Source organism: Streptomyces sp. NPDC052299 (assembly GCF_040679335.1).
Classification (GTDB): domain Bacteria; phylum Actinomycetota; class Actinomycetes; order Streptomycetales; family Streptomycetaceae; genus Streptomyces.
On the sequence record NZ_JBFAUP010000011.1, the window covers coordinates 1 to 113,871 of the forward strand.

General features: G+C 72.7%; 102 protein-coding genes (1 of these 102 only partly in view). 52 read left to right on the forward strand and 50 right to left on the reverse strand.

Features of this window, described 5'->3' with window-relative positions:
* A partial coding sequence (locus tag AB0L33_RS19760; protein WP_365683075.1) for an amino acid adenylation domain-containing protein occupies positions 1-6,086 on the reverse strand: 6,086 nt, incomplete at its 3' end.
* A gap of 154 nt (positions 6,087-6,240) precedes the next feature.
* Between AB0L33_RS19760 and AB0L33_RS19765 the strand changes: the two genes are divergently transcribed.
* Positions 6,241-6,834, forward strand: a complete 594-nt coding sequence (locus AB0L33_RS19765) for a hypothetical protein (protein WP_365683077.1) — start codon at positions 6,241-6,243, stop codon at positions 6,832-6,834.
* On the opposite strand, the gene AB0L33_RS19770 is transcribed toward AB0L33_RS19765, so the two are convergent.
* The 21 genes from AB0L33_RS19770 to AB0L33_RS19870 all read right to left on the reverse strand — a co-directional run bounded on the left by AB0L33_RS19770 (position 6,825) and on the right by AB0L33_RS19870 (position 24,765).
* Complete coding sequence (locus AB0L33_RS19770) at positions 6,825-9,512, reverse strand: non-ribosomal peptide synthetase (protein WP_365683078.1); 2,688 nt, start codon at positions 9,510-9,512, stop codon at positions 6,825-6,827. The genes AB0L33_RS19765 and AB0L33_RS19770 overlap by 10 nt on opposite strands.
* 51 nt (positions 9,513-9,563) lie before the next feature.
* On the reverse strand, positions 9,564-10,418 hold the full coding sequence (locus AB0L33_RS19775; protein WP_365683079.1) for an SDR family oxidoreductase: 855 nt from the start codon (positions 10,416-10,418) through the stop codon (positions 9,564-9,566).
* The gene (locus AB0L33_RS19780) at positions 10,415-11,128 is read right to left on the reverse strand and encodes an alpha/beta fold hydrolase (protein WP_365683081.1); all 714 of its coding nucleotides are present in this window, start codon (positions 11,126-11,128) and stop codon (positions 10,415-10,417) included. Before AB0L33_RS19780 ends, AB0L33_RS19775 begins: the two co-directional genes overlap by 4 nt.
* A gap of 118 nt (positions 11,129-11,246) precedes the next feature.
* Entirely contained in the window at positions 11,247-11,462 is a 216-nt protein-coding gene (locus AB0L33_RS19785) for an MbtH family protein (protein ID WP_365683083.1), read from the reverse strand.
* Positions 11,463-11,464: 2 nt separating this feature from the next.
* Positions 11,465-12,106, reverse strand: a complete 642-nt coding sequence (locus tag AB0L33_RS19790; protein ID WP_365683085.1) for a DsbA family protein — start codon at positions 12,104-12,106, stop codon at positions 11,465-11,467.
* Positions 12,107-12,143: 37 nt separating this feature from the next.
* On the reverse strand, positions 12,144-12,890 hold the full coding sequence (gene fabG, locus AB0L33_RS19795) for a 3-oxoacyl-[acyl-carrier-protein] reductase (protein ID WP_365683087.1): 747 nt from the start codon (positions 12,888-12,890) through the stop codon (positions 12,144-12,146).
* A gap of 22 nt (positions 12,891-12,912) precedes the next feature.
* Complete coding sequence (locus AB0L33_RS19800) at positions 12,913-13,398, reverse strand: beta-hydroxyacyl-ACP dehydratase (protein ID WP_365683089.1); 486 nt, start codon at positions 13,396-13,398, stop codon at positions 12,913-12,915.
* Positions 13,395-13,799 (reverse strand): hypothetical protein, encoded by a 405-nt coding sequence (locus tag AB0L33_RS19805; RefSeq protein ID WP_365683091.1) that lies wholly within the window; start codon positions 13,797-13,799, stop codon positions 13,395-13,397. The genes AB0L33_RS19800 and AB0L33_RS19805 overlap by 4 nt, the downstream gene beginning before the upstream one ends.
* Positions 13,799-14,050: an acyl carrier protein gene (locus tag AB0L33_RS19810; RefSeq protein ID WP_365683093.1), complete on the reverse strand. Its 252-nt coding sequence runs from the start codon at positions 14,048-14,050 to the stop codon at positions 13,799-13,801. The genes AB0L33_RS19805 and AB0L33_RS19810 overlap by 1 nt, the downstream gene beginning before the upstream one ends.
* 37 nt (positions 14,051-14,087) lie before the next feature.
* Complete coding sequence (locus AB0L33_RS19815; RefSeq protein WP_365683095.1) at positions 14,088-15,191, reverse strand: beta-ketoacyl synthase N-terminal-like domain-containing protein; 1,104 nt, start codon at positions 15,189-15,191, stop codon at positions 14,088-14,090.
* Between the two features lie 80 nt (positions 15,192-15,271).
* Positions 15,272-15,619, reverse strand: coding sequence for a DsrE family protein (locus tag AB0L33_RS19820; RefSeq protein ID WP_365683097.1), 348 nt, complete (start codon positions 15,617-15,619; stop codon positions 15,272-15,274).
* Entirely contained in the window at positions 15,616-16,596 is a 981-nt protein-coding gene (locus tag AB0L33_RS19825; RefSeq protein WP_365683099.1) for a hypothetical protein, read from the reverse strand. Before AB0L33_RS19825 ends, AB0L33_RS19820 begins: the two co-directional genes overlap by 4 nt.
* On the reverse strand, positions 16,593-17,441 hold the full coding sequence (locus tag AB0L33_RS19830; protein WP_365683101.1) for an alpha/beta hydrolase: 849 nt from the start codon (positions 17,439-17,441) through the stop codon (positions 16,593-16,595). Before AB0L33_RS19830 ends, AB0L33_RS19825 begins: the two co-directional genes overlap by 4 nt.
* Positions 17,438-18,313 carry a beta-ketoacyl synthase N-terminal-like domain-containing protein gene (locus AB0L33_RS19835; protein ID WP_365683103.1) on the reverse strand — a complete coding sequence of 292 codons (876 nt, stop codon included), beginning with the start codon at positions 18,311-18,313 and terminating at the stop codon, positions 17,438-17,440. Before AB0L33_RS19835 ends, AB0L33_RS19830 begins: the two co-directional genes overlap by 4 nt.
* On the reverse strand, positions 18,310-19,461 hold the full coding sequence (locus AB0L33_RS19840; RefSeq protein WP_365683105.1) for a beta-ketoacyl synthase N-terminal-like domain-containing protein: 1,152 nt from the start codon (positions 19,459-19,461) through the stop codon (positions 18,310-18,312). The genes AB0L33_RS19835 and AB0L33_RS19840 overlap by 4 nt, the downstream gene beginning before the upstream one ends.
* Positions 19,458-20,720, reverse strand: coding sequence for a beta-ketoacyl-[acyl-carrier-protein] synthase family protein (locus tag AB0L33_RS19845; RefSeq protein ID WP_365683107.1), 1,263 nt, complete (start codon positions 20,718-20,720; stop codon positions 19,458-19,460). Before AB0L33_RS19845 ends, AB0L33_RS19840 begins: the two co-directional genes overlap by 4 nt.
* A gap of 33 nt (positions 20,721-20,753) precedes the next feature.
* Complete coding sequence (locus tag AB0L33_RS19850; RefSeq protein ID WP_147971060.1) at positions 20,754-21,008, reverse strand: acyl carrier protein; 255 nt, start codon at positions 21,006-21,008, stop codon at positions 20,754-20,756.
* A gap of 132 nt (positions 21,009-21,140) precedes the next feature.
* Positions 21,141-21,890 carry an alpha/beta fold hydrolase gene (locus AB0L33_RS19855; protein ID WP_365683109.1) on the reverse strand — a complete coding sequence of 250 codons (750 nt, stop codon included), beginning with the start codon at positions 21,888-21,890 and terminating at the stop codon, positions 21,141-21,143.
* 5 nt (positions 21,891-21,895) lie between these two features.
* A complete protein-coding gene (locus tag AB0L33_RS19860) occupies positions 21,896-22,846 on the reverse strand; it encodes an ACP S-malonyltransferase (RefSeq protein ID WP_365683111.1) in 951 nt (316 codons plus the stop codon).
* 271 nt (positions 22,847-23,117) lie between these two features.
* Positions 23,118-23,909 carry a LuxR family transcriptional regulator gene (locus AB0L33_RS19865; protein WP_365683113.1) on the reverse strand — a complete coding sequence of 264 codons (792 nt, stop codon included), beginning with the start codon at positions 23,907-23,909 and terminating at the stop codon, positions 23,118-23,120.
* A gap of 79 nt (positions 23,910-23,988) precedes the next feature.
* Positions 23,989-24,765: a DNA-binding response regulator gene (locus AB0L33_RS19870; protein WP_365683115.1), complete on the reverse strand. Its 777-nt coding sequence runs from the start codon at positions 24,763-24,765 to the stop codon at positions 23,989-23,991.
* A 731-nt stretch (positions 24,766-25,496) separates the two neighbouring features.
* Here AB0L33_RS19870 and AB0L33_RS19875 point away from each other — a divergent pair.
* The 4 genes from AB0L33_RS19875 to AB0L33_RS19890 are packed head-to-tail and all read left to right on the forward strand — an operon-like array spanning position 25,497 to position 30,223.
* The gene (locus AB0L33_RS19875) at positions 25,497-25,979 is read left to right on the forward strand and encodes a 4'-phosphopantetheinyl transferase superfamily protein (protein WP_365683117.1); all 483 of its coding nucleotides are present in this window, start codon (positions 25,497-25,499) and stop codon (positions 25,977-25,979) included.
* Positions 25,980-25,995: 16 nt separating this feature from the next.
* The gene (locus AB0L33_RS19880) at positions 25,996-28,827 is read left to right on the forward strand and encodes a non-ribosomal peptide synthetase (protein WP_365683119.1); all 2,832 of its coding nucleotides are present in this window, start codon (positions 25,996-25,998) and stop codon (positions 28,825-28,827) included.
* Entirely contained in the window at positions 28,824-29,759 is a 936-nt protein-coding gene (locus tag AB0L33_RS19885) for an NAD(P)-dependent oxidoreductase (RefSeq protein ID WP_365683121.1), read from the forward strand. Before AB0L33_RS19880 ends, AB0L33_RS19885 begins: the two co-directional genes overlap by 4 nt.
* Before the next feature lie 11 nt (positions 29,760-29,770).
* The gene (locus AB0L33_RS19890; RefSeq protein WP_365683123.1) at positions 29,771-30,223 is read left to right on the forward strand and encodes a nuclear transport factor 2 family protein; all 453 of its coding nucleotides are present in this window, start codon (positions 29,771-29,773) and stop codon (positions 30,221-30,223) included.
* A gap of 39 nt (positions 30,224-30,262) precedes the next feature.
* Here AB0L33_RS19890 and AB0L33_RS19895 read toward each other — a convergent pair whose 3' ends face one another.
* Complete coding sequence (locus AB0L33_RS19895; protein WP_365683125.1) at positions 30,263-30,952, reverse strand: FadR/GntR family transcriptional regulator; 690 nt, start codon at positions 30,950-30,952, stop codon at positions 30,263-30,265.
* 104 nt (positions 30,953-31,056) lie between these two features.
* On the opposite strand from AB0L33_RS19895, the gene AB0L33_RS19900 reads away from it, so the two are divergent.
* The 5 genes from AB0L33_RS19900 (at position 31,057) to AB0L33_RS19920 (ending at position 35,973) form a co-directional block, all read left to right on the forward strand.
* On the forward strand, positions 31,057-32,016 hold the full coding sequence (locus AB0L33_RS19900; protein ID WP_365683127.1) for a dihydrodipicolinate synthase family protein: 960 nt from the start codon (positions 31,057-31,059) through the stop codon (positions 32,014-32,016).
* Between the two features lie 8 nt (positions 32,017-32,024).
* On the forward strand, positions 32,025-32,987 hold the full coding sequence (locus AB0L33_RS19905) for an ROK family protein (protein WP_365683130.1): 963 nt from the start codon (positions 32,025-32,027) through the stop codon (positions 32,985-32,987).
* Entirely contained in the window at positions 32,984-33,664 is a 681-nt protein-coding gene (locus tag AB0L33_RS19910; protein WP_365683132.1) for an N-acetylmannosamine-6-phosphate 2-epimerase, read from the forward strand. Before AB0L33_RS19905 ends, AB0L33_RS19910 begins: the two co-directional genes overlap by 4 nt.
* Positions 33,665-33,726: 62 nt before the next feature.
* The gene (locus tag AB0L33_RS19915) at positions 33,727-35,184 is read left to right on the forward strand and encodes a sialate:H+ symport family MFS transporter (RefSeq protein ID WP_365683133.1); all 1,458 of its coding nucleotides are present in this window, start codon (positions 33,727-33,729) and stop codon (positions 35,182-35,184) included.
* A 42-nt stretch (positions 35,185-35,226) separates the two neighbouring features.
* Positions 35,227-35,973: a class I SAM-dependent methyltransferase gene (locus AB0L33_RS19920; protein WP_365683135.1), complete on the forward strand. Its 747-nt coding sequence runs from the start codon at positions 35,227-35,229 to the stop codon at positions 35,971-35,973.
* Positions 35,974-35,982: 9 nt separating this feature from the next.
* On the opposite strand, the gene AB0L33_RS19925 is transcribed toward AB0L33_RS19920, so the two are convergent.
* Together AB0L33_RS19925 and AB0L33_RS19930 are read right to left on the reverse strand one after the other, a co-directional pair.
* A complete protein-coding gene (locus AB0L33_RS19925; protein WP_365683138.1) occupies positions 35,983-37,209 on the reverse strand; it encodes an acetyl-CoA C-acetyltransferase in 1,227 nt (408 codons plus the stop codon).
* A 104-nt stretch (positions 37,210-37,313) separates the two neighbouring features.
* Entirely contained in the window at positions 37,314-38,252 is a 939-nt protein-coding gene (locus AB0L33_RS19930) for a LysR family transcriptional regulator (RefSeq protein WP_365683141.1), read from the reverse strand.
* Positions 38,253-38,400: 148 nt separating this feature from the next.
* On the opposite strand from AB0L33_RS19930, the gene AB0L33_RS19935 reads away from it, so the two are divergent.
* Positions 38,401-39,954 (forward strand): 3-hydroxyacyl-CoA dehydrogenase, encoded by a 1,554-nt coding sequence (locus AB0L33_RS19935; RefSeq protein ID WP_365683143.1) that lies wholly within the window; start codon positions 38,401-38,403, stop codon positions 39,952-39,954.
* Positions 39,955-40,001: 47 nt separating this feature from the next.
* Entirely contained in the window at positions 40,002-40,394 is a 393-nt protein-coding gene (locus AB0L33_RS19940; protein WP_365683145.1) for a VOC family protein, read from the forward strand.
* Here AB0L33_RS19940 and AB0L33_RS19945 read toward each other — a convergent pair.
* The gene (locus AB0L33_RS19945) at positions 40,391-41,086 is read right to left on the reverse strand and encodes a helix-turn-helix domain-containing protein (RefSeq protein ID WP_365683147.1); all 696 of its coding nucleotides are present in this window, start codon (positions 41,084-41,086) and stop codon (positions 40,391-40,393) included. The genes AB0L33_RS19940 and AB0L33_RS19945 overlap by 4 nt on opposite strands.
* Before the next feature lie 56 nt (positions 41,087-41,142).
* On the opposite strand from AB0L33_RS19945, the gene AB0L33_RS19950 reads away from it, so the two are divergent.
* A complete protein-coding gene (locus AB0L33_RS19950) occupies positions 41,143-41,487 on the forward strand; it encodes a CU044_2847 family protein (RefSeq protein ID WP_365683149.1) in 345 nt (114 codons plus the stop codon).
* Positions 41,488-41,491: 4 nt separating this feature from the next.
* Here AB0L33_RS19950 and AB0L33_RS19955 read toward each other — a convergent pair whose 3' ends face one another.
* Positions 41,492-42,619 carry a YihY/virulence factor BrkB family protein gene (locus tag AB0L33_RS19955; protein WP_365683525.1) on the reverse strand — a complete coding sequence of 376 codons (1,128 nt, stop codon included), beginning with the start codon at positions 42,617-42,619 and terminating at the stop codon, positions 41,492-41,494.
* Positions 42,620-42,693: 74 nt separating this feature from the next.
* Here AB0L33_RS19955 and AB0L33_RS19960 point away from each other — a divergent pair, with 74 nt between their 5' ends.
* The 14 genes from AB0L33_RS19960 to AB0L33_RS20025 all read left to right on the forward strand — a co-directional run bounded on the left by AB0L33_RS19960 (position 42,694) and on the right by AB0L33_RS20025 (position 56,182).
* Positions 42,694-44,331, forward strand: coding sequence for an acyl-CoA dehydrogenase family protein (locus AB0L33_RS19960; protein ID WP_365683151.1), 1,638 nt, complete (start codon positions 42,694-42,696; stop codon positions 44,329-44,331).
* Positions 44,332-44,577: 246 nt separating this feature from the next.
* On the forward strand, positions 44,578-45,891 hold the full coding sequence (locus AB0L33_RS19965) for a GAF domain-containing protein (RefSeq protein ID WP_365683153.1): 1,314 nt from the start codon (positions 44,578-44,580) through the stop codon (positions 45,889-45,891).
* Positions 45,892-45,940: 49 nt separating this feature from the next.
* A complete protein-coding gene (locus AB0L33_RS19970) occupies positions 45,941-46,537 on the forward strand; it encodes a GNAT family N-acetyltransferase (RefSeq protein ID WP_365683155.1) in 597 nt (198 codons plus the stop codon).
* A gap of 184 nt (positions 46,538-46,721) precedes the next feature.
* Positions 46,722-46,805: a putative leader peptide gene (locus AB0L33_RS19975; protein WP_309486338.1), complete on the forward strand. Its 84-nt coding sequence runs from the start codon at positions 46,722-46,724 to the stop codon at positions 46,803-46,805.
* Between the two features lie 114 nt (positions 46,806-46,919).
* Positions 46,920-48,617, forward strand: coding sequence for a nitrite/sulfite reductase (locus AB0L33_RS19980; RefSeq protein ID WP_365683156.1), 1,698 nt, complete (start codon positions 46,920-46,922; stop codon positions 48,615-48,617).
* Positions 48,614-48,793: a hypothetical protein gene (locus tag AB0L33_RS19985; protein WP_073966074.1), complete on the forward strand. Its 180-nt coding sequence runs from the start codon at positions 48,614-48,616 to the stop codon at positions 48,791-48,793. The genes AB0L33_RS19980 and AB0L33_RS19985 overlap by 4 nt, the downstream gene beginning before the upstream one ends.
* Entirely contained in the window at positions 48,790-49,506 is a 717-nt protein-coding gene (locus tag AB0L33_RS19990) for a phosphoadenylyl-sulfate reductase (protein ID WP_365683158.1), read from the forward strand. Before AB0L33_RS19985 ends, AB0L33_RS19990 begins: the two co-directional genes overlap by 4 nt.
* A complete protein-coding gene (gene cysC, locus AB0L33_RS19995; RefSeq protein WP_365683160.1) occupies positions 49,506-50,075 on the forward strand; it encodes an adenylyl-sulfate kinase in 570 nt (189 codons plus the stop codon). Before AB0L33_RS19990 ends, cysC begins: the two co-directional genes overlap by 1 nt.
* On the forward strand, positions 50,072-51,007 hold the full coding sequence (cysD, locus tag AB0L33_RS20000; protein ID WP_365683162.1) for a sulfate adenylyltransferase subunit CysD: 936 nt from the start codon (positions 50,072-50,074) through the stop codon (positions 51,005-51,007). The genes cysC and cysD overlap by 4 nt, the downstream gene beginning before the upstream one ends.
* Positions 51,008-52,339, forward strand: a complete 1,332-nt coding sequence (locus AB0L33_RS20005) for a GTP-binding protein (protein WP_365683164.1) — start codon at positions 51,008-51,010, stop codon at positions 52,337-52,339. It begins immediately after the preceding gene.
* Positions 52,340-52,582: 243 nt separating this feature from the next.
* Complete coding sequence (locus AB0L33_RS20010) at positions 52,583-53,695, forward strand: aliphatic sulfonate ABC transporter substrate-binding protein (protein WP_365683166.1); 1,113 nt, start codon at positions 52,583-52,585, stop codon at positions 53,693-53,695.
* Positions 53,696-53,729: 34 nt separating this feature from the next.
* The gene (locus AB0L33_RS20015; protein ID WP_365683168.1) at positions 53,730-54,518 is read left to right on the forward strand and encodes an ABC transporter ATP-binding protein; all 789 of its coding nucleotides are present in this window, start codon (positions 53,730-53,732) and stop codon (positions 54,516-54,518) included.
* Positions 54,505-55,416, forward strand: coding sequence for an ABC transporter permease (locus AB0L33_RS20020; protein WP_365683170.1), 912 nt, complete (start codon positions 54,505-54,507; stop codon positions 55,414-55,416). Before AB0L33_RS20015 ends, AB0L33_RS20020 begins: the two co-directional genes overlap by 14 nt.
* A 7-nt stretch (positions 55,417-55,423) precedes the next feature.
* Complete coding sequence (locus AB0L33_RS20025) at positions 55,424-56,182, forward strand: sirohydrochlorin chelatase (RefSeq protein ID WP_365683172.1); 759 nt, start codon at positions 55,424-55,426, stop codon at positions 56,180-56,182.
* A gap of 31 nt (positions 56,183-56,213) precedes the next feature.
* Here the strand turns inward: AB0L33_RS20025 and AB0L33_RS20030 are convergent, their stop codons facing one another.
* The gene (locus tag AB0L33_RS20030; RefSeq protein ID WP_365683174.1) at positions 56,214-56,846 is read right to left on the reverse strand and encodes a DsbA family protein; all 633 of its coding nucleotides are present in this window, start codon (positions 56,844-56,846) and stop codon (positions 56,214-56,216) included.
* Positions 56,847-56,914: 68 nt separating this feature from the next.
* The gene (locus AB0L33_RS20035; protein ID WP_365683176.1) at positions 56,915-57,496 is read right to left on the reverse strand and encodes a TIGR03086 family metal-binding protein; all 582 of its coding nucleotides are present in this window, start codon (positions 57,494-57,496) and stop codon (positions 56,915-56,917) included.
* 138 nt (positions 57,497-57,634) lie between these two features.
* Here AB0L33_RS20035 and AB0L33_RS20040 point away from each other — a divergent pair, with 138 nt between their 5' ends.
* On the forward strand, positions 57,635-58,471 hold the full coding sequence (locus AB0L33_RS20040) for an ATP-binding cassette domain-containing protein (protein ID WP_365683178.1): 837 nt from the start codon (positions 57,635-57,637) through the stop codon (positions 58,469-58,471).
* Here AB0L33_RS20040 and AB0L33_RS20045 read toward each other — a convergent pair.
* Together AB0L33_RS20045 and AB0L33_RS20050 are read right to left on the reverse strand one after the other, a co-directional pair.
* Positions 58,416-58,862, reverse strand: coding sequence for a nuclear transport factor 2 family protein (locus AB0L33_RS20045; protein ID WP_365683180.1), 447 nt, complete (start codon positions 58,860-58,862; stop codon positions 58,416-58,418). The genes AB0L33_RS20040 and AB0L33_RS20045 overlap by 56 nt on opposite strands.
* 117 nt (positions 58,863-58,979) lie before the next feature.
* Positions 58,980-60,182: a S8 family peptidase gene (locus AB0L33_RS20050; RefSeq protein WP_365683182.1), complete on the reverse strand. Its 1,203-nt coding sequence runs from the start codon at positions 60,180-60,182 to the stop codon at positions 58,980-58,982.
* A gap of 358 nt (positions 60,183-60,540) precedes the next feature.
* On the opposite strand from AB0L33_RS20050, the gene AB0L33_RS20055 reads away from it, so the two are divergent.
* Complete coding sequence (locus tag AB0L33_RS20055) at positions 60,541-62,832, forward strand: MMPL family transporter (protein WP_365683184.1); 2,292 nt, start codon at positions 60,541-60,543, stop codon at positions 62,830-62,832.
* A 55-nt stretch (positions 62,833-62,887) separates the two neighbouring features.
* Here AB0L33_RS20055 and AB0L33_RS20060 read toward each other — a convergent pair whose 3' ends face one another.
* From AB0L33_RS20060 to AB0L33_RS20070, 3 genes are read right to left on the reverse strand one after another with little or no spacing between them, the layout of a single operon-like run.
* Positions 62,888-64,180 (reverse strand): sugar ABC transporter substrate-binding protein, encoded by a 1,293-nt coding sequence (locus AB0L33_RS20060; protein ID WP_365683186.1) that lies wholly within the window; start codon positions 64,178-64,180, stop codon positions 62,888-62,890.
* Complete coding sequence (locus tag AB0L33_RS20065) at positions 64,180-65,019, reverse strand: carbohydrate ABC transporter permease (RefSeq protein ID WP_365683188.1); 840 nt, start codon at positions 65,017-65,019, stop codon at positions 64,180-64,182. Before AB0L33_RS20065 ends, AB0L33_RS20060 begins: the two co-directional genes overlap by 1 nt.
* Positions 65,016-65,957 carry a sugar ABC transporter permease gene (locus tag AB0L33_RS20070; protein ID WP_365683190.1) on the reverse strand — a complete coding sequence of 314 codons (942 nt, stop codon included), beginning with the start codon at positions 65,955-65,957 and terminating at the stop codon, positions 65,016-65,018. Before AB0L33_RS20070 ends, AB0L33_RS20065 begins: the two co-directional genes overlap by 4 nt.
* A gap of 287 nt (positions 65,958-66,244) precedes the next feature.
* On the opposite strand from AB0L33_RS20070, the gene AB0L33_RS20075 reads away from it, so the two are divergent.
* The gene (locus tag AB0L33_RS20075; protein WP_365683192.1) at positions 66,245-67,111 is read left to right on the forward strand and encodes an aminoglycoside phosphotransferase family protein; all 867 of its coding nucleotides are present in this window, start codon (positions 66,245-66,247) and stop codon (positions 67,109-67,111) included.
* A gap of 141 nt (positions 67,112-67,252) precedes the next feature.
* Here the strand turns inward: AB0L33_RS20075 and AB0L33_RS20080 are convergent, their stop codons facing one another.
* Together AB0L33_RS20080 and AB0L33_RS20085 are read right to left on the reverse strand one after the other, a co-directional pair.
* A complete protein-coding gene (locus tag AB0L33_RS20080) occupies positions 67,253-67,981 on the reverse strand; it encodes a 3'-5' exonuclease (RefSeq protein WP_365683194.1) in 729 nt (242 codons plus the stop codon).
* A gap of 66 nt (positions 67,982-68,047) precedes the next feature.
* A complete protein-coding gene (locus AB0L33_RS20085) occupies positions 68,048-69,280 on the reverse strand; it encodes an SAV2148 family HEPN domain-containing protein (protein WP_365683195.1) in 1,233 nt (410 codons plus the stop codon).
* Between the two features lie 365 nt (positions 69,281-69,645).
* Here AB0L33_RS20085 and glgX point away from each other — a divergent pair, with 365 nt between their 5' ends.
* Positions 69,646-71,814, forward strand: coding sequence for a glycogen debranching protein GlgX (glgX, locus tag AB0L33_RS20090; protein WP_365683197.1), 2,169 nt, complete (start codon positions 69,646-69,648; stop codon positions 71,812-71,814).
* Between the two features lie 115 nt (positions 71,815-71,929).
* A complete protein-coding gene (gene treY / locus AB0L33_RS20095) occupies positions 71,930-74,296 on the forward strand; it encodes a malto-oligosyltrehalose synthase (protein ID WP_365683199.1) in 2,367 nt (788 codons plus the stop codon).
* 3 nt (positions 74,297-74,299) lie between these two features.
* Here treY and AB0L33_RS20100 read toward each other — a convergent pair whose 3' ends face one another.
* A complete protein-coding gene (locus AB0L33_RS20100; RefSeq protein ID WP_365683201.1) occupies positions 74,300-75,292 on the reverse strand; it encodes a cytochrome P450 in 993 nt (330 codons plus the stop codon).
* Between the two features lie 49 nt (positions 75,293-75,341).
* Positions 75,342-76,292 carry a LysR family transcriptional regulator gene (locus tag AB0L33_RS20105; protein ID WP_365683203.1) on the reverse strand — a complete coding sequence of 317 codons (951 nt, stop codon included), beginning with the start codon at positions 76,290-76,292 and terminating at the stop codon, positions 75,342-75,344.
* Positions 76,293-76,380: 88 nt separating this feature from the next.
* Here AB0L33_RS20105 and lpdA point away from each other — a divergent pair, with 88 nt between their 5' ends.
* Positions 76,381-77,802 (forward strand): dihydrolipoyl dehydrogenase, encoded by a 1,422-nt coding sequence (gene lpdA, locus AB0L33_RS20110; RefSeq protein ID WP_365683206.1) that lies wholly within the window; start codon positions 76,381-76,383, stop codon positions 77,800-77,802.
* Positions 77,803-77,818: 16 nt separating this feature from the next.
* On the opposite strand, the gene AB0L33_RS20115 is transcribed toward lpdA, so the two are convergent.
* A complete protein-coding gene (locus AB0L33_RS20115; RefSeq protein WP_365683208.1) occupies positions 77,819-78,385 on the reverse strand; it encodes a DUF1707 and FHA domain-containing protein in 567 nt (188 codons plus the stop codon).
* 165 nt (positions 78,386-78,550) lie between these two features.
* Here AB0L33_RS20115 and AB0L33_RS20120 point away from each other — a divergent pair, with 165 nt between their 5' ends.
* Positions 78,551-79,507: a GNAT family N-acetyltransferase gene (locus AB0L33_RS20120; RefSeq protein WP_365683209.1), complete on the forward strand. Its 957-nt coding sequence runs from the start codon at positions 78,551-78,553 to the stop codon at positions 79,505-79,507.
* 65 nt (positions 79,508-79,572) lie between these two features.
* Positions 79,573-81,333 (forward strand): malto-oligosyltrehalose trehalohydrolase, encoded by a 1,761-nt coding sequence (gene treZ / locus AB0L33_RS20125; protein WP_365683211.1) that lies wholly within the window; start codon positions 79,573-79,575, stop codon positions 81,331-81,333.
* Positions 81,334-81,339: 6 nt separating this feature from the next.
* Here treZ and AB0L33_RS20130 read toward each other — a convergent pair whose 3' ends face one another.
* Both AB0L33_RS20130 and AB0L33_RS20135 read right to left on the reverse strand, forming a co-directional pair.
* Positions 81,340-82,467, reverse strand: coding sequence for an aminopeptidase P family protein (locus AB0L33_RS20130; RefSeq protein ID WP_365683213.1), 1,128 nt, complete (start codon positions 82,465-82,467; stop codon positions 81,340-81,342).
* 67 nt (positions 82,468-82,534) lie between these two features.
* A complete protein-coding gene (locus AB0L33_RS20135; protein ID WP_365683215.1) occupies positions 82,535-83,146 on the reverse strand; it encodes a nucleoside/nucleotide kinase family protein in 612 nt (203 codons plus the stop codon).
* 61 nt (positions 83,147-83,207) lie between these two features.
* On the opposite strand from AB0L33_RS20135, the gene AB0L33_RS20140 reads away from it, so the two are divergent.
* The gene (locus tag AB0L33_RS20140; protein ID WP_365683216.1) at positions 83,208-83,594 is read left to right on the forward strand and encodes a VOC family protein; all 387 of its coding nucleotides are present in this window, start codon (positions 83,208-83,210) and stop codon (positions 83,592-83,594) included.
* Positions 83,595-83,607: 13 nt separating this feature from the next.
* Here the strand turns inward: AB0L33_RS20140 and AB0L33_RS20145 are convergent, their stop codons facing one another.
* From AB0L33_RS20145 to tdh, 3 genes are all read right to left on the reverse strand, one after another.
* A complete protein-coding gene (locus AB0L33_RS20145) occupies positions 83,608-84,507 on the reverse strand; it encodes a LysR substrate-binding domain-containing protein (RefSeq protein ID WP_365683217.1) in 900 nt (299 codons plus the stop codon).
* 86 nt (positions 84,508-84,593) lie between these two features.
* Positions 84,594-85,787, reverse strand: coding sequence for a glycine C-acetyltransferase (locus tag AB0L33_RS20150; RefSeq protein WP_365683219.1), 1,194 nt, complete (start codon positions 85,785-85,787; stop codon positions 84,594-84,596).
* A gap of 38 nt (positions 85,788-85,825) precedes the next feature.
* Positions 85,826-86,854: an L-threonine 3-dehydrogenase gene (tdh, locus tag AB0L33_RS20155; RefSeq protein WP_365683221.1), complete on the reverse strand. Its 1,029-nt coding sequence runs from the start codon at positions 86,852-86,854 to the stop codon at positions 85,826-85,828.
* 343 nt (positions 86,855-87,197) lie between these two features.
* Between tdh and AB0L33_RS20160 the strand changes: the two genes are divergently transcribed.
* Complete coding sequence (locus AB0L33_RS20160) at positions 87,198-89,192, forward strand: RICIN domain-containing protein (protein ID WP_365683223.1); 1,995 nt, start codon at positions 87,198-87,200, stop codon at positions 89,190-89,192.
* A 52-nt stretch (positions 89,193-89,244) separates the two neighbouring features.
* On the opposite strand, the gene AB0L33_RS20165 is transcribed toward AB0L33_RS20160, so the two are convergent.
* A complete protein-coding gene (locus AB0L33_RS20165; protein ID WP_018100673.1) occupies positions 89,245-89,691 on the reverse strand; it encodes a MarR family transcriptional regulator in 447 nt (148 codons plus the stop codon).
* Between the two features lie 244 nt (positions 89,692-89,935).
* Here AB0L33_RS20165 and AB0L33_RS20170 point away from each other — a divergent pair, with 244 nt between their 5' ends.
* Positions 89,936-90,556: an L-threonylcarbamoyladenylate synthase gene (locus AB0L33_RS20170; RefSeq protein ID WP_365683225.1), complete on the forward strand. Its 621-nt coding sequence runs from the start codon at positions 89,936-89,938 to the stop codon at positions 90,554-90,556.
* 58 nt (positions 90,557-90,614) lie between these two features.
* Here AB0L33_RS20170 and AB0L33_RS20175 read toward each other — a convergent pair whose 3' ends face one another.
* Positions 90,615-93,596 (reverse strand): S8 family serine peptidase, encoded by a 2,982-nt coding sequence (locus AB0L33_RS20175; RefSeq protein WP_365683227.1) that lies wholly within the window; start codon positions 93,594-93,596, stop codon positions 90,615-90,617.
* A 276-nt stretch (positions 93,597-93,872) separates the two neighbouring features.
* Between AB0L33_RS20175 and AB0L33_RS20180 the strand changes: the two genes are divergently transcribed.
* Positions 93,873-94,856 carry a transcriptional regulator gene (locus AB0L33_RS20180; protein ID WP_365683229.1) on the forward strand — a complete coding sequence of 328 codons (984 nt, stop codon included), beginning with the start codon at positions 93,873-93,875 and terminating at the stop codon, positions 94,854-94,856.
* A gap of 181 nt (positions 94,857-95,037) precedes the next feature.
* Positions 95,038-97,479, forward strand: a complete 2,442-nt coding sequence (locus AB0L33_RS20185; protein ID WP_365683231.1) for a GTPase-associated protein 1-related protein — start codon at positions 95,038-95,040, stop codon at positions 97,477-97,479.
* A 45-nt stretch (positions 97,480-97,524) separates the two neighbouring features.
* On the opposite strand, the gene msrB is transcribed toward AB0L33_RS20185, so the two are convergent.
* The 4 genes from msrB to AB0L33_RS20205 form a co-directional block, all read right to left on the reverse strand.
* Positions 97,525-97,929 (reverse strand): peptide-methionine (R)-S-oxide reductase MsrB, encoded by a 405-nt coding sequence (gene msrB, locus AB0L33_RS20190; RefSeq protein WP_365683233.1) that lies wholly within the window; start codon positions 97,927-97,929, stop codon positions 97,525-97,527.
* A 10-nt stretch (positions 97,930-97,939) separates the two neighbouring features.
* On the reverse strand, positions 97,940-99,337 hold the full coding sequence (gene murC / locus AB0L33_RS20195; protein WP_365683235.1) for a UDP-N-acetylmuramate--L-alanine ligase: 1,398 nt from the start codon (positions 99,335-99,337) through the stop codon (positions 97,940-97,942).
* 40 nt (positions 99,338-99,377) lie between these two features.
* Positions 99,378-99,830 carry an indole-3-glycerol phosphate synthase gene (locus tag AB0L33_RS20200; RefSeq protein ID WP_365683527.1) on the reverse strand — a complete coding sequence of 151 codons (453 nt, stop codon included), beginning with the start codon at positions 99,828-99,830 and terminating at the stop codon, positions 99,378-99,380.
* Between the two features lie 202 nt (positions 99,831-100,032).
* Positions 100,033-100,797 (reverse strand): pyrimidine reductase family protein, encoded by a 765-nt coding sequence (locus tag AB0L33_RS20205; protein ID WP_365683237.1) that lies wholly within the window; start codon positions 100,795-100,797, stop codon positions 100,033-100,035.
* A gap of 37 nt (positions 100,798-100,834) precedes the next feature.
* On the opposite strand from AB0L33_RS20205, the gene zapE reads away from it, so the two are divergent.
* The 12 genes from zapE to AB0L33_RS20265 all read left to right on the forward strand — a co-directional run.
* Positions 100,835-101,926 (forward strand): cell division protein ZapE, encoded by a 1,092-nt coding sequence (gene zapE, locus AB0L33_RS20210; RefSeq protein WP_365683239.1) that lies wholly within the window; start codon positions 100,835-100,837, stop codon positions 101,924-101,926.
* A 91-nt stretch (positions 101,927-102,017) separates the two neighbouring features.
* Complete coding sequence (locus AB0L33_RS20215) at positions 102,018-102,443, forward strand: OsmC family protein (protein WP_365683240.1); 426 nt, start codon at positions 102,018-102,020, stop codon at positions 102,441-102,443.
* 187 nt (positions 102,444-102,630) lie between these two features.
* A complete protein-coding gene (locus AB0L33_RS20220) occupies positions 102,631-103,506 on the forward strand; it encodes a polyphosphate polymerase domain-containing protein (RefSeq protein WP_365683242.1) in 876 nt (291 codons plus the stop codon).
* Positions 103,503-104,180: a DUF4956 domain-containing protein gene (locus tag AB0L33_RS20225; protein WP_365683244.1), complete on the forward strand. Its 678-nt coding sequence runs from the start codon at positions 103,503-103,505 to the stop codon at positions 104,178-104,180. Before AB0L33_RS20220 ends, AB0L33_RS20225 begins: the two co-directional genes overlap by 4 nt.
* Positions 104,177-105,835 (forward strand): CotH kinase family protein, encoded by a 1,659-nt coding sequence (locus tag AB0L33_RS20230; RefSeq protein ID WP_365683246.1) that lies wholly within the window; start codon positions 104,177-104,179, stop codon positions 105,833-105,835. The genes AB0L33_RS20225 and AB0L33_RS20230 overlap by 4 nt, the downstream gene beginning before the upstream one ends.
* A 134-nt stretch (positions 105,836-105,969) precedes the next feature.
* Positions 105,970-106,689, forward strand: a complete 720-nt coding sequence (locus AB0L33_RS20235) for a response regulator transcription factor (protein WP_365683248.1) — start codon at positions 105,970-105,972, stop codon at positions 106,687-106,689.
* The gene (locus AB0L33_RS20240) at positions 106,686-108,224 is read left to right on the forward strand and encodes a HAMP domain-containing sensor histidine kinase (protein WP_365683250.1); all 1,539 of its coding nucleotides are present in this window, start codon (positions 106,686-106,688) and stop codon (positions 108,222-108,224) included. Before AB0L33_RS20235 ends, AB0L33_RS20240 begins: the two co-directional genes overlap by 4 nt.
* Positions 108,225-108,316: 92 nt before the next feature.
* Complete coding sequence (locus tag AB0L33_RS20245; protein ID WP_365683252.1) at positions 108,317-109,690, forward strand: alkaline phosphatase PhoX; 1,374 nt, start codon at positions 108,317-108,319, stop codon at positions 109,688-109,690.
* Between the two features lie 174 nt (positions 109,691-109,864).
* Positions 109,865-110,254, forward strand: a complete 390-nt coding sequence (locus AB0L33_RS20250) for a DUF6507 family protein (RefSeq protein WP_365683254.1) — start codon at positions 109,865-109,867, stop codon at positions 110,252-110,254.
* Positions 110,251-112,590 (forward strand): hypothetical protein, encoded by a 2,340-nt coding sequence (locus AB0L33_RS20255; protein WP_365683257.1) that lies wholly within the window; start codon positions 110,251-110,253, stop codon positions 112,588-112,590. The genes AB0L33_RS20250 and AB0L33_RS20255 overlap by 4 nt, the downstream gene beginning before the upstream one ends.
* Positions 112,591-112,605: 15 nt before the next feature.
* Positions 112,606-113,250 carry a hypothetical protein gene (locus AB0L33_RS20260; protein WP_365683258.1) on the forward strand — a complete coding sequence of 215 codons (645 nt, stop codon included), beginning with the start codon at positions 112,606-112,608 and terminating at the stop codon, positions 113,248-113,250.
* Positions 113,251-113,308: 58 nt separating this feature from the next.
* Positions 113,309-113,871 carry the 5' portion of a hypothetical protein gene (locus tag AB0L33_RS20265; protein WP_365683260.1) on the forward strand. It continues 127 nt past the right edge of the window, so only the first 563 of its 690 coding nucleotides appear in the window; the start codon lies at positions 113,309-113,311; its stop codon lies beyond the right edge, outside the window.

Sequence of the window (113,871 nt, forward strand, 5' to 3'; positions counted from 1 at the left end):
ACCACCTCCAGCACCCGCACCAGGCGCTCCACCAGACCCACCACCGACACCCGGTCGAACAGATCGACCGCGAACTCCACGCTCCCCTCGATCCCGCCCGACGTCTCGGCGAGGGTGAAGGAGAGGTCGAACTTCGCCGTGTCCAGGCGGACCGGCTGCCGGCTCACCTCGATGCCGGGGAGTTCGAGGTCGGCCGACGGGATGTTCTGCAGTTGCAGCGAGACCTGGAAGAGCGGGTGGCGGGCCATGGAACGCTCGGGGCTCAGGACCTCGACCAGCCGCTCGAACGGCACGTCCTGGTTGGCGTAGGCCGCGAGGTCCGTCTCCCGCACGCGGTCCAGGAGTTCGGCGAAGGTCGGGTCGCCCGACACATCGGTCCGCAGGACCAGCGTGTTGATGAAGAAGCCGACCAGGTCGTCCAGCGCCTCGTCGGTGCGGCCCGCGACGGGCGAGCCCAGGGCGATGTCGGTGCCCGCGCCGAGGCGGTGCAGCAAGGTGGCCAGGGCGGCCTGGACGACCATGAAGAGGCTCGTGCCGGTGGTGCGGGCGAGCTCGCCGAGCCGGGCGTGAAGTTCGCCCGGGATGTGGAAGGGGACGGTGTCGCCCCGGTAGCTCATCTCCGCCGGACGCGGGCGGTCCACCGGAAGCACCAGCTCCTCCGGCAGACCCGCCAACGCCCCACGCCAGAAGTCCACCTGCCGCGACAACTCACTGACCGGGTCCGCCTCGTCCCCCAGCACATCCCGCTGCCACAACGTGTAATCCGCGTACTGCACCGGCAACGCCCCGAACCCCGGCACACCACCCCCCGCACGCGCCGCATACGCCTCGCTCAGGTCACGCGCCAGGGGCGCGAGGGACCAGCCGTCACCCGCGATGTGGTGCACCACGACCAGCAGCACGTGGTCGTCGGGCGCGACGGTCACCAGGTGGGCGCGGACCGGTATCGCGTGGACCAGGTCGAAGCCCTCGGCGGCGATCGTGGCCAGGGTGTCGTCGAGGGTGTCGGCGGTGGCGTCGGTCCGGTGCAGACGGGGCCGGGCCGCCGGGTCCGAGGCGTCCAGGACGAGCTGACGGGGGCGGCCGTCGACGTCGGGGAACAGGGTGCGCAGCGCTTCGTGGCGTCCCGTCACATCGGCGAGCGCGGCTTCCAGCGCGGCCGGGTCGGGGGTGCCGCGCAGCCGCAGCGACAGGCCCAGGTTGTAGGTGCCGCTCGGGCCCTCCAGGTGGGCGAGGAACCAGAGCCGGCGCTGTGCGTGCGAGAGGGGGATCTCGGCGGGGCGCTCGCGCGGGCGCAGCGGCTCGCGGGCGCCCTCGGCGTCGTCGAGAACGGCGGCGAGTGCCGCGACGGTGGGCGTCTCGAAGAGGGCGCGCACGGTGAGTTCGACGCCGAGGACGGAGCGGATGCGGCTGATCAGGCGGGTGGCGAGCAGCGAGTGGCCGCCCAGGTCGAAGAAGCTGTCGTCGACGGTGACCCGTTCCAGGCCCAGGACCTCCGCGAACAGGCCGCACAGCAGGTTCTCGCGGTGGGTGCGGGGGGCCCGGCCGTCGCCGGACGCGGTGAAGTCCGGGGCGGGAAGCGCCCTGCGGTCGAGCTTGCCATTGGTCGTGACCGGCAGGGCGTCGAGCAGCAGCACGGCGGCCGGGACCATGTAGTCGGGCAGCGCGGCGGCGATGTGCGCGCGCAGCTCGGCGGGGTCGGCGGTGTCGGAGGCGGGGACGGCATAGGCGACGAGGCGCTTGTCGCCGGGGCGGTCCTCACGGACGACGACGGTCCCCTGGGCGACGCTCTCGTGTCCGAGGAGGACGCCCTCGATCTCGCCGAGTTCGATGCGGAAGCCCCGGATCTTGACCTGGTCGTCCACCCGGCCGAGGTAGCGCAGCTCGCCGTCGTCCGTCCACCGGACGAGGTCGCCGGTGCGGTACATGCGGGCGCCGGGTGCGCCGTGGGGGTCGGCCGTGAAGCGTTCGGCCGTCAGTCCGGGGCGGCCGAGGTAGCCGCGGGCGAGGGCCGCGCCGGTGAGGTACAGCTCGCCGGGGACGCCCGCGGGCACCGGCTGGAGGGAGGCGTCGAGCACGTACACCCGGGTGTTGGTGATGGGGCGGCCGATCGGGGGCGCGCCGGTGCCGGCCCGGAGCGGGGCGCTCATGCTGGCGCAGACCGTCGACTCGGTGGGGCCGTAGGCGTTGACCATGCGGCGGCCTTCGGACCAGCGGGCGACGAGTTCCGGGGAGCACGCCTCGCCGGCGGTGACCAGGGTCATGCCGTCGGGGAGCCGGGCGTCGCCCATGGCGGCGAGGACGACCGGGGGCAGGGTGGCATGGGTGACGCGCTGGTCGGTGAGGAGCCGGGCGAGGGGTTCGCCGGCGGCCAGCCGTTCGGCCGGGGCGAGGACCAGGGTGGAGCCGCAGAGCAGCGTGGTGAGGATCTCCCAGATGGAGGCGTCGAAGCTGGGCGAGGAGAACTGCAGTACCCGGTGGCCCTCGCCGCCGCCGAACGCTTCGCGGTGCGCGGCGGCCATGCTGGCGACGCCGGTGTGGCTGACCACGACGCCCTTGGGGCGGCCGGTGGAGCCCGAGGTGTAGATGACGTACGCGGCGTCGAGCGGGGTGAGGGGGGCCGGGTCGAGCCCATCTGCGGGGAGCCGTGTGTCGTCGAGGAGCAGCAGCGCCGGCCCGTCGCCGGGCAGGGCGGTCCGGTGCGCGGTGTCGCTGAGGACGAGGGCGGGGCGGGCGTCGCCGAGGATGTACGCGATCCGCTCGGCCGGGTAGGCCGGGTCGACCGGTACGTAGGCCGCGCCCGCCTTCATCGTCGCGAGGAGGGAGACGATCGTGCCGACCGAGCGGCCGAGTGCCACGGCCACGCGATCGCCCCGCCGGACGCCGTGCTCGTGGAGGAGCCGGGCCAGGCGTGCCGCGCGGTCGTCGAGTTCGCGGTAGGTGAGCGCGGTGTCCTCGAAGACCAGGGCGGTGGCGTCGGGTGTGCTGCGGACCTGGTGGGCGAAGAGTTCCGGGGTGGTGGCGTACGGGACGTCCCGCGCGGTGTCGTTCCAGGTGACGAGGGCCCGCTGCCGTTCGTCGGCGGAGAGGACGTCGACGGCGCCGATGCGGGTGTCGGGGTCGCTGGTGACGGCGTCGAAGAGCCGGAGGAAGCGGTCACCGATCGTGCGCGCGGTCGCGGGGTCGAAGAGGTCGAGGGCGTACTCGATCCGGATCTCGACACCGGCGGGCCGGCCGTCGTCGGTGAAGCGCTCCCCCAGCCGGAAGGAGAGGTCGAACTTGGCGGTGTCGGTCTCCAGGCTGCGGGCCGTCGCGGTCAGCCCCGGCAGGTCGAGGACGGGTGCGGCGTTGTCCTCCAGGGCGAGGGTGACCTGGGCGAGGGGGTGCCGGGCCATCGAGCGCACCGGGTTGAGGATTTCGACCAGGCGCTCGAAGGGCACGTCCTGGTTGGCGTACGCGGCCAGGTCGGTCTCCCGGACCCGTTCCACCAGCTCCCGGAAGGTGGGGTCGCCCGACAGGTCGGTGCGCAGCACCAGGGTGTTGACGAAGAAGCCGACCAGGTCGTCCAGTGCCTCGTCGGTGCGGCCGGCGATGACGGTGCCGACGGGGATGTCGTCGCCGGCGCCGAGCCGGCCCAGCAGGGCGGCCAGGGCGGCCTGGGCGACCATGAAGACACTGGCGCCGCTCTCCCGCGAGAGGGCGGTCAGGCGCTCGTGGGTCCGTGCGGTGAGCCGGAGGCCGAGGTGGCCTCCGCGGTGGCTCGCGACCGCCGGACGGGGCCGGTCGGCGGGAAGGGCCAGCTCCTCGGGCAGGTGGGCGAGGACGTCCTTCCAGTGCGCGATCTGCTGGGCGAGGAGGCTGTGCGGGTCGCTCTCGTCGCCCAGCAGGTCCTGCTGCCAGAGGGTGTAGTCGGCGTACTGCACCGGCAGCGGTGCGAACTCCGGGGCGAGACCGCCGAGCCGGGCGGAGTAGGCGCGGCTCAGGTCGCGGGTGAAGGGGGCGACCGACCATCCGTCGCCGGCGATGTGGTGCACCACGACGAGCAGCACGTGCCGGTCCGGGGAGATGGTGAACAGGGCCGCGCGGATGGGGAGTTCGGCGGCCAGGTCGAAGCCGCGCGCGGTCGCGTCGGCGAGGACGCAGTCGAGCCGGTCGACGGCGGTGTCGGTGACGGTCAGGTGGGGACGCGCGTCGGCGGCCGGAAGCACGTGCTGGTACGGGACTCCGTCGCGGAGCGGGAAGACGGTGCGCAGGCTCTCGTGGCGTGCGACGACGTCGGCGAGGGCGGCGCGCAGCGCGTCGGTGTCGGGGCGGCCGGAGAGTTCGACGACGAGCCCGTCGTTGTACGAGGTGTCGCCGCTCTCCATCTGGTTGAGGAACCACAGCCGGTTCTGCGCGGCGGACAGCGGGAGGTGATCCGGCCGGGTGTGGGCCGTGAGGGCCCGCCGGGCGCCGCCGGCGAGGCCGAGCGCATCGGCGAGCGTGGCGACCGTGGCGTTCTCGAACACGGTGCGCAGGGTGAGTTCGGCCCCCAGCTCCTTGCGGATGCGGCCGACGAGCCGGGTGACCTGGAGGGAACTGCCGCCCAGCAGGAAGAAGTTGTCGTGGACGGAGTGGACGGCCCGGCCGAGGACGTCGGCGAAGAGGCCGCGCAGGGCCTCCTCCTCGGGGGTGCGGGGGGCGACGGCCTCGGGAACGGCCTCGGCCTGCTCGGCCCTGGCCTCCGGCGCCGGTGCGGCGGCGGCGCGCAGCGGTGCGAGGCGGGCGGTGTCCAGTGCGAGGGAGTCCACGCGCCGGCCGGGCTCGGCCGCGCCGAGGGCGTTGAGGAAGCCGAGGAACGTGGCCAGGTAGGTGCCCAGGTCGTCGTCGGTGTAGTGGTCGGGGTTGGCGTCGAAGTCGATCTGGAGTCCGCCGTCGGTGCCCCGGTCGTACACCTGGAACGAGAGGTCGTCGGCCGGGCCGATGGAGAGGCTGTGCGGCCGGGCCGGGTGTCCGCCGAAGGTGAGGTCGTAGTCGAGGATCATGATGTTCACGTGCGGGCCGACGAGCCGGCGGTCGTCGGCGAGCATGCCGAGGTCCCTGCGCAGGTCCTCGAACTGGTAGCGCTGGTGCTTCATCGCGGCGCGCAGCTCCGCCGAGACCTCGTGCAGAAGTTCCCCGACGGTGATCCCGGGCCGCACGGCGACCCGCAGCGGCAGCACGTTGGAGACCATGCCGGGGACGCTGCGGGCGCGCTTGCCGAGGCGGGTGGAGACGGGCAGGCCGAGCACGATCTCGGGCTCGCCGGTCAGGCGCTGCATCCAGGCGGCGACGGCCGCGATCAAAGCGGGCGGCCAGGTGACGGCGACCTCGCTCGCCAGGGTGCGCAGGCGGTCGGTGTCCAGCGGGTCGAGCCGGGCGGTGCGGCGGACCAGGGAGGTGGCCAGGGAGGGCTGTGCGCCGGAGAGGCTGACCGGCGCGGGGCAGTCCTTGAGCCGGTCGATCCAGTAGCCCCGGTCGGTGCCGAAGCGTTCGGAGTCCCGGTACGCGGCCTTCTCGTCCAGCAGCTGTGCCAGCGGGGCGAACGGGGTCGCCGGGACCGGTTCGCCGGCCACCAGCGCCGAGTACACGGCGGCGGTGCGGTGGACGACCTGGTTGACGGTGAACCCGTCGAGCAGCAGGTGGTGGTAGCGGTGCAGCCAGAGGTGGCGGTCGTCGGCGAGCTTGAAGAGGGCGAAGAGGAACAGCTGGTCGTGCTCGGGGTCCAGGGGCCTGGCGAAGTCCTCGTCCATCCAGGCGCGGGCCGCCGCCCACGGGTCGCGCTCGCCGCTGACGTCGACGACGTGCAGGGACCAGTCGAGGGCGTCGGCCGGGACGACGCGGGCGGCGGGGCCGGCCTCCGCGTCGACGAAGCGGAGACGCAGCGTGTCGGCCTCGCGGACGACGTGCCGGAGCGCGGTCTCGAAGAGGGCGGCGTCGACCGGGCCGCTGATTTCCAGGAACTCGCCGATGTTGAAGATCGTGTTCTGCGGATTCAACTGCTGCGCGTACCAGACGCCCGACTGGGCAGCGGTCAACGGCAGAAGGGCGCCCGGAAGGTCAGACACAGCTACTCACCCTCAATGAAATGACGGAACAAGCACGGAAAAGAAATGCCGCAGGACAACAGGACCATGTCTACAGTCGGGTTTCCGCAGGGACAACGGCTGTTGCAGAAAGTTGCCACCCCTGGGGCGGAGGCCGCGTGCTAGCGTGACGAACATGACCGGAGACGTGAAATCAGAAGCCACCCTGCTGGACCGCCACATGCCGCAATGGCATTTCCGTGAACGGCATTGGGTGGCTGTTTCGGCGCCCCGTGAGGAAGTGCTGCGCGCGGCGCGCGAGATGACCTGGCGCGAGGCCCCGGTGGCGCGCTTCTTCCTGGCCTTCACGCGGAACAAGCTGCGGGCCGACGGGAAGGTCCTGGACGACTTCGCGATGGGCGGGGACACCGTACTGGAGCTGTCCGAGGACGAGTTGCTCTACGGCGGCATCGGCTCGCAGGCCGGTCCGGTGCGCCCGGACCGGCCGATGCACGAGGTGTTCAGGGACTACGCGGAACCGGGCTGCACCAAGGTCGGTTTCAATATGCACTATGCGGCCGGCGTATTGACGACGGAGACCCGGATATTCGCGACGGATGAGCGGACCCGGCGCAACTTCGGCCGCTATTGGTTCCTGATCCGCATTCCGAGCGGAATGATCCGTATCGCCCTGCTCTCTGCGATCAAGCGACGCGTCGACGGCCGCCGGAAGGGTTCCGATGGGAATCCCGGCGGCCGGTCGGCGGATCAGGTCCCGGATCAGCCCTGAGAGTTTCGTACGAGTTCGATGAACCGGCCTGCCGTCGAGTTGCGGTAGAACTCCTGGGTCGTGACCTTCGGCAGGCCGATTTCCCGCATCTCGCGCAGGACCCGGATCACGAGCAGGGAATTCCCGCCGAGCTCGAAGAAATTGTCCTTCTCGGTCACCTCGGTGTTCAGCACATGTCCCCAGAGTTTGAGGATCTGCGCGGCCTGCGGGTCGTGCTCCTCGGCCGGGGCGCCGCCCGGCACGGCCCGCTCCTCCCGGCCCGCGGCCACCGGAGCCGGCAGCGCGGCCGTGTCGACCTTGCCGTTGATGGTCAGCGGGATCGCGGGCAGCGCCGTCAGCGAGGCCGGGACCATGTACGCGGGCAGCACGCCCCTGGCGTGGGCGAGGACATCGGCGGTGGAGGCCCCCTCGCGCAGCGCCACGTAGGCGTCGATGCGGGCGGTCGCCGGGTCGGCCGGCACGTCGTGGTTGAGCACGGCCGCCGCGGCCGAGACCGCGGGATGGCCCAGCAGCACGTTGCGGATCTCGTCGAGTTCGATCCGGTGGCCGCGCACCTTGACCTGGCTGTCCAGCCGGCCGAGGTGGTCGAGGCCGCCGTCCGGGCGCAGCCGCCCCCGGTCGCCGCTGCGGTAGACGCGCCCGCCGCCGTACGGGTCCTCGACGAAGCGTTCCGCGGTGAGGTCCGGGCGGCCCAGGTAGCGGTCCGCGACACCGGCGCCGCCGACGCAGATCTCCCCCGCGGCGCCGACCGGGAGCAGCCTGCCCCGCGGGTCGCGGACCGACAGGGTCCAGCCGGGCAGGGCGCGGCCGACCCGGCGGCCCGCGACCGCCACATCGGCGGGGGTGACGGTGTGCGCGGTGACGTGGACCGTCGTCTCGGTGATGCCGAACATGTTCACCAGCCGGCACCCGGTGTGCGGGTGCCGGGCGAACCACGGCGCGAGCATCCGGACGTCCAGCGGTTCGCCGCCGAAGACGACCAGGCGTACCGCGAGGGGTTCGCGCCGCCGCCGATCCGCCTCGATCACCTGGGCGAAGGCGGACGGGGTCTGGCTGAGCACCGTGACGCGCTCGGCCATCAGCAGGTCGTAGAAGAGTTCGGTGTCCCGGGTGACCCAGTGGTCGACGACCACCAGGCGCCCGCCGGTGAGCAGGCAGCCCCAGATCTCCCAGACGGAGAAGTCGAAGGCGCTGGAGTGGAAGAGGGTCCAGACGTCGCCGGTGCCGAGGGCGAAGTCCTCGCGGGTCGCGTCGAGCAGGGCGCCGACGTTCCGGTGCGGCACCACGACGCCCTTGGGCCGGCCGGTGGAGCCCGAGGTGTAGATGACGTACGCGGGGGCCGCCGGATCGTCCGCCGGTGCGGCCGGTCCGGCGCCCCGGCCGAGGGTGCGCAGTTCGCCGGGTGTGACGACCCGTACCCCGTCGGCCGGGGGGAACGTCTCGTCGACGCCGCCGACGACGACCGTGATGCCCGCGTTCTCCACCGTGTAGCGCAGGCGCTCCTCGGGGTAGCGCAGGTCCATCGGGACGTAGGCGCAGCCGGCCTTGAGGACGCCGAGCAGGGTCGCCACCAGGTCCGCGTCGCGTTCCAGGGCGACGCCGACCATGGAGCCGGGGGCGACGCCGAGCGCGCGCAGGCCGGCCGCGGTCCGCTCGGCGGTGGCGTCGAGTTCGGCGTAGGTGAGGCGGGTGTCGCCGGCGGTGACGGCCACGGCGTCGGGCTGCCTGCGGGCGACGTCGGCGAAGAGCCCGTGCACGGTGCGGCCGGCCGTGCGGGTGTCCGTGGCGGGGGTGACGCCCAGCCGCAGCACCGCCTCGGTCTCCTGCGGTGTCAGCAGTGCGACCGCGTCGAGCGGCTGCTCGGGGGCGGCGGCCAGCTGGGCGGCGACGTGCGCCACATGGCCGGCGAACCGCTCGGCCACCACCGGGGCCAGCTCGCCCAGGTCGTGGCGGAGCAGCCCGGAGGCCCGGTCGCCGTCGTGCAGGGTGAAGTGCAGCTCGGCGGGGAGTTCGGGGGCGAGGGAGTGGAGCCTGCGTGCGCCCGGCGTGGCCCGCTCGACGCGGAGGCCGACCCCGGTACCGGGCAGGGCGGGCGGGCCGTCGGTCCCGGTGTTCTCCCAATCGGCCAGGTAGTCGGCGGTCCGCCGCGTCTCGTCGACCGGCGCGCCCGCGCCGTACCGCGCGAGGACCAGGGCGACCGCTCCCACCAGCAGGGCGGGTCCGGCACGCAGTCCGGCGGGGAGCGGCACGGTCACCTCGCCGGTGCGGCCCGCGTCGGCGGGGGCGCCGAGGCCCCATTCCAGAGCGGGCCGCGGCCCGGCCGCGGCGCCGGTGGGTGTGTCGCTCCGCCCGAAGGTGAACGGGGCTCCGCCGATGGCGAGTTCGTGACGGGCCACCAGGACGAGGTCCGCGTCGCCGTCCGCGTAACGCAGCAGTACGGCCCGCAGCGGGAGGGCCGAGGTGTGCAGCGGGCGTTCGGCCTCCCGGCGGCGCCGGTGCGCGGCGGCCGGGTCCGTGGCCCCGAAGGGCAGGGGCTCCTCCCACAGCCGCAACTCCCCGGTGTCGAGGCGGGCTTCGGCCGCTCCGGCGCGCAGGCGCTGTCGCAGCTCCGCGGCATCGACCGGGCCGGGCACGCGGACCACGAGGCTGTGACAGCGCCTGGCCTGACTTCTCGACATGGGCGGACTCCTGAAGGCAGTGCGGGAGGGACGGGGAGGGGGCCGGGGCCGTCAGCGGGCGCTGAACCCGCCGTCGACGGTGAGGGTGGTGCCGGTGACCTGGCACGAGTCGTCCCCGGCGAGCCAGAGGGCCGCGCCGGCGATGTCCTGGGGTTCGATGAGCGTGTTCATCGGCTGGGACTGCACGAAGATCTCCTCGTGCTCGTCCACGTCGACGTCGAGGGAGCGGGCGATCTCCGCCAGCATCCGGCCCTCGTGGAGCGGGTCGTCGCGGACCGAGCCGGGGCACAGGGCGTTCACCCGGACCCGGAAGGGGCCGTAGTCGAGTGCCGCGGCCTTGGTGAGGCCGATGAGTCCGTGCTTCGCCGCCACATAGCCGGCGAAGTGGCGGTAGCCGACGAGGCCGGCGGTGGACGCCACGTTGATGACGCTGCCCGAGCGCTGCTCGATCATGGCCGGGATCACGGCCTTCGTCATCCGCCAGGCACCCGTCAGGTCGATGCCGACCATCAGGTCCCACTCGTCCTCGCTGATCTCGTGGACGGCCTTGCCCGAGGGGGCGGCGATGCCCGCGCCGTTGAGCAGCACGTCGATCGTCCCGAACCGGTCGAGGGTCTGCCGCGCCACCTCCCGTACCGCCTCCGGGTCGCGCACGTCGGCGGCGGCGGTCAGGACCGCCGCGCCCTGGGCGCGGCAGAGCTTCGCGGTGTGCTCCAGCTGGCCCGCCGAGCCCAGGGGGTAGGGCACCCCCGGCACGTCCGCCGCGACGTCGACGAGGACCAGGTCGGCGCCCTCCCGGGCGAAGCGCTCGGCGCACGCGCGGCCCAGCCCGCGGGCGGCGCCGGTCACCACGACGGTCCGGTCCCGCAGCTGCCCGCCCCGGATGTTGTCCGCCGTACGCGTCATGGCCGCGGTTCCGGCTGGAGGCGCAGGGCGTCGCCGATCGCTTCGAGGAGCGGCAGCGGCGACTCGGTGAGGTACATGTGTTCGCCGGCGAGTTCGACGAGCCGGAACGGGCCGGTGGTGGCGTGCTGCCACTCGGCCGCTTCGTCCCTGCTGACCAGCCGGTCCTCGGTGCCGCGCAGCGAGGTGACGGGGGTGCGCAGCGGTTCGTCGGTGGCGGGCCGGTAGTTCTCGTGCATCTCCACGTCCGCCCGCAGGACCGGCAGCAGCAGCTCCCGCATGTCGGGGTCGGCGAGGGCGTCGTGCCGGTATCCCGCGAACTCCTGTACGCGCTCCAGGAACGCGTCGTCGTCGAGTCCGGTGGCCCGGCGGCTGCGCCCGGTCCAGGGCCCCGGGGACCCGCTCACGAAGAGGTGGGTCAGTTCGACGGCGGGGTCCTGTTCGAGGCGCCGGGCGACCTCGTGGGCGAGTACGGCGCCGAGGCTGTGCCCGAAGAGGGCGACGGGCCCGCCTCCGGTGAGGGCCGCGACGGTCGGGGCGAGCGCGTCGGCCGCCGCGGCGGCGTCCCGGAACGGTTCTTCGACGAACAGCTCCTCGCGGCCCGGGAGCTGCAGGGGCACGATGCCCGGCGCGTGCCCGGGAAGGTTCTTCCAGGCGCGGTAGAAGCCGGCTCCGCCGCCCGCGAAGGGGAGGCAGACCAGTGAGTGAGTCATGAGCGGCGTCGCTTTCTCGTCAGCTGCTTGAGTGCCACGTTCACACCGCCCGGGCCCCCGGGCAACGGGCGTTGCAGATTGCTGCCAACGCCCGTTGCCCAGCCGCCCGGCGGGGGTGTCAGGCGGCGTCCATGGCGTCGGCCAGTGACTTCGGCCGCATGTCGGTCCAGTGGGATTCGATGTGGTCGAGGCATGCCTGACGGGTGTCCTCGCCGTGCGCCACGGTCCAGCCGGCCGGGACCTCGGCGAAGGCGGGCCACAGGGAGTGCTGGTTCTCCTCGTTGACGAGGACCAGGTAGCGGGCGTCGTCGTTCTCGAAGGGGTTGGTGGTCATGGTCAGCCTTTCCTCACGGTGGTCTTGGTGGCACGGGCGCGGACGTCCGCGACGAAGTCGGGCAGCCGGTCCACGCCCCAGAACTTCTCGTAGCCGCTGATGAAGTACGGGACGCCGAACACCCCGTCGCGGTGCAGGGAGTCGAGGGCCGCGTGACCGCGTGCGCGCACCTCGTCGTTCTCGTGGGCCCCGGCGAGCGCTTCCGGGTCCAGGCCCAGGTCCTTGGCGACCCGGCGGATGGTGTCGGGGTCCGAGATGTCCTCGCCGCGCTCCCAGCGGGCCCGGTAGACCTCGGCGATGAACTCCCGTCCGGCGCCCATCTCCTGGGCCGCGAGGTAGGCGAGGTGGGAGACGTGCCAGCGCGGTTCGGTGTCGACGGGCCACACCATGTCCAGGCCGCGGGCCCGGCTGAGCCGGCGCACGTCCTGGAGGATGTAGAGGTGCTTCTCCTTGGACATCGGCACGTACGGCAGGGTGATGTTGTTGCGCTCCAGGTGGTCGAGGGCGGGCTCGTCCGGCTCCCAGAACGGCAGCCATTCGATCTGCTCGGCCACGTCCGGGTACTGACCGAGCAGGTCCCGGTAGGCCATCCAGGAGTAGGGGCTGCGGAACGAGAAGTACCAGCGCGGTCCTCTTCGTGCCATCACCGCCTCCGATCGGGGTAGTACGGGTGGGGGTGGGTCAGATGGTGATGCCGCCGTCGATCTGCAGGACGGCTCCGGTGATGTACGCGGCCCGGTCGGAGACCAGGTAGGCGACCAGGTCGGCGACCTCCTCCGCGGTGCCCATGCGGCGCAGCGGGATCGAGGACAGCGCCTCCTTGCGGGCCTTGTCGTTCATCGCGGCGACCATGTCGGTCTCGATGAACCCGGGGGCGACCGCGTTGACCCGGATGCCCGAGCGGCCGGCCTCCTTGGCCAGGGCGCGGGAGAAGCCGATGATCCCGGCCTTCGACGCGGAGTAGTTGGTCTGGGTGCCGTGTCCGTACACCCCGGCGACCGAGGAGAGGTTCACGACGGCCCCGGCGCGTCGCTTCATCATGCCGAAGACGACGGCCCGGCAGACGTGGTAGACGCCGTCGAGGTTGGTGTCGATGACCTGGCGCCACTGCTCGTCCTCCATCAGGACGAGCGGGTTGTCCCGGGTGATGCCGGCGGCGGTGACGGCCGCGTCGATGTGTCCCCACCGGTCCTCGGTGGCGGTGACCCAGGCGCGTACGGCGGCGGCGTCGGTCACGTCGACGCGGGTGCCCGTCGCGGTGCCCCCGCTCTCGGCGGCCTCCTTCTCCACGGCGCGGGCGGCCCCGTCGTCCGAGCGGTAGCAGAAGGCGACGTCGTAGCCGTCGCGGGCGAGGGCGAGGACCGTGGCCCGGCCGATGCCGCGCGATCCGCCGGTGACGAGGGCCACCCGGCGCGCACTGTCTCCCATGTTGTCTCTCCGTGGTCTGCGGTCAGCCGGTCGTCGCGGTGGGGCGCAGCGACTCGGCGGGGCGGAAGGTCATGACGATCCGGCCGACGGTCATGACCGTCTCGCCGGCCGATCGGCTGTCGCCCTCGAACAGGAGGGTGTCGTCGATCCGGCGGTCGAGCCGGACGCGGTGTTCGAGGACTTCGGCGGGCAGGACGGGCCGGTGGAACTCGACACCGGTCATGGCTCCGAAGAGCATCACCTGCCCCTGGAGCACGTCCGGGTTGGGGTCGTCCCAGGTGGCGAGGACGCCGGCCGCCTGGCACCAGGACTCCACCAGCAGCGAGGGCGGGTAGGCGAAGTCCTGGTCGGGGTTCTGCGGGCCGAGCTTCTCGTACCAGGGCTCGTTGCAGGTGACCGCCTTGAGCGCGGTGAGGCGTTCGCCGGGGACGACGTCGACGAGCCGGTCGACGAGCAGCATCGGGAAGCGGTGCGGCAGCCGGGCCCTGATCTCGCGCTGGCCGCTCATGCCGTCGCCTCCGTCCGGATGGTCCGGGCGCGGTAGCGCAGCCGTACGGTCGCGGCGTCGCCCCGGTCCGTGGTGAGCTTCGCCCGGCACTGCCAGTCGCCGGCCGTGGTCCGTTTCCAGCCCATCGCGATCTCCACCCGGTCGCCGGGGAAGACGGGTCCGGTGAACCGGGTCGACTCCACGGCGGCCAGTTCGGCGTCCTTGGCGTCGCCGGGCGCGGTGGCGAGCGCGCCGAGGTGGGCGCACTCGACCAGGCAGACGCCGGGGAAGATCGGGAAGCCGGGGTAGTGGCCGGGCAGCACCGTCTCGTTCTCGCCGACGGTGAAGCCGGCCCGGGTGCGCGACTCGTCCTCGGCCGGCCGCACCTCGACCGTTCCCGCGAGCGGGCCGGCGGCGGCCATCAGGCGGCCTGCCGGGCGGCATCGAGCTTGCCGCGCAGCAGGTCGTAGGCGCTGCGCAGGTCGACGATCTGCTTCAGCTCGGACTCGGGCACCTTGACGTCGTACTTCTTCTCCAGGACGACGACGATCTCCAGGGCCATCAGCGAGTCGACCTCCAGGTCGTCGACGAACCTGGCGTCGTCGGTCACCTCTTCGGTGTCGACGTCCATCACCCGCGCGACGAGGGCGCGCAGCTCTTCCTTGTCCAGCATCGTTCCGGTTCCTCTCAACAGCTGGTGGGCGGGGGGCTCAGCGCAGGCCGAGCAGGGCGCAGCCGACGGTGCCGGTGCGGTCCACGGAGGTGATCACGCCGATCCGGCCGGCCGCGGTGTCCGGGTGGTCGGCCGCGTACGAGAGCAGGGCGGCGGCCTGGAACGCCGCCGCGGCGGCCCCGGTGTCACCGATCAGCCCGGCGGGGGTCAGGTCGGCCGGAGCGGCAGCCCCGACGACCTGGCGCACGGCCTCGGACTCGTCGTTTCCCTCGGGCCCGGGGGCGCCGGAGCGGGCCACGGCGACGACCTGGGCCGGGACGGCGCCGGCCCGCCGCAGGGCGGAGCGCAGGCAGGAGACGAGGGCGGGGCCGGTACCGCCGTCGATGACGACGCCGAGCTCGACGGCGAGGAGCTCGGCGAGGACGGGCTGCCCGCTGTCCTCGGGGTCGTGGGGTTCGACGAGCAGCATGGCGCAGCCCTCGCCGAGCGGAGCCGCGGTGCCGCCGTCCGACGCGTGGTGCTCCAGCCAGGCACGGGCCGGCGAGAACTCCTCCGCTCCCCCGCACAGCACGGTGCGGGCGCGGCCCGAACCGAGCAGCCTGCGCGAGTAGTTGAGGGCGTGGAGGGCGGCGGTCCGGCCGCCGGCGATGGTGGCGTTGGGGCCCTTGAGCTGGTACCAGATGGCGCTCTGTCCGGCGGCGCAGTTCATCACGGTGTTGGGGAAGCGCGCCGGGTCGACGAAGAAGGGCTGGTCGCCGGTGAGGGAGTCCCGGGTGAAGTCCATCATCGACTGGGCGCTGCCGGTGGTGGTGCCGAGGGCGAAGGCGGCGCCCTCGCCGGTGCCGACGGCCCGGTTGCGCTCGCCGTCGTCGAGGAGGGAGCCCACGGCGGTGACGGCGAGGCCAGTGACCCGGTCCATGGAGCGGGTGCCCTTCTTGCCCAGGACCCCCCGGATGTCGAAGGACGGGACGACGCAACCGGTGCCGTCGGGTGTCGGGGCTTGCTCGGGACCGAGTCCGGTGACGGTCGGGCGCCGTTCACGCAGGCCCTCGGTGAACGCCGGCCTGCCGATGCCGTACGACGACACGGCGGACCAGGCGGTGATCACCGGGCGCCCGGCGCCGGTGGTGACTGGGGACATGACCGTCACGTGTTCCTTCCGCTCTCAGCTGCCCGCGCGCCGTTCGCGCGGGTGCTCACAAGAAATGGGCTGTCGGGCCGTCAGTGCCACACCACCTGGACGGCCGGGTCGAGGATCCAGCCCGCCACCTCGTCCATGCCGATCACCCGCAGGCCGGGGCGGAGCGGGACCGTGTCCAGTCCCCGCTGGGCGAGCGAGTGGGCGTCCGCGGCGAGCACTCCGCCCCGCCCCTGGAACCGGTCCAGTTCGTCGTCGCTGCCGGGCAGCGCCAGGACGACTCCGTCCTGGACCAGGAAGAGGAGGACGGAGTGTCCGGTGAGGACCTGGGTGACGGCGTCGCGCCGGAAGCCGGCGGCCTCGGGGCCGTGCCCCTGGCTCTCGATGAGCAGCCGCCCGGGTGGTGTGCCGTCCGCCCAGGCTTCCGTCACGCCTGCCGCGTCGTGCCGTTGATCGCGTCGACGACGCGCCGGTCGAGGCTGACCAGGCTCCAGTCGCGCCGGTTCTCGATGACCGCGTAGCCGTGCACGATCCGGCCGGTCGCGGTCTTCACCAGCTTCCCGTCGCGGAGCACGTAGAAGTCCATGCGGGAGGTGTAGGTGAAGTCCTTGAAGACCTCCTCGACCGTGTAGACGGTGTAGAGGTCCTCCTCCATCAGCGCCTCGTCGAGGATGCGGATGTCGGAGCGCGGCACCACGGGAATCCAGCGGCGGTCGTCGAGCAGGGTCTTGATGGAGATGCCCCGGTCGGCGACGAAGCGGTCCTTGCCCTCCTCCATCAGCCGCAGATAGCCGGACATCTGGATGCGCTCGGTGAAGTGGCAGTACGGGTACGGGATGTTCCACTTCCAGGCGTAGGCGTTCTGCCCCGCGGTCAGGGAGGCGAGGATCTCCTCCTCGGCCGGGGCCGCGGGGGCGGGCTCGCGCTCCAGGTCGTCGCCGAGGGTGGCGACGGCGTAGCGGGCCAGCTCGGCGGGGACGTCGCCCGCCGCTTCGAGGTAGGTGTCGATGCGCAGCGACACCCGCACCTTGGCGGTCACCGCTTTCAGCGTCTCGCCGTCGCGCTCCAGGCGGATGGTGACCTTGAAGTCGAGGGTGGCGGAGTCGGCCTCGCCCTTGGGGGTCCACGGCACGACCTCCGCCTCGGCGACGTCGTCCATGTGGAAGGCGTGCAGGATGCGGGTGTCCACCGAGACCAGGTCGAGGCCGAGGCCGTGGGTCTCGTACAGCGCGCGGGCCGGGAGCCCGGCCTGCCGGAAGTGGTCGAGCACGGCTTCCTCGACGAGGTAGTTGACGTGCTTGAAGCCGATCCAGGTGCAGATGTTGGAGCCCTCGTAGCGGGGGCGCACCTGGGTGGTGGTCGGGGTGCTGAGAAGCGCCTTGACGGCGGTTTCCGTGACGAGGGTCATCGCTGGGACTCCATGGCGTCGATGGGGGCGGCTGCCGCGAAGGGGGCGGCGGACGCGGGGTGTCGGACGAACTCCCGGATCTCCTCGGCGAACCGTTCGGCCGCCTCGATCATCGGGAAGTGGCCGCAGCCGGGCAGTACGCGGGCGTGCGCGGCGGGGAGGGCGGCGGCGAGCGCCAGGCTCTCGGCGGGTGGGGCCGCGAAGTCGGTCTCACCGGCCAGCACCAGGGTGGGCACGGTGATCCGTGAGGTCTGGAGGGTGGGGGTGCGGAGATAGAGCTCGAAGAAGCGGAGCCAGCCGTGGGGGCCGACCCGGTCCCGCACCCGCTTGCCCATGGCCTCCTGGATGTCGGCGGGGAGCCGGCCGTCCGAGTGGACCCGTATCCCCTCCTCCATGATCCGGTGGAAGTCGTTCAGGTAGTAGCTGATCGACTCCCAGTCGAACTGGTCGGCCCGGGACCGGAAGAAGGGCGAGACGAGCACCAGCGAGCGGATGCCGTAGTGGCGCAGCGGGTCGGTGCCGCCCCGGCCCTTCTGGTCGAGCAGGTCGAGGAGCACGTTGGCGGCCATGGAGTGGGCGACGACGGTCTCGGCGCGGCCGGGCACCGCTTCGAGGGCCTTGGCGAGCCAGCCCTTGAGGTTGGGCTCCTGGCCCCAGTCGCCGATGCCGTCGGTGCGCCAGGGCAGGCGCGCCGTCCAGACCTCGGCGTCCGCCGGGAGCCGGTCGACGGTGCGGTCCCAGACGCTGTCGTTGGCGGCGAGGCCGTGCAGCAGGAGCATCCGCCGGCCGGTGCCGGAGGTACGCCGCTGGACGGAGACGGGCCGCGGATCGGGGTCGGCGCTCACCCGGCCGCCTCCGGTGCCAGCAGGACGAGGCCGGCGCTCGCGTCGTCCTGCGCGGTGCCGGCGACGGCGTGGACCGGGCCGCGCTCGCCGACGTCGAACCAGCCGACCGCGGCGGCGCACTGGAGGACCCCGTGGGCGCCGGAGGCGCGCCCGAGGTGTTCCGGGAGCGTCCAGCGCCGGCCGGGGACCGGTGTGGGGGCGGCGGCGCTCCTGCGGTAGGGGCCGACCACGGCCCGTACGGTCGCGGAGCGCTCCGCGGCGGCGGTCCGGGACTCCAGGAGCAGGGCCGCTCCGCCGTCCACGGCGCGGGTGCCGCCGAGGAGCCGGCGCACCACCTCGTTGTCGGGCTCGACGCCGAGGACCAGCATCCGGGCCGAACGGCCGGCCGTGATCATCGTGACCGCCCAGTGGACGGCGTCCAGGCCGGAGGTCTCGCCGTTGCACACCATCAGGTTGGGGCCGCGGAGCCCGTAGCGGATGGCGGCCGAGGAGGCGAGGACGTTGCTGGAGGCGTTCGGCAGGTCCATCGGGCTGGTGGCCGTGACGGTCTCCTCCCGGATGGTGTCCAGCGCCCGGACGACGGTGTCAAGGTTGCCGAAGTTGGAGCTGGCGACCACGCCGACGGACTCGGCGGGTACGGTCAGCCCGTCCTCGCCGAGGAGTCCGGCGTCCCCGAGGGCGGCGGCGGTCAGGCAGTAGCCGAGCTGGGTGGCCCGGTCCTTGTAGCGCAGGCCCTTGCGGCCCACGTAACCGGCGGGGTCGACGGGGGCGCCGCCGGGCGCGGGTCCGTCGGCCAGGGCCCTGACGGTGTCCGCCCCCGGCAGCAGGACGGCGGCGCCGGTGACGACGACCGCGGCACGCTGCGTGCTCATCGGTTTCCCTCCACGATGGTGACGGCGTTGATGCCGCCGAATCCGAAGGCGTTGAGCTGCGCCACGTTCAGCCGGCGGCCGGCGGCCGCCTCGCCGGTGACGAAGCGGAACGGCGCCGCCTCGTCGACCGGGTCGTCCAGCCCCACGGTCGGCGGCACCCGGCCCTCGTTCAGGGCGCACAGGCCCACGATCAGGTTGAGCAGACCGGAGGCGCCCGAGGTGTGCCCGGTCATGGACTTGACGGCGGTCATCAGCGGTTTGTCCGCGTCACCGCCGAGCACGGCGGCCAGCGCGCCGGCCTCGGCCTCGTCGTTGAGGAGGGTGCCGGTGCCGTGCAGCATCACCAGGTCGACGTCGGCGGGCTTGACCCCGGCCAGCCGGTACGCGGAGCGCATGGCCTCGGCGATGCCCTCCGGGGACGGGGCGGTGACGTGGTAGGCGTCGCAGTTGACGGCGACGCCGCGCAGCCGGCCGTGCACCTGGGGCGCGTCGCGGTCGGTGCGGCGCAGCACGATCGCCGCGGCGCCGTCGCCCATCAGGACGCCCGTGCGGTTGCGGTCGAAGGGGCGCACCCGGTCGGGCGGCACCGGGTGGACGCGCTCCAGCAGTCCGTACATGGACTCGGTCAGCACGTCGACGCCGGCGACGATCACCGTGTCGGGTCCGTCGTCCCCGCCCTGGTCCAGCAGGTCCGAGGCGAGCGCCAGGGCGTACAGGGAGGCGGAGCAGGCGTTGGAGAAGGTGTGGGTCACGTCGGCGTTGAAGCGCTCGCGCAGACCGGTGCCGAAGTGCAGGCCGGAGTCGGCGAACGGGGAGCCGTCGCGCCACCACAGTTCGAGGGAGCGCAGCTCGCGCAGTCCGGTGCCGATGAGGATGGGGATGCCGCTGAGGTCCTCGCCGAGTCCGGCGTCCGCCGCGGCCTGGCCGATGGCGTCGAGCAGGAGCCGGGTCGCCCGTCCGGGGATGTCCTCCCCGGGCACGGGGCGGTCGTCCACCTCGTAGGCGTGCTGGGCCCGGAACCGGGTGCGGTCGAAGCCGCGGAGCTCCGCCCGGCCGGTGCGGCCCAGGCACAGGCTCTCGAAGAGTTCGCCGACCCCGGAGCCGGTCGCTGCGACGGCGCCCATCCCGATGATGGGGCGGATCGTCATGACGCCTCCTTGATTGCGTCGTACCGGCCCAGGAGTACCGCCGCGTTGTTGCCGCCGAACGCGAGACCGTTGTTCTGAACGATCCGCAGGTCGGCCTCGACCGCCTGGTTCGGCACACAGTCGACGTCGCACTCGGGGTCGGTGGTGACGTGGTTGATGGTGGGCGGGATGAAGCGGTTCTGGATCGCCAGGGCGCAGCCGATGGCGCCCAGCGCGCTGGCCGCGCCCATGCTGTGGCCGAGCATCGACTTCATGGAGACGGTGCGGGGAGGCGTGTCTCCGAAGACCTGCCGGATGGCGCCGGCCTCGGTGATGTCGTTGGCCTTGGTGCCGGTGCCGTGCGCCGATATGAGGTCCACCTCGTGGGGTGCGACGCCCGCGTTGTCCAGGGCCAGCCGCATGAGTTCGGCGACGCTGTCGCGGTCGGGCGCGACCTGGTGGTGCGCGTCGCAGTTGAGGCCGTAGCCGAGCACCTCGGCGTAGATGGTGGCGCCCCTGGCCAGCGCGGAGTCCAGGCGTTCCAGTACGAGGACGCCGGCCCCCTCCCCGGTCAGGATGCCCTTGCGGTCGACGTCGAAGGGCTGGCAGCGGTCGGGGGCGATGGTGCCGAGCCGGTAGAAGCCGGTGAAGGTCTTCCGGCACATGGCGTCGGCCCCGCCGCAGAAGGCGAATTCCGCCTCGCCCGAGCTGACGGCGTCGAAGCCGTAGCCGATCGCGTAGTTGCCCGCCGAGCAGGCGGTGGGGATGGTGAGTGCCTCCACGTCGCGGAGGCCGAGTTCCTGGGCGATGGCCACCGACAGCCGCCCGGCGGGGATGCGCCGGGCAGCGGTGGCGTCGAACGCTCCGATCCCGTCGGCGAGTTCGCCCTCGACCAGCTGGTCCAGGTCGTAGCTCTCGCCGTCGGTCGTGCCGATGGAGATCAGGCCGCGACGGCCGCGCAGCTCCTCCAGACCGAGTCCCGAGTCCTCCAGCGCCATCCGGGCTGCCGCGACGGAGAACTGCGCGGCGCGGCCGAGCTGTTCCACGTCCAGGGTGTGGATCCACTCCCTCGGTTCGAAGTCCGTGATCTCGCACCCGTTCGCGTGGGCGAAGCCCTCGGTGTCGAACACCGTGATGCGCCGTGCACCACTGCGTCCCTCACGGAGCCCCTGCAGGAACTCCTTCGCCCCCAGGCCGATGCTGGAGACCACACCGAGTCCCGTCAGGACGACCCGGTGCCGCTCGGTCCGGTCGTGGCCGGTGCCGCGCACTGCCGTCATGCCAACCTCCCAATCAACCGCAGCGGGGACGGACTACCAGCCGGCCGGCTCCGAGACGACCTCGTAGACGCCCGTCAGGTTCACCATGCGCGGCAGTTCGCTCTGGTTGATGACGACGCCGAATTCCTTCTCCAGCGCGGCGAGGATCTCGATGGCGCGCAGCGAGTCCGCGTCGTGGTCCTCCTTGAAGAGACTCGTCGGAGTTACCTCGTCCTCCTCGATCTCAAGAATGTCGCAGACGATTTCCTTGATGGTGTCGAGTCGCTCGTCCTGCGTAGCAGTGGACACGTCTTTTCTCCTTTTCGGAATGCCGCTCCCATAACGCGCGGCCGGATTACTGGAATGAATGCTCGCGTGGAGCTCTTTGCGCCACAACGAGAACTGCAACAAGCTGCCAACCGGCCTCGCCGGCCGGGTTTTTCAGGGATTTCGTGCCAGCCGTGCGCGGATGTCGGCGATGAGCTCGGCGCGGCGGTCCACGAGGTAGAAGTGCCCGCCGGCCAGCACCTTCAGGTCGAAGCCGCGGGGAGCGACCCGACCCCATGCCCGGACCGCCTCGGGGCCGACATCGGGGTCGCTGTCGCCGACGTAGCCGATGACGGGGCAGCCCACCGGGACGCCGGGGCGTGCCGCGTACCGGGCGACGGCCGAGAAGTCGGCCCTGATGGCGGGCAGGATCAGCTCGCGCAGCTCCGGTTCGGCGAGCAGCGCGCTGTCGGTCCCGCCGAGCCGCCGGACCTCGTCGATCAGGCCGTCGTCGGTCAGGGCCGCGGTGCGCGGGGTGAGCAGGTGCGGGGCCTTGCGGCAGGAGACCATCAGCGCGGCCGGGACGACGCCGTGCCGGGCCTCCAGACGCAGGGCGATCTCGTACGCGAGTGAGGCGCCCATGCTGTGTCCGAAGAGGGCCAGCGGGGTGTCGAGGCAGGGGACCAGCTCCGCGCTGATCGAGTCGGCGAGGAGTTCGATGTCGTCGACGGGTTCCTCGGCGATACGTTCCTGCCGGCCGGGGTAGCGGACGGCCACGACCTCCACGTCGTCGCCGAGGGCGTTGCCCCAGCTGTGGAAGAAGCTGGCCGAGCCCCCGGCGTGCGGCAGGCAGAGGAGCCTGGTGCGGGGCGGCGCCGCGGTGGGGTAGGCGCGCAGCCAGATGCTCTCGGTGCCCAGTGCCATGGGGGTCAGGTCTCCTCGCTCACGTTGGGTCGTGCGTCCAGGGCGCCGGGGCTGTCGAAGGAGACGACCTCGGTGTCCCCGTCGATCCGGCGGATCAGGCCGGCCAGGGTGCGGCCGGGGCCGAGTTCGACCAGGCGGCGGCAGCCGAGCCGGCCGGTGAGGGTCGCGACGGACCGCTCCCACAGCACCGGCGAGGTGAGCTGGCGGGTGGAGAGCTCGGGCCAGTCGCAGTCCCCCGTGTACGGCTCGGCGTCGGCGTTGGCGACGACGGGCAGGTGCGCGGGGGCGAAGGGGGCGTTCTTCAGGGCCCGGCGCAGGGTCTCGGCGGCCGGTGCCATGTACGGGCTGTGGAAGGCCCCGCCGACCTGGAGGCGGATCATCTTGGCGCCGATGGAGGGGGCTTCCGCGTCGAGCGCGTCGATCCCCCCGGGCGAGCCGGACACCACGGTCTGCCCCGGGCTGTTGACGTTGGCGATCCAGACGTCGGCGCCGGACGCGCGCACGGCCGCGACCAGGGTCTCCACCTCCGCGAGGGGGGCTGCGACCAGGACGCCCATGGTGCCCTGGCGCGCCTCGGCGGCGTCCCGCATGGCCCGGCCGCGGACGGCGACGAGCGCGGCGGCGTCGGTGACGGTGAGGGCGCCGGCCGCGGTGAGCGCGGCGTACTCCCCCAGGCTGTGGCCGGCGCAGGCCACGACGCGTCCGCCGAGCGCGCCGCGCCGGACCGCTTCGGCGTGCGCGATCACCGCGACGGTGAAGACGGCGAGCTGGGCCAGGTCGGTGCGCCGGAGCTGTTCGCCGGGGGTGCGCAGCAGGAGCCGGGGAATGTCCTCGCCGGTCACCTCGGAGATTTCCGCGGTGAGGTCCCACGACGGGGTTTCCCGCCAGGGGAAGCCCATTCCCTCTTTCTGTGTCCCCTGTCCGGGAAACACCAGACCGATCGGCAATTGATTCATGGGGCCGCCTTCCGCGCGGTGTTCGACCGGGGCCCGGGGGTCCGGAGAAGAAGGTCCGGACCCCCGGGCACGGCGGCGCACGGGGGATTGGCTGCCGCCGGGGGCGGGAAATTCCCGGTGTTCCGGAATCCCGTTCCCGACGACCCATACAACTGTCCGGGGCGAGGGGCGGCAACGTTCCTTTCAGGAAGCTGCCATTCGCCCGGCCGGAACGCGTCGCGGCCCCGGCCGTGGGGGCCGGGGCCGCTGTTCGAGGAGGGCCGGGCAGCCGTTACCGGCCGGGCTGGCCGCCGGGGCCGGGGGCCGAGGCCAGCGGGAGCAGGCCCAGTTCGGCGGCCCTGACTCCGGCCTGGAAGCGGGAGCTGGCGCCGAGCAGCGCCATGATCTCCGCGACATGGCGCCGGTAGGTACGGACCGAGACGGTCAGGTCGCGGGCGGCGACCTCGTCCGTGACGCCGGCGCGCAGGGCGCCCAGGATCTGGCGGGCGAGCGCGGCCCGGTCGCGGTCGCCGAAGACGATGCGCTCATTCGCCGGGACGGCGTTGCTCCAGACGCCGGCGAAGAGGGTGTGCAGGGTGTGCAGCACCTCGGGGGCCCGGATCAGCGAGGCCCGGCGGCCCACCGCCGACTCGGCCACCACGAGGCCGATGACTTCGTCGACGAGCAGGGCCTGTAAGGGAGGCACCCGCGCCACCCGGATCGCCACCGGCCGGTCACGGCCGAGCTGTTCCCGCACGAAGGACTCGTCGAGCAGCGCGGGGCTGGCGAGCAGCCGCACGGCGACCGCCTCGTCCGCGCTGTAGATCAGCTCCCGCTCCGACCTGACCGGCCGTTCGGGCTCCTGTCCGGAGAGCGGGGTGCGGGCGTGCACGATGTCGATGCTGCGGACCGCCCCGCGGATCAGCTCCTCGGCGGCTTCGAGCACGGCCTCGTATCCGCCTTCGACCGTGGTGATCCGGCGTTCGCGCAAGCTGCGGTCCCGGTGGATGGCCACCGTGGACTCGATGAGTTCCCTGACCTCCAGCAGGGCATGCTCCAGCTCGTCCTCTGGTCTTCCCGACACGTCGTATCCCACCGTCCCCGTTGACTCTTGACTCCTCGCACCGTCCCGGCCACGGCCCGGGCCGGGGACAGCGCCCGGCCTACTCCGAGAGCAGACCCAGCTCCACCGCGCGGGCTCCCGCCTGGAAGCGGGAGCTGGCGTCCAACTCGCGCATGATCTCCGCGACATGACGCCGGTAGGTGCGCAGCGAGACGTTCAGGTCGCGAGCCGCCGTGTCGTCGGTGTGACCGGCCCTCAGGCGCTCCAGGATGCTGCGGGTCAGCTCGCTGCGCAGCCGCGGGCTGAGGCCGAGGTGGTCGGCGAGCCTCCGGCCGCGCGCCCAGGCTCCGGCGAACAGCAGTTCCAGGGCGCGCACGGCCGCGACATCGTTGACGACGGTGGCCTGCTGTCCCTCGGTCCGGGCGGCTCCCCGCACCAGCGCGGCGACGCCGTCGACCACGATGATCTCGCGCAGCTCGCTCTCCGAGACCCGGGCTTCGACGGACCGGCCGGAGGGCTGGCGCAGCCCGGCGAACGAGGCGTCGGCGACCTCGGCGGACCCGAGCAGCCGCACGGCGGCCGCGGGCGGCCGTGCGGCGAGCAGTCGCAGAACGGAATCGGTGAACTCGCCGGGGCCGGCCAGCGCGACGCTGACCGAGTGCCGGGCACCACCGATGATCCGGTCCAGGGCCTCACCGAGCGCGGCGATGTCGGTGGGCGCCGCCGCGGCCGGGACGGCGGGACGCCGCCGGTACAGGGACACCGTGGACTCGATCAGCGCCCGGGCCTGGAGCAGCGCCTCCTCCAGGTGGGCGGCATGGCCCTCGGCCGTCGCATCCTCGGATTTGTCCGGTGGCTCGATCTGCACACCCGTCACATGTGCCCCCTCGGCTGCCCGCGAGCCGTCTTCCACCACGCGGGCCGTCCTCATCACGTTCGGAATGTTTCGCCGGGTAAGCGAAAATATCGCTCACCAAAAACAGTTCAATCGAAAAATACTTCTTCATACATTGGTTGAAGAAACCTTCATCAGACACTAGTTCGCTGGCTTGGAATCAGTCAACAACAGGTCACCCCGCCCTCCCGGGACCCGCAGAAGAGCGGCAGACGTCGACAAAAGGGCGACCCATTCCGCCCCACCTGTCAGCAAGTTGCATACGAGCCCCCGGAAGCAGCACCCCCGCTTCCACTTGTGCCACCGAGGGCGCACACCCCCTCACACGGCGTGGCCCCGCTGACCTCTTGCTGTCAACCCGCGTCCGGCCATGCCCGATTACGACCTACGGTCACCGGGTGACCACACCCCACACACACGCCCCACCCCCCGCCACCGCTTCCCGGCCCCGGCCGTTCGCGGACGACGTCCACGTGTGGTCATGGAGCGTGGTTGCGGGACCGCCCCGCGAGGCGGATCTGAAAATTCTCGACAGCACGGAACTGGCGCGCGCGAACCAATTCAAATCAGCCAGGGCAGCGGCCGAATACGTGTCTTGTCGTGCCGCCGTACGTCGATTACTGGCCACGCATTTTCAGGTGGGAGCCACCGAGATTTCACTCGGCAGAAAGCCCTGTCCCGGATGCGGCAGCACCGAGCACGGACCGCCCGCCGTGCTCCGCCCGCCGACGCCCTGCCGCATCAGCGTCTCGCACACCGCCGGCCTCGCGATGCTCGCCGTCGCACCGTTCCCGGTCGGGATCGATGCCGAAGCGCACCGGAGCGTCCCGGTCGCAAACATCACCGGACAGGTACTGACACCCCGTGAGCGCCGCACGGTGCTCGCCGAGCCGGACGGCCCCGCCCGCACCGAGGCCTTCCTGCGCTGCTGGACCCGCAAGGAGGCGGTGCTCAAGGCCGTGGGGATCGGGCTCGTCGCCGATCTGACCACGCTGGAGACCCGCCCCGAGGTCCCCGGCCCCACCCGGGTCACCACCGGCACCCCCGCGCCCCGCACCGACTGGTGGGTGACCGAGGTGTCCGTACCCGAGGGCTGGACCGCCTCGGTGGCGTACCCGGCCGGGACCGGCCGACCCATCGCCGTGCGGCAACTCCGAGTCCCGCGGGAGCGCCACGCCCGCCACGCACCGAGGTAACGGGAGACAGAACATCGTGAACCGCGCACCCACGCAGAGCATCGCCGGCCTCCTGATCAGCGCCGCCCAGTACCACCCCGACGCGGGCATCCGCTACTGCCCCGGCGGGGCCGACGCGGGCTTCACCGACCAGAGCCACCCCGAACTGCTGGCCGAGGCCGGCCGGGTCGCGGCCGGGCTGCGGGCCCGCGGCCTGCGCCCGAAGGACAACGTGGTCCTCGTCCTGGAGCGCCCACGGGAATTCCTCACCGCGTTCTGGGCCTGCGTGCTGGGCGGTTTCGTGCCCTGCCCGATGGCCCCGCTGCGCATCGACCCGGAGCGCTGGGCGGCTCAGCTCGGCCATGTGCACACGCTGCTGGACCGGCCGCTGATCGTGACCAGCACGTCGCTGGCCGCCGAGCTGCCCGCGGTGCCGGGCGCCGTCGTCGCCCCGCTGGACGGACTGTACGGAGCGGAGCCCGCCGTCCCGCACCGGGCCGCCCCCGGCGACACCGCCGTCCTGGTGCTGACGTCCGGCTCGACGGGCGCCTCCAAGGCGGTCCAGCTCAGCCACGGCAACCTGCTCGCCTCCATGGCCGGGAAGAACAGCGCCCACCGCCTGGGCCCCGCGGACACCACCCTGAACTGGGTCTCGTTCGACCATGTGGCGGCCCTGCTGGAATGCCACCTCCTCCCCCTGTACACCGGTGGCCGCCAGGTCCACGTGGAGGCGCCCGTCGTCCTCGGCGAGCCCTTGGAGTTCCTTCGCCTCGCCGCCCGGCACGGGGTGACGATGACGTTCACGCCCAATTTCCTGCTCGGGCTGCTCAACGCGTCGGCCGAGCGGCTGTCGGAGACGGGCGAGGTGCTCGACCTGTCCCGGCTGCGCCACATCATCAGCGGCGGCGAGGCCGTGGTCCGCGCCACCGGCGAAACGTTCCTGGAGCGGTACGCGCCCCACGGGCTCGCCCCGGACGCGCTGTGGCCGGCCTTCGGGATGACGGAGACCTGCGCCGGCAGCGTCTACTCCCGCGCGGCGTTCCCGGCCGTGGACCGGGGCGAGGAGTTCGCCAGCCTCGGCACCCCGGTCGACGGGCTGCGCATCCGGGTCGCCGCCGACGACGACCGGGCGCTGCCCGAGGGCGAGGTGGGCGAGCTCCAGTTCAACGGCCCCATGATCACGCCCGGTTACCACAACAACGCCGCGGCCACCGCCGAGGCCTTCACCGCCGACGGCTGGTTCCGCAGCGGCGACCTGGGGCGGATCGTCGGCGGCCGGCTGACCCTGGTGGGCCGCAGCAAGGACAGCGTCATCGTCAACGGAGTCAACTACTTCAGCCACGAGATCGAGGCGGCGCTCGAACAGCTCGACGGGGTCGCGGGCTCGTACACCGCCGCCTTCCCGATCCGGCCGCCCGGCAGCGACACCGAGCAGCTGGTGGTCGCCTTCCACCCGGACGTCCCGGAGGACGACGAGGCGGAGCTGTACCGGGTGCTCACCGCCGTCCGCAGCAGCGTGGTGATGCAGTGGGGGTTCCGCCCCGCCCTCGTCCTGCCGCTGCCCGAGGACGCCTTCCCCAAGACGAGTCTCGGCAAGATCCAGCGCGCGCTGATGCGGCGGCGGCTGGAGGAGGGCGCGTACGACACCGAGCGGCGCCGCGTCACCGACCTCACCCGGCGCATGCTCGGCGGCTACACGGCGCCCCGGGGCCGGACCGAGCAGGTCCTGACCGAGATCTACGCGGAGCTGTTCGACCTGGACCCGGCTGCCGTCAGCAGCACCGCCAACTTCCTGGAACTGGGCGGCACCTCACTGGACATCCTGCGCCTGCGGGGCCGGGTCGCCCAGCGGCTCGGCGTCACCGGGCTCCAGATCATAACCGTCCTGACGGCGCCCACCGTCCGGGCCCTCGCCGCCCGGATCGGGGAGCGGGCCGACGACGGCGACCGGGCGGACACGGGCGCGGCGGCGTACGACCCGGTCGTCCCGATGCAGACGGGTGGCACCAAGACGCCCCTGTTCTGTGTGCACCCCGGCGTGGGTGAGGTCCTGGTCTTCGTCAACCTCGCCAAGTACTTCGTGGGCGACCGCCCCTTCTACGCGCTGCGGGCGCGCGGGTTCAACGAGGGCGAGAAGCCGTTCGCCACCTTCGAGCAGATGGTGGACTCCTATGTGGAGGCCATCCGGGAGCGCCAGCCGCACGGGCCGTACGCCGTCGCCGGCTACTCCTACGGCGGGGTGGTCGCGTTCGAGATCGCCAAGGCGCTCCGCTCGCAGGGTGAGCGGGTGGACTTCACGGGCAGTTTCAACCTGCCGCCGCACATCAAGTACCGCATGGAGGAACTGGACTTCGCGGAGACCGCGACCAACCTCGCGTTCTTCCTCGCCCTGATCGACAAGAAGCAGTCGCTGGAACTTCCGGGCCTCCTGCGCGGCCGGCCCGCGGAGGAGCAGCTGACGCACCTCATGTCGCTGGCCCCGCCGGAGCGGCTGGCCGAACTGGACCTGGACGTGGCGAAGTTCGGGAACTGGGCGGAGCTGGCCAACCGGCTGACGGACCTGGGCCGCTCCTACGAGCCCAGCGGGTCGGTGCCGTCGATGCACGTCTTCCACGCCGCCCCGCTGCGCGGCACGAAGGAGGACTGGCTGAACAACGAGCTGCGGCGCTGGGACGCGTACACGAGCGGGCCGAACCGCTACATCGAGGTCCCCGGCGAGCACTACACCCTGATGAGCCCCCAGCACGTGGCGTCCTTCCAGTCGATCCTGCGCGGGGAACTGGACCGGGCCCTGGCCGACGCCGACCGCATCGCGGCCGGCCGGGCACAGCTGGACCGACCGGCCGACGAGCGAGGAGAGACACGGTGACGCAACTCCCGACGGGCAAGAGAATCCTGATCACCGGCGGCACCGGGCAGGTCGCCCGGCCGGTGGCCGAGGCCCTGGCCGAGCGGAACGACGTCTGGTGCCTGGGCCGCTTCGGCGCCGAGGGCGTCGAGGCCGCACTGTCCGCACGGGGCATCACCACCTGGCACTGGGACATGGACGACCTCTCGGGCGACTCCCTCAAGGGGCTCCCGGACGACTTCACCCACGTCCTGCACTCCGCCGTACGCCGGGGCGAGGACGGCGACTTCAACGCGGTGGCCGAGGTGAACGCGGTGGCCGCCGGTCAGCTGATGGAGCACTGCCGGACGGCGGAGTCCTTCCTCTACGTGTCGACGGGCGCCCTCTACGCCCGGCAGACGCTGGACCACCCGTACACCGAGAGCGACCCGGTCGACGGGGTGGCCGACTGGCTGCCCGCCTACCCGGTGGGGAAGATCGCCACCGAGGGCGCGGTGCGCGCCTTCGCCCGGGTGCTCGGCCTGCCGACCACCATCGCGCGGCTGAACATCGCGTACGGGCCCGGCGGTTACGGCGGCGTCCCGATGCTGTACTTCAAGCGCATGCTGGCCGGCGAGCCCATTCCCGTACCCCGCGAGGGGCAGAACTGGTGCTCGCTGCTGCACACGGACGATCTGGTGGCGCAGGTGCCCGCCCTCTGGCGGGCCGCCACGACGCCGGCCCGGGTCGTCAACTGGGGCGGCGACGAGGCCGTCGGGATCACCGACTGCGTACGCCATCTGGAGGCGCTCACCGGGATCGAGGCCCGGCTCGTGCCCAGTGACGTGACCCGTGAGACCTATCGCTTCGACCCGGCGCTGCGGATGTCGCTGACCGGCCCGTGCCGGGTCGGCTGGCGCGACGGCATCCGCCGCACCCTGGAGAGCCTGTACCCCGAGCACGTCCGGCACTGAGGAGAGCCCCGATGCAGACGCGAATGGAAACGCTCGTCATGACGGACTACCTGGACCGCCGCGCCGAGCCGTCCCCCGCCCAGGCACTGGTGGGCCGCGCCTACCGGGCCTTCGCCGCCCGGGACGTGGGGGCGCTCCTGGACACCCTGGACCCGGACGTGGAATGGGTCCATCCCGAGGGCATGGCCGTGTACGGCCTGGGCGGCACCCGGCACGGGCACGCGGGCGTGAAGGAGTTCCTGGCCCACGTGCCCACCGTGCTGGGCGGCATGCGGCTGCGTCCCCACGAGTTCGTCGGGTCCGGCGAGCGCATGGTGGTGTTCGGCACCCGGGAGGTGACGTCCAGGCGGGGCCGTACCGAGACGATGTCGTTCGTCCACTCCTGGACGCTGCGCGACGGCCGGGCCGTGCGCATGGAGGACATCTTCGACACCGTCCTCTTCCACCGGCTGATCGAGAGCTGAGGCGCGCCGTCCGGGCCGGGCGACCGGCCCGGACGGCCGTCAGCCGGCCGCGAGCCGGTCCCGGATGCCGTCGAAGTGGGTGCGCATGGCCCGGACCGCGCGTTCGCCGTCGGCCGCCGCGACCGCCTCCACGATCTCCCGGTGCTGGCGGCAGGTGACCGACGGGTCCTGGTGGCCGTCGTCGAAGTCCTCGCGCACCCGGTCCATCGCGGCCCAGAAGGCGTCCAGCACCTCGCTGAGCAGGTGGTTGTCGAGCGAGGCGTAGAGCGCGAGGTGGAAGGCCCGGTCCGTGGCGCGCGCGACCCGGCCGCCCTCCGCCGCCTCGGTCTCCATCTTCGCGACCAGCGCGCGCAGGACGGCGAGGTCGTCCTGCGGGACGCCCGCCGCGACGGCTCCGACGAGCCCGGCCTCCAGCGCCTCGCGCACCTTCATCAGCTCGGCCAGTCCCGGTTCGCCCTGGCGGTGGCGGACGGCAGCGCGGAAGGCCAGCCCCTCGGCGAACGGCGACAGGGAGAGCGAGCCCACGAAGGTCCCGTAGCCCCGGCGGATCTCCACGACCTTGAGCGCCTGGAGCGACTTCAGGGCCTCGCGCACGGAGACCCGGCCCGCCTCGAAGAGGTCCATCAGTTCGGTCTCGGTGGGCAGGGCGTCGCCGGGGGCGAGGCGGCGCTCCAGGATGAGCTCCTTGACCCTGCGCTCGATGTCCTGAGCCATGGTGGGCCGCGCCACAACGTCCTCCCGAGGTGCTGGTGCCCCTTGACCGTTCGCAGGAGCGTCTGATTAAGGTACCGCAGACATAAGACATCTTACGTCTCACGTCTGGAGCCCTCCTCATGTCCCTGACCGCACCGCTGCGCGGCGTCGTCCCGCCGGTCTGCACCCCCCTCGACCCGCGCGGGGAGATCGACACCGCCTCCCTCGCCCGGCTCGTGGACCACCTCATCGGCGGCGGTGTGCACGGGCTGTTCGCGCTCGGGTCCACCAGCGAGGTCGCCTACCTCACCGACGAGCAGCGCGCCACGGTCCTGGAGACCGTCGTCAACGCCACCGACGGCCGGGTCCCGGTCCTCGCCGGGGTCATCGACACGACCACGGGCCGGGTCGCCGAACACGCCAGGGCCGCCGCCGCCCTCGGCGCGGACGCCCTGGTCGCGACCGCGCCCTTCTACGCCCGCACCCACCCCCGGGAGATCGCCGCCCACTTCCGCCGGCTGCGCGCCGAGGTGGACCTGCCGCTGTTCGCGTACGACATCCCCGTCGCCGTGCACAGCAAGCTCTCCGCGGCCCTGGTCCGCGAGCTGGCCGAGGACGGCACGCTGGCCGGGCTCAAGGACAGCAGCGGCGACGAGGGCGGGCTGCGCCGGCTCGTCGTGGAGCTCGGCGGCCGGGAGGGCCGGGCACACGGTCCGGTGCCGGACTTCAGCATCCTCACCGGGTCCGAACTGACCGTGGACGCGGCCCTGCTGGCCGGCGCCGACGGGGTCGTCCCGGGCATCGGCAATGTGGACCCGGCCGGTTACATACGCCTCTACGAGGCCGCGTGCGCCGGGGACTGGACGCTGGCGGCCAAGGAGCAGGAGCGGCTGGTCGAGCTGTTCGCGATGGTCGACGCGGGGCCCGAGGCGGACATGGGCCGCAGCTCGTCCGCGCTCGGCTCGTTCAAGGCGGCGCTCGCGCTGCTCGGGGTCATCGAGTGCGGCGACACGGTGTTCCCGCAGATCCAGCTGTCGGCGGAGTCCGTCGCGTACGTCTCCGGGCGGCTGCGCGACGCGGGCCTGCCGCCGGTCCGATGACGGCCCCCGTGGCGGCCCCTTCGACGGCCCCGGCGCGGCGGCCGGTCGTCGGCCTGGACCTGGGCGGTACGAAGATCGCCGCCGCGCTGTTCGCCGCGGACGGCACCGTGGTGGCCCGGTGCTCCCGGCCGACCCCGGCCCGCGACGGCGCGGCCGCGGTGCTCGACGCGCTCGCGGCGGCCGTCGCCGAGGCCGACCCCGGCCGCACCGCGACCGTGCTCGGCGTCGCCGCGGCCGGAGTCATCGACCCCCGGACCGGCACGGTCACCAGCGCCACCGACGCGATCCGGGGCTGGGCCGGGACGTCGCTGGGCGCCGGCCTGGCGGACCGCACCGGCTACGCGGTGGCCTGCGACAACGACGTACGCGCCACGGCGGGCCCCGAGCTGGACGCGCTGCGCGCCGAGCACGGCGGCCACGCCTCGCTGCTGTTCGCGGCGATCGGGACCGGCGTCGGCGGCGCGGTCGCGGCCGACGGGCGGATGGTGCACGGCGCGTCCGGCATCGCCGGGCACCTGGGCCACCTGCCGAGCCCGGAGGCGGCCGGGCTGCCCTGCACCTGCGGCGGAGCCGGCCACCTGGAGGTCATCGCCTCCGGGCCCGGGATCGCCGCCCACTACGAGCGGCTGACCGGCGCGCCCGTGGACCGCCTGGAGACGGTCGCCGCGCGCGCCGCCAGGGGCGACGCGGACGCCGTCGCCGCGATCACCACGGGAGCCCGGGCCGCCGGCCGGGTGCTCGGCGGGCTCGCCAACGCGCTCGGCCCCGACCGGGTCGTCGTCGGCGGCGGGGTCCCGCGCATCGGCCCGCTGTACGGGGACGCGCTGCGCGAGGCGTTCACGGCCGAGCTGATGCACCCGCTGCGCCAACTCGCTCCGCGCCCCCCGCTCTTCGGCCACGACGCGGCCGTGCTCGGCGCGGCGGCCCTCACCCTCACCCTTCCCCTCCACCACCCGGGAGCCCTCCGATGAACGCACAGGAACTGGCCACCGCCCTCCGGGGCAAGCTGATCGTGTCCTGCCAGGCGCCCCCGGGCGACCCGATGCGGGACACCGACACGCTGGTGCGGCTCGCGCGGTCGGCGGTCGCGGGCGGCGGCGCGGCGATCCGGGCCAACGAGCCGGAGGTCGTCGCCGCGATCACCGCCGCCGTGGACCTGCCGGTGATCGGGCTGTGGAAGGACGGCGACACCGGGGTGTACATCACGCCGACCGTCCGGCACGCCCTCGCGGTGGCCGGGGCCGGGGCGGCCGTCGTCGCGGCGGACGCCACCGACCGGCCGCGCCCCGACGGCTCGACGTTCGCGGAGCTGGTCGAGGCGGTGCACACGGCGGGCGCGCTCGTCATGGCCGACGTCTCCACCCTCGCCGAGGGCGTCGCGGCCGCCCGGCTCGGCGCGGACTTCGTCTCCACGACCCTGTCCGGGTATGTGCCCGGGCAGCCGAAGCAGAGCGGGCCCGACCTCGACCTGGTCGCCGCGCTCGCCGCCGCGACCGACGTACCCGTCGTCGCCGAAGGCCGCATCAACACCCCCGAGGACGCGGCCGAGGCACTGGCGCGCGGCGCGCACAGCGTCGTCGTCGGCACCGCCATCACCGCGCCCACCGCCCTCACCGCCCGATTCGTGACGGGCATCACCCGGCGCTGAACTGCCCCTTTTCGCGGAACGGCTGTTCAAGGGCGAACACCGTCCCGCATTCTGGAGTCACCGTGCACACCACCACACCCCCCACGCTCCCCTGGTACCGCCAGGTGAGCCGCACCCAGTGGAAGTCGTTCTTCGCCGCCTGGATCGGCTATGTACTCGACGGCTTCGACTTCGTGCTGATCACCCTCGTGCTGACCGAGATCAGCGACGACTTCGGGCTGAGCACGGTGCAGGCGGCCAGCCTGATCTCCGGCGCCTTCATCACCCGCTGGCTCGGCGGCGCCGTGCTCGGCGCCCTCGGCGACCGCTACGGCCGGAAGCTGTCGATGGTGGCGAGCATCCTGCTCTACTCGCTCGGGACCTTCGCCTGCGGGTTCGCGTGGAACTACCACAGCCTGTTCGCCGCCCGGCTGGCCATCGGCATGGGCATGGCCGGCGAGTACAGCGCCAGTTCCACGTACGTCATGGAGAGCTGGCCGCCCGCGCTGCGCAACCGGGCCAGCGGCTTCCTGATCTCCGGCTTCTCGGTGGGCTCGGTGCTGGCCGCCCAGGTGTACGACTGGGTGGTGCCGTCGCTCGGCTGGCGCTGGATGTTCTACCTCGGGCTGATCCCGATCGCGATCGCGCTGTGGATGCGGCGGGCGCTGCCCGAGGCGGAGGAGTGGACGGAGTCCGTCGCGGACGAGGGCGCGAAGCCCAACCCGTTCCGGCCGCTGTTCCTGACCCCGCGCCGGGCGGCCGTCAACACGGTGCTGGTGGCCGTCGCCACGCTCGCGCTGTTCCTGGTCTTCACACCGGGCGGCGCGGGCATGGTGCCGGTGCTCTCGGTGGTCGCCGGGGTCTCGCTGGCGGCACTCGCGGTGCAGCTGGGCGGGAAGCGCGGCTGGGTGCTGTACCTGTCGATGATCGTGACGCTGTTCTTCGCGTTCCTGTACTCCTGGCCGATCCAGGCGCTGCTGCCGACGTATCTGAAGACGGAGCTGGGCTACTCCACCGGCCAGGTCACCGACGTCCTGTACTTCGCCGGCTTCGGCACCATGGTGGGCTGCTGGGCGGCCGGCTTCCTCGGCGACCTGATCGGTACGAAGAAGGCGTACGCGCTGACGCTGCTGGCCTCGCTCGCCTTCGTCTACCCGGTCTTCGCGGTGGAGGACAACCTCCTGCTCCTCGGCGCCCTGCTCTTCCTGCTCCAGGCGACCAGCTTCGGCATCTCCGGCCTCCTGCCGCGCTACATCGGCGGCCACTTCCCGACCCGGAGCCGGGGCGCGGCGCTCGGCTTCACCTACAACGTGGGCGCGCTGGGCGGGGCGGTCGCCCCGGTGCTCGGCGCGCACCTGGCATCGGGGATGAGCCTGGGGCAGGCCCTGGCGGTGCTGACGTTCGCGGGCACGGTGATCGTGGTGCTGCTCGTCGGCTTCGACGTCCCGGCCCGGCTGAACCGGCTGACGGACCCGGAGGCACGGGAGGACCACCTGGCGGCGGGGCCGGTGGCGGACGAGCGGGTGGCGGTGGAGCGGTAAATACGGTGGACGTCCGCGCCGGGGCGATCTAGCTTCCCCGGCGTGGACCTTCCCCGTACCTTCACCATCCGCGAGAGCGGCCACCGCGTGCACAACCCGTTCACCGAGGAGGATCTGGCCACCCTGGGCCGGGCCCTGCGCCTCGAACCGGGGACCCCGATCCTCGATCTGGCCTGCGGCAGCGGCGAACTGCTCTGCACCTGGGCGCGTGATCACGGCGTGACCGGGACCGGCGTCGACATCAGCACCGTCTTCCTGGCCGCCGCCCACGCGCGGGCGGCGGAACTGGGCGTCGCGGACCGGGTCGGCTTCGTGCACGGCGACGCGGCCGGTCATGTCGCACCGGAGCCCGTCGGCCTCGCCGCCTGCGTCGGCGCGACCTGGATCGGCGGCGGCGTCGCCGGAACGGTCGAACTGCTGGCCCGTTCGCTGCGGCCGGGCGGCATGCTGCTGATCGGAGAGCCGTACTGGCGCCGCGAACCCCCGGACCGGGCCGCCGTCGAGGGGTGCCATGCCTCGTCCCGCGACGACTTCCGCGACCTGCCCGGACTGGTCGAGCACTTCGGGGAGCTGGGCTGGGACGTGGTGGAGATGGTCCTCGCCGACCAGAAGGGCTGGGACCGGTACGCCGCCGCCCAGTGGCTCAGCGTCCGCCGCTGGCTCGACGCCAACCCCGACGACGAACTGGCCCCGCGGATGCGCGCCGAGCTGGACACGGCGCCGACGCTGCACGTCCGCTACCAGCGCGAGTACCTGGGCTGGGGTGTCTTCGCCCTGATGCGGCGCTGAGGCGCGGGCTCAGGGCGCCACGCGCTCGAAGACCGCCGCCAGGCCCTGGCCGCCGCCGATGCACATGGTCTCCAGGCCGTAGCGGGCCTCGCGGCGGTGCAGCTCGCGGGTGAGCGTGGCGAGGATGCGGGCGCCGGTCGCGCCGACCGGGTGGCCCAGCGAGACGCCGGAGCCGTTCACGTTGATCCGCTCCTCGTGGTCCTTCTCGCCGAGGCCCATCTCGCGGGTGCAGGCCAGGACCTGGGCGGCGAACGCCTCGTTCAGCTCGATCAGGTCGAGGTCGGCGAGCGTGAGCCCGGCGCGGCCGAGCGCGACCTCGGTCGCGGGCACGGGGCCGAGGCCCATGGTCGCGGCGGGCACCCCGGCCCGGGCGAAGGAGACCAGCCGGACGAGCGGGGTGAGGCCGAGGCGTTCGGCGGTGGCGGCGCTCGTGACCAGGCAGGCGGCCGCCGCGTCGTTCTGGCCGCTGGCGTTGCCCGCGGTGACGGTGGCCTCCGGGTCGGACTTGAGCATGACCGGGCGGAGCGCGGCGAGCTGTTCGGCGGTCGTGTCGGGGCGGGGGTGCTCGTCGGCGGAGACGACCGTCTCGCCCTTCCTGGTCTTCACGGCGACCGGCACCGTCTCCTTCCCGTACCGGCCCTCGGCGGCGGCAAGCCCCGCCCGCCGCTGCGAGCGCAGGGCCAGCGCGTCCTGCTCCTCGCGGCTGATCCCGTAGGCCCGGCGCAGGTTCTCGGCGGTCTCGATCATGCCGCCGGGGACCGGGTGGTGGACTCCCCCGGCGGTTACACGGCCCCGGGCGAGCGCGTCGTGGAGCTGGAGGCCGGGGCCCTTGATGCCCCAGCGCCCGTCGTGCGTGTAGTACGGAGCGCCGCTCATCACGTCGACGCCGCCCGCGATCACGACCTCGCTGAACCCGGCCCGGATCTGCATCGCCGCGTCCAGGACCGCCTGGAGCCCGGAGCCGCAGCGGCGGTCGGTCTGGAGGCCGGTCACCGACTGCGGGAGCCCGGCGTCCAGGGCGGCGACCCGGCCGATCGCGGGGGCCTCCGCCGAGGGATACGAGTGGCCGAGGATCACCTCGTCCACCCGGTCCGGGTCGATGCCGGTCCGGGCGACCACCTCGGCGATCACCCGGGCCGCGAGGGCGGCCGGCTTCTGCGCGGCGAACACCCCGCCGAAGCGGCCGATGGGGGTGCGCAGGGGTTCGCAGATCACGACATCGAGGGCGTCGGGCACGGCGGGGCCTTTCCGGGAGGCGGAGTGCGGGGGTTTAGACCCTCGCACCCGGCGGCAGGACCGGTCCAATACCCAGTTCCCCCCGAACCGAGACGCCCGGCGTCTCAATCGGCCGCCCGGCCGCCCTCCGGCGCGGGCCCGCTTCGCGAGACCGGCGGCGTGGGCAGCGCGCGCTCCGCCACGTCCAGCACCGCGCGCAGGGCGGCCGACGGGTTGTCCGTCCGCCAGGCGAGCGCCGGCTGCCGTCTGATCGGCGGCCCGGCCAGCGGGCGGTAGACCAGGCCGCTGAGCTGGATGTGCTGGACGGAGGTGACGGTCAGCGTCACCCCGACGCCCGCCGCCACCAGCGCCAGGATGGTGTACGAGTCCGGCGCCTCCTGCACCACGCGCGGGCTGAACCCGACCGCCTCGCACGCCCCGGTCATCGCGTCGCGCACGGTGGAGCCGGTGTTGGCGGGGAACGCGACGAACGGCTCCCCGGCCAGCGCGTCGAGCGGGATCTCCGGGCGGCCGGCGAGCGGATGGTCGAGGGGCAGCGCGCACACGAGCTCCTCCTCGTCGATCACCCGGCAGCTCACGCCCGGCGCGGTCACCGGCAGCCGGACGAACCCCAGGTCGAGCGAGCCGTCCGCGACCCGGGCGAGCGCCACGTCGGCGTAGGTCTGGCCGGTCATGACCAGCTCGATGCCCGGGTGGGCGGCGCGCACCGCCCGGGTGAGCAACGGCAGCGTCTCGTGGCTGGACGCGCCCGCGAAGCCGATGCGGACCCTGCCGTACGCGCCCTGTCCGGCCGCCCTGGCGGCCCGTACCGCCGTGTCCAGGTCGTCCAGCACGGTCCGTACCGGCTGGAGGAAGGACTCCCCCGCGCTGGTGAGCCGCACCGAGCGGGTGTTGCGTTCGAAGAGCTGGACGCCGAGCTCCTTCTCCAGGCGGCGGATCTGCTGGCTCAGCGGCGGCTGCGCCATCCGGAGCCGTCTGGCGGCGCGGCCGAAGTGCAGTTCCTCCGCCACGGCGAGGAACGCGGCGAGGTGGCGCAGTTCCATGCCGTCCCCTCCCCCGGGCCCGCCCTCATCATTGAGTCGTCTGGCGTCTCGGTCCGAGCCTAATTCGGTATTGGACGGCGATCAAAGCCACTGAAAGCGTCGGCAGCGCGGGCACCCCGGCCCGCCCAGTGAGAGGACCGTGACCCGCATGCGTATCAGGATCGTCGGCGCCGGAGCCATGGGCCGCGGCATCGCCCAGTGGGCGGCCTCGGCCGGACACACCGTCGAACTGTGCGACGTCCGCGCCGAGGCGGTGGCGGACGCGGTCGCCTTCGTACGCTCCATGCTGGACCGGGCCGTGGCCAAGGGGCGGATGGCGGCGGCGGACGCGGAGTCGGCGGCGGAGCGGCTGATCCCGCTGGACGATCCGTGGGCGGCGGGCCCGGACGTGGAGTTGGTGATCGAGGCCGTACGCGAGGACCTTGCGACGAAGACCGAGGTGTTCGGGCGCCTGGAGCGGGCGCTGCCCGCCTCCGCCGTCTTCGCGACCAACACCTCCTCGCTCTCGGTGACCCGGATCGCCGCCGCGCTGGAGGACCCGACGCGCCTGGCCGGGCTGCACTTCTTCAACCCGGTGCCGTTGATGCGGATCGTGGAGGTGGTGCCCGGGGCGGCGACCCGGCCGGAGATCCCGGCGCTGCTCACCGCGCTCGTGGAGGGCTGCGGCCACCGCGCGGTGACGGTCGCGGACACCCCGGGCTTCCTGGTCAACCACGCGGGGCGCGGCCTGGTGACGGAGGCGCTGGCGCTGCTCGAGGAGAACGTCGGGGAGCCCGCGGACATCGACCGGATCGCGCGCGATGTGCTGGGGCTGCGGATGGGCCCGTTCGAACTGATGGACCTCACCGGGCTCGATGTGACGGCCGCCGTCATCGACTCGATCTGGACGGGCTTCCGCCACGAGGACCGGCTCCGCCCCTCCTTCCTCACCCCGAACCGGGTGGCGGCCGGGCTGCACGGCCGCAAGACCGGACGCGGCTGGTACGGCTACGGCCCCGAGGCCACCGGACCCGCGCCGGAGCCGCCGGTCGCCGGGGACGCGGACCGCCCGGTGCACGTCTTCGCGCCGGAGCCCGCGCGGGAGGCCGGAGCGGGGGTGCTCCGCGAGGCGCTGGCCTCGGCGGGCGCCACCGTGGAGGGCGGGGAGCGGCCGTCGGAGGCGGCGGTCGTCCTGGTCCCGGTCTGGGGCACCCCGGTCTCCTCCGCGGTCGCCGCCCACGGGCTGCCCGCCGGGCGCACCTTCGGCGTCGACCCGCTGCCGGCGGCGGGGCGGCGGCGCGTGCTCGCGGTGACCCCGGCGGCGGACGCGGCGGCGGCGCGGGACGCCCGCGCGGTGCTGGCCCGGGCCGCGGAGGGCGGTGAGCCGTTCGCGGTGTCGGTGGTCCGGGACACGGCGGGCACGGTGGCGCAGCGGCTGCTGGCGTCCATCGTGTCGGTCGCGGCGTCCATCGCGGAGCGCGCGCTCGCCGCCCCGGCCGACATCGACGTGGCCGTCACGACGGGGCTCGGCTACCCGGTGGGCCCGCTGGCCTGGGGCGACCGGGTCGGCGCGGACCGGATGCTGGAGCTGCACCGGGCGCTGTACGCGTCGACGGGCGACCCGCGCCACCGCCCGACCCGCTGGGTCGCGGAGCGCGCGGCGCTGGGGCTGGCGCTGACGGACCCGGGAACGTCGCCGGGGGATGTGCTCGGGGCGCCGTGACCGATTCGTCCAAGACGGCGGTCCGGGGTTCTGCCTACGGTCGGTCCATGACTCCACGACTCGACGCGATCTCCCTCACCACCGCCGACCTGCCCGCTTCGCTCGCCTTCTACCGGCGGCTGGGGCTCGACATCCCGGCCGGCGCGGAATCCGCGTCCCATGTGGAGGTGGCCCTGCCGGGCGGCGGGCGCCTGCTGTGGGACACGGAGGACGTCGTCCGCTCCTTCGACCCCGGCTGGAACCCGCCGTCCGGCGGGGACCGGCTGGGGCTGGCCTTCCTGTGCGACAGCCCGGCGGAGGTCGACGCGGTCTACGCGGACCTGACCGGCGCCGGCTACCGGGGCCACCTGAAGCCGTGGGACGCGGTGTGGGGGCAGCGGTACGCCGTCGTCCTCGACCCGGACGACTGCGCGGTCTCGCTGTTCGCGCCCACGCCCTAGGAACGGCCGAAGTACGCGGTCAGGGTGGTGCCGGTCAGGTCGCGCATGTCCCGCGCCAGATGGGCCTGGTCGGCGCAGCCCGCCGCGAGTGCCGCGTCGGCGTACGGCAGCCCCGAGCGTACGAGGGCCAGGGCCCGCTGGAGGCGCAGAATCCGGGCGAGGGTCTTGGGCCCGTAGCCGAAGGCCGTCAGGGAGCGGCGGTGCAGCTGGCGTGGGCCGAGTCCGGCGCTCCCGGCGGCCTCCGCGACGCTGCCGCCCGCCGCCAGCCGCGCGGCGACCGCCCGCATCGCCGGGTCGGGGGGCCCGGTGCGGGCCGCCCGGTCCAGCGCGATGTCCTCCAGGGCGGCGGCCGGGTCGGCGGCTTCGGCGACGCGCTCGGTGAGGCGGCGGACCGCTGCCCCGGGCCACAGCGCGGCGAGCGGCACCCGGAGGTCGCGCAGTTCGTGGGCGGGCACGCCGAGCAGGGCGGGGGCGGTGCCGGGGGCGAATCGGATGCCGGCCCAGCCGCCGCCGGTGCCGGTGGCGGGCGCGGTGTGCGTGTCCGGCCCGGCGACGAGCAGCCGCGCACCGCTCCAGAGCAGGTCCATGCAGCCGTCGGGCAGCACCGGATGGACGGTGCCCGGCGGCACGTCCAGGGTCCACACCTTCGCGCCCCCGAGCCGCGACGCGCGCTCTGTATAGCTGTCGCCCATGCCACTAGTGTCGTGGACGGACACGGCGGCGTACGCAATCGGCTACGGGGGCGGTCATGGCGGCACTGATGGAGTTCACCACGGAGAACGGGGCGACGGTGACCGTGGAGGTCGACCGGCACGCACCGGGTGCGCGGCTGGTCGCGCGGGACGGGCAGCACGCCCTGGCGCGCGCGGGGCGCACCTTCGACAGCGCGCTGGAGGGCATCCGCTCGGCGGCCGAGTCGGCGCTCGCCGTGTTCCGGGACGGTCGGCTGAAGCCGGACGGGGTGGAGCTGGAGTTCGGCGTGAAGATCACTTCGGAGGCGGGCGCGGTGATCGCGAAGAGTGCGCTGGAAGGCCATCTGACGGTGAAGCTGTCCTGGTCGCCGGGGTCTCAGGACGCGCCGGCCGCCGGCTGAGCGCTCACTCGTCGTACGGGTTGGACCGGTCCGCGTCCTTCTCGCGGCCGGGCTTCTGGAGCCGGGACTTCACGTCGTCCGGCGGCAGGAAGCGCGACCAGCGCTCGGGGAACTCGGAGGGCATGTACGGGCTGTCGCCGTCGTCGCCCTCGTCATCGTCGTCGTCCTCGTCGTCCGGCGGGCCGCCGTGCCAGCTCTCCGCCTGGGTGCGGGCGACGAACTCGGCGGCCTGCGCGGCGCGCACCCGGTCGTTCGCGGCGCGGGCGGCGGCCGTCGCCACCGAGGGCCAGACCCGGTCGATGGCCGCGTTGACGGCGGCGCCCACCAGCACCGCGAAGGCGGAGACACCGATCCACAGGAGCACCGCGATGGGGGCGGCCAGCGATCCGTAGATCGTGGGGCCCTCGACCGTACTGGTCAGGTAGATCCGGAGCAGGAAGCTCCCGAACACCCACATCGCCAGGGCCACCAGGGCGCCCGGCATGTCCTCGATCCACGGCGAGCGGACTGGCACGGACACGTGGTAGAGGGTGGTGAGGAAGGCGACCGAGAGCACGATGACCAGCGGCCAGTACAGGACGCTTATGACCTCGGTGCCCCACGGTATGAGCTCCACGACCCGGTCCGGGCCGACCACCAGCAGCGGCAGCACGACCGCGCCGAGCAGGAGCGCCACCACGTACAGCAGGAAGGCGAGCATCCGGGTCTTGACGATGCCGCGCTGGCCGTCGAGCCCGTACATGACGGTGATCGTGTCGATGAAGACGTTGACCGCGCGGGAGCCGGACCACAGGGCGATCGCGAAGCCGAGGGAGATGACGTCGGGCCGGGCGCCGGTCGTGACATCGGCCAGGAGCGGCTTGGCGAAGTCGTTGACACCGCGCTCCGAGAGCATGGTGTGGGCCGCGCTGAGGATGTTGCGCTCGATGGACGCGACCGTGGTGGTGCTGGTCCACTCGTCCACGTAGCCGAGCAGGCCGATGAGGCCGAGGAGCAGCGGGGGCAGGGAGAGCAGGGTGAAGAACGCGGCCTCGGCGGCGAGCCCGAGGATGCGGTACTCCATGCACGAGTTGACCGTGTCCTTGAGCAGCTGCCAGGCGAGCTGCCGCTTGGAGACGTTGCGGTAGAGCACTCGGGCCCGGTGGAGCCGGCCCGGTGGCCGCTCGGGAGTTTCGTCTGCTGCCTGCACGTCCTTACCGTATCGGCATGGCGACCACCACCCACACCGTGTCCAACCAGGCCCCTCCCCTGCTCGGCCATGACGTCTTCGGCACGGACCGGGCGCTCGGCGAGGCCGTGGAACGACATCTTCCGCCCGAGGTCCTGGACGAGGCCCGGGACGGTCTCACGGCTCTCGGACTGGCGGCCGGCTCCGCGCAGGCCGCGTCCTGGGGCGCCGAGGCGAACGCGAACCCGCCGCGGCTGCGCACCCACGACCGCTACGGGCACCGCGTGGACGAGGTGGACTTCCACCCGGCCTGGCACCGGCTGCTCGGGCACGCCGTCGGCGCCGGGCTGACCGATGCCTGGGACCGGCCGGGCGGGCACGTCCGCCGGGCGGCGGGCTTCCTGGTGTGGACGCAGGCGGAGGCGGGGCACGGCTGCCCGCTCTCCATGACGCACGCGGCGGTGCCGGCCCTGCGCGCCGATCCGGAGGCCGCCGCCGAGTGGGAGCCGCTGCTGACCTCGCGGGTGTACGAGCAGGGGCTGCGGCCGCCCGCGCGGAAGGCGGGGGCGCTGCTCGGGATGGGCATGACGGAGAAGCAGGGCGGCTCGGACGTGCGGGCGAACACCACGCGCGCCGAGCCGCTGGCCGGGGACGGCGGCTATGTGCTGACCGGGCACAAGTGGTTCTGCTCGGCGCCGATGTCCGACGGCTTCCTGGTCCTCGCGCAGGCCCCGGGCGGTCTCACCTGCTTCCTGCTGCCCCGGGTGCTGCCGGACGGCAGCCGCAACCCGTTCGCGATCCAGCGGCTCAAGGACAAGCTCGGCAACCGGTCGAACGCCTCGGCGGAGGTCGAGTTCGACGGGACGTGGGCGCGGCGGATCGGCGAGGAGGGTCAGGGCGTCCGCACGATCATGGGGATGGTGGCGGCGACCCGGCTGGACTGCGTCACCGGTTCGGCGGCGCTGATGCGGCAGGCGGTGGCGCAGGCGGTCCACCACACGACGCACCGGTCCGCGTTCGGCGGGCCGCTCGTGGACAAGCCGCTGATGCGCAATGTGCTGGCCGATCTGGCGGTGGAGTCCGAGGCGGCGACCGTGCTGGCGATGCGGCTCGCGGCGGCGTACGACGACGGCGGCGAGAGCGAGGCGGCCTTCCTGCGGATCGCGGTGCCGGCGGCGAAGTACTGGGTGACCAAGCGGTGCACGCCGCTGGTGGGCGAGGCGCTGGAGTGCCTGGGCGGCAACGGCTATGTGGAGGAGTCGGGGATGCCCCGGCTGCTGCGGGAGGCGCCGCTCAACTCCATCTGGGAGGGGTCCGGGAACGTCCAGGCGCTGGACGTGCTGCGGGTGCTGCGGCGCGAACCGCTCGCGCTGAACGCCTTCCTCCAGGAGGTCGGGCGGGCCCGGGGCGCCGATCACCGGCTGGACGCGGCGATCAGGGACATGCTGACGGAGCTGGCCGACCTGGCGGGGATCGAGGCGCGGGCGCGCCGGGTCGTGGAGCGCATCGCGCTGGTGCTCCAGGGTTCGCTGCTGGTGCGCTGGGCGCCGCCCGAGGTGGCGGACGCCTTCTGCGCTTCGCGCCTGGGCGGGGACGGGGGCGCGGCTTTCGGGACCCTTCCGCACACCTTGGATCTGGCGTCGGTCGTGGCCCGGGCCCGGCCGGAAGGCTCCTGACCGGGCGCAGCGACGGGGGGTGGTGCTGCGCCGACACGGCACCACCCCCCATGCTGTACACACCGCACGTGAGGGCCGGGGCCCCGCGGTGCGGTGTGCCGCCACTCTTGTACGGTCCGGGGACCCTCGCCAGAGTTGCAGAGGGTTGCAACCATTGTGTGGAGTTGCGGTATCGGGGCACGAGCGGCGGCAGGATGGGGGCGCGGCCCGCGCACCGGGCCGGTGGTGGGGTGAGGGGGAACCGGCATGGAGACGACTCCGGCCGACGTGCTGCGGCCGGTCGCTCGGGAGAGCGCGCAGGCCAGACGGCTGGTGCACCGGTCCCGTGAGGCGCGGATGGCGGGCGACCGCATGCCCGCCGCGCCCCGGGCGGAGATCGGCGCGTCCTGGGACCGGGTGCTGCGCAGCGGCCTCGATCCCGAGCAGCCGACGCACAGCAGGCTGCTGGAGGCGGACGAGATCGAGCACCGGCGCCGCAGTTCGACGCTGGGCGAGGTGATGCCGCTGCTCAGCGACGGGCTGACGAGCATCGCGGACGCCTCGCAGCAGATCATGGTCGTCACCGATGTGGAGGGCCGGGTGCTGTGGCGCGAGGGCAACACCGCGGTGCTGCGCCGGGCCGACGACATCTGCCTCGCCGAGGGCGCCGCGTGGTCCGAGGAGATCACCGGCACCAACGCGATCGGTACGGCGCTGGCGGCCCGCGCCCCGGTGCAGGTGCACTCGGCGGAGCACTTCGTGCGCACGCTGCACGGCTGGACGTGCGCGGCGGCCCCGGTGCGCGACCCCCGGGACGGCCGGCTGATGGGGATCGTGGACATCAGCGGGCCCGCTTCAACCTTCCACCCGACGACGCTGGCCCTGGTGCGGTCGGTGGCCCGGCTGGCGGAAGGGGAGATCCGGGTCCGGCACCTGGAGGCGGTGGACCGGCTGCGGGCGGTGGCCGCTCCGATCCTGAGCCGGATCGGCGGCCGGGCGGTGGCGGTGGACGGCCACGGCTGGACGGCGGCGGTGACGGGGATGCCCCCGGTGGACCGGCTGCCGCTGCCGAAGTCGCTGGGGCCGGGCCGGGTGTGGCTGCCGTCGCTGGGGATGTGCCGGGTGGAGCCGCTGCCGGGCGGCTGGCTGGTCCAGGTGGCGGACGGGGCGATGGACAGCCCGCCGCGCCGGGTGGTCCTCGATCTGAGCCGGCCGCGGGCGCTCGCGGTGAACGTGGTGAGCCCGGTGGGCACCTGGACCCAGCGGCTCTCCCCGCGCCACGCCGAGCTGCTGTACGCGCTGGCGCTGCACCGGGACGGGCGTACGGCATCGGAGCTGGCCCAGGACCTGTTCGGTGACGCGACCAGGACCGTGACGGTGCGGGCGGAGATATCGCGGCTGCGGCGCCATCTGGCCGAGGTCCTCGCGCACCGCCCGTACCGGTTCGGCGAGGGCGTGGAGGTGGAGGTGGTCCATCCGGAGCACCCGGCCGATCTGCTGCCGCGCTCGCAGGCGCCGGTGGTCGTGGCGGCCCGCGAGGCGCGTGCGGGAGGCGAAGGGGAGGCGCCGGACACCCGGTGACCAGGGGCCGGGTGGGGCGAGGGGTGCGGGGCATGGTTGTCTGGCAGCCATGAGCGACCCCGTACGTCCCGCGCCACCGGCCCGCGAAGAGGTGACCGTCTGGTCCCTGGAGCAGACCTCCCCCGATGACCTGCGGCCGTCCGCCGTGCCGGACGCGGAGGTCCGGATCGTGCGGTCCGAGGTGCCGCTGTCCGAGTTCAGCCGCTTCCTGTACACGGCGGTGGGCGGGGACATCCGGTGGACGGACCGCCTCGGCATGACGTACGCGCAGTGGCAGGAGGTCCTGGAGCGGCCGGGCGCGGAGACCTGGGTGGCGTACGCGAACGGCACTCCGGCGGGCTACATCGAGCTGGACCCGCAGGACGACGGCGTGGTCGAGATCATGTACTTCGGGCTGATCCCGTCCTTCCGGGGGCGGCGGATCGGCGGTCATCTGCTGTCGTACGGCACGGCCCGCGCCTGGGACCTGGCGGAGCGGTGGCCGGAGCGGCCGGCGACGAAGCGGGTCTGGCTGCACACCTGCTCCAAGGACGGTCCGCACGCGATGGACAACTACCTGAGGCGCGGATTCCGGCTGTTCGACACGCGCACGGAGCTGGAGGAGCCGGTGGAGACCCCCGGCCCCTGGCCGGGTTCCGGCCGCTGAGCAGTGCCCCGCACTCAGCCGCCGCCACTTCCGTAGCAAATCCCCTCGCTTGTCCGGTTTTACGCTCCACCCGGCGCCCGTCACACGCGTGACGGGCGCCACATCGTCTCACCAAGCGGGACCAGGCCGTCCACATCATGGATAGTGGTGGACTGCCGCGAGATCCCCATGACACGCTTCCGTCATGTCCGGAACTGGAATTGCCTTGGTGAGTCGACGCCACGTCGACCTCGGCCGCATGTCCAGCGCCATCTGTCCGGCGAGCTGAGAGTCCCAGCACCGCCGAGATCCCCCTGCTTCAGTTCAGCCCTGCGCACCGCCGCGCTTCACGCGAGTGTGCAGTTCAGAGCCGCCCTCCCGCAGTCCCGAAGGACGTACTGTCATGGCCGCAACCCCGGAATCGCCTGCGCCCGCCGCGCCCCGCCGCAAGGTGGGCCGCCACCGCGGCGAAGGCCAGTGGGCCCTGGGGCACTACACCCCGCTCAACGGCAATGAGCAGTTCAAGAAGGACGACGACAGTCTCAACGTGCGGACGCGCATTGAGACGATCTACTCCAAGCGCGGATTCGACTCGATCGACCCCAACGACCTGCGGGGACGCATGCGTTGGTGGGGGCTCTACACCCAGCGCAAGGCCGGCATCGACGGCGGCAAGACCGCGGTGCTGGAGCCGGAGGAGCTGGAGGACAAGTACTTCATGATGCGGGTCCGCATCGACGGCGGGAAGCTGACGACCCAGCAGCTGCGCGTCATCGGCGAGATCTCGCAGGAGTACGCACGGGGCAGCGCGGACATCACCGACCGGCAGAACGTCCAGATGCACTGGATCCGCATCGAGGACGTCCCGGCGATCTGGCAGAAGCTGGAGGCCGTCGGGCTCTCCACCACCGAGGCGTGCGGCGACTGCCCCCGTACGATGATCGGTTCCCCGGTGGCGGGCATCGCGGCCGACGAGATCATCGACGGCACGCCGGCGCTGGAGGAGATCCACGCCCGGTACATCGGCAGCCCCGAATTCTCCAACCTGCCGCGCAAGTTCAAGACCGCGATCTCCGGGTCCCCGGTCCAGGACGTCGTCCACGAGATCAACGACATCGCGTTCGTGGGCGTCGAGCACCCCGAGCACGGACCGGGCTTCGACCTCTGGGTCGGCGGCGGGCTGTCCACCAACCCCCGGCTCGCCGAACGCCTCGGCGCCTGGGTGCCGCTGGACGAGGTCGCGGACGTCTGGGCCGGAGTGGTGGGCATCTTCCGGGACTACGGCTACCGCCGGCTGCGCAACCGGGCCCGGCTGAAGTTCCTGGTCGCCGACTGGGGCGTCGCCAAGTTCCGCCAGGTCCTGGAGGACGAGTACCTGAAGCGCCCGCTGCTCGACGGCCCCGCGCCGGCGGAGCCCAGCAGCCGGTGGCGCGACCACATCGGCGTCCACCAGCAGCAGGACGGCCGCTTCTACGTCGGCTTCGCCCCCCGGGTCGGCCGGGTCGACGGCTCGACCCTCGCCAAGATCGCCGAGCTGGCCGAGGAGCACGGCTCCGGCCGGGTCCGGACCACCGTCGAGCAGAAGATGATCATCCTCGACGTCGAGCAGGACCGCGTCGAGTCGCTGTCCGCCGGTCTGGAATCGCTCGGCTTCCAGGTGAAGCCGTCCACCTTCCGGCGCGGCACGATGGCCTGCACCGGCATCGAGTACTGCAAGCTCGCGATCGTGGAGACGAAGGCGCGCGGCGCCTCCCTCATCGAGGAACTGGAGCGCAGGCTCCCCGACTTCGACGAGCCCCTGACCATCAACATCAACGGCTGCCCCAACGCCTGCGCCCGCATCCAGACCGCGGACATCGGCCTCAAGGGCCAGCTCGTCCTGGACGAGAACGGCGACCAGGTGGAGGGCTACCAGGTCCACCTGGGCGGCGCCCTCGGCCTGGACGCCGGCTTCGGCCGCAAGGTGCGCGGACTGAAGGTCACCTCGGCGGAGCTGCCGGACTACGTCGAGCGGGTGCTCGGCCGCTTCCAGGAGGAGCGCGAGGACGGCGAACGCTTCGCCACCTGGGCGGCCCGCGCCAGTGCGGAGTCCCTGTCATGAGCGAGCGCGCCGCCCCGTTCCACTGCCCGTACTGCGGGGACGAGGACCTGCGCCCGCACGAGGCCGGGCACGGGGCGTGGGAATGCGCCTCCTGCAATCGTGCGTTCCAGCTGAAGTTCCTGGGCCTGCTGAGCCGGGGACTGACGCCCAACAACGTTGGAGGGGACGGGATATGACGGTCGCTCAGAACATCGACACGCTCACCGACGAGGAGCTGAGGGCGCTCGCCGAGCGGGCCGGCCGCGAGCTGGAGGACGCCTCCGCGCTCGACGTCCTGAAGTGGGCCGCCGACACCTTCGGCCCCCGGTTCTGCGTCACCTCCTCGATGGAGGACGCGGTCGTGGCCCATCTCGCCTCCCGGGTGATGCCCGGCGTCGACGTGGTGTTCCTCGACACCGGCTACCACTTCGAGGAGACCATCGGGACCCGGGACGCGGTGGACGCCGTGATGGACGTCAACGTCATCACGCTGACCCCGCGCCGGACGGTCGCCGAGCAGGACGCCGAGTACGGCCCGAAGCTGCACGACCGCGACCCCGACCTCTGCTGCAAACTGCGCAAGGTCAAGCCCCTGGAAGAGGGGCTGACCGCGTACGCCGCCTGGGCGACCGGGCTGCGCCGCGACGAGTCCCCGACCCGGGCGAACACCCCGGTCGTCGGCTGGGACGAGAAGCGCCGGAAGGTGAAGGTCTCGCCGATCGCCCGCTGGACCCAGGACGACGTGGACGCCTACGTCGCCGAGCACGGCGTGCTCACCAACCCGCTGCTGATGGACGGTTACGCCTCCGTGGGCTGCGCGCCCTGCACCCGCCGGGTGCTGGAGGGCGAGGACGCGCGGGCCGGCCGCTGGGCCGGGCGCGGCAAGACCGAGTGCGGGCTGCACGGCTGATGACGACTGATCAGGAGAATTCGATGAGCGTGACGGAGACGGGGGCCACCGTCTGGCTGACCGGTCTGCCGAGCGCCGGCAAGACCACCATCGCCTATGAACTCGCCGGGCGGCTGCGCGCCGAGGGCCACCGCGTGGAGGTGCTCGACGGCGACGAGATCCGCGAGTTCCTCTCGGCGGGCCTCGGCTTCTCCCGGGAGGACCGGCACACCAACGTGCAGCGCATCGGCTTCGTCGCCGAGCTGCTGGCGGCGAACGGCGTCAAGGTGCTGGTCCCGGTCATCGCCCCGTACGCGGACAGCAGGGACGCCGTCCGCAAGCGGCACCAGGCCGAGGGCACCGCGTATCTGGAGGTGCACGTCGCCACTCCGGTCGAGGTGTGCTCGGAGCGCGATGTGAAGGGGCTTTACGCCAAGCAGGCGGCGGGCGAGATCAGCGGGCTCACCGGGGTGGACGACCCCTACGAGGCGCCCGAGTCACCCGATCTGCGGATCGAGTCGCACCGCCAGACCGTGCAGGAGTCCGCGGCGGAGCTGTACGCGCTGCTGAGCGAGAGGGGTGCGGCGTGACGACCGTCGCGACTGTGCAAGAGGGCACCGACAATCCGTACGCGCTGAGCCACCTGGACTCGCTGGAGTCCGAGGCGGTGCACATCTTCCGCGAGGTGGCGGGCGAGTTCGAGCGGCCGGTGATCCTGTTCTCGGGCGGCAAGGACTCGATCCTGATGCTCCACCTGGCGCTCAAGGCGTTCGCGCCCGCGCCGGTGCCGTTCGCCCTGCTGCACGTGGACACCGGGCACAACTTCCCCGAGGTGCTGGCCTACCGCGACCGCGTGGTCGCCGAACACGGGCTGCGGCTGCACGTCGCCTCCGTGCAGGAGTACATCGACGCCGGCAAGCTCCGCGAGCGCCCCGACGGCACCCGCAACCCGCTCCAGACCGTGCCGCTGACCGAGGCCATCCAGCAGCACCGCTTCGACGCGGTGTTCGGCGGCGGCCGGCGCGACGAGGAGAAGGCGCGCGCCAAGGAGCGGGTCTTCTCGCTGCGCGACGAGTTCTCCCAGTGGGACCCGCGCCGCCAGCGCCCCGAGCTGTGGCAGCTGTACAACGGCCGGCACGCGCCCGGCGAGCACGTCCGGGTCTTCCCGATCTCCAACTGGACCGAGCTGGACGTCTGGCAGTACATCGAGCGCGAGGGGATCGAGCTGCCGGAGATCTACTTCGCCCACGAGCGCGAGGTGTTCAACCGCAACGGCATGTGGCTGACCGCGGGGCACTGGGGCGGGCCCAAGGAGCACGAGGTCACCGAGACCCGTCTCGTGCGCTACCGCACGGTCGGCGACATGTCCTGCACGGGGGCCGTCGACTCCGACGCCACCACGCTGGACGCCGTGATCACCGAGATCGCCGCCTCCCGGCTCACCGAGCGGGGCGCGACCCGCGCCGACGACAAGTTGTCCGAGGCCGCGATGGAAGACCGCAAGCGCGAAGGGTACTTCTAAATGACCACCACAGCTGAGCAGTTGAGCGCCACCACCCTGCTGCGCTTCGCCACCGCCGGGTCCGTCGACGACGGCAAGTCCACCCTCGTCGGGCGCCTGCTGCACGACTCCAAGTCGGTCCTCACCGACCAGCTGGAGGCCGTCGAGCACGCCTCGCGCAACCGCGGTCAGGAGGCGCCCGACTTGGCACTGCTGACCGACGGCCTGCGCGCCGAGCGCGAGCAGGGCATCACCATCGACGTCGCCTACCGCTACTTCGCCACGCCCCGGCGCCGGTTCATCCTGGGCGACACCCCGGGCCATGTGCAGTACACCCGCAACATGGTCACCGGCGCGTCCACCGCCGAGCTGGCCGTGGTCCTGGTCGACGCCCGTAACGGGGTGGTCGAGCAGACCCGCCGGCACGCCGCCGTCGCCGCCCTGCTGCGCGTCCCGCACGTGGTGCTGGCGGTCAACAAGATGGACCTGGTGGACTACGCGGAGCCGGTGTTCGCCGCGATAGCCGAGGAGTTCACCGCGTACGCGGCGTCCCTCGGGGTCCCCGAGATCACCGCGATCCCGATCTCCGCGCTGGCCGGCGACAACGTCGTGGAGCCGTCCGCCCACATGGACTGGTACGGCGGCCCGACGGTCCTGGAGCACCTGGAGACGGTCCCGGTCAGCCACGACCTGACCGGCTGCCACGCCCGCTTCCCGGTCCAGTACGTCATCCGGCCGCAGACCGCGGAGCACCCCGACTACCGGGGCTACGCGGGCCAGATCGCCGCCGGGGTGTTCCGGGTCGGCGAGTCCGTGACCGTGCTGCCCTCGGGCCGCACCTCCACGATCGAGGGCATCGACCTGCTCGGCGACTCCGTGGACATCGCCTGGGCGCCCCAGTCGGTGACGCTGCGCCTGGCGGACGACATCGACGTCTCGCGCGGCGACCTCATCGCCCCGGTGGGCGACGCGCCGGCCGTCACCCAGGACGTCGAGGCGACCGTCTGCCACGTCGCGGACGAACCGCTCACCGTGGGCCGGCGGGTGCTGCTGAAGCACACCACGCGCACGGTCAAGGCCATCGTCAAGGACATCCCCTCGCGGCTGACCCTGGACGACCTCTCGCAGCACCCGGCCCCCGGCAAGCTGGTCGCCAACGACATCGGCCGGGTCGTCGTCCGGACCGCCGAGCCGCTGGCGCTCGACGCGTACGCCGACTCGCGCCGCACGGGTTCCTTCCTGCTGATCGACCCGGCGGACGGCACCACCCTCTCGGCGGGCATGGCGGGCGCCTCGTTCGCCGCCGCCGAGGAGCAGCCGGCCGCGGACGACGACGCGGAGTGGGACTTCTGATGGGCATCGACGTCTTCTCGACCTTCGCGAAGGAGGGCGGCCGCGTCGGCAGCGGCGCGCTGGGCAGCGGCCAGGGCGGAGTCGGGCGATGTGCGCGATGACGTACGCGCACTGCCTGCGCGCCCGGCAGCACCAACAGCTCCGCACGCACCGCCAGTTCAGACGAAGACCTGCCGACTTCCCGGCCGCGCCCCCGCACGTACGAGGGGCGTGAGCACCGGGCCTCCGAGAGGAAGACCTCCCGTGCCTGCCCCCCGTACCACGTTGCGCCGCAGCATCGCCGCCGTCGCCGCCCTGCCCCTGCTGGCCGTGGCCCTGACCGCCTGCGGCTACGGTTCCGAATCGACGGACGACGATGCCAGGAAGGCCGACGTGGCCGGCGGCAAGAAGCTCTCCGTCGACACCGTGCGCATCGGGTACTTCCCGAACCTCACGCACGCCACCGCGCTCGTGGGTGACCAGGAGGGCCTGTTCCAGAAGGAGCTGGGCGGCACCCAGCTCAAGACGGCCACCTTCAACGCGGGCCCGTCCGAGATCGAGGCGCTGAACGCCAACTCGATCGACATCGGCTTCATCGGCCCCTCGCCTTCCATCAACGGCTACACCAAGTCCAAGGGCCAGAACCTGCGGATCATCGGCGGTTCGGCGTCCGGCGGCGTCAAGCTCGTCGTGAACCCGAAGAAGATCAAGACCCTGGACGACGTCAAGGGCAAGAAGATCGCCACCCCGCAGCTCGGCAACACCCAGGACGTGGCGTTCCTCAACTGGATATCCGAGAAGGGCTGGAAGGTCGACGCCCAGAGCGGCAAGGGCGACGTCTCCGTCGTCCGTACGGACAACAAGGTGACGCCGGACGCCTACCGCTCCGGTGCCATCGACGGTGCCTGGGTGCCCGAGCCGACCGCCTCCAAGCTGGTCGCCGAGGGCGCGAAGGAACTGCTGGACGAGTCGACGCTGTGGCCGGACGACAAGTTCGTGATCACCAACATCATCGTGTCGCAGAAGTTCCTCGAGGAGCACCCGGACGTGGTCGAGGCCGTGCTGCGCGGCTCGGTGAAGACCAATGCCTGGATCAACGCCAATCCGGACAAGGCGAAGGCCTCCGCGAACGCCGCGCTGAAGAAGCTCACCGGCAAGGAGCTGCCGGCCGAGGTGATCGACCCCGCCTGGAAGTCGATCCAGATCACCGACGACCCGCTGGCCGCGACGCTCGACGCGCAGGCCCAGCACGCGGTCAAGGCCGGTCTGCTGGAGAAGCCCGACCTCAAGGGCATCTACGACCTGAAGCCGCTCAACAAGATCCTCAAGGCCGCGGGCCAGCCCAAGGCCGACGACGCCGGACTCGGCGTCAAGTAACCAGCCGCCCGAAGACTCCCAGGAGGTGACGATCATGGCGAACACCCTCACCAAGGCCGAGGACCGCGTCCAGGTCGGGCACGCCGCCCGCATCGCGCACGTCTCGAAGTCCTTCGCCGGGCCCGCGGGAACGCAGCTGGTCCTGGACGACATCAGTCTGGACGTCGCCCCGGGCGAGTTCGTCACCCTCCTGGGAGCGTCCGGGTGCGGCAAGTCGACCCTGCTCAATCTGGTGGCCGGGCTCGACCGGCCGACCGGGGGCAGCATCAAGACCCCCGGCGGCCGGCCCGCGCTGATGTTCCAGGAGCACGCCCTGTTCCCGTGGCTGACCGCGGGCAAGAACATCGAACTGGCCCTGCGCCTGCGCGGGGTGCCGAAGTCGCAGCGCCGCGGCGAGGCGGAGCGGCTGCTGGAGCTGGTCCGGCTCGGCGGGGCGTACGGGAAGCGGGTGCACGAGCTGTCCGGCGGCATGCGGCAGCGCGTGGCGATGGCCCGCGCGCTCGCCCAGGACAGCCAACTCCTGCTGATGGACGAGCCGTTCGCCGCGCTCGACGCCATCACCCGCGATGTGCTGCACGACGAGCTGACCCGGATCTGGCGCGAGACGAACGTCTCGGTCCTCTTCGTCACACACAACGTGCGCGAGGCCGTCCGCCTCGCCGAGCGCGTGGTGCTGCTCTCGTCCCGCCCCGGCCGGATCGCCCGTGAGTGGACGGTCGACATCGAGCAGCCCCGCCGCATCGAGGACACCGCCGTCGCGGAACTGTCCGTCGAGATCACCGAACAACTGCGTGGGGAGATCCGCCGTCATGGCCAGCACTGACATCAAGCCGGACGAGGCGGGGTCCGGCGGGAGCGGGAAGCCGGACGACCTGGCCGGTCTCGAAGCCGGTCTGGACGCCCTGGACGCGGTGCAGGTGCAGCGCACCCCGGTGCGCGAGGTCCTGCTGCGCAAGGTCCTGCCCCCGCTCGTCGCGGTGGCCCTGGTCCTGGTCGTCTGGCAGCTCCTCGTCTGGGGCGAGGTGACCGAGGACTACAAGCTGCCGTCGCCGTCCGACGTCTGGGACAGCGCCCGGGACATGTGGTTGCAGGGCACGCTGCTGGAGGTGGTGTGGACCAGCATCTCGCGCGGTCTGCTCGGCTTCCTGCTGTCGGTGGCGATCGGTACGCCGCTGGGGCTGCTGGTGGCCCGGGTGAAGTTCGTCCGGGCCGCGATCGGCCCGATCCTGTCCGGGCTCCAGTCACTGCCTTCGGTGGCCTGGGTGGCGCCGGCGGTGATCTGGCTCGGGCTGAACGACTCGATGATGTACGCGGTCATCCTGCTCGGCGCGGTCCCCTCGATCGCCAACGGGCTCGTCTCGGGCGTCGACCAGGTGCCCCCGCTCTTCCTGCGGGCCGGCCGCACCCTGGGCGCGACCGGGCTGCGCGGCACCTGGCTGATCGTGATGCCGGCCGCCCTGCCGGGCTATCTGGCGGGCCTCAAGCAGGGCTGGGCGTTCTCCTGGCGTTCGCTGATGGCCGCCGAGATCATCGCCTCCTCCCCCGATCTCGGCCTCGGGCTCGGGCAGTTGCTGGAGAACGGGCGCAACAACGCGGACATGCCGGGCATCTTCCTCGCCATCATCCTGATCCTGTTCGTCGGCATCGCCATCGACCTGCTCATCTTCAGCCCGCTGGAGCGGTGGGTGCTGCGCAGCCGCGGCCTCCTCGTCAAGAACTGAGCGCGCCATGTCCTCTCCGGTCCTCCTCGTCATCGCCCACGGCAGCCGCGATCCGCGGCACGCCGCGACCGTGCACGCGCTGACCGCGCGGGTACGGGCGCTGCGCCCCGGGCTGCGCGTCGAGACGGGGTTCCTGGACTTCAACGCGCCCTCGGTGCCGAGGCTCCTGGAGCGGCTGGCCGCCGAGGGGGCGCACGAGGTGGTGGCGCTTCCGCTGCTCCTCACCCGGGCGTTCCACGCCAAGTCGGACATCCCGGCGGTGCTGCGCGAGGCCCGCGCGGCACTGCCCCGGCTGCGGGTCCGGCAGGCCGAGGTGCTCGGCCCGTCGCCGCTGCTGAACGCCGCGCTGGAACGGCGGCTGTACGAGGCCGGGGTGCGCCCCGGCGACCGTGGCTCGACCGGGCTCGTCCTGGCCTCGGCGGGCTCATCAGACCCGGAGGCGATCGCAGTGATCGCTGAAATCGCGCGGGAGCTGCGGCACACCGGTTGGTGTTCCGTGCGGCCTGCGTTCGCCTCCGCATCCCTTCCCCGCACCGAGGACGCGGTACGCGCCCTGCGGGCCGAGGGCGTCCGCCGGGTGGCCGTCGCCCCGTACGTGATCGCGCCCGGCCGCCTGCCGGACCGCATCGCGGCGGGGGCGGCCGGGTCCGGCGCGGACGTGCTGGCCGGGGTGCTGGGACCGGCCCCGGAGCTGGCCCGGCTGCTGCTGGACCGTTACGACGAGGCGAACGCGGCCGCGGCGCGGCCGGTCGCGGTCAGCGCTTAGGGCCTGTCCGGGCAGCGCGGCCGGCCCGGGCTCAGCCGACGTCGATGCCGCCCGTCCGGGTGCGCTTGAGCTCGAAGAAGTCGGGGTGGCCCGCGAGCACCCGGAAGCTGTCGAAGAGCCGGGCCGCCTCCTCGCCGCGCGGGATGGCCCGCAGCACCGGCCCGAACCACGCCGTCCCGTCGACGTGGAGGGTGGGGGTGCCGACGTAGCCGCCCGCCTCCGGGTCCTGCCCGGCCTCGTGGCTGCGCCGTAGGGCCTCGTCGTACGCCTCGTCGTGCGCGGCCTCCGCGAGGTGCGCGGGCAGTCCGAGCTCGGCGAGGGACTCGGCGACGACCTGGTCGAAGTCCTCGTTCTTCTGCTGGTGGATGCGGCTGCCGAAAGCGGTGTAGAGGTCGCGCAGGATCTCCTCGCCGCGCTCCCCGGCCGCGGCGGCGGCGACCCGGACGGGGCCGAGCGAACGGTCGACCAGATCGCGGTACCAGTCGGGGAGTTCGTTGCCGATGTTGTGCAGGTACAGGCTCATGACGTGGAAGCGGAGCTCGATGTCGCGGTGCTGCTCCACCTCCAGCAGCCAGCGGGAGGTGATCCAGGCGAACGGGCAGGCCGGGTCGAAGTAGAGGTCGACTACGGGCCTGCCCGGTTCCGGGGCGGGGTGAGTGGTCATGGGGCGAGCCTAGCCAGCCGGTGGCACAGTCCCCCGGGCCATTCGGACCCCGCCTGCCTGGGCCATTTTCAGCTCGCGCTCCCCTGCGGATCGCGTCCGCTCAGCGCGAGGGCGCGGGTGAAGCCGGTGGCGCCGGGGGCGTCGACCTCCTCGGTGAACCCCTCGTACTGGCGGTACAGCGCGGCGGTCTTCTCGACGGTGGCCAGGACGTACGCGGCGGCCCCGGCGGAGATCCGGAACTCCTGGCCGGTGGCGCGGGCCACGTCCCAGCCGTGCAGCGCGATCTCCTCGACGAGCATCGCGGCGGTGTCGGCGGCCGGGGACGCGGAGTCGCCCTCGCCGATGGTGCCCTCCCAGACGGCGGGGTCGGACCAGGCGGCGACGGCCCGGTCGAGCTGAGCGGCGTACCGCTCGGCCCAGTCGGTGTCGGCGGTGAAGTCGCGGGCGATCAGCTCCTCGGGGAGTTCGGTGCGCCGGGCTCGGTGTTCCATGCCGTGCGAGGTGTAGAGGACCCAGTGGTTGACGAGGGTGCGCAGGTCCCAGTCCGCGCAGGGGGTGACGGTGGCGTCCAGCTGTGCTGCGGTGACGCCCCGGGCCACGCGGGCGGCCTCGGCGGCGCATTCGGTCATGTGGGCGTGCTCGTTCTTCATGGACCCCAAGCTAGGCGGGCGGGAGCGGGGGGTCTTGAAGAAAGGCGACAGGTGCCGGGCGCGGCGGGTGTACGGGCCACGGATAGGCTTTCCGGTGCGCGGAAGAGCGCTCGCGCCCGTACGAAGGAGCAGCCGCACGTGACCACCACCGCCCCCCTGTCCCCGTCCGTCGTCACGGCTCCGGTCCCGGTCATCCGGGCCGACGAGGTCTCGCTCGTACGCGACGGAAACGTCCTGCTCGACGCGGTCTCGCTCACCGTGCGCGGCGGGGAGCACTGGGCGCTGCTCGGGGCGAACGGGGCGGGCAAGAGCACCCTGCTCGGCCTGCTCGGGGCGGTGACGCATCCGACGCGGGGTTCGGTCGAGGTGCTGGGCCGCACGCTGGGGCGGGTGGATCTGCGAGAGCTGCGGACGCTCCTGGGCCATGTCAATCCGCGTCATCCGCTGCGTTCCCCGCTGACGGTGAACGAGGTGGTGCTGACCGGTCTGACGAACTCGGTCGAGCCGGTGCCGCGCTGGTCGCCGGGTCCGGGGCAGCGGGAGCGTGCGGAGCGGCTGCTGACGATGCTCGGGATGGGCGGCAAGACGGAGTCGCGCTGGCCGGCCCTGTCGCAGGGCGAGCGCGGCCGTACGCTGATCGCCCGCGCCCTGATGCCGCAGCCCCGGCTGCTGCTCCTGGACGAGCCGGCGACCGGGCTCGACCTGGCCGCCCGGGAACAGCTGCTGGACAGCCTGGACGCGTTGCGCGAGGAGCACCCGGAGCTGGCGACCGTGCTGGTCACCCATCATCTGGAGGAGCTGCCCGCCTCCACCACGCACGCGATGCTGCTGCGCGGCGGGCGGTGCCTGGCTTCGGGCGGCGCGGACGAGGTGCTGACCACGGACCTGGTCAGCGCGTGCTTCGGCCACCCGGTGCGGATCAGCCGGACGGACGGCCGGTGGGCGGCCCGGGCGCGGCGGGCGCCCCGGAGCTGACCTCGGAGGGCGCGGCGTCGGAGGGCGTGGCCTCGAAGGGTGTGGCCTGGTGGTAGTAGAGGAGCCAGCCGGCCCGGGTGAGCCGCCAGAGCGAACTGCGGTGGGCGCGCCGGTTCCTGGCCTCGGTGTCGAAGGTGACGTGGACGAGCTCGTCGGCGAGGTGGATGCCGTTCATCCGGGAGGCGGTGAGCCGCCCCGGCCCCGGGGCCACGCCCGAGACGAGCAGGTCGATGATGGTGTCCCGGTCCCAGTGGCGGCCCGTGCTGTCCACCTCGCGGTAGTCGGGGTGCAGCACCTGGTCCAGGAGAGCGGCGGAGGCCCGGACCCGGGGGTCCAGGAGCCGGAGCTCGCCCTCGATGGCCGCGGCCACACCCGGTGCCGGTCCGGTCATGCCCGCCTCCCGCCCGCGTCGGTCGTCATGCGGCAAGCGTAGGACGGCGGACGCGGACCGGGCGGCCGCCGCGCCCCGTGGGGGAGAGCGCGGTGACCGCCCGGCGGGGTGGGGCCGTTACTCGACGATCTTCAGCAGCTTGTTCGCCGTGCCGTCGGTGGCGTTGCTGATGGCGTCCGGGGTGGCCCCTTCGGTCAGGGCCGTGGCGACCTCGTCCGGGGTGGCGTCCGGGTGCCCGGCCAGGTAGACGGCGGCGGCGCCGACGACGTGCGGGGTGGCCATCGACGTACCGGAGATGGTGTTGGAGCCGGTGTCGCTGTCGTTCCAGGACGAGGTGATGTCGGAGCCCGGGGCGTAGATGTCCACGACCGAGCCGTAGTTGGAGAACGACGACTGCTCGTCGTCCACCGTGGACGAGGCGACGGTGATGGCCTCGGGGACGCGGGACGGGGAGCCCTCGCCCGCGTCGCTCGACTCGTTGCCGGCGGCGACCGCGAAGGTGACGCCGGACGCGATGGCCTTCTGGACGGCCGCGTCGAGCGCTTCGTCCGCGCCGCCGCCCAGGCTCATGTTGGCGACGGACGGGCCCTCGTGGTGCTCGGTGACCCAGTCGATGCCGGCGACGACCTGCTCGGTGGTGCCGGAGCCGGAGTCGTCCAGGACGCGGACGGCGACGATCTTCGCCTTCTTGGCGACGCCGTAGGTCGCCCCGGCTATGGTGCCGGCGACGTGGGTGCCGTGGCCGTTGCCGTCGTCGGCGCTGTCGTCGTTGTCGACGGCGTCGAAGCCGGAGCTGGCGCGGCCCTCGAACTCCTCGTGGGTGGTGCGGACTCCGGTGTCGATGACGTACGCGGTGACGCCTTCGCCGGCGCTGTCCGGGTAGGTGTACGCGTTGTCGCCCGCGGTCTCCGTCTGGTCGATGCGGTCCAGGCCCCAGGACGGCGGGTTGTCCTGGGTGGCGTCGATGTGGAACTTCTTGTTCTGGACGACCTTCGAGACGGCCGGGTCGGCGGCGAGCCGCTTGGCCTCGGTCTCCGAAAGGCCGCTGGCCGAGAAGCCGTTGATGGCGGAGCTGTAGTTGCGCTTCAGCTTTCCGCCGTACTCCTTGGCGAGCTCGGCCTTGTCCGCCTTCTGGTCCAGCATCACGATGTAGCTGCCGGCGACCGCGGTCGCCGCGTCGGCGCCGTAGACCTTGCCCATGGCCGGAGCGGGTGTGGCTCCGGCGAACGGGGTGCCCAGCAGGGTGACGCCGGCGGCGGCCGCGACCGCGGTGATGGAGGCGGTCAGCTTGAACCGGCGTGCGCGCTTGTGAATGGCCATGAAGAGGGGTCTCCTCGTCATTCTTTGTGGGGGGATTGACCTCCGGCCGGAAGATCTCCGGGGGTTGGCTCGAAACCCTGGCCGATTGACGCGCGCAGATCAAGACCTCGCTACAGCTCCGACGCACTCGCCAACTTTTCGTCACAGGACGGTCGCAGGAGCCCCGCGATACGACGATCACCTTTACGTGTAAGGGGCTTCGATCCTCCTTCTCGGGGGCACGCCCCGTCCCCAGGGCGGAGAGGGGCCGCCCCCACCTCGCCGGAGAGCATGACGAACTCGCTTTATGCCGCCCCTACCTTCGAATCGGGAGGCGACGGCGGTGGGCCGGTGCCGTTCACGAGGGGGCAGGCCCGTCATGGGTAATGCGGATACGACGCGGACGCGAGGGCCGCGGGTGCGGGGCGTCGCGGCCCGGGCGGGCGGCTGGAGCGCGCGGCACCGCTGGGCGGCGGTGACGATCTGGGTGCTGTTCGTCGTCCTGGCCATGGGGCTCGGCTCCGCGGCCGGCCGGGTCGACGTCAAGGAGAGCGACCAGATGTCCGGCGAGGTGGGCCGGGCCGTGCAGATCATCGAGGACGCGGGGCTCAAGGACCCGGCCGGTGAGACCGTGCTCATCCAGTCGGAGGGCGAGAACGGGGCGGTGGCCGGGTCGGCCGAGTTCCGGGCGGCCGTCAAGGACGTCATCCGGGCCGTGCAGGACACCGGTGAGGTCACCGCCGTCACCTCGCCGTACACCACCAAGACGATCTCGGCCGACGGGCACAGCGCGCTCGTGCAGTTCGAGATGAGGGGCGACCCCGAGACGGCGAGCGAGCGCGTCGCGCCCGTGCTGAAGGCCGTCGAGAAGGTGGACGGCGCGCACGACGGGCTGCTGATCGAGGAGATCGGCGGCGCCAGCATGGGCAAGACGTTCGACGACGCCTTCGGGAGCGACTTCCAGCGCGCCGAGTTCTCCGCCGTGCCGGTCGCGCTCGGCATTCTGCTGATCGCCTTCGGCGCACTGGTCGCCGCGCTGCTCCCGGTCGCCCTCGCCCTCACCGCGATCATGGCGACGATGGGCCTGATGGGTGTGGTGAGCCACTTCCAGCCGATGAGCGACACCGCCAACTCGGTGATGCTGCTGGTGGGTCTGGCCGTCGGCGTCGACTACTGCCTGTTCTATCTGCGCCGGGAGCGCGAGGAGCGTGCCAAGGGCCGGGACGCCCGGACCGCGCTGATGATCGCCGCCGCGACCAGCGGACGCGCCATCGTCGTCTCCGGCGTGACGGTCTGCGTCGCGATGGCGGGCATGCTCTTCACCGGCATCGCGGAGTTCGAGGCGATGGGTCTCGCCTCGCTGATGGTCGTCGCCGTCGCCATGGTCGGCTCGGTCACCGTGCTGCCCGCGCTCCTCTCGCTGCTCGGCGAGCGGGTGGAGAAGGGCCGGGTGCCGTTCCTGAACCGCCTGAAGCGCTCGGAGCGGGGCGGCGCCGACGCCGAGAGCCGCGTCTGGCGCGCGGTGCTCACCGCGGTGCTGCGCCGCCCGTGGACCGCGCTGGTCGTCGCCGCCGGGGCGCTCGCCGCGATCGCCCTGCCCGCGCTCGGCATGCACACCCAGAACCTCACGCTGGACCAGGAGTTCGGCGACTCGCTGCCGATCGTGCGGACCTACGAGCGGCTGAACGCGGCGTTCCCCGGGGGCGCCGACCCGGCGCAGGTCGTGGTGAAGGCCGATGACATCGGAGCGGCGCCGGTGCGCCAGGCGCTGGAGGAGTTCCGCAGGCAGGCCGTCGCCTCCGGGGCCTCGAAGGGCCCGGTGGACATCGTGACGCACGACGCGGAGAACGTCGCGGTCATCGACGTACCGCTGGTGGGCGGTTCGGACCAGAAGAAGGCCGAGAAGAGCCTGGACCTGCTGCGGGACACCGTGCGTCCGGCGACCCTCGGCAAGGTCGAGGGGGTCGAGGCGCCGGTCACCGGGCAGGTCGCCGGGTCGAAGGACTTCAACGACCAGATCGTCGGCTCGGTCGTGCCGGTCTTCGCCTTCGTGGTCGTCTTCGCCTTCCTGCTGATGCTGCTCTGCTTCCGCTCGCTGACCGTGGCGATCACCTCGATCGTCCTCAACCTGCTCTCGGTGGGCGCCGCGTACGGCATCCTGACGGCGGTCTTCCAGCACGGCTGGGGAGCCTCGCTGGTGGGCGCGGAGGGCGTCGGCGCGATCATCTCCTGGCTGCCGCTGTTCCTCTTCGTGATCCTCTTCGGGCTCTCGATGGACTACCACGTGTTCGTGGTCTCCCGGATTCGTGAGGCCCGCCTGCAGGGCCGCAACACCCGGGACGCCATCGCCCACGGCGTGGTCACCACGGCCGGGGTGGTCACCAGCGCCGCCGTGATCATGGTCGCCGTGTTCGCGATCTTCGGGACGCTGTCGATGCAGTCCATGAAGCAGATGGGGGTCGGCCTGGCGGCGGCCGTGCTGATCGACGCGACGATCATCCGCGGGGTGCTGCTCCCGGCCGCGATGGCCCTGCTGGGCGAGCGCAATTGGTACTTCCCGAAGTGGCTGCGGTGGCTGCCGGACATGACGCACGACGAGTCGTACGACGACGAGCCGGACGTGTCCGCACCGGCGCGCGGCGGCGAGGAGCCGGAGCGGGTCGGCGTCTGACCCCGCCGTACGTGTGCCCTCCGCCCGGACCGCCGGGCGGGGGGCACACGCCGTTTCAGCGCTGGTAGCGGGCCAGGACGCGGTTGCCGTCGGTCACCAGGCGCTTCTTCAGCTCGGCCGCGTCGATCGCCCCGCTGTAGTACTCCTGGAGCGCGGGCGTCGCCACCTTGTCCTTCCACTCGGGGTAGCCGCGCACCGACTGGGCCGGGGCGGACCGCAGCGAGGCGGCGAGCGCGGCGCCGGTCGCCCAGCCCCGGTCCGCGGTGTGCAGGGAGGGGTCGGCCAGCGCCTCGGTGCCGGTGGGCAGCATCCAGTCCCCCTTGGCGAGGCGCACCATGTTGGCGGGGCGCAGCAGGAAGTCGATGAACTCCACGGCCTCCTTCTTGTGCGGGCTGTCCTCGGCGACGGACAGGGTCTGCGGGCTCACCCCCTGGGCCAGGCCGTCGCGGCCGGCCGGGGCGGGCAGCACCGTCCACTCGAAGCCCTTCGGCGCCTGCTCCACGATCTGCTGGCGGTACGAGAACCCGAGCGGCACCATCGCGTACTTGCCGCCGAAGAAGCCGGGCAGGGTGTCCCCGCCGCCCATGCCGAGCGCGGTGCGGGCGGCGCTGTGGTCCGTGTTGACCTGGTCGTGGATGGTGCCCGGGACGACCTGGTCGCCCTCCCCCATCGCGACGGTCACCTTGCCGTCGGCACCCCGGTGGAAGAGCTCGCCGCCCGCCGAGAGGCCGAGGTTGAGGGTGACGGAGACCGGCTCCTTGAGCGGCCAGGCGACCCCGTAACGGCCCTCGCCGGTCAGCTCCCGGGTCACCTGCCGGAACTCCGCCCAGCTCCACGGCTTCCCGGGCGTGGGGATGCGGACTCCGGACGCCTCGAGGATCTTGGTGTTGGCGATCAGGACGCGGGGCTCCTGGAGGAAGGGCACGCCGTAGATGCCGCCGTCGAAGGTGGCCGTCTCCCAGCTGTTGCGCGGGATGCCCTCGGTCAGGGCGTCCGGGAGGAGGGGGCGGAGGTCGGCGAGATAGCCCCCGTACGCGAAGTCGGCGAGGTCGTCCGATGCGTCGTGGATGATGTCGGGCGCCTCGCCGCCCTCGAAGGAGGTGAGGAGCTGGTCGTGGACGCTGTCCCAGCTGCCCTGGACGTATTCGACGCGGACGTCGGGGTGGGCGGCGTTCCACTCCTTCACCAGCCGCTTGTTGATGTCGACGGACTCCTTCTGCCAGGCCAGCGACTGGAAGCGGAGGGTGATCTTCCCGTCCGACTCGCCGTCATCGCCCCCACCGCAGCCGGTGAGCAGCAGGGCGAGCGCGGTGGCCGCCGCGGCTGCCGTACGCACCAGCGCGCGCATCAGTTCTTCACCGCCCCGGCCAGCATGCCGCCGGTGATCCGCCGCTGGATCACCGCGAACAGGACGAGCGAGGGGAGGGTGGCGAGGAACGCGGCGGCGGCGAGCGGCCCGAGGTCGCTGGCGCCCTCGGCGCCGAGGAAGTGGGTCAGTACGACGGGCAACGTCTGCTTCTCCGGGGTCTTGAGGAGGACGAGCGCGAAGAAGAACTCGTTCCACGCGGTGATGAACGCGAAGAGGGCCGTGGCGACGATCCCCGGGGCCAGCAGCGGGGCGGTGACCGAGACCAGCGTGCGCAGCCGTCCCGCCCCGTCGACCGCCGCCGCCTCCTCCAGCTCGCGCGGCACGGCCCGTACGTAGCCGACGAGCATCCAGAGCGCGAAGGGCAGCGCCCACACCACGTAGACCAGGATCAGGCCCCAGAGGGTGTTGATCAGGTGCAGGTTCTTCAGGACCAGGAAGAGCGGGATGATCAGCAGGACGAAGGGGAACGCCTGGCTGACCACGACCCAGCCGGTGGCGGCCGTGGTGAGGCGGGTGCGGTGGCGGGCCATCACATAGGCCATCGGGGTCGCGATCAGGACCGCGATCAGCCCGGCCGAGAGCGCGGCCGTCAGCGAGTTGGCGGTGGCCCGCAGCAGCGGCTGCTCGTCGAACGCCTGCCGGAAGTTGTCCAGCGTCGGGTGCTGCGGAATCCAGGTCGGATGCAGGGAGCCGAGCTCGGGGGCGGGCTTGAAGGCGGTGGAGATCAGCCAAAGGAACGGGAACGCCAGGAAGACCAGGTAGCACAGCAGTGCCACGTACTGCCCGGCGCGCACGGACCGCTTGGTGCGCATGCTCATCGGTCGTCGCCTCCCCTGAGCCGCCCGGCGAGATACACGGCGAGGATCACGGAGATCACGGCGACCATGACGCAGCCCATGGCGGCGGCATAGCCGAACTGGCCGTAGCGGAAGGCCTCCTCGTACGCGAAGAGCATCGGCAGCCGGGTGCGGCCGCCGGGGCCGCCGTTGGTCAGGACGTAGACCAGGGCGAAGGAGTTGAAGTTCCAGATGAAGTTGAGCGCGGTGATGGAGAGTGCGACCGGTCTGATGGCGGGCCAGGTCACCGTGCGGAACCGGCGCCAGGCGCCCGCCCCGTCCAGCGCGGCGGCCTCGTGGAGTTCGTGCGGGGTGTTCTGGAGTCCGGCCAGCAGCGCGACCGTGGTCTGCGGCATGCCGGACCAGACGCCGACGACGATCACGGCGGGCAGCGCGGTCGCGAGCCCGGTGAGCCAGTCCCGGCCGTCCCCGAGCCCGAGGTCGCGGATGGTCTCGTTGAGGATGCCGGCGTCCGGGTTGTAGACGAGGCGCCACATGATGCCGACGACGACCTCGGGCATCGCCCACGGGATGATCGCCAGCGCCCGGGCCAGCCAGCGCATCCGCAGGTTCTCGTTGAGCAGCAGGGCGAGGCCCAGGGCCAGCACGAACTGCGGGACGGTGACGCCGACCGCCCACACCAGCCCGATCCGGAACGACTCCCAGAACAGCCCGTCGTGCAGGAGGTCCCGGAAGTTCAGGGTGCCGATCCACTGCGTGGCGCGGGTGCGGCCGGACTGGGCGTCGGTGAAGGCCAGCGCGATGCCGTAGAGCAGCGGGCCGACGCTCAGGACCAGGATCGGGATGAGGGCGGGCAACACCAGGAACCAGGTCCCGGCGCCTCGGTCGAGCCGCCCGTCGGTGCGCTTGCCGGGCGGCCCGTGGCGCCCGGTCCGTACGGTTGCACTCGCCAATGTCATGCGTAGGGCCTTTCGTTTGGGTCAGGCCGGATCAGGGAGCGGGCTCTGGTGCCGTGCATCGCAAGGCGGAGGATTGAGACAACGCGGAGCGTTGGTGATTGACGACAACGCCGCGAGGTGCGGTGCCAGAGCCCGCGAGCCCGGCATGATCCAAACGAAAGGCCCTGGGCCCCCTTTGCGTCGTTCGATCGGCTTCTTGCCGTTCTGGCCGCTCAGGTGGCCTCCGTCATCGTGCTGACGGGTCGCCGGTTCGTCAAGGCAACCTGCACGGATGCGAAAATCGGACCATGAACGAGATGGAAGCGCGCGAGGTGCTGGCCGCCGCCGGATTCCCCGGGGGTGCGGAGCTGCTGGCGCTCGGCGAGAACGCGGTGTTCACGGCCGACGGCCTCGTGATCAAGGTCGGCCGGGACGCGGTGCACCACCCCGAGCTGCTGGAACGCGCCGAGCGCGAGGTGGCCGTCGCCCGGTGGCTCGCGGCGTCCGGCGTTCCGGCCGTGCGGGCCGCCGAGGACGGCGCCCGGCTGGTCGGGGGTCATCCGGTGACCGTGTGGCACCGGCTGCCCGATGCGGTGCGGCCCGCCGAGCCGCGCGATCTGGCCCCGTTGCTGACCGCCGTCCACGCGCTGCCCGTGCCCGAGGACTTCGCGCTGCCGCGCCGGGAACTGCTGGGCGGCGTCGAGCGGTGGCTGCGGCTGGCGGGCGACGCGATCGATCCGGCCGACGCGGCGTATCTCCGCGAGCGGCGCGACGGGTTCGCGGCGGCGGCCGCGGCGCTGGTCCCGCATCTGCCGCCGGGGCCGATCCACGGGGACGCGCTGGCGCGCAACGTCCACGTCGGGGCGGACGGGCCGGTCCTGGTGGACCTGGAGACCTTCTCCGCCGATCTGCGCGAACACGACCTGGTGGTCCTCGCGCTGTCCCGCGACCGGTACGGGCTGGCGGCCGACGCGTACGACGCGTTCACCGGGGCGTACGGGTGGGACGTGCGGGAGTGGGACGGGTGCGGGGTGCTGCGGGGGGCGCGGGAGACGGCGAGCTGTGCGTGGGTGGCGCAGCACGCGCCTTCGAACGATGCCGCTCTGGCGGAGTTCCGCCGCCGCGTGGCGTCCCTGCGGAACGGTGACCCTTCGGTGCGGTGGTATCCGTTCTGAGTCGGCTCGGGTGTCCGGCGCGCCGGTCCAGCGCTTTGTCCTCAATCGCCGGACGGGCTTGATTTTGCCGCCGTCCGTGTTCTTCCGCAGCCGGAATCCGGGCGTAACTCAAGCCCGTCCGGCGATTGAGGACAACGCGGGTCAGGCCGTCGTGCGCACCGGCTTTCGCACGGGCCACTGGCCGTCCACCACCGCGTCGGGGGTGCCCTTGCGGCGGAGGAAGTTCTGGAAGTCCGCCGCCCACTCCGCGTGCCACGTGATCTGGCGGTCGTGCAGCGCGGGCGCCGGGAGTTCGGCCACGGCGCGGTGGCGGGCGGCTATCGCGTACGCCACGCGGACCGCGGCCAGGGCGTCGGCCGCCGCGTCGTGGGCGCCGCCGTGCACCACGCCGTACTCGACGCAGACCGCCTCCAGATTCCGCTTGCCCTTGCGGTACCGGTCGACAGCCCGGTCGATGGTGTACGGGTCGATGACGGGGCCGACGGGCGCGCCGCCCAGCCGGTCGGCGAGCGGGGGCAGCCCGTGCCGCCGCAACTCGGCGGTGAGCAGCGTCAGGTCGAACGCGGCGTTGTACGCGACGACCGGGACGCCCCGGCGCCAGTAGCCGACGAGCGTGTCGGCGATCTCGTCGGCCACCTCGCGCGCGGGGCGGCCCTCCGCCGCCGCACGCTCACTGCTGATGCCGTGGATCGCGGACGCCTGGGCCGGGATGAGGATGCCCGGGTCGGCCAGCCAGGTGTGCCGGGCCACCGGCTCACCGTCCCGGTCGTCCACCGCGATGACTGCGGCGGTCACGATCCGGGCCTCCAGCGGGTCGGTCCCCGTCGTCTCCAGATCGAAGCCGACCAGCGCGTGCCGGTGCCAGCTCATCCCGTACCTCCTTCATGTGCTCCCCCGGATGACGACCACCCTCGCACGGGCCACTGACAACGCCGCTCAGGAGACCGGCCGGGAGTCCGTCCACACCGACTCGAACTCCTCGCGGTACGTCTCGAACAGCCCGTGCTCGTACCCCTGCCCCGCCCGGACCACCGCACGCCCGCCGCCGCGCAGCACCAGCACCGGCGCCTCCATGCCGCGCGCCCGGCGCAGATAGGTCTGGACGACCCCGACCGCGTCGGCCCCGTCGCCGTCCACCAGATAGGCCGTGAAGCGCGGGGTCTCGTCGAAGACGTGGATCTGGAAGGCGTCCGGGTCGCGGAGCTTGGCGCGCACCCGGCGGGTGTGCAGGATGTTCATCTCCACGGACCGGCTCAGCTCGCCCTTCTTCAGGCCGAGCTCCCGTTCGCGGCGCTTGACGGCGCTGCTGGCCGGGTTGATGAAGAGCAGCCGGATGCGGCAGCCCGACTCGGCGAGCCGGATGAGGCGGCGTCCGGAGAAGTTCTGCACCAGCAGGTTGAGCCCGATGCCGATCGCGTCGAGCCTGCGGGCGCCGCCGAACAGGTCCTCCGCGGGCAGTTGCCGCTGGAGGCGCACCCGGTCGGAGTGGACGGAGACCACGTCCGCGTACCGGTCGCCGACCAGTTCCTCGACCGCGTCGACCGGGAGCCGGTCCGCGGAGGGCACCCCCGCGCCGCTGCCCAGCATCTCCAGGAGCCGGGCGGAGGCCCGCTCGGCCTGGGCGAGCACCGCCTCGTTGAGCGCGCGGTTGCGGGAGACGACGTTGCGGGCGACCTCCAGCTCGTCGAGCGCCAGTTCGACGTCACGGCGGTCGTCGAAGTACGGCTCGAAGCACGGCCAGTGCTGCACCATCAGCTCACGGAGCTGGGGCAGCGTGAGGAAGCTGAGGACGTTGTCGTCGGCCGGGTCGAGCAGATAGCCCTTGCGGCGGGAGACCTCGCGCACGGCGACCGCGCGCTGCACCCACTCCTGTCCGGCGGGCCCGGCGGCGGCCACCACCCAGTCCTCGCCGTGCACGGGCTCGTAGATCGGCCGGAGCACCGCCGCGACGACGGCACGGAGCCGCTGTTCGACGAGATTCAGCCAGATATAGGCGCGCCCGGCCCGCTGGGCGCGCGTGCGCACCTCGCTCCAGGCGTCGGCGCCCCAGTCCAGCTCCGCACCGATCTCCAGGGGCTGCGCCAGCGATACCGCCCCGGGCGGGACCTCGGCCACGTCCCCCTCGTGACCCGCGTCACCCGGGGGCAGCTCGAACCCTCCCGAGCTCACCCACGCACCGCCTTCCACTCCCCCACCAACGATCAAGGAAGGGTACTCCGGGAGCGGGAGCCGGTGCAGCCGGATGCGCAGGCTCCTTTACCAACTCCCCATGGAATCAAACCTGTTCCGGTCGGCCGTTCCGACGGGAGTGAGCGGATTCATAGGGATTAAACACCCCAGCGAGGGTGCGAACCGGACAGCTCGGACGAGGGTCCGGCCAAAGGCCGGTTCCGGGCGACGCGGAGAGGCACGAGGTTGACCGACGGGCCGACGTCCTAGGTCGGGGGCGCTCTTTCGGGGAAGATCTGGCCCGGGGCCCAGGCGGCCCCGCATTTCACCCGAGCGACCGCGGCAGGACGGGAAGAGTCGAATCCATGCAGGTGTGGCCGGGACAGGCGTACCCGCTCGGTGCCACGTACGACGGCGCCGGGACCAATTTCGCGGTCTTCTCGGAGGCCGCCCACCGAATCGAGTTGTGCCTGCTGCACGACGACGGTTCCGAGACGGCGGTGGAGCTGAGGGAGACCGACGCGTTCGTCCGGCACGCGTACCTGCCCGGGGTGATGCCCGGTCAGCGCTACGGCTTCCGCGTGCACGGCCCGTACGAGCCGGAGCGTGGCGTCCGGTGCAACTCCGCCAAGCTGCTCCTCGACCCGTACGCCCGTGCGGTGTCCGGGCGGATCAAGTGGGGCGAGGCGGTGTACGGCTATCCGTTCGGGAGGCCGGACGCGCGCAACGACCTCGACTCCGCCCCGCACACCATGACCTCGGTCGTGGTGAACCCGTACTTCGACTGGGGCGACGACCGGCGCCCCCGTACGGACTACCACCGCACGGTGATCTACGAGGCCCATGTGAAGGGCCTGACGATGCTCCATCCGGGGCTCCCGAAGGAGCTGCGCGGCACGTACGCCGGGCTGGCGCATCCGGAGATCATCGCCCATCTGACGGAGCTGGGCGTCACGGCGATCGAGCTGATGCCGGTGCACCAGTTCGTTCAGGACCACCGGCTGGCGGACGCGGGGCTCGCCAACTACTGGGGCTACAACACGATCGGCTTCTTCGCCCCGCACAACGCCTACGCCTCCTGGGGCGACCGGGGCGAGCAGGTCCTGGAGTTCAAGCAGGCCGTGCGCGCCCTGCACCAGGCGGGCATCGAGGTCATCCTGGACGTGGTCTACAACCACACCGCCGAGGGCAACCACCTCGGGCCCACGCTCTCGTTCCGGGGCCTGGACAACGCCTCGTACTACCGGCTGACCGACGACCAGCGGTACTACATGGACACCACGGGCACCGGGAACTCGCTGCTCATGCGGTCGCCGCACGTGCTCCAGATGATCATGGACTCGTTGCGGTACTGGGTGACCGAGATGCATGTGGACGGCTTCCGCTTCGACCTGGCGGCCACGCTGGCCCGGCAGTTCCACGAGGTGGACCGGCTGTCGTCGTTCTTCGACCTGGTGCAGCAGGACCCGGTCGTCAGCCAGGTCAAGCTGATCGCCGAGCCGTGGGACGTGGGCGAGGGCGGCTACCAGGTGGGGAACTTCCCGCCGCTGTGGACCGAGTGGAACGGGAAGTACCGGGACACGGTCCGCGACCTGTGGCGCGGCGAGCCCCGGACGCTGGCCGAGTTCGCCGGGCGGCTGACCGGCTCGTCCGACCTGTACCAGGACGACGGGCGGCGCCCGCTGGCCTCGATCAACTTCACCACCTGCCACGACGGCTTCACGCTGCACGACCTGGTCTCGTACAACGACAAGCACAACGAGGCCAACGGCGAGGGCAACCGGGACGGCGAGAGCCACAACCGGTCCTGGAACTGCGGCGCCGAGGGCGAGACGGACCGGCCCGAGGTGCTGGAGCTGCGCGAGCGCCAGATGCGCAACTTCATCGCCACGCTGATGCTGTCGCAGGGCGTGCCGATGCTCAGCCACGGCGACGAGTTCGGGCGTACCCAGCGGGGCAACAACAACGCCTACTGCCAGGACAACGAGCTGTCGTGGGTGCACTGGCCGGAGCCCGCCGCCGCGGTGGGCGCGGACGGCGAGGACGAGGACGACGGGCCGGACGGCGGGCCCCAGGACATGAGCCTGCTGGAGTTCACCCGGGCGATGGTGTGGCTGCGCCGCGACCACCCGGTCTTCCGCCGCCGCAGGTTCTTCCACGGCCGCCCGGTGGAGGGCACGCACGACGAGCTCTCCGACATCGCCTGGTTCACGCCCGAGGGCCAGGAGATGACGCAGCGGGACTGGCAGGCCGCCCACGCCAAGGCCCTGACCGTCTTCCTGAACGGGCACGCCATCTCGGAGCCGGGGCCGCGCGGGGAGCGGATCTCCGACGACTCGTTCCTGCTGATGTTCAACGCGAGCGCCGAGACCCTGGAATTCGCCGTGCCCGTCAACCACGGCCGGCAGTGGCACGCCGTCGTGGACACCGCGCGCCCGGCCGGGGTGCTGCCCGGGGCCGGGCCGAAGGTGGCGGCGGGCGACCGGGTGACGCTGGTGGGCCGGAGCATGGTGGTGCTGCAACGACCGGCCTGACCGGTCGCACGGGCCCGCCCGTGTCACCCCGTCGCGCCCCGGGGCCTGTCCGCCGGACAGGCCCTTGTCCCGGGCGGGGTGACACAGGCGGGCCCGATGTGGGTACGAAGATCCCATGACGCCTACCGCCACGTACCGTCTCCAGCTCCAGCCGGAGTTCCCGTTCCGCGCCGCCGAGGACGCCGTGCCGTACCTCGCCTCGCTCGGCGTCTCCCATCTGCATCTCTCGCCGGTCCTGGAAGCGGTGCCGGGCTCCCGGCACGGCTACGACGTCACCGACCACGGCCGGGTACGCGACGAGCTGGGCGGTGAGGAGGGGCTGCGACGGCTCGCGCGCACCGCGCGGGAGCACGGGCTCGGCCTGGTCCTGGACATCGTGCCCAACCACATGGCGGCCGACCCCGTCCACAACCACGCCCTGCGCGAGGTGCTGCGCGAGGGCCCGGACTCCCCGTACGCCCGCTGGTTCGACATCGACTGGGCGGCCGGTGACGGGCGGATGCTGCTGCCCGTCCTGGGTGGCCGCCTCGGCGACGAGATGGAGCGGATGCGGGTCGACGGCGAGGTGCTGCGCTACGGCGAGCAGGAGTTCCCGCTCCGGGAAGGCACCGCCGGCCTCCCGCTCGCCGAACTGCTGGACGCCCAGCACTACCGGCTCGGCTGGTGGCGGCTGGCCCGCACCGAGCTGAACTACCGTCGGTTCTTCACCATCTCGGACCTGATCGGGGTGCGGGTGGAGGACCCGGAGGTCTTCGCCGCCACCCACGGCAAGATCCTCGAACTGGTCCGGGACGGGGTGGTCGACGGCCTGCGGATCGACCACCCGGACGGTCTCGCCGACCCGGCCGGCTATCTGGAACGGCTCTCCGAGGAGAGCGGCGGGGTGTGGACGGTGGTGGAGAAGATCCTCACCGGCTCCGAGCCGCTGCCGGCCGGCTGGCCCGTCGCCGGGACCACCGGCTACGACGCGCTGTACCGGATCGACGGCCTCTTCACCGACCCCCAGGGCGCCGCCGAGCTGCTGGGCCACTACCGCGAGGCCGCGTCCCCGGCCGGCGACCGGGGCGGCTACTGGACGGCGACCGTGCGCCGGGCCGCCTATCGCGTCGTCAGCCACGAGCTGGCGGCGGAGACCGAGCTGCTGACCCGCCTCGCCTCCCGGATCTGCGCCGGGGACCCCGCACTGCGCGACCACGCCCCCTGGGCCCTGCGCACCGCCATCCGCGAACTGCTGGTCCGCGTTCCGGTCTACCGCCCGTACGTGACGGCGGGCGGCCCCTGCTCCGAAGCGGCCGGGGCGACGCTCGACGCGACGACGGTGAGCGACGCCAAGGCGGTGTTCGCGGTACGCGAGGAGGCGTCGGCGGTCGACGTGGTGCGGGACCTGGCGCTCGGGCGGCTCGGCGGCGGACCGGACCGGGCGGCGTTCTGCGCCCGGTTCGCGCAGACGTCGTCCGCGCTGCGGGCGAAGGCGGTCGAGGACACCGCGTACTACCGCTACCTGCCGTTGATCTCGGCGAACGAGGTGGGCGGCGACCCGGGCCACCCGGCGGTCGAGCCGGAGGACTTCCACGCCTTCTGCACCCGGCTCGCCCGCGACTGGCCCGCCACCGGGACGGCGCTGACGACGCATGACACGAAGCGCAGCGCGGACGTGCGGGCGGGCATCGCGGTGCTGTCGCAGTGCCCGGGGCGCTGGGCGGGTCTGGTCGCGGGGCTCGGGCGGTCCGCCCAGGCCGCGCCCGATCCGCAACTGGCCTGGCAGGCGTGGCAGACGGCGGTCGGCTGCGCGGGGATTCCGGCCGGTGAGCGGGCGGCGCGGCTGGAGCCGGCGCTGCTGAAGGCGGTGCGCGAGTCGGGCCTCTTCACGAGCTGGACGGAGCCCGATCCGGTCTACGAGCGGATGGCGTCGGACTTCGTCGCCGCCGGGCCCGCCGCGGACACCGGTCCCGTGCGGTCCCTGGTGGAGGAGTTCGCCGCCCCGCTCGCCGCCCATGTGCGGGCGCAGTCGCTGGGCGCGGCCCTGGTGCACCTGACGATGCCCGGTGTGCCGGACCTCTACCAGGGCACCGAGCGCACCTATCTGGCGCTGGTCGACCCGGACAACCGGCGGCCGTTCACGGAGCCGTCGCCGGACGCGCCCGCCGACGAGAAGGCGGAGCTGACCCGGGTCGCGCTGCGGCTGCGGCGCGAGCGGGCCGCGGTGTTCGGCGAGTCCGGCACGTACGCCCCGCTGCGCGCCTCGGGTCCGGCGGCCTCGCACTGCGTGGCCTTCTGCCGGTCCGGCGAGGTCGTCACGGCGGTGACCCGGCTGTCGCTGCGGCTCGCGGAGTCGGGCGGCTGGCGCGGGACGCGGCTGCCCCTGCCCGACGAGGGCGTGTGGCGGGATCTCCTCACGCCGGGCCGGGAGTTCACCGGGGGCACGGTGGAGGTGGCGGAGCTGTTCGCGGACCGGCCGGTGGCATTGCTGGTACGGGGCTGAGGCTCAGCCCGGCCGGACGAGCAGCGAGCGCGGGCCCCGGGTGAGCAGGCCCGTGGCGGCCGGGCGGAAGCCCTCCGCCCAGCGGAGCCGGGGCATCGCGCCGAGCAGGGCGCGCAGCCCCTGTTCGGCCTCCAGGCGGCTGAGCGCCACGGCCGGGCAGCCCGCCGGGCCGGTCAGCGTGCGGTCCTGGTCCGGGCGGAACGGGTCGAACGTGTCCGGGGCCGCGAACCGCCCGGGGTCCCGCGCGGCCGCCCCGACGAGGCAGGCGACGGGTGCCCGGGCGGGGAGGGTGCCGCCGCTGAGGGCGACCTCGGCGACCGTGCGGCGCAGGACGACCTGGACCGGCGGGTCGCGGCGCAGCGTCTCGGTCCAGGCCCGGCCGGTGAGCGCGGGTTCGATGCGCAGGGCGGCCAGCAGGTCGGGGTCGTCCAGCAGGTTGGCGAGGAGCGAGGCGAGCACGGTCCGGCGCAGGGCGGTGTCCTGGGCGCAGGGCCCGTCACCGGCCGGTGCGGCGGGCAGCCAGCGGCAGAACTCCTCGACGAGGTCGGCCCGGGAGGAGCGGGCGATCCGCAGGGCGAGCACATGGGCGGTGCGCTCCACGCGCTCGGCGAGCCCGTCCGGGACGGTGCCGGTCACCACGGTGTAGCGGTCGGCGGGCAGGCAGCGCGGGCTGCCGTGGCACAGGCCGAGCGGGGCGGGCCCGCCCCGGGGCGCCCCGTCCTGCGGGAAGCCGGTGAACCGGGGGTCGGTGAGGGCGGTGGTCACGTCGTCGTACCGGCTGACCAGCCAGGCGCCGAGGGGCGCGTCGTAGCTGAGCGGGTACTGCTCGCGCAGCATCCGGTAGAAGCGGTACGGGTCCCGGGCGGCGCCGCGCGCGAGGAGGCTGGGACCGGTGCGGGCCCGGCCGGTCCTGCGGGACCTGGGCCGGGTGGCGTGGGCGTGCGGCTCGGGCGAGGCGGTCGGGGCGGGTATGTCTCGGGGTGCGTCTGCCTGCATGGCGTTTCCCCCGGGCGAGTCGGTACGCCGGTGGACGGCGCGGTCCCTCTCAGGGCATCACCTGAACGGTCGCCTCGCAGTCGGCGCGCGGCCGTCCGGGTGACGCGGGGGACGGGTCGCCGGTGCTCCGGGCTTCGGCCAGCAGGGCGGTGAACGCGGCGGCCGCGCCGGTCAGCGGGACGCGCGAGAACACGGCGAGCTCGCGCCGCCAGGCCGGGTCCACGGTGAGCAGGGCGCAGTCCTCGCCGACCGCGCCCCGGACGACGTGGGCGGGCGCGGTGGCGACGCCGACCCCGGCCGCCGCCATGCGCACCGCCGTCGAGGTGTGCTCGGTGCGCACCGCCGTACGGGGGCGGAACCCTGCCCGGGCGCAGGCCAGGTCGATGAAGGGCGTCCCGTCCACGAGCGGTTCCATGGCGCAGCGCACCCAGAAGCGGTCGGCGAGCTCCTGGAGGCGGACCGACGCCCGCCCTGCGAGGGGGTCGTCGAAGGGCACGACGAGGACGATGTCCTCCGCGCCGACGGGGACGACCGGGCCGCTCCAGCGGGCGGGCGGCGGTCCGACGGCCAGGTCGGCGGTGCCCCGTTCGATCTGGTCCTCCAGCGCCTCGGTGGTGGCGTACTCGTGCAGGATGAGGGCGACGCCGGGGTGGGCGGTCCGCCAGCGGGCGAAGACGTCGGGGAGGATGCCGACGGCGATGGCGTGGACGGTGGCGATGTGGAGTTCCCCGCCCTGCGCACCGGCGGCGGCGCGCGCGGCGCGGCGGGCCTGGGCGGCGCTGCGCACGGAGCGTTCGGCGTGCGGCAGGAAGGCCCGGCCCATCGCGGTCAGCCGCACCCCGCGCGGCAGCCGTTCGAGCAGGGGCCCGCCGACGGCCCGCTCCAGGGCCTTGATCTGGTGGGAGAGCGCGGACTGGGTGACGTGGAGCCGCTCGGCGGCCCGGGTGAAGGACGCCTCCTCGACCACGGTGAGGAAGTACTCCATCTGCCGCAGGCTCATCGCGCCCTCTTCCCATGAGCTCCGTGCATGGAAACCACAGAAACATTGCCTTGGACTCATGGCAAGGACCGGGCGGAGGGTGGGAGCCATGACACAGGATCAGCGGGTGGGGGAAGCGGACGTCGTCGTCATCGGCGGGGGGACCGGCGGCTATTCGACGGCGCTGCGGGCGGCCGGGCTCGGCCTGAGCGTGGTGCTCGCGGAGCGCGACAAGGTGGGCGGGACCTGTCTGCACCGGGGCTGCGTCCCGAGCAAGGCGATGCTGCACGCGGCCGAACTGGTCGACGGCATCGCGGAGGCGCGGGAGCGATGGGGCGTGAAGGCGGTCCTCGATTCGGTCGACTGGCCGGAGCTCGTCGCCACCCGCGACGACATCGTGGCCCGCAACCACCGGGGCGTGCAGGCGCACTTGGCGCACGCCCGGGTCGAAGTGGTGGCGGGGAGCGCGCGGTTGACCGGGCCGCGCACGGTGCGGATCGAGGGGTACGGGGAGGTGGCCGCCCGGCGCGGCATCGTGCTGGCGACCGGCTCCCGGCCCCGGGCCCTGCCGGGCCTGGCGGCGGACGGGCGGCGGGTGGTGACCAGTGACGACGCCCTGTTCGCGCCCGGTCTGCCGGAGTCGGTGCTGGTGCTGGGCGGCGGCGCGATCGGGGTGGAGTACGCCTCGTTGCATCGTTCGATGGGGGCGCGGGTGACCCTGGTGGAGGCGGCGGACCGGCTGGTTCCGCTGGAGGACGCGGAGGTGTCCCGCCATCTGGCCCGGGGGCTCACGAAGCGGGGCATCGACGTGCGGACCGGGACGCGGCTGCTGGAGGCGGTGGTCCTGGACGACGGCGTGCGGGCCACGCTGCGCGCCCCGCGCGGGGAGACCAGGACCGTCGAGGCGGAGCGGCTGCTGGTGGCCGTGGGTCGGGTCCCGGTGACGGACGGGCTCGGGCTCGCCGCCGCCGGGCTGACCACCGATGAGCGGGGGTACGTGGCACCGGCGGACTGGTCGCGGCTGGAGACCCCGGTGCCGGGCATCCACGTGGTCGGCGATCTGCTGCCGCCGCCGTCCCTCGGGCTCGCCCACGCCTCGTTCGCGGAGGGGCTGCTGGCCGCGGAGGCCCTGGCGGGGCTCCGTACGACGGCGGTGGACTACGACGCGGTGCCCCGGGTCACGTACTCGGCACCGCAGACGGCGGCGGTGGGGCTGTCCGAGGCGGCGGCACGCGCGGCGGGCCACGACGTCGTGGTCAACACCATGCCGCTGACCGCCGTCGCCAAGGGCATGGTGCACGGGCAGGGCGGCATGGTGAAGGTGGTCGCGGAGCGGGACGGACGGGTGCTCGGCGTGCATCTGGTCGGTCCGCACGTCTCGGAGATGATCGCCGAGTCCCAGCTGATCGTCGGCTGGGAGGCCGAGCCCTTCGACGTGGCCCGGCACATCCACCCGCACCCGACGCTCTCCGAGGCGGTCGGCGAATCGTTCCTCACCCTGGCGGGCCGGGGGCTGCACCAACAGGCGTGAGCGCGGCCCGGTCCGGCTACGCGGGCGGCCGGAGCGTCGGTGCGGAGAGGCGGAACATCATGCGGCCGAAGCTCACCTGGTCCCCCTCGCGCACCGGGACCGTGCCGGTGACGCGCTGTCCGTTGACGCAGGTGCCGTTGGTCGAGCCGAGGTCCCGCAGCAGCCAACTGCCCCCGTGGGCGGTCAGCTCCGCGTGCATCCGGGAGACGGTCTCGTGGGTGAGGCGCAGTCCGTTGCCCGGATCGCGGCCGATGAGCAGGGGGTGCGGACTGGGGGCGGGCAGCAGCAGCTTGGGCAGCCGCTCCGCCCGCCAGGCCCGGCGGACCCGCTCGGGAAAGCCGGAGATCCCGCCGACGGCGCGCAGCAGCTGCCGCGACCAACGGCCTTCGCGCTCCAGGTCCTTGGTGAGCGCTTCCAGCTCCTCGGGGCGGCTGGTCGTCAGCGCCACCTCCATGCGCCGCATGAAGGTGTCCTGGGAGAGCTTGCCCTGCGCCGCGCCCTCCCTGAGCACACCGAGAACACGGTCGCGCTGCGCGTCGGACAGGCGCGCGGTGGGCGTGTGGTACTCGAACGGGGACGTCACGGCTCGATTGTCGGTCGGACGGCCCCGGGGTGTCCAGAAGAACCCCGCTTTCCGGCACCTCTGACCTGCACCGGATAACCAGGGGCGGCCCGTGCGGAACGTTGCTAGGGTCGGCCGCTGCCGTCCGGAGAACGCCGTGACGCACCCTTTCATCTTTGGAGCTCAGTGCCCGACGCACCGCTTGACCTGACCATCCGTCCGCTGACCGGCCCCGAGGAGCTGAAACTCTTCCTCGAACTCCCCTACGTCCTCGACCACGAGCTGGCCGACGACCTCGACACGGGCCGCCGGCGCCCGGAATGGATGTGGGTGGCGCTGCGCGGCGACCGGGTGGTGGCCCGGATCGCCTGGTGGAGCAGGGACGGCGCGGCCCCGCTGCTGCTCGACTTCTTCGACCTGGACGACACGCTGCCCCTCGCCGAGCGCGAGGAGGCCGGGCTGCGGCTGGTCGAGGAGGCCACCGCGGCCGTCGTCCCCGCCGGTGCGCCGCGCCCCGAGTACGGACGGTTCGTACCGCCCGACTGGCGTGAGGACCCGGCGGTCCGCGAGGCCGTCGACGCCCGGGTCCGGGTCATGGAGCGCACCGGGGCCCGGATGCTCGTGGAGCGCCTGCGGCTGGAGTGGCGCGCGGGGACTCCGGTGCCTGCCGCGAGCGGGCGGCTGCGGTTCCGGCCGGTGGCGGGGCGCGAGGACCTGCTCGCACTGATGACGCCGGTGATGGAGGGCACCCTCGACGCGCACGGACAGGCGGACCTGGCCTCCGGGCTGACGCCGCGCCAGGCCGCCGAGAAGCATTACGACGAGGAGCTGGCCGGGTACGCGACGCCCCGGGAGTGGTGGCGTGTCGCGGAGCTCCCGGACGGCGAGCCGGTCGGCTTCGTGATCCCGGCCCGCAACGACTACAACCCGATCATCGCGTACATCGGGGTGCTGCCCGCCCACCGCGGCCACGGCTACATCGACGACATCCTCGCCGAGGGGACGCGGATACTGGCCGCGCAGGACGGTGTGGAGCGCATCCGGGCGGCGACGGACCTGGGCAACGTGCCGATGGCGAAGGCGTTCGCCCGGCTGGGCTACGTCAACTTCGAGCGCGCCTTCGACATGGTGTGGGACGACTGACGGGCGCCTCGCCTCCGTAGCACCATGGGCCGGGGCGACCGGGCCCGGGAGCGAGGGAGTGCTGCATGTTGTTCGAGGTATGGGCACCCGATGCGGGGTCGGCCGCGCTGCGGCTGGCGGGCGAACTGCGGCCCATGGAGCCCGATCCGGACCGGCCCGGCTGGTGGACGGCCGAGGCGGAGGCCGTGGACGGCGACCGCTACGGCTTCGCCCTCGACGGGGGTCCGGTGCGCCCCGACCCCCGCTCGCGCCGCCAGCCGGACGGCCCCGACGGCGAGTCGGCGGTGGTCGACCACGACGCGTACGCCTGGCGGTCCGAGTGGGCGGGGCGGGAGCTGCCCGGCGCGGTCCTCTACGAACTGCACGTCGGCACCTTCACCGCCGACGGCACGTTCGACGCGGCGGCGGCCCGGCTCGGCCATCTCGCGGAGCTGGGCGTCACCCATGTGTCGCTGATGCCGGTGTGCCCGTTCCCGGGGGTGCACGGCTGGGGGTACGAGGGGGTGTCGCTGTGGGCCGTCCACGAACCGTACGGCGGGCCCGAGGGGCTGAAGCGCTTTGTCGACACGGCGCACGGTCTCGGGCTCGCCGTCGTCCTCGACGTCGTCCACAACCACCTCGGCCCGTCCGGGAACTACCTTCCCGCGTTCGGCCCGTACTTCACCGAGACGCACCACACCCCGTGGGGCGCGGCGGTCAACCTGGACGCGCCGGGCTCCGACGAGGTGCGGGCGTATCTGCTGGGCAGCGCGCTCGCCTGGCTGCGGGACTACCGGCTCGACGGGCTGCGGCTCGACGCGGTGCACGCCCTGGCCGACACCCGGGCGCTGACGTTCCTGGAGGAGCTGTCCGCCGGGGCCGACGCGCTCGCCGCCGAGCTGGGGCGCCCGCTGCCGCTGATCGCGGAGTCCGATCTGTGCGATCCGTGCACCACGACCCCGCGCGAGGAGGGCGGGCTCGGGCTGCACGCGCAGTGGAACGACGACTTCCACCACTGCCTGCACACCGCGCTCACCGGTGAGTCGCAGGGCTACTACGCGGACTTCGCCGCCGCCCCGCTGGCCGGGCTCGCCAAGACGATGACGAGCGCCTTCTTCCACAACGGCACGTACTCCAGCTTCCGGGGCCGTACGCACGGCCGTCCGGTGGACGTCACCCGCAGCGCCGCCCACCGCTTCGTCGGCTACGCCCAGACCCACGACCAGATCGGCAACCGGGCGCTCGGCGACCGGCTCGCCGCCTCCCTCTCCCCCGGGCTGCTGGCCTGCGCGGCGGCGCTCGTGCTGACCGGCCCCTTCACGCCGATGCTGTTCATGGGCGAGGAGTGGGGCGCCCGCACGCCGTGGCAGTTCTTCACCGACCACACGGACCCGGAGCTGGCGGAGGCCGTACGGACGGGCAGACGGCGGGAGTTCGGGGCGCACGGCTGGGCGGAGGAGGACATCCCGGACCCGCAGGACCCGGCCACCCGGGCCCGCTCCTGCCTGGACTGGGACGAGCTCCGCCACGAGCCGCACGCCCGGCTGTACGCCTGGTACCGCGAGCTGATCGCCCTGCGCCGCACCCTGCCGGACCTGCGCGACCCGGACCTGGCGAGCGTGAAGGCGGCGTACGACGACGGGGCGCGGTGGCTCGCGGTGCGCCGGGGCGACCTGCGGATCGCGGTCAACCTCCAAGCGGAGCCGGCCGCGATCCCGCTGGGCAACGGGCGGCACCGGGGCGGACCCGGCCGGGTCCTCGCGGCGTGGCTGCCCGTGGACCCGCCGGGCCCGGACGGGATGCTGCACCTGCCGCCGGAGTCCTGCGTGGTCCTCGCGGACGACTGACCGGCCCTACTCCACGATCGCGAGTTCGCGGGCGGTGGCGTTCAGCCGGCGCCCGCCGTCCTCGGTGACAGTCACGATGTCCTCGATGCGGACGCCGAACCGGCCCGGCAGGTAGATGCCGGGCTCCACCGAGAAGCACATGCCGGGCACGAGCGGCTGCTCCTCGCCCTCGATCATGTACGGCGGTTCGTGGGTGGTGACGCCGATGCCGTGGCCGGTCCGGTGGATGAAGCGTTCCCCGTAGCCGAACTCGGTGATGACGGCACGGGCGGCCCGGTCGATCTCCTGGCAGGCGACGCCGGGGCGCACCGCCGCGCAGCCCGCCTGCTGCGCCTCGCGCACGATGTCGTGGACCCGCTGCTCCTCGGCGGTGGGCTCGCCCACGTGGACGGTACGGGAGGTGTCGGAGCCGTAGCCGTGCTTGAGGCCGCCGAAGTCGAGGACGACCATGTCGCCCTGCTCGATGGTGCGGTCACCGGCCTCGTGGTGCGGGTTGGCGCCGTTGGGCCCGGAGCCGACGACGGTGAAGTCGACCTGGGAGTGTCCGTGTTCGGTGAGCAGCCGGGCCAGGTCGGCGGCGACGTCGGTCTCCTTCCGGCCGGAGAAGCGGACCTTCAGGATCTCCTCGTACGCGGCGTCGGCGGCGGCGCCCGCGGCGGCGAGCCGTTCCAGCTCGTGGGCGTCCTTCACCGCGCGCAGCATCGGGAGCGCCTGGGTGAGCGAGGCGTACGAGCTGTCGGGCAGCCGCTGCTGGAGGCCGAGCAGGTGCATCGCCCAGGCGTTGTCGCTGATCCCGAACCGGCCGCGCGCGTCGAGCAGCGGGGCGGTGACCTCGTACGGGTCCTTGCCGTCCGTCCAGTCGCGCAGGGTCAGGGCCGGGGCGCCGACGGCCTTCGCCGCGTCCGGCGCCTCCAGCGTCGGCACGACGAGCACGGGCTCGCGGCCGGCCGCGAGGACGAGGAGGGTGAGGCGTTCGGTGATCGCGGTCGGCTGGTACCCCGTCAGGTACACCAGGTCGGGGCCGGGCGCGACGAGGACCCCGGCGAGCCCGGCCGCGGCGGCGCTCTCGGCGGCCCGTGCCATCCTGGCCCGGTAGTCGTCGGCAGTGAACGGCGCGGGCTGGTTCGTGGACATGCGGGCCTCCTGAGGGCACGGAACGGCCCTCCCATCCTGCCCGCCCGCCGGTGCGCGCGCGAGCGGGTCACCGGACGACGAGGTCGGCCCGGTCCCGTCCGGCCGCGACGAGCCGCGCGTTGGCCTCGTCGGACCGCGCCACCCAGCGCTCGGCCTCGGCCCGGTCCTTCCCGTACCGCACATGCCGCGCGACGAGCCGGGGCACGCGCACCGCGTCCTCCGGGTCCAGGTACCAGGCCGCGTCCAGCAGCCGGCGCACCGGGGCCCAGGGCCCTTCCGCGTACAGCAGGTAGTTGCCCTCGGTGATGACGAGCGGGACGTCGGGCGGCACGGGGATCGCCCCGGCGACGGGTTCCTCCAGGGACCTGTCGAAGGCGGGGGCGTAGACGACGGTGCCGGGCTCGGGGGCGCGCAGCCGGCGCAGGAGGGCGACGTACCCGGCCGCGTCGAAGGTGTCGGGCGCGCCCTTGCGGCCGGTCCGGCCGAGGCGTTCCAGCTCCGCCTGGGCCAGGTGGAAGCCGTCCATGGGCACGAGGACGGCGAGCGGCCCGAGCGCGTCGGCGATCCGCGCGGCCAGGGTCGACTTGCCGGCTCCGGGCGGCCCGGCGATGCCGAGGACGCGCCGTCGCCCCGGGCGGGCGAGCCGGTGCGCGCGGGCGGTGAGGTCGGGGAGGTCCATGCGGATAGTGTCGCGTCCGGGGCCGACGCCCCCTCCCTCCGACCTCGCCCCGAGGAGTCTCATGGCCCACATCGCCCTGGTCACGCTGGTCGTCCGCGACTACGACGAGGCCCTTTCCTTCTACACCGGCGCCCTCGGCTTCGAGCTGGTCGAGGACACCGACCGGGGCGACGGCTCGCGCTGGGTGGTGGTGCGGCCGCGCGGCGGCGCGGGCACGGGGCTGCTGCTGGCCCGTGCCAAGGACGAGGCGCAGGCGGCGAGCGTCGGGGCGCAGACCGGCGGCCGGGTCGGCTTCTTCCTGCACACCGAGGACTTCGCGGCCGACCACGCCCGCATGACGGCGGCCGGGGTCCGCTTCCTGGAGGAGCCGCGCCACGAGACGTACGGCTCGGTCGCGGTCTTCGAGGACCTGTACGGCAACCGCTGGGACCTGCTCCAGCCGGCGTGACCCGGGCAGCCCTTCAGCCCGCCGCGCCCGCCAGCGCCTCCAGGACCGGGGCGATCAGCGGGTGGGCCTCGGCGCCCCGGCGGACCGCGGCGAAGACCCGGCGGGTGGGGGCGGTTCCGCGTACCGGGCGGACCACGACGCCGGTCAGGGGCATGCCGCGCAGGGCGGTGCGCGGCACCAGGGCCACTCCCGCGGCCGCGCCGGCGAGGGCGACGACGGCGTGGAAGTCGTCCGACGAGTGTTCGAGGTTCGGCGCGAATCCGGCGTACTCGCAGGCCAGGACCACCACGTCGTGGCAGGGGTTGCCGGGGTAGGGCCCGATCCAGGCGTCCTTGGCCAGCTCGGCGACGGCCACCTGCTCCTGGCCGGCCAGCCGGTGGCCCACCGGAAGCACCGCGTCGAACGGCTCCGAGTAGAGGGGGACGCGCGTGAGCCGGCGGTCGTCCTCGCCGGGGGCGCCCCGGTACTCGACGGCGACGGCCACATCGACCTGGCGGTCCAGGACCATGGGGACGCTCGCGTCGCCCTCGGCGTCCTGGACGCGGACCTTGATCCCGGGGGCGGTCCGGCTCAGCGCGGCGATGGCCGGGGCGAGCACGAGGCCGATGCCGGTGGCGAACGCGGCGACCGTGACCGTACCGGCCTCGCCCGAGCCGTACGCGGCGAGCTCGGCCTCCGCCCGTTCCAGCTGGGCCAGGACCGCGTTGGTGTGGGTGAGCAGGATCTCACCGGCCGGGGTGAGTCGGGCGCCCCGGGAGCCGCGTTCGACCAGCCGGTGGCCGGTCTCCTGCTCCAGGGCGGCGAGCTGCTGGGAGACGGCGGACGGGGTCAGGTACAGGGCGGCGGCCGCGGCGGTCACCGTGCCGTGGTCCGCCACGGCGCGCAGGACGCGCAGCCGCCGGGCATCGATCATGCGCCCTATTGTCCCAGGTCGTGGGGGAACGTGGTCCCGGGTCGCGGGGGCGCCCTGACCGCCCCCGCGACCGTCCGGGACCGCCCTCAGCCCTCCAGCGCGGCGCGCGCCGCGACGAACGCGTCCACCGCGCGGTTGACGTCCTCCGTGGAGTGCGCCGCGGAGAGCTGGACGCGGATGCGGGCCGCGCCCTGGGGGACGACCGGGTACGAGAACCCGATCACGTACACACCGCGCTCCAGGAGGAGCTCCGCCATCCGGCCTGCCTTCGCCGCGTCCCCGATCATGACGGGGGCGATGGCGTGGTCGCCGGGCAGGATGTCGAAGCCCTCCTCGGTCATCCGGGTGCGGAAGAGCGCGGTGTTGGCGTTGAGCCGCTCGCGCAGGTCGCCGGCGGACTCCAGGAGGTCGATGACCTTGAGCGAGGCGGCGGCGATGACCGGGGCGAGCGAGTTCGAGAAGAGGTACGGGCGCGAGCGCTGCCGCAGCAGGGCGACGATCTCGGCGCGGGCCGCGACGTAACCGCCGGACGCGCCGCCGAGGGCCTTGCCGAGGGTGCCGGTGATGATGTCGACGCGGTCCATGACGTCGTGCAGCTCCGGCGTACCGCGGCCGCCCGCGCCGACGAAGCCGACGGCGTGCGAGTCGTCCACCATGACCATGGCGTCGTAGCGCTCGGCCAGGTCGCAGATCTCGCGCAGCGGGGCGACGTAGCCGTCCATGGAGAAGACGCCGTCGGTGACGATCAGCCGGCGCCGGGCGCCGGACGCCTCCTTGAGCTGCGTCTCCAGGTCGGCCATGTCGCGGTTGGCGTAGCGGAACCGCTTGGCCTTGGAGAGGCGGATGCCGTCGATGATCGAGGCGTGGTTGAGGGCGTCGGAGATGACCGCGTCCTCGGCGCCCAGGATCGTCTCGAACACGCCGCCGTTGGCGTCGAAGCAGGAGGAGTAGAGGATCGTGTCCTCCTGGCCCAGGAAGGAGGAGAGCCGCTGCTCCAGCTCCTTGTGGACCTCCTGGGTGCCGCAGATGAAGCGGACCGAGGCCATGCCGTAGCCCCAGCGGTCCAGCGCCTCGTGCGCGGCGGCGATCACCTCGGGGTGGTCGGCGAGGCCCAGGTAGTTGTTGGCGCAGAAGTTGAGCACCTCGCCGGGGCGGCCCCCGGCGGTGACGGCCACGGTCGCGGACTGCGGAGTGCCGATGACGCGCTCGGGCTTGTGCAGCCCGGCCGCCTCGATCTCTTCGAGGGTGGTACGCAGGTCGTCGCGTACGGAGTCGAACATGCCGGTTCCTTAAGGGTCGGGACTGGTACGGACAGGGCTCAGGCGGTCCAGTCGAGGATGACCTTGCCGCCGCGCCCGCTCGCCGCGTCGTCGAAGGCCGCCTCGAAGTCGCGGTAGCCGTACCGGCCGGTGATGACGGGGGCGAGGTCGAGGCCGCCCTCCAGCAGGACGGACATGGCGTACCAGGTCTCGTACATCTCGCGGCCGTAGATGCCCTTGACGGTGATCATCGAGGTGACGATCCGGGCCCAGTCGACGGCGAACTCCTCGGCGGGGAGCCCGAGCATGGCGATCCGGCCGCCGTGCGTCATGTTCGCGATCATGTCGCGCATCGCCTCGGGGCGGCCGGACATCTCCAGGCCGATGTCGAAGCCCTCGCGCAGGCCCAGTTCCTTCTGGCCGTCGGCGATGGTCGCGTCGGCGACGTTGAGCGCCAGGCTGACGCCGACCTTGCGGGCCAGTTCGAGGCGGGCCTCGCTGACGTCGGTGATGACGACGTTGCGGGCGCCGGCGTGCTTGGCGACGGCGGCGGCCATGATGCCGATCGGGCCGGCGCCGGTGATCAGGACGTCCTCGCCGACCAGCGGGAAGGACAGCGCGGTGTGCACGGCGTTGCCGAACGGGTCGAAGATCGCGGCGACGTCGAGGTCGACCGGGACCCGGTGCACCCACACGTTGGACGCGGGCAGCGCGACGTACTCCGCGAAGGCGCCGTCGCGGCCGACGCCCAGGCCCAGCGTGGAGCGGCAGAGGTGGCGGCGGCCGGCCAGGCAGTTGCGGCACTTGCCGCAGACGAGGTGGCCCTCGCCGCTGACCAGGTCGCCGACGGCGATGTCGACCACGTCCGCGCCGATCGCGGCGACCTCGCCGACGAACTCGTGACCGAGGACGAGCGGGGTGCTGATGGCCTGCTGCGCCCAGCCGTCGTAGTTGCGGATGTGCAGGTCGGTCCCGCAGATGCCGGTGCGCAGGACCTTGATCAGCACGTCACCGGGGCCGGTCTCGGGCTCGGGGACGTCCATCAGCCAGAGTCCGGGCTCGGCCTTCTGCTTCACGAGTGCCTTCACGGCTGCGGCTCCTGTACGACGTTGAGCTCCCCGGGCCGGGGGCATGCCTGAGGAAGCCTGCGGCCCGGGGAAGGATGAGGGACGGCTCGGCAGCGCGCTCGCACCGGCTGCCGCGCACCATCCTCCGCCGTCACGGAGAAATCTGCCGTACCCCGCGCCCCGGGTCCATCGAGGTTTTCTTAAGCGGGACCGCAGCTCCGCTTCACACCGCGCGGGGCGGCTTCTCGGGCCGCGCCGGGCGAGAACCCCTGGACGTTGTCATGCACAGGTCTTGACCACTGGGCTCGGGGCTCCCTAGCGTTCCGTCATCAGACGTCTGTTGTCTATACCACGGAGTCGTTCCATGACCGGAAGACGCACTCTGCTCCTCTCAGCGCTGGCACTGCCGCTGGCCTCCCTCCTGACCACGGCTCCCGGAGCCGAGGCCGCACCCCGACCCGTCGCCGCCGCCGCGCAGTCCTTCTACGTCGACTGCGGGGCCTCCGCGCAGGGGGACGGCAGCGCGGCGGCCCCCTGGAACACGCTGGCACCGGTGAACGCGCGCACCTTCCAGCCGGGCGACCGCATCCTGCTCAGACGCGGCTCCACCTGCACCGGCCAGCAGCTCTTCCCGAAGGGCTCGGGAACGGCCGGCGCACCCGTCGTGGTCGACGCGTACGGCACGGGCGCCAAGCCCGCGCTGGCCGGTGCCGGACAGGTCACCGATGTCGTACGGCTCGCGGACCAGCAGTACTGGGAGATCCGCAACCTCGACATCTCCAACAAGGGCGCGACGGCGGCCACCCGGCGCGGCGTCCACGTCACCCGCACGGACTCGGGCACCGGGACCTACTACCGGATCTCGGGCCTGGACATCCACGACGTGAACGGGAACCAGACCAAGAAGGACGACGACGCCAGCGCCGGCATCTTCTTCGAGGTGCTGGGGAACACCACCCCCACCCGGTTCGACGACGTCGCCCTCACGGACAACACCGTGCACGCGGTCGACCGCTACGGCATCCACTTCTGGACCCGCTGGATGCAACGCCCCGAGCTCAACAACGCCAACTGCGGTACGGCCTGCGGGGCATGGACGCCGCAGACCCGGGTCGTGATCCGCGGGAACACCGTGTCGGACATCGGCGGCGACGCGATCGTGCCCCACCACACCGAGGGGGCGCTGGTCGAGTACAACACCGTGGACGGGTTCCGCGAGCGCGAGCCCGCGCACTGCGCGGCCGGCATCTGGGGCTGGAACACGCAGGACGCCGTGTACCAGTTCAACGAGGTGAGCGGCGGCAGGAGCCAGTGCGACGGGCAGGGGCTGGACATCGACGAGGCCAACATCGGCACGATCTACCAGTACAACTACAGCCATGACAACGAGGGCGGCTTCATCCTCCTCTGCAACGGCTCCGGCTCGACGACCGACGGCAACGTCGTCCGCTACAACATCAGCCAGAACGACGGCGGCCAGCTGTTCGACATGGTCTGCGCGAAGACGACCGGCACGCTGATCCACAACAACACCTTCTACCTCGCCGACCCCGTCCAGATCATCAACAACGCCAACGGCTCGGCGGCGGCGAACGCCACGTTCACGAACAACATCTTCCACGTCGCGACGGACGCGGCGAGCTACGTGAACGCGGGCGGCCTCGGCTTCGACTCGAACGTCTTCTACGGCAACCACCCGGCCGGTGAGCCCGCCGACGCCCACAAGGTGACGGCCGACCCGCGGCTCGTCGCACCCGGCTCGGCGACCTCCCGCACGGACACCGGCGGCTACCGGCTCCAGGCGGGCTCGTCCGCCCTCGCCAACGGGGCGGTCGTCCCGGACGCGGGCGGGCGCGACTACTTCGGCAACCCCGTAGCCGCGGGCTGCGCGCCCGACCGGGGCGCCCACCAGTCGTCCACCGGGTGCGTCCGGCCGACGGGCCCGCAGCCCGGGACCAACCGGATCTCCGCGGGCAGCCAGGCGATCGACGTACCGGCCCACTCCAAGGCCACGGGCACGCAACTGGTCGGCTGGCTCTGGAACGGCGGGGCCAACCAGAAGTGGGACGTGGCGGCCAACGCCGACGGCACGTACACCCTGAAGAACCTGGAGAGCGGCCTGTGCGCCGACGTGGACGCCAACTCCACGCAGGCGGGGGCCGCGGTCATCCAGTGGACGTGCACCGGCGCGGACAACCAGCGCTGGACGGCAACCCCGGTGGCAGGCGGCCACCGGCTGGCCGGGAAGCGCAGCGGGCTGCTGCTCACCGCCGCCTCGACCACCAACGGGGCCCCGCTCACCCAGCAGCCGGCCTCGGCCTCCGCGATCCAGACCTGGACGTTCACGCCCACACCCTGACGGGGACGTGCGCGCCGGGCGGGCCGCCCGGCGCGCACGGCACCCGGGCGGCTCAGTCGCGCGGCCAGGGCCGTCCGTCGAGGCGTTCGATGTCGCGGTTGAGCCGGGCCAGGTCGTCCGCGAAGCGGGCGGCCTCCTCCGGGGTCCAGTCGGCGAGAACCCGTTGCAGACCCTCGCGGTTCTCGGCCCGGTCCTTGTCGAGGCGGCGTTCGCCCTCGTCCGTGATGACGAACTTGCGCGCGATCCCGCCGTCCGGGTCGGCGATGCGGTCGACCACCCCGGCCCGGAGCATCGCGGCGGTCTGCCGGTTCAGCGTCGAGGTGTCGAGGCCGAAGGCGTCGTGCAGCTGGCCGATCGACATCGGACCCTGGGCCCGGATGCGGCTGAGGAGGATGTACGCGCTCCGGTCGAGCCGCCCGCCGCCGCGCGAGGTGAGCAGGCTCATGTGCCGGCCGAGCAGCATCGTCTCGAACTCGATCCGGTCCACAGGCATGTCCACGCAAGGCTCCCTACGACTGCGGTACGCCTCCCCCACCGGGACGGCGACCTCTCTGTACACATATACCACGGAATGTGTGCATGATGCACGCACTGTGCATGATGCACAACCGCAGCCCGAATGCGCCATCGGCCGGAGAGGTTTGAACGGCGGCTGCCACTCGAACCGGTTGTCCTGCCCGCCCGGGGGCCACACAATCCGCTTCGCCGGGGCCCGTTCACGCACCCGGCCGTAGACTCGCCGGATGGCGAAGTATTTCGACGTACACCCCGAAAATCCCCAGCAGCGCACCATCACCAACGTGGCCGAAAGCATCCGCTCGGGGGCACTCGTCGCGTATCCGACGGACTCCTGCTACGCACTCGGGTGTCAGCTCGGCAGCCGGGACGGCCTGTCCCGCATCCGGGCGATCCGCAACCTCGACGACCGCCACCACTTCACGCTGATGTGCCAGAACTTCGCCCAGCTCGGGCAGTTCGTGCACATCGACAACGACGTGTTCCGTACGGTCAAGGCGTCGACGCCCGGCCAGTACACGTTCATTCTGCCCGCCACGAAGGAGGTGCCGCGCCAGCTGCTGCACCCCAAGAAGAAGACCGTCGGCGTCCGCATCCCGGACCACCCGGTCGTCCAGGCCCTGCTGGCGGAGCTGGGCGAACCGCTGCTCTCCAGCACGCTGCTCCTGCCCGACGAGGCCGAACCCCTCACCCAGGGCTGGGAGATCAAGGAGCGCCTGGACCACGAGGTGGACATCGTCATCGACTCCGGCGACTGCGGGACGGAGCCCACGACGGTCATCGACTTCTCCGGCGGCGAACTGGAGATCGTGCGCAAGGGGGCCGGCGACACGTCGCGGTTCGAGTAGCCGGACACGTGCGGGGGCGGCACGCGTGTGCGTGCCGCCCCCGCCCCGGGTGCCGGGCTCAGTTGAGGGTCAGGAAGGTGCCCGCCCCATTGCCGTACTCGATCCAGGCGCTGGACCGGGCGTCCGCCGGGACGCCGGACCAGGCGGCGGTCAGATCGGTCGGCTCGCCGGGGGTGACGCGGGCCCGGTCGGGCGTGACCGTGACCTTGCCGGTGACGGGGCTGTCGGCGGTGATGTGGTTCACCTGATACGTGTACGGGGTGACGGTCTCGTCGTCGGCCCCGATCGCGATCACGGCCACGAAGATGGCGTCGGCCGTGGGCTGCGGCACGGTGACGGTGAACGCTCCGTCGCTGCCGGCGTCGGCGAACTGGGCGTCCTGGAGGACTCCGCCGACCTTCCTGCCCCAGACGACGCCGGTGAGTGTGTCCTCCGCCGCCTCGTAGCGGACCGTGATCTGCGACGCCTTGGTGCCGGAGGGGATCTCGGCGTCGTAGTAGATCTCCTGCGTCCCGGTCAGGGTGCCCTCGGTGACGGGCGAGGAGACCGGTCCGTAGGCGGTGGCCGTCAGGGTGCCGACGGCCGGGGTGACGGAGAACGAGGTCGAACCGCTGGAGCCGGAGCCCTTGATCTCGGCGGGGGCGCGGACGGTCTGCGGGGTGACGACGATCGGGCTGCGGACGGTGCTGCGCCCGGAGGTCCAGGTGAGGGACCCGGTGTCGACGCGTCCCGCGGGCGCCGTGGTCACGTCCAGGGTGACGGTGAAGGTGCGCTTCTGGCCCGGGTGGCTGAAGTGCAGTACGGACGGGCTCACCGTGGCCTTGATGCCGGGGAGGTCCACCCGGGCGCGGTAGGTGCCGGCCTCGGTCGCGGTGACGGTGCGCGTGACGGTCTGCTTGCCGAAGAGGTCACCGATGGCTATGGACGGGTAGTTGAGGTCGCTCGGGTCGATGGCCTCGACGCCGGTTCCGGTGTGCACGCCGGAACCCTCGAGGTAGGCGAGCCAGTCCCGCTCGCCCGAGTCGTAGACGAGTCCGGGTCGCAGCATGGCCCGTGCGTCCACCTCACCGGCGCCCTGCGCGAAGGCGTCGTCGCTGTTCTTGCCGTCCGCGGTCTTCGTCGGCGTGGCGGTGGTCATCATGGCCGACTTGATGCTCATCGGGGACCAGGTGGGGTGCTCCGAGAGGTAGAGCGCCGCCAGGCCGGCGATGTGCGGGGTGGCCATGGAGGTGCCGGAGTAGTAGTCGAAGTCGTGGCCGTTGTTGCCGACCGGGGACACGGCCGCGAGGATCGTGGCGCCGGGCGCGGTGATGTCGGGCTTGAGCAGGTCACCGTTGCCGGTGAGCGAGGGGCCGCGCGAGGAGAAGCCGGTCACCTGCGGGTAGACCTCCGAGGCGCCTCCCTGGGCGAGAGTGGCGGTGGCCCCCTCCGTGGCGGCGTAGGTGCGCACGGTGCTCGCGTCGGGGGTGTTGAGGTGCACCACCGGCAGGCTGTGCAGGTCGCCGTCCGTGCTCTGGTTGCTGGTGTTCACCAGGACGACGCCGATGCCGCCGGCCCGCTTCACCTCGTCGGACTTGTCGACGCGGGCGTTGACGCCCCGGTCGCAGACGACGATCTTCCCGGCCGTACGGGCGGGGTCGAGGGTGTCCGGCATGCAGTAGTCGGCGTCCTCGGCCGTGGCACCGGAGACCCGGACAGCGGAGGCCCGGACGAGCGGGGCGGGGCCGACCTGCCGGTGCACGGTGGTGCTGACGCCGGTGTAGCCCGCGCCGTTGCCGAGGGTGACCGTGCCGGTGTGCGACTCGATGGTGCCGGCGGCGACCGTGGTGGTCCAGGGCGCGGTGTTGTCGAGACTGGACGCCTCCGGGCCGGAGTTGCCCCCGGCGGTGGCGACGAAGACCCCGGCAGCGGCGGCGTTGCGGAGCGCGACCTGCGCCGGGTCGTCGTACGCGCTCTCGAACATGCCGCCGAGCGAGTAGTTGATGACGTCCACGCCGTCGGCGACGGCCTGGTCGATGGCGGCGACGAGGTCGCTGGTCAGGCCACCGTCCTTCTTGCCGTCCTTGCTCTGCCAGAGGGCCTTGTACACGGCGATGGTGGCCGCCGGGGCCACGCCGGAGACGGTGCCGAGGTCCTCGCCGCCGACCGTGGCACGGACGTTGGCGTTGCCGGCGGCGGTCGACGCGGTGTGGGTGCCGTGGCCCTGGCTGTCGCGCGGGGAGACGTATCCGGCCCGGTTCGACTCCGGGACGAGGCCGAGCCAGGCGTCGCCGAAGTAGCGGGCACTGATGACCTTCTCGTTGCAGGCGGCTGCGGTGAAGCTCTCGCCGGTCTGGCAGGTGCCCTTGAAGGTGGTGCCGTCGGCCTTGTTCATGACGGTGGTGGCGCCGTCGCGGTACGGACGGAAGCGGTCCTTCTTGCCCGGCTTCTTGGTGCTGAGGGGCGGGGCGTCGAAGGAGGCGCTCTCGGGCCAGATGCCCGTGTCGATATCGCCGACGACGATGCCCTTGCCCGCCTGGGCGGTCCCGCCGAGGGCGTTCCACAACCCCTTGCGGCCGGACAGGCCGAGGAAGTCGGTCGAGTTCTTGTCGTCGGTCGCGTGGTGGAGGCGGTCCGGGGCGATGTGGAGAACGCCCTTGGTGGCCGCCAGCCGGAGGAGCTGGCTTGCGTCCAGCCGGGCGCTGAAGGTGTTGGTGGTGACCGCGTAGTGCTGCCGGACGGTGGCGCCGACCTTCTTGGCGACACGGTTCTGCTGGTCCGTCAGGTGGCTGCGGTACCGCTTGGCCGCGGCCGAGGCGACGTCGAGCTTGCCGCCCTCGACGGGCTTGGTGGCGGCGAGACCGCCGACGCCGCCGTCGTAGGTGACGAGGGGCTGGTCGGCGAGAGTGACGAGGTAGTTTCCGGGGGCTGACGGGGCAGCCGGAGCGGTGGCGGTGGCGGGGGTGGCGAGGGGAAGGCTGAGAGCGGCGAGGCCGGTCGTGAGCAGACCGCCGATGACGGCTCGTCGGTTTCGGGACGCTCTTCGTGACAGGGGTGACACGGGCTCTCCTCACGGAACTCCGCGCATGCCGGAGGGGCGAGCGTGGGCGCTCGCCTACGGCGTGCGCCGGGGGCGGGAATCGATGAACCGCCTCTCACCTGGGACGACTGACAGGCGGTACGGAATGAGTGAACGCTGTGCGATCACCCGGTGTCCAGATAATCTGATGGCGTCTTTGGCGTGGTGACCAAACGCGCCACGGGCGGAGGGACCGGTCGGCCGGAATCGGCCGCAGGTGTCGGGGGGCGGCCCTCTCGTGCGCAAGGAGGACCGGCTGTGCTCGAAGCGGTGGGCGTGAGCGAGTTCGACGAGAACGTGTACCGGGCCCTGTTGTCGGGACCGCAGTGCGCGGTCCGCGACCTCGCGGAGAGCGCGGGGGCCGGAGTGGCCCGTACGGGACAGGCGTTGAAACGTCTGGCGAGCCTGGGCCTCGTGCGCCGGGTGGGACGGGGCCGGTGGGAAGCCGTGAGCCCTCGTTCCGCGCTCTCGGCCCTGCTGAACCTGCGCAGGTCGGAGACCGAGACGATGTTCGGCGAGGTGGAGGCGGCGCTGGCCGACCTGCATCGTCTGCACAGCGCGGGGCAGTTGAGGTCCCATCCGGAGGCCCTGGTGGAGGTGCTCTCGGACCGGAAGGCGATCAGCAGACGGGTCGAGGAGGTCAGCCGGTCCGTCACCAGCCATCTGTGGACGCTGGACAAGCCGCCGTACCTGGAGGCGGTGGGGCAGCCGCACTTCCACGAGCAGGAGAAGGCGTCCACCCGGGAGTTGCTGGAGCGCGGGGTGGACATCCGGGGTGTGTACTGCCTGGAGTCGATCGAGCCGCCGGGGCGGCTGGAGACGATCCTGAGTCTGGCGGCTCTCGGCGAGCAGTCGCGGCTGCTGCGCCATCTGCCGTTCAAGGCACGGATCGTGGACCGGAAGGTGGCGATGGTGCCCCTGACCGGGGGCAGCAAGGAGTCCATCGTGTTCGTCCACCCGTCGGGTCTGCTCGACGGACTGGTGGAGTTGTTCGAGGCGTACTGGGAACGCGCCGAGCCCCTGCTCTCCGAGCAGGTGGATGACGTGATGGAGGCCCCCAGCGAGGAGGAGCTGGTCCTCGTACGGCTGCTGCACGCCGGCTTCAAGGACCAGGCGATCGCCCGGCAGTTGGGGGTGAGCGTCCGCACGGCGACACGGCGGGTCGCGGCTCTGATGCAGAGACTGGACGCGGGTACGCGGTTCCAGGCGGGCGTACGGGCACGGGAGCGGGGCTGGGTGTGAGCCCGGCGTGGAGATGCCCGGCCTTCACCGCCTCGGGCGGCCCGGTCCTTGATAGCGTCGCCCCAGCGACTGCGGAGCACTCCCCGCCGGGGTCGCCGCTCTCTGCCGGGACGGCGCTGCCACCGCGAGGGCGGGTGCGGGTGGCAGGGGATCTTCAGGCAGGGACGAAGAGAGCCGACGCATGAGCCTCGCGCAGTTGCACTACACCTCGGCCGACGGGGACGGCGAGGACGGGCCGGCCGCCGCCCGGTTCACGTCGGTCGACCCCTCGATACCCGCGTCCGTGCTGACCGAGGCGGGACCGCTGCTGGCGTACGAGGCGCCGCGCGGGACACCGGACCGGCTCACGGACACCGCCCTGCGCGCCCTGCCCGAGGCGTACAGCTTCAGCCTGCTCTCCGACGGCAGCGGGCTGCTGGCCCGGACCGTCGCGGTGCGCTCCCCGCAGACCTCCGCCGTACGCTTCCACGCCCACGCGGTCCACCTGCCCCCCGGCACCCGGCTCCCCGGGGGCACGCTGCCGCTCACCGCCTGCCGGTCCGCCCGCTGGGCCGCCGCCACCCCCGGGCGCCCGCTGCCCGATCCGCTCGCCGCGCTGCCCGCCCCGGCCGGCCACGAGGCCCGCGAGCGCGAGGCGCTGAACGACTTCGCGGTCTCACGCGGCCCCTGGCTCGCCGGGGTGCTGTCCGACCTGCGCCGCCTGCACGGACCGGACGGCCCGGAGCGGGTCGTCCTGGCCGAGCGGCAGAGCGCGGACGTCGCCCGCTGGATCGCGCTGGCCGGGCTCGCCCTGCCGGACGGGCTCGCCGAGCAACTGACCTTCACCACCTACACCCGCCGCCCCGGCGAGGCGGCCGGGCGCGTGGTGGGGGTGCTGCCCGAGGACGCCGAGGAGCTGACGGACCCCGGGCTGCGCGTGCATCTGTGCACCGGTCCGCGCCCGGAGGGGCCGATCGGCGACACCTGGGCCGAGACGGCGGCCCGGATCTGGCGCGGCCGGGCGCCGGAGCTGTTCCGGGAGGCCGCCGCGCTGCCCGGGGAGCCGTTCGCGGCGGGCCCGCTGGCGGTGACGGCCCTGTGCGCCGGCATACCGCTCGGCACCGAGGAACGCGCGGCGGCCGCCGACTGGGCCGCCGAGCGGCCGTACGCCCTGGACGGGCCCCGGACCCACCGGCTGGTCGAGGCGCTGACCGCGCCCGGCACCGACGACCGCTCCGGGCCCGAATTCGACGCCGTCGGGCGGCTGTTCGCGGCGCTCGACGGCCGCTCGCCCGCGACGACCACCGCTCCGCTCGCCGCGATGCTGGTGACGGAGGCGGTGCGCGGCGGCAACGGCTCGCTGGAGCTGCCCGGCCGCACCGCCTTCAGCGGCCCGGAGGGCGCGGCCGTCGCCGGGGTGCTCGGTCCGGAGATCGAAACCGAGCTGAGCGGCGCGGGCGTCGGCCTGGACGTGGCGCGTACGGTGCAGCTGCTGCGGGTGGCCCGGCTGCTCGGGGTGGACTGCGCCGCCCTGCTGCCCTCCGTGGTCGACCGGCTCGCTCCCGCGCTGCTGACGGGCGGCGATGAGGGCGCCCCGGGCTGGGCGCCCGCGCTGCTCGAGCTGATGGACGAGCAGTTCGATGTGCGTACGGCCCTGCTCGGCGCCCTCGACCGGATCGCGCCGGACCATCCGGCCGGGGTCGCGCGGCTGCTGAGCCGGGTGCCGCTGCCGTTCACCGGCACGCAGGCGCTGCCGCATCTGCGGATGTGCGCCGGGGCGCCGGAGGCCAGGGCCGGCTGCGGCGACGACCGGGTCGCGACGCTCCAGCGAATCCTGCGGGCCGGCGGGGTCTCCCCGTTCGCGGAGCCGCTGGTGCTGCGGACCGCGGTGGGCCTGGTGTGGGACGAGGGGGCGCCGACGGCCGCCGAGGCCCGTCAGCTGCTGGAGGCGGCGACCTCGGACGCGCACCGGGCGGCCGGCACCTGGTCGGTCCTGGTGGCCGCCGCGCTCGCGGCCGGTGCCGATGACGGGGCGGCCCCGGAGCTGGCCCACGACCTGCTGCGCGGCTTCCCGCAGGAGACCGGGGGCCGGGTGCGCGCGGCGCTCCAGCTGCTCGCCTTCGCCGGCGAGGTGCGCTCGGGGGCGGCGGAGCCGGACTGGGCCGAGCGGGTGCGGGCGCTGCGCGCGGAGGCGGAGCCCGTGGAGCCGGGCGTGCTCGGGCAGGCGTGCGACGCGGTGGCCGGGCGGCTGCTGGCGCCGGAGCGGCCCGACGACGAGCTGTACGCCCTCGTGCGGAGCGGGGACGCGGACCTGGTCGCCGCCTACGCCCGGGCCGCGCGCGGTGACGGCGTCCGGGCCAGGCTGGCCGCCGACCCGGCCTACGCGGCCGACTGCTTCACCGTGTGGACGGCCCACCCGCACGCCGGTGCGGTGTGGACCGAGGCGGCCGCCGGGCTTCTCGACGAGGTGCTGCGGCCCGTGGTGCGGGGGCTGCCCGCCGACCGGGTCGCGGCCGTCGAGGACGCGGTCGGCCGCTCGGGCAGCAGCGGCCGGGCGGACGCCTTCCGCGACTGGAACCGCCGCGAGCGCGGCCCCCTGGGCCGCCTGGGCCGCCGCATCGCGGGGCGGGTGCGGCGGGCCTAGGAACTTTACGGAGCCGGGCTCGCCGGCCCCGTAAAGCCGTAGGAATCAGGCGTCCGGCGTCAGCCGCAGCGAGATCGAGTTGATGCAGTAGCGCTGGTCCGTCGGGGTCGGGTAGCCCTCGCCCTCGAAGACGTGGCCCAGGTGGGAGCCGCAGCGGGCGCAGCGGACCTCGGTGCGGACCATGCCGTGGCTGCGGTCCTGGACCAGCTCGACCGCGTCGGTGTCCTTCGGGTCGTAGAAGGACGGCCAGCCGCAGTGCGACTCGAATTTGGTGTCGGAGCGGAACAGCTCCGCGCCGCAGGCCCGGCAGGAGTAGACGCCCGCGGTCTTGGTGTCCGTGTACTCACCGACGAACGCGGGCTCGGTGCCGGCCTTGCGCAGCACCGCGTACTCGGCGGCGGTGAGCTCCTCCCGCCACTGTTCGTCCGGCTTCTCGACGTCGTACGTCACGGTGGCTCCTTCAGCTCGACAGGTGGTCCAGGATCCGCGGGCCGAGGTCGGTGACATCGCCCGCTCCCATGGTGAGAACGAGGTCCCCGGGCTTCGCCATTCCCGCGACGACCTCGGGGACCCGGTCCTTGTCGTGGACGGCGGTGACGTCGGCGCCGGCGGCGGTGGCCGCGTCGATGATCAGGGCGCTGGTGACACCGGGGACCGGGTCCTCGCGGGCCGGGTAGATGTCCAGGACCACGGAGGCGTCGGCGAGGGCGAGGGCCTGGCCCATCTCCGTACCGAGCTCCTGGGTGCGGGAGAACAGGTGCGGCTGGAAGACGACGAGGAGCCGGGCGTCGGACGCCGCGCCGCGCATGGCCTCCAGGTCGGCGGTCATCTCGGTGGGGTGGTGGGCGTAGCTGTCGATGACCTGGACGCCGGCCGCCTCGCCCTTGAGCTGGAGGCGGCGCTTGACCCCGGTGTACTTGCCGAGGGCCGAGGCGAGGTTGTGGGCGGGGATGCCGAGGGCGATCCCGGCGGCGAGGGCGGCGACCGCGTTGAGCGCGTAGTGGCGGCCGGGCACGGACACGGTGAAGGTGAGGAACTTCCCGCCCAGGATCACCGTGACCTCGCTGGTCAGGCCGCGCGGGGTGATCTTGTGGACGCGCACGTCGGCGGTCGTGGACTCGCCGTAGGTGACGACGGTGAGCGCGGGCAGGGCCGCGCGGACCCGGCGGGTCAGCTCGACGGCGCCGGACTGGTCGGCGGAGACGACGAGCGTGCCCTCGGGGACGATCTTCCCGGCGAAGGTCTCGAAGGACTCGTAGATCTCGTCCATCGACGCGTAGTTCGCGTGGTGGTCCAGCTCGACGTTGAGCACGATCGCGACGTCGGGGTCGTACTTCTGGAAGCTGCGGTCGCTCTCGTCGGCCTCGGCGACGAAGATGTCGCCCTCGCCGTGCGTGGCGTTGGTGCCGGGTCCTGCCAGGTCGCCGCCGATGGCGTACGAGGGGTCGAGGTCCAGCTCGCTCAGGGCGACGGCCAGCATCGAGGTGGTGGTGGTCTTGCCGTGGGTGCCGGCGACCGCGATGGAGCGCAGCCCGCCCATCAGCGAGGCCAGGGCGTCGGAGCGGTGCACGACGGGGATCGACAGCTCCCCGGCGCGCACCAGCTCCGGATTGTCGGCGCGGATGGCGCTGGAGACGACGACGCAGCTGGCGTCGTCGGCCAGGTGCCCGGCGGCGTGCCCGATGTGGACGGTCGCCCCCAGCGCACGCAGCGCCTCGGCCGTCGGGGACTCCTTGGCGTCGCTGCCCGCGACCTTCGCGCCGCGCTGGGCGAGGATCTTGGCGATGCCCGACATTCCGGCGCCGCCGATGCCGATGAAGTGCGGTCGTTCCATGGCGGCGGGGATGCCGGGTGCCATACGTGTCTCTCCCAGGTGCGTACGGGTAAGGGCTCCCAGCCTATTCGCTGTGCGCGAAGAGCTTGAGCACCGGGACTCCGACCTTGTGCCGGGCGCGGGACGCCCAGTCGCGGTGGAAGAACTCCTCGACGTAGTGGGGCGCGGTCAGCACGATGACCTCGTCGGCCTCGGACTCCTCGACCACCGAGGTGAGCTTGTCCAGGGGGTGGCTCTCGATCACCTGTCCGACGGCTTCGGAACCCGCCTGACGCAGGGCCTCCAGGGAGACCTGGAGGGCGAGCTCGGCCGACTCCCTGGCGCTCCGGCCCTCGGGCTCCTCGCTCTCGCGGGCCGCTTCCTTCAGTTCGCCCATCGCCAGGTCGTCGATGGCCCGAAGCAGGACGTCCGCCTGGTCGCCGCGCGGCTGCATGAGGACGACGAAGGAGATGCGCTCCTCCCCGTGCAGGGTGGTGACGAATTCGATGTCCCCGGAGGTGAGGGCCTTCTCGATCATCAAAACGCTGGTGAACACCACAGAGCCCTTCTCTTCAGCGGCCGTCGCGGGCCGCTGCCGAAACCATCCTTCCCCGCGCTCGCACGGGGTCTGCGAGATCCATTCTGCCCACGGAACGCTAACCGGAACATGATATTCCGCTCTTTGCCGCCGCATGGGCGGTACGGGGAGAGCCCTGGGGCGCAGGAGGACGACGGGGTCCTCAGGGCCGGCGGTAACGGCTGAAGAGGAAGCCGTCCTCCTCCAGCAGCGAGGCGAGGGCGAATCGTTTCGGCACGGCGACGGCGGGCCCGCCCGCGATCCGCTGGGCGTCCCCGGCCGTGAGCATCGGCGCGAGGGTCAGGCAGAGCTCGTCCAGCACCCCTTCCGCCACGAACTGGCCGAGCAGCCGGGGCCCGCCCTCCGTCAGCAGCCGCCGGTGCCCCCGGTCGGCCAGCTCCCGCACGGCCCGCGCGGGGTCCACGCGCGAGCCCTCCCCCGCGATCACCACCTCGGCGCCCGCCTTCCGGGCCGTCGCGATCCGGTCCGGGGGCGCGCCCGCCCCGGTCAGCACCAGCGTCGGGACCAGCGGCGAGACGAAGAGCGGGAGCGAGAAGTCCAGGTCCAGGCTGCCGCTGACCACGGCGACGGCCGGGGCGGGCGTCTGCCCGGCCGCCGCCCGGCGCGCCGCGAAGGCGTCCCGCGCCCTGGCCGGCCGGTAACCCTCCTGGCGTACGGTCTCGGCGCCCGCGATCACCACGTCGGCCAGGCCGCGCAGGGTGCCGAAGACGCGCATGTCGCTCTCGCAGGAGATCGGCTGCGAGCGGCCGTCGTGCTGGGCGGCCCCGTCCAGCGTCGACACCATGTTGGCGCGCAGCCAGGGGCCGTCCGCGGCGGGATAGGCGTAGGCGTCGGCGAGGCGGTCCAGGCTCCATTCACCGGAGGTGTCGGCGGCTGTCAGGTCGGTCACAGGGAACAGGCGTCGCATGCCAGGCAGTCTGGCACGGGTCGTAAGCTTGACGGTTGTGTCGTCCTCCCACGCCGCGCCGGGGTCCAGCCCCATAGCCGAAGCGGCCCCGCTGTCCCTGTGCGCCCGCGAGCCGCACGTCCCCGCCGACCGCCTGGTCGCCGAGATGGTGCCGCCGCCGCGCTTCGACTCGGTGCGCTTCGATACGTACGTACCCGACCCGAACCAGCCGAGCCAGACCGAGGCGGTCCGGGTGCTGAGCGACTTCGCCGCCGGGCTCGGCGGGGCGCACGCCACGGGCGCGGGCAAGCGCAAGTGGTTCGGCCGGAAGACGGCCGCGCCCTCGGGGCCGCGCGGGGTGTACCTCGACGGCGGGTACGGGGTCGGCAAGACCCATCTGCTGGCCTCGCTCTGGCACGCGACCCCGGCCGCGCCCTCGCTGAAAGCTTTCGGCACCTTCGTGGAGCTGACGAACCTGGTGGGCGCGCTGGGCTTCCAGCAGACCGTGCGGACGCTGAGCGGGCACCGGCTGCTGTGCATCGACGAATTCGAGCTGGACGACCCGGGCGACACCGTGCTGGTGTCCTCGCTGCTCAGCCGGCTGGTCGAGGAGGGCGTGGCGCTGGCCGCGACCTCCAACACGCTGCCCGGCAAGCTCGGCGAGGGCCGGTTCGCCGCCGCCGACTTCCTGCGCGAGATCCAGGGCCTGTCCGCGCACTTCCGCCCGCTGCGCATCGACGGCGAGGACTACCGCCACCGGGGTCTGCCCGAGGCCCCGCCGCCGTTCTCGGACGAGCAGGTCACCAAGGCCGCGTACGCCACGCCGGGCGCCAGCCTGGACGACTTCCCGGCGCTGCTCGACCACCTGGCCCGCGTCCACCCGAGCCGGTACGGCGCGCTGACGGACGGCGTCAGGGCGGTGTGCCTGACCGAGGTGCGGGCGGTGCCCGACCAGTCGACCGCGCTGCGGCTCGTGGTCCTCGCCGACCGGCTGTACGACCGGGAGGTACCGGTCCTCGCGGCCGGGCTGCCCTTCGACAAGCTGTTCAGCGACGAGATGCTGAACGGCGGGTACCGGAAGAAGTATTTCCGGGCGATCTCCCGGCTCACTGCCCTGGCGCGGGACGCGAAGGGGCTGGTGGCGCAGTAGGTTCGGGGGCGTAAGGACGTAATGCCGACGGCGCACGAGGATGTGCGCCGCCGTCCCGTACCACCGCGCACACCGCTTGAAGGGACCCAGCATGGCTACCACGCGTACCGCCCACACGGAATGGGAAGGCAACCTGGCCGAGGGGAAGGGCCTCGTCACCCTCGATTCCTCGGGCGTCGGCGAGTTCCCGGTCTCCTGGCCGTCCCGCGCCGAGCAGGCGAACGGGAAGACCAGCCCGGAGGAGCTGATCGCCGCGGCCCACTCCAGCTGCTTCTCGATGGCCCTCTCGCACGGCCTGAGCGGCGCCGGCACCCCGCCGGCCCGGCTGGAGACCAAGGCCGACGTCACCTTCCAGCCGGGCACCGGCATCACCGGCATCCACCTCACCGTGGTGGGCACCGTGCCCGGTCTCGACGAGGCCGGTTTCGTCAAGGCGGCTGAGGACGCCAAGGCCAACTGCCCGGTCAGCCAGGCGCTTTCGGGCACCACGATCACGCTGAGCGCTTCGCTCGCCTGATCCGCTCCCCGCTGTGTCCCCGGGCCGTCCGCCCGGGGACACAGGCGTTTTCGCACCGGCCGTGTTCACCTTCCGGCCATCTTGAATCCTCCTTCAATCCACCCGGGTTTCTCATCGCTTCCTCATCCCTCGTTGGTTGCGTGTCGCGGGCCGGCCGGTCCGGCACGGACAACGAAGGAGGCGCACGGTGTCGCAACCCGACACGGCCACGGACGACCCCCCACCGCTGCATGTGGCGAGCAGGCTGCACGCCTTCAACAGATACGAGCTGAAGTACCTGGTCCCCGTCGAGCGGGCCGCCGAACTGCGCGACGAGCTCGGCGAGCGGATGGACCGCGACCTGAACAGCCCGGTCGGCGGGTACGGGGTGTGGAGCCTGTACTACGACTCCCCCGAGCTGCGGTTCTACTGGGAGAAGATCGAGGGCCTGAAGTTCCGCCGCAAGCTGCGCATCAGGCACTACGGCGACCCGGCCGGGGTGACGGACGAGTCGCCGGTCTGCGTCGAGATCAAGCAGCGCGTCAACCGGGTCACCCAGAAGCGGCGCATCACCCTGCCGTACGCGACGGCCCGTCAACTCTGCGACGCACGTGAGCTGGTGGAGCACTCCCCCAAGGAGCGCGCGTTCGTCCACGAGGTGCTCGACCTGGTCGTACGGCTGAACCTCAGGCCCACCGCGATGACCGGCTACCAGCGCGAGGCGCTGGTCGGGCGCGCCGCCGACACCGGGCTCCGGGTCACCTTCGACCGGCGCATCCGGGGCCGCGACCGCGACTTCCACTTCGGGCAGGCGAATCCGGAGAACCGGTTCACCGTGCCGCCGCACATGTCGGTGATGGAGATCAAGGTCAACGAGCGCACCCCGCACTGGATCACCGACCTCGCGGCCCGCCGCAACCTGAGCCTCATCCGGGTCTCCAAGTACGTCCAGTCCATCGAGGCGTTCGGGCTGGCGCCCCGGTCCGCCTTCCATCTGCACGAGGCGGACTGTCCGCCGCCCGCCACCCCCCTCGACACGCGGCTGCCGGCACAGGAGTCGCCGGTGAAAGCAGGAGCACAGTGAATTTCGATCTGCAGGAACTCAGCGGGACGTTCAGCGTCGCCGACGTCGTCGTGGCGATGGCGCTGTCCTTCGTCCTGAGCACGGTCATCGGTTACGTCTACCGGTACACCCACCGGAACGTGTCGTACAGCCAGTCCTACGTCCAGACCCTGGTCATCGTCGGCATGATCGTCGCCCTGATCATGCTCGTCGTCGGGTCCAACCTGGCCCGGGCGTTCTCCCTGGTCGGCGCGTTGTCCGTGGTCCGGTTCCGGAACGCGGTCAAGGAGACCCGGGACGTCGGGTTCATCTTCCTCGCCATGGCGATCGGCATGGCCTGCGGTGCCCGGTTCTACACGCTGGCCGCGGTCGGCGCGGTGGTGATCTGCGCGGTCGTCGTGATCATGCACAAGTTCGACTGGTTCGCGCTGAACGTGCAGCGCCAAGTGGTCAAGGTCCAGGTCCCGGCGGGCGAGGACTACACCCCGGGCATCCGTGACGTGCTGATCAAGTACACGACCGAGTTCGAGCTGGTCTCCACGGAGACGATCCGGGGCGGGGCGCTGAACGAGGTGTTCTACACGGTCCGGATGAAGAAGGGCACCGAGCCCGGCGACCTGGTCACCGCGCTCCAGGAGCGCACCTCCGGCCAGCGCGTGACGGTCCTGACCGGTTACGACACCACCGACCTGTGAGCACCGTCGACGGCACGCCCCGCGGGCGACGGCTGCGCGACCGCGTACCCGTGCGCCTGCGGCACCACTGGAAGCCCGCCGGGGCGCTGTGCGCGGGGCTCGCCGTGATGCTCTACGCGTTCGGCGACGCCCGGGTATCCCCGTACGTCACCTCCGCCTCGCGGGTGGAGGCGGACACGATCACGGATGACGTGAAGGGCACGGTCGGCCTGTACGACACGTCGGTGAAGCACTCCATACAACTGGAGTACGAGCAGACCGACTTCGACAAGATGATGAAGGAGTTCAAGAAGGACGGCACGAAGGACTCCATCCCGGCCGACCTGACGATCGACGGCGTCTACCTCCAGGACGTCGGCATCCGGCTGAAGGGCAACTCGACCCTGATGTCCCTGCGCGGCAACCGGGGCGGGATGCCGGGCGGCGGCCAGATGCCGGGTGGCGACGGGATGCCCGCCGGGGGTGCGGGTCGGCGTGCCGGGCAGGGCGGGGGCGCCCCCGGTGGCGGTCAGGCTCCCGGGGGTGGTGCCGGTGGGCGCGGTGGCGGGATGACGCAGTACGACCTGTCCGCCGGCAAGCCCGAGGAACTGCCCTGGCTCATCAAGATCGATGAGTACGTGGAGGGCCGCGCCTACCAGGGCGAGCGGGAGATCTCACTGCGGCCGGGGAGCAACGCCCAGGTCCCCTTCAACGAGGCGCTGGCGCTCTCGCTGATCGACGGCACCGGGGAACCGGCCGAGCGGTACGGCTTCACCACGCTGAAGGTCAACAACCGGCCGACGGCCGTGCGGCTCATGGTCGAGAACCCCGACACCGAATACGCGGAGGCGGTCGAGGGCGAGTCCGTGGTCTACAAGGCCCGGGCCGGCGGCACGTTCGACTACCAAGGGGACGACCCCTCGAAGTACGAGACGTCGTTCCGGCAGCTCAACAAGGTCGGCAGCCAGGACCTCGAACCGGTGATGAAGCTGGCCGAGTGGGTCGAGAAGTCCTCCGACGAGGAGTTCGCGGCCGACCTCGACAAGCACGTCGACGTCGACTCGTTCGCCCACTACGTCGCCACGCAGAACCTGCTGATGAACTTCGACGACATGGCGGGCCCGGGAAAGAACTATCTCCTCGGGTACGACCTGAACAGCAAGAAGTTCTCGGTGCTCGGCTGGGACTACAACCTCACCTTCAGCGGGGACGCGACGGCGGGGCCGGACGACGAGATGAGCATGGGCGGCGGCATGGGCGGCCGCCCCGGAGGCACCGGCGGCCAGGACGGCGGCCCCGGCGGCGGCATGCCCGAGGGGATGCCGGAAGGGATGCCGGAGCTGCCCGAGGGCGCGGAGATGCCCGACTTCGGCGACCTGCCCGGCGCGCCGGGCGGTGACGCGGGCAAGGGCGGCGGCATGCGGTCCGGGCACGCGCTGAAGGAGCGCTTCCTGAAGCTCGACGCCTTCGACGCGGTCTACAAGAAGGCGTACCAGGACCTCTACGAGAAGTTCTACGCCTCCGGCAAGGCCACGAAGACCCTGGACGACCTCGCGGAGCAGGCCACCCGGGCCGGTGTCGCCGCGAAGGACGTCGAGAGCGCGGTCGGCACCCTGCGCACGACGGTCACCGAGCGCACGGCGGCCCTGGCGAAGGACAAGGAGGTGTCGGGCTGACCCGTGCGGCGCGCCCCGGCCCCCCCGCCGGGGCGCGCCGCCGTTCCTGTGAACCCGCACAAGTTCGGTCCGTAGCATCGCGCCGCACGGCGCCGCCCGGACCGTGCCCGCAGAGCCGTGAGGTGATCCTTCCGATGGGAGACCGGTCCGCCCGGCACACCGTGCTGGTCGTCGAGGACGACCCGAGCATCCGTACCCTGCTCACCTCCGCGCTGACCGCGGCAGGTTTCCGCGTCGCCTCCGCGGCGAGCGGCCGGGACGGGGTGGCCGAGGTCGACCGCTGCCGGCCGGACCTGGTCGTCCTCGACGTGATGCTGCCGGACACGGACGGCTTCGCCGTGACGCGGGAGCTGCGGTCCCGGGGCGACTACACCCCGGTGCTGTTCCTGACCGCGCGCACGGACATCGAGGACCGCATCATCGGGCTCAGCTCGGGCGGCGACGACTACGTCACCAAGCCGTTCCACATCCAGGAGATCCTGCTGCGCATCCGGGCCATCCTGCGCCGCACCGGGGGCGCGTCACGCCCGCCGGCCGAGCAGCCGCCGCTGCGGTACGCGGACCTGAGCGTCGACCGCGAGCGGCACACCGTGCACCGGGCCGGGGAGCCGGTGAAGCTGTCCCCCACCGAATTCCGGCTGCTGGTGTGCCTGATGTCGCAGGCCGGGAAGGTGCTGGAGAAGCAGGACATCCTGCTGGACGTGTGGAGCTACGGCTTCTCCGGGGACACCCGCATCGTGGACACGTACATCAAGAACCTGCGCCGCAAGATCGACCGCGCGGACCGGCCGCTGATCCACACCGTGCGCGGCGTGGGCTACTGCCTGCGGCTGCCCCGCGAGGACGCGCCGTGAGGTTCCTGCCGCACCGGCCCCGCTCGGTGCGGACCCGGCTGGTGCTGATCTCGGCCGTCCTGGCCACCGCGGCCGTGCTGGTCTCGCAGGCGGCGGGGCTCGCGGTCATGCGGTCCTGGCTGACGGCCCAGATCGACCACCGGCTCACCGCGTTCCGCCCGCCGCCCCCGGCCGCGTACGCCCCCGCCCACGGCCGGCTGCCGAACGTCCCCGCGCCGGTGCCCCGCGAGGACGTGCTGCCGTCCGACTTCCGGGTCTTCTTCTACGACTCCGACGGGCGGCTCCGGCCCGACTCGCTCGGCACCGGCACCGGCCGCCCCCGGCTGCCCGCCTCCGCTTCCGGCCTCGCCCTGGAGGCCGGCCGTCCCGCCACCGTGCCGGACGAGGACGGCGGTTCGGCCTGGCGGGTGGTCGCCGACACGGCTCCGGACGGGCGGCGCGTCGTCGTCGCGCTGCCCCTCGGCACGGTGGAGGGGGCCACGTCGAAGCTGCTGTGGTTCAGCCTCGCGATCGGCGTCGCCACGGCGGCCGGGGTCGGGCTGCTCGGCAGCGCCGCCGTGCGCCTGGGGCTGCGCCCGCTGGCCCGGATGGAGCGGACCGCCCTGCGGATCACCGGCGGCGAGTCGGCCCTGACCGTCACGGACACCGACCCGCGCACCGAGACCGGGCGGCTCGGGCTCGCGTTCAACACGATGCTCGGCCAGGTCCGGGCGGCTCTGCACCGCAAGGACGCGTCCGAGCAGCGGCTGCGGCGCTTCATGGCGGACGCGGGCCACGAACTGCGCACCCCGCTCACCTCGATCCAGGGGTTCGCCGAACTCCTCGTGGAGCAGCCGCGCCTGCCCGCCGCCCGGCGTCGCGAGGCCCATGCGCTGATCGCCCGGAACGCGGAGCGGATGAGCCGGCTCGTGGACGACCTCTTCCTGCTGGCCAAGCTGGGATACGCCCCCGTGGCGCACCACGAGACCGTGGACCTGCTGTCGCTCGCGGCGGACGGGGTCGGCGCGGCCGTCGTCGCGCATCCGGGCCGCGACGTGCGGCTGGCACCGCTGGGCGGGGGCGGGGGCGGGAGCGACGGCTCGGCGCTGGACGTGGTGGAGGCGCTGGGCGACGCCCACCAGCTGTCCCAGGTCATCGGGAATCTGCTGGCCAACGCCTGCGTGCACACCCCGTCCGGCACGCGCGTGGAGGTCCGGGTCGGCGCGGTGCGCACCGGCCCGGACACGGGCGGCACCGACCGGCCCGGCCGCTACGGCGCGACGGCCACGCTGCCCGCTGGGACTCCGGCGTGCGTGGTGGAGGTCGCGGACGACGGGCCGGGACTGGCGGCCGAAGCGGCGCGGCAGGTCTTCGAACGGTTCTACCGGGGGCCGTCGGCGGACCGGGCGGGCACCGAACCCGGGTCCGGGCTCGGTCTGTCGATCGCGGCCACCATCGCCGGGGCGCACGGCGGGCGGCTCGAACTCGACACCCGGCCGGGCGAGGGTTCGACGTTCCGGCTGCTGCTGCCCCGGAGCGTCGGGGCCGATGGCTGAGCCGGGCGTGCCAACGTTCACCGACGGCCTCGTACGGGCAGACCGTTTCTTGACGAAGCCATGCCACCTGTACCCCAGCAGGGAGTTCGCCCATGTCAGTCGCACCCCGCCCCCTCGCGTCCCGGCGAAACGTTCTGGCGGCGAGCGCCGCCGCGGTCTCGATCGCCTTCACCGGCGCGTTCACGGAACTCTTCGCGGGCAGCTCCGCCGCACGCGGTCACGAGGGCTACGGCCCGCTGGTGCCGGACCCGGCCGGCCTGCTCGACCTGCCCGAGGGCTTCCACTACCGGGTGCTGTCCCGGGAGGGCGACCGGCTCCGCTCCGGCGAGGGGCGGGTGCCGAGCCACTGCGACGGCATGGCCGCGTTCGGCGGCCGGGGCGGGCACGTACGGCTGGTCCGCAACCACGAGAACCGGGTGGACGCCGCGATTCCCGTACCGGCGGTCGAGGGGCTGACGTACGACCCGATGGGCAAGGGCGGCTGTACGGCCCTGGAGCTCGACGGGAACAACCGCGTGCTGTCCGAGCGCGTCGCCATCGCCGGCACGGCGGTGAACTGCGCGGGCGGGCGCACCCCGTGGAACACCTGGCTGACCTGCGAGGAGACCGAGGACCGGGCCGGCACCAACGGGTACACCAAGGACCACGGCTACGTCTTCGAGGTGGACGGTGCCGACCCGCGCCGCACCGGCGCCGTGCCGCTGACCGCGATGGGCCGCTTCCAGCACGAGGCCGTGGCGATCGACCCGCGCGACGGGACGGTGTACGAGACGGAGGACGCGTTCGACAAGCCGTTCGGGCTGTTCTACCGCTTCCTGCCGGAAAAGCCGCTGGGCGGTACGGGTTCGCTGCGCGCGGGCGGCCGGCTGGAGGCCATGCGGGTGCCCGGCGTGCCGGACCTCTCGGCGGTGCGGGAGACCGGGACGGTGTTCGAGGGCGTGGAGTGGGTGCCCGTACCGGACCCGCAGGCCGTCGAAACCCCCATCCGCTTCCAGGACTTCGGCCGCAAGGGCATCACGCACGGCCAGAAGCTGGAGGGCTGCTACTGGGGTGGTTCGTGCGTCTACTTCGTCTCCAGCTTCGCGTACCGCGCCGAGGGCTCGGCGGCGGACCACTACGGGCAGGTCTGGCGCTACGACCCGCGGGCGCGCCGGCTGACCCTGGTCATCGTCTTCGGCCCGGACACCGACCTCCAGCTGCCCGGCGAGTCCCCCGACAACATCACCCTGGCCCCCGGCGGCGGCCTGATGGTCTGTGAGGACGGCGGCGGCGCCCAGCACGTGTTCGGCCTGACCCGGCGCGGCGAGGTGTACCCGATGGCCCGGGGGCGGCAGAACATCGGGACCGCCGAGGCCCCGGAGTGGGGCGAGTTCGCGGGCGTCACGTTCGCACCGGATTACGGGACGATGTACGTGAACGTCTACACACCGGGCACCACGTTCGCGGTCACCGGTCCGTGGCGCTGACGGACCGGGCGGAACCACGGCGCACCCCGCCGCGTCTTTGCATACGGCAACATCGGGTTTGATCCATCCGGGTGTGCGGTGCAGGATGGCCGGGTGCGCTTCGGTGCGCCCGTGCTTCGGCGCACCGGTCGCCTCGACGCTCAGCGGAAGAGATTCTCAACGGGGGGGGGCACCGTGACCAAGTGGGACATCGACCCCGACGGCGTTCGTCGGGTCCTGAAGAACACCGCCGAGGTGGGCCGCGAGTTCCAGACGGAGTTCACGTCGTACAACAACGGTCTGGTGGGGTCGGCGACCTCGGCGGGCACGATGGTCCTGGGCGGCACCGAGATTCCGGCCGGGGGCGCGTTCGGGCCGGTGGCCCAGGCGTTGCAGGAGTTCCAGCAGCACACGCTCAACGACCTCAAGTTCCTGCCGGTCCGGGCGGCGAAGTCCATGACGGGGGCGCGGCTCGCCACTGAGGCGTACCTCGCGGGCGACCTGGACATGGCCAAGAACAAGCAGGAGCAGTACTCCAAGGCGCCGACCCCCGAGGAGCTGAAGGGGAAGGGGCCCAAGAAGTGATCGACCTGGCGAAGATCCCCTTCTTCACCGGCAATCTGGAGGCCCTGGAGAAGCACGCGTCCAAGCTGAAGACGACCGCCTCCGACATCCGGACCACGGGCAAGGACGTGCACACGGCCTTCCAGGCGCTGGACCCGGTCTATGACGCCCCGGAGCAGGAGGAGTTGCTCGACTCCACGATTCCGGTACGGGACAAGGCGGACGCGTTCGCCGACAAGCTGGAGTCGGTGAGCGGGGCGCTCTCCGGGTTCGCGACGGCGGCCCGGCCGCTGGTCGCGAAGATGAACCGGCTCCGGGAGGACGCGGCGAGGTTCGTCGCGGAGAACAGGGACGACGACGACTGGCAGCAGGACCAGGACAAGATCGACGAGAACGCCCGTCTGGTCCACGAGGTGGGCACGACGTGGGTGGCCTTCCAGGGCGCCGAGCGGGACGCGGCCAACAAGATCACGGCGCTGGTGGGCGGGACGCACTTCGTCGTGGACGACGGTTCGCACAAGGCCGGGATGTACGGCTTCAAGGCGGACGACGTCAAGGACGCCGGTGAGACGCCGTGGGGCACGGTCGACGAGCGCGAGTACACCGGACTGCGGGCCGCGTGGGAGTGGACGAAGGACAACGTCGGCGGGGCGCTGAAGGGCTTCTTCGTGGACGGGGTCTGGGGCACGATCAAGGGCCTCGGCAGCATGGTCAACGTCTTCGACTGGGACAACTTCAAGAAGACCTGGTCGGGCATCGGTGACGTCTTCGGCGGCATCAGCGCGTACATCATGACGCCGTACGACTGGGCGATGGACAAGATGTTCGGCCCGGTGGACCACAGCGACAGCGACCGCCAGAAGGCGGCCCTGCGCAACTTCGGCAAGTCGCTGGTCGCCTGGGACGAGTGGGGCCACGACCCGTCACGCGCCTTCGGCACGGTGCTGTTCAACGTGGTGACCATCGGTTCCGGTTCCCTGCTGAAGCTGGGCAAGGCCGGCAAGCTGGGCGTGGTCGCGGACGCGGCGTCGGTGGCGGGCAAGGCGGGCGCGCTGGTCGACCCGATGAGCTATCTCGGCAAGGCGGCGGGCGTCACCAAGATCAAGGTCGGCGACCTGATGGACAGTCTGCGGACGAGCTCCACGGGCGTGGACGACATGGCCCGTACGGCACCGTCCGGCACGGCCCCGCACCCGACGACCGAGACCCCGGGCCTCCACTACACCGACCACCAGGGCAACCCGCGCGTCGTCGGCGAGGACGGCGTCATCCGCGACGAGCACGGCAACCCCGTACCGGACACCGAGCCGGTCCCGGAGCCGCACAAGAACGAGCTCCCGGACACGCACGAGCGCGTCCCGGACCGGGAGAAGGTGCTGGAGGGCGCGGGCGGGCCGGGACACGTGGAGAACTCGGCCAAGCCGCCGCACTCCTCGCCGGAGGGGACCACGCACCACACGACGCCGTCGACGGGCGGGCACGTGACGGAGCGTCCGACGGGGTCGGGCGGGGGCGAGTCCGTGTCGCACACTGGTCCCGGGGGCGGCGGACACGGGCCGGGCGGACACGGAAGCCACGAGCCGACAGGCCAGGGCGGCCACCACGAGACACCCGGTGGCGGCGACACCGATGGACCGGGCTCCGGCGAGGGCGGTGGCACGGGCAACGGTCCGGAGGGCGGTTCCGGGACGCCGGAGCGCGAGCCGGGCGTCGTTCTGGAGGGTGATCACACGGCACAGCAGCCGAGTGGCGTGATGTCCCCCGACAAGGAAGCCGCCGTCACGGACGCACTCAAGGATCTGAAGGTTCCTCCGGTCGACCAGGCCCGCATGCTGACGCAGCTGCGGAAGTCGGAATACGGGGCGGCTGTCGCCGACTACATCGCGAGTGGCCGCTTCGCGGACGTGCCGATGTTCAAGGACCCCAAGGGCCTCCTTTTCCAGGTGAAGCAGGGGGACATGATTCCGGCAGTGCACCAGGCCATGGAACACGCGGCGGAATTGCAGGCCAAGGGAATAAAGAACATCGAGTTCGAGCTGAAACTCCCGGACAAGAAGCTCGACCTCGACGTGCTGGTCCGCACCGACGGCCGCATCGAGTACGGCGCGCAGCTCAAGGATGTCGACAGCGTCAAGGGCATCACGTCGGCGGTCAAGAAGATCGCGGACAAGCAGCTCGCCGGTGCCGGGGTGGACGTCAAGGTCGGAATTCTCGACATCAAGGGATTCAGGAACGAGCTCACGGAGCGCGAAATCCGAGCGGTCCAGCGGGCCGCCGATCGCACCAACGCCTCGTTCGAGCTAAAGTTCAAGGACGGCTCCGTCACCATTTATCCGACCAACGCCGCCAAACCTTAAGGAAGTTCGATCGTTATGCTGACGCGCGCGCCCCGAGAGAGCGGCTCGTGGTTCTGGGACCTGGACGACGTGGTGGAGCCGGGTCTGGAATCCGCACTGCTGACGGCGGGACGAGTGGGTGCCGTCCTCCGGCAGCACCGCCTCCTCGATCCGGACGCCCTCGAATGGAGCTGGTTCCAGGTCGGTCGGGGCGGCCTGGGCATCCACAGCCGACTGGATCTCGTCGGACTTTCGCTCGACGACCCGCTTCTGCCGGAGGCACTCCGCGACTGCCGGCCCGCCGGGCACCCGCAGGCCGAAATGGGCGGAATCCTCGTACTGGGCTCCGGAGCATGGTTCGACGCGAAGGGAACGGCTCAAACGGAGCACCGTCTCGTCGAGTTGATGGTTTCCCCGGACGAAATCGGCCCTTCGGCCGAGATTTCCGTGCACCACGACATCTGGAGCCCGTGCGATTTCCGGGGCGAGCCCCACCCTGCCATCCACGCGGCCAATGCCCCTCGACTCACGTCGGCACTGGAGGAAATCGCGACGGTGCTCGGCGTCGAGCCGGAGCCCGGGGAGCCGACGTATTACGGACACGCCAAGGGGTACGAACTGGCGGCGCCCGACCTCGTCGACGGCCGAGGACCGGACCTCACCGACACGGCGGTCGGCTGATCGCCGGCGATGCGCCGGAACAGCCGATGCCCCGGGTTAGTTCGAGGAAGAAAACCGATTGAACCAGGAACGCGACCGCGTCGCCGGGCTCATCCGTGTGATGAACGACCCCGGTGCCCCGCCCATGGAACGGTTTCTGGCGTGCCGGGATCTGACCGAAGAGGGCGAGGCGGCCGGGTTCGACGCGGTGATCCGGGCGGCCGGTGACCCGGATGGCACCCCCTGGTACGACTACTCGATCGACCGGAAATTCTCCGTGGACAGCACGTTCTCGCAGCTGGCGCTGGCCGTGGACGTGAGCCACTACGAGGTCGAGGAGAAGGGCACGGCGGCGCTGCGCGAAGAGGCGTTCCGCGCGCTCATCCGGCTCGCCGACACGCAGTACTTCGAGGACCGGCTCGGTGAACTGATCGACAGCGCCACCGTCAGGGCAGCGCTCGGCGAGATCAAGGAAGCCGTCGGCCGTGGCGTGCGCGCCCTGGCCGCCGGTAAGAAACAGCGGTTCGATCTGGCCACCCAACTCGTGGACCTGGCCTGCGCCGTCACCCCGGTCGACGGGCCCCTGTCCGTCGAACTGGCCATGAGCGTGCTGCGGGTCAGCGCCTCGCCCCGCACGCTGAA

Coding starts and splice junctions, on each gene's coding strand:
- lpdA (WP_365683206.1), top strand. CDS start 76,381: ATGACACAGGATCAGCGGGTGGGGGAAGCGGACGTCGTCGTCATCGGC.
- murC (WP_365683235.1), bottom strand. CDS start 99,337: ATGGCACCCGGCATCCCCGCCGCCATGGAACGACCGCACTTCATCGGC.
- AB0L33_RS20065 (WP_365683188.1), bottom strand. CDS start 65,019: ATGAGCATGCGCACCAAGCGGTCCGTGCGCGCCGGGCAGTACGTGGCA.
- treZ (WP_365683211.1), top strand. CDS start 79,573: ATGTTGTTCGAGGTATGGGCACCCGATGCGGGGTCGGCCGCGCTGCGG.
- AB0L33_RS19940 (WP_365683145.1), top strand. CDS start 40,002: ATGACTCCACGACTCGACGCGATCTCCCTCACCACCGCCGACCTGCCC.
- AB0L33_RS19805 (WP_365683091.1), bottom strand. CDS start 13,799: ATGGCCGCCGCCGGCCCGCTCGCGGGAACGGTCGAGGTGCGGCCGGCC.
- AB0L33_RS20140 (WP_365683216.1), top strand. CDS start 83,208: ATGGCCCACATCGCCCTGGTCACGCTGGTCGTCCGCGACTACGACGAG.
- AB0L33_RS19890 (WP_365683123.1), top strand. CDS start 29,771: ATGCAGACGCGAATGGAAACGCTCGTCATGACGGACTACCTGGACCGC.
- AB0L33_RS20260 (WP_365683258.1), top strand. CDS start 112,606: ATGCTGACGCGCGCGCCCCGAGAGAGCGGCTCGTGGTTCTGGGACCTG.
- AB0L33_RS20185 (WP_365683231.1), top strand. CDS start 95,038: ATGAGCCTCGCGCAGTTGCACTACACCTCGGCCGACGGGGACGGCGAG.
- glgX (WP_365683197.1), top strand. CDS start 69,646: ATGCAGGTGTGGCCGGGACAGGCGTACCCGCTCGGTGCCACGTACGAC.
- AB0L33_RS19930 (WP_365683141.1), bottom strand. CDS start 38,252: ATGGAACTGCGCCACCTCGCCGCGTTCCTCGCCGTGGCGGAGGAACTG.
- AB0L33_RS20060 (WP_365683186.1), bottom strand. CDS start 64,180: ATGCGCGCGCTGGTGCGTACGGCAGCCGCGGCGGCCACCGCGCTCGCC.
- AB0L33_RS20035 (WP_365683176.1), bottom strand. CDS start 57,496: ATGAAGAACGAGCACGCCCACATGACCGAATGCGCCGCCGAGGCCGCC.
- AB0L33_RS19950 (WP_365683149.1), top strand. CDS start 41,143: ATGGCGGCACTGATGGAGTTCACCACGGAGAACGGGGCGACGGTGACC.
- AB0L33_RS20135 (WP_365683215.1), bottom strand. CDS start 83,146: ATGGACCTCCCCGACCTCACCGCCCGCGCGCACCGGCTCGCCCGCCCG.
- AB0L33_RS20020 (WP_365683170.1), top strand. CDS start 54,505: ATGGCCAGCACTGACATCAAGCCGGACGAGGCGGGGTCCGGCGGGAGC.
- AB0L33_RS19775 (WP_365683079.1), bottom strand. CDS start 10,418: ATGACGCGTACGGCGGACAACATCCGGGGCGGGCAGCTGCGGGACCGG.
- AB0L33_RS19780 (WP_365683081.1), bottom strand. CDS start 11,128: ATGACTCACTCACTGGTCTGCCTCCCCTTCGCGGGCGGCGGAGCCGGC.
- AB0L33_RS19910 (WP_365683132.1), top strand. CDS start 32,984: ATGAACGCACAGGAACTGGCCACCGCCCTCCGGGGCAAGCTGATCGTG.
- AB0L33_RS19785 (WP_365683083.1), bottom strand. CDS start 11,462: ATGACCACCAACCCCTTCGAGAACGACGACGCCCGCTACCTGGTCCTC.
- AB0L33_RS19770 (WP_365683078.1), bottom strand. CDS start 9,512: ATGTCGAGAAGTCAGGCCAGGCGCTGTCACAGCCTCGTGGTCCGCGTG.
- cysC (WP_365683160.1), top strand. CDS start 49,506: ATGACGACTGATCAGGAGAATTCGATGAGCGTGACGGAGACGGGGGCC.
- AB0L33_RS19790 (WP_365683085.1), bottom strand. CDS start 12,106: ATGGCACGAAGAGGACCGCGCTGGTACTTCTCGTTCCGCAGCCCCTAC.
- AB0L33_RS19845 (WP_365683107.1), bottom strand. CDS start 20,720: ATGACGGCAGTGCGCGGCACCGGCCACGACCGGACCGAGCGGCACCGG.
- AB0L33_RS20005 (WP_365683164.1), top strand. CDS start 51,008: ATGACCACCACAGCTGAGCAGTTGAGCGCCACCACCCTGCTGCGCTTC.
- AB0L33_RS20170 (WP_365683225.1), top strand. CDS start 89,936: ATGGCGAAGTATTTCGACGTACACCCCGAAAATCCCCAGCAGCGCACC.
- AB0L33_RS20080 (WP_365683194.1), bottom strand. CDS start 67,981: ATGAGCTGGCACCGGCACGCGCTGGTCGGCTTCGATCTGGAGACGACG.
- AB0L33_RS20100 (WP_365683201.1), bottom strand. CDS start 75,292: ATGCAGGCAGACGCACCCCGAGACATACCCGCCCCGACCGCCTCGCCC.
- AB0L33_RS19970 (WP_365683155.1), top strand. CDS start 45,941: ATGAGCGACCCCGTACGTCCCGCGCCACCGGCCCGCGAAGAGGTGACC.
- AB0L33_RS20235 (WP_365683248.1), top strand. CDS start 105,970: ATGGGAGACCGGTCCGCCCGGCACACCGTGCTGGTCGTCGAGGACGAC.
- AB0L33_RS19800 (WP_365683089.1), bottom strand. CDS start 13,398: ATGAGCGGCCAGCGCGAGATCAGGGCCCGGCTGCCGCACCGCTTCCCG.
- AB0L33_RS20055 (WP_365683184.1), top strand. CDS start 60,541: ATGGGTAATGCGGATACGACGCGGACGCGAGGGCCGCGGGTGCGGGGC.
- AB0L33_RS19840 (WP_365683105.1), bottom strand. CDS start 19,461: ATGACGATCCGCCCCATCATCGGGATGGGCGCCGTCGCAGCGACCGGC.
- AB0L33_RS20015 (WP_365683168.1), top strand. CDS start 53,730: ATGGCGAACACCCTCACCAAGGCCGAGGACCGCGTCCAGGTCGGGCAC.
- AB0L33_RS19985 (WP_073966074.1), top strand. CDS start 48,614: ATGAGCGAGCGCGCCGCCCCGTTCCACTGCCCGTACTGCGGGGACGAG.
- AB0L33_RS20075 (WP_365683192.1), top strand. CDS start 66,245: ATGAACGAGATGGAAGCGCGCGAGGTGCTGGCCGCCGCCGGATTCCCC.
- AB0L33_RS20105 (WP_365683203.1), bottom strand. CDS start 76,292: ATGAGCCTGCGGCAGATGGAGTACTTCCTCACCGTGGTCGAGGAGGCG.
- AB0L33_RS19765 (WP_365683077.1), top strand. CDS start 6,241: ATGACCGGAGACGTGAAATCAGAAGCCACCCTGCTGGACCGCCACATG.
- AB0L33_RS19855 (WP_365683109.1), bottom strand. CDS start 21,890: ATGGCACTGGGCACCGAGAGCATCTGGCTGCGCGCCTACCCCACCGCG.
- AB0L33_RS20030 (WP_365683174.1), bottom strand. CDS start 56,846: ATGACCACTCACCCCGCCCCGGAACCGGGCAGGCCCGTAGTCGACCTC.
- AB0L33_RS19965 (WP_365683153.1), top strand. CDS start 44,578: ATGGAGACGACTCCGGCCGACGTGCTGCGGCCGGTCGCTCGGGAGAGC.
- AB0L33_RS19990 (WP_365683158.1), top strand. CDS start 48,790: ATGACGGTCGCTCAGAACATCGACACGCTCACCGACGAGGAGCTGAGG.
- AB0L33_RS20145 (WP_365683217.1), bottom strand. CDS start 84,507: ATGATCGATGCCCGGCGGCTGCGCGTCCTGCGCGCCGTGGCGGACCAC.
- fabG (WP_365683087.1), bottom strand. CDS start 12,890: ATGGGAGACAGTGCGCGCCGGGTGGCCCTCGTCACCGGCGGATCGCGC.
- AB0L33_RS19975 (WP_309486338.1), top strand. CDS start 46,722: ATGTCCGGAACTGGAATTGCCTTGGTGAGTCGACGCCACGTCGACCTC.
- AB0L33_RS20205 (WP_365683237.1), bottom strand. CDS start 100,797: ATGCGACGCCTGTTCCCTGTGACCGACCTGACAGCCGCCGACACCTCC.
- AB0L33_RS19960 (WP_365683151.1), top strand. CDS start 42,694: ATGGCGACCACCACCCACACCGTGTCCAACCAGGCCCCTCCCCTGCTC.
- AB0L33_RS20150 (WP_365683219.1), bottom strand. CDS start 85,787: ATGTTCGACTCCGTACGCGACGACCTGCGTACCACCCTCGAAGAGATC.
- AB0L33_RS20130 (WP_365683213.1), bottom strand. CDS start 82,467: ATGTCCACGAACCAGCCCGCGCCGTTCACTGCCGACGACTACCGGGCC.
- AB0L33_RS19815 (WP_365683095.1), bottom strand. CDS start 15,191: ATGTCCCCAGTCACCACCGGCGCCGGGCGCCCGGTGATCACCGCCTGG.
- AB0L33_RS20025 (WP_365683172.1), top strand. CDS start 55,424: ATGTCCTCTCCGGTCCTCCTCGTCATCGCCCACGGCAGCCGCGATCCG.
- AB0L33_RS19860 (WP_365683111.1), bottom strand. CDS start 22,846: ATGAATCAATTGCCGATCGGTCTGGTGTTTCCCGGACAGGGGACACAG.
- AB0L33_RS20050 (WP_365683182.1), bottom strand. CDS start 60,182: ATGGCCATTCACAAGCGCGCACGCCGGTTCAAGCTGACCGCCTCCATC.
- AB0L33_RS19835 (WP_365683103.1), bottom strand. CDS start 18,313: ATGAGCACGCAGCGTGCCGCGGTCGTCGTCACCGGCGCCGCCGTCCTG.
- AB0L33_RS19900 (WP_365683127.1), top strand. CDS start 31,057: ATGTCCCTGACCGCACCGCTGCGCGGCGTCGTCCCGCCGGTCTGCACC.
- AB0L33_RS19980 (WP_365683156.1), top strand. CDS start 46,920: ATGGCCGCAACCCCGGAATCGCCTGCGCCCGCCGCGCCCCGCCGCAAG.
- treY (WP_365683199.1), top strand. CDS start 71,930: ATGACGCCTACCGCCACGTACCGTCTCCAGCTCCAGCCGGAGTTCCCG.
- AB0L33_RS20070 (WP_365683190.1), bottom strand. CDS start 65,957: ATGACATTGGCGAGTGCAACCGTACGGACCGGGCGCCACGGGCCGCCC.
- AB0L33_RS20215 (WP_365683240.1), top strand. CDS start 102,018: ATGGCTACCACGCGTACCGCCCACACGGAATGGGAAGGCAACCTGGCC.
- AB0L33_RS19825 (WP_365683099.1), bottom strand. CDS start 16,596: ATGACCCTCGTCACGGAAACCGCCGTCAAGGCGCTTCTCAGCACCCCG.
- AB0L33_RS20160 (WP_365683223.1), top strand. CDS start 87,198: ATGACCGGAAGACGCACTCTGCTCCTCTCAGCGCTGGCACTGCCGCTG.
- AB0L33_RS19810 (WP_365683093.1), bottom strand. CDS start 14,050: ATGCTGGACAAGGAAGAGCTGCGCGCCCTCGTCGCGCGGGTGATGGAC.
- AB0L33_RS20200 (WP_365683527.1), bottom strand. CDS start 99,830: ATGATCGAGAAGGCCCTCACCTCCGGGGACATCGAATTCGTCACCACC.
- AB0L33_RS19945 (WP_365683147.1), bottom strand. CDS start 41,086: ATGGGCGACAGCTATACAGAGCGCGCGTCGCGGCTCGGGGGCGCGAAG.
- AB0L33_RS19935 (WP_365683143.1), top strand. CDS start 38,401: ATGCGTATCAGGATCGTCGGCGCCGGAGCCATGGGCCGCGGCATCGCC.
- AB0L33_RS20245 (WP_365683252.1), top strand. CDS start 108,317: ATGTCAGTCGCACCCCGCCCCCTCGCGTCCCGGCGAAACGTTCTGGCG.
- AB0L33_RS20045 (WP_365683180.1), bottom strand. CDS start 58,862: ATGACCGGACCGGCACCGGGTGTGGCCGCGGCCATCGAGGGCGAGCTC.